The 114,817-nt window shown below is 51.2% G+C and carries 109 protein-coding genes, 5 pseudogenes, 1 riboswitch and 1 other annotated feature (2 of these 116 only partly in view); of the genes and pseudogenes, 82 read left to right on the top strand and 32 right to left on the bottom strand.

Annotation, left to right across the window (positions count from 1 at the left end; genetic code table 11):
- On the bottom strand, positions 1–980 hold the 5' portion of the coding sequence (locus BJP58_RS14925; RefSeq protein WP_194544527.1) for an aldehyde dehydrogenase. The gene continues 400 nt to the left of window position 1, outside the view; 980 of the gene's 1,380 nt are visible here — the first part of the coding sequence; the start codon lies at positions 978–980; its stop codon lies beyond the left edge, outside the window.
- Between the two features lie 96 nt (positions 981–1,076).
- On the opposite strand from BJP58_RS14925, the gene BJP58_RS14920 reads away from it, so the two are divergent.
- A complete protein-coding gene (locus BJP58_RS14920; protein ID WP_194544526.1) occupies positions 1,077–1,985 on the top strand; it encodes a metallophosphoesterase in 909 nt (302 codons plus the stop codon).
- A gap of 232 nt (positions 1,986–2,217) precedes the next feature.
- Here the strand turns inward: BJP58_RS14920 and BJP58_RS14915 are convergent, their stop codons facing one another.
- Complete coding sequence (locus BJP58_RS14915; protein ID WP_194544525.1) at positions 2,218–3,027, bottom strand: histidinol-phosphatase; 810 nt, start codon at positions 3,025–3,027, stop codon at positions 2,218–2,220.
- A 53-nt stretch (positions 3,028–3,080) separates the two neighbouring features.
- Positions 3,081–3,983 carry a LysR family transcriptional regulator gene (locus BJP58_RS14910; protein WP_194544524.1) on the bottom strand — a complete coding sequence of 301 codons (903 nt, stop codon included), beginning with the start codon at positions 3,981–3,983 and terminating at the stop codon, positions 3,081–3,083.
- Positions 3,984–4,401: 418 nt separating this feature from the next.
- On the opposite strand from BJP58_RS14910, the gene BJP58_RS14905 reads away from it, so the two are divergent.
- The gene (locus BJP58_RS14905; protein ID WP_071222422.1) at positions 4,402–4,860 is read left to right on the top strand and encodes a chemotaxis protein CheX; all 459 of its coding nucleotides are present in this window, start codon (positions 4,402–4,404) and stop codon (positions 4,858–4,860) included.
- Between the two features lie 94 nt (positions 4,861–4,954).
- Complete coding sequence (locus BJP58_RS14900) at positions 4,955–5,728, top strand: SDR family NAD(P)-dependent oxidoreductase (protein WP_194544523.1); 774 nt, start codon at positions 4,955–4,957, stop codon at positions 5,726–5,728.
- 11 nt (positions 5,729–5,739) lie between these two features.
- Here BJP58_RS14900 and BJP58_RS14895 read toward each other — a convergent pair.
- Both BJP58_RS14895 and BJP58_RS14890 read right to left on the bottom strand, forming a co-directional pair.
- Positions 5,740–6,572: pseudogene (locus BJP58_RS14895) on the bottom strand (nucleotidyltransferase domain-containing protein).
- 44 nt (positions 6,573–6,616) lie between these two features.
- Positions 6,617–7,558 carry a helix-turn-helix transcriptional regulator gene (locus BJP58_RS14890; RefSeq protein ID WP_194544522.1) on the bottom strand — a complete coding sequence of 314 codons (942 nt, stop codon included), beginning with the start codon at positions 7,556–7,558 and terminating at the stop codon, positions 6,617–6,619.
- Positions 7,559–7,705: 147 nt separating this feature from the next.
- On the opposite strand from BJP58_RS14890, the gene BJP58_RS14885 reads away from it, so the two are divergent.
- Positions 7,706–8,458: an alpha/beta fold hydrolase gene (locus BJP58_RS14885; protein WP_194544521.1), complete on the top strand. Its 753-nt coding sequence runs from the start codon at positions 7,706–7,708 to the stop codon at positions 8,456–8,458.
- On the opposite strand, the gene BJP58_RS14880 is transcribed toward BJP58_RS14885, so the two are convergent.
- Positions 8,445–9,725 (bottom strand): adenylosuccinate synthase, encoded by a 1,281-nt coding sequence (locus BJP58_RS14880; protein ID WP_194544520.1) that lies wholly within the window; start codon positions 9,723–9,725, stop codon positions 8,445–8,447. The genes BJP58_RS14885 and BJP58_RS14880 overlap by 14 nt on opposite strands.
- Before the next feature lie 209 nt (positions 9,726–9,934).
- Between BJP58_RS14880 and BJP58_RS14875 the strand changes: the two genes are divergently transcribed.
- The 4 genes from BJP58_RS14875 (at position 9,935) to BJP58_RS14860 (ending at position 14,509) form a co-directional block, all read left to right on the top strand.
- Positions 9,935–10,819, top strand: a complete 885-nt coding sequence (locus tag BJP58_RS14875) for a LysR family transcriptional regulator (RefSeq protein ID WP_194544519.1) — start codon at positions 9,935–9,937, stop codon at positions 10,817–10,819.
- 254 nt (positions 10,820–11,073) lie between these two features.
- Positions 11,074–12,420 carry a DEAD/DEAH box helicase gene (locus BJP58_RS14870; RefSeq protein ID WP_194544518.1) on the top strand — a complete coding sequence of 449 codons (1,347 nt, stop codon included), beginning with the start codon at positions 11,074–11,076 and terminating at the stop codon, positions 12,418–12,420.
- A 119-nt stretch (positions 12,421–12,539) separates the two neighbouring features.
- Entirely contained in the window at positions 12,540–13,292 is a 753-nt protein-coding gene (locus tag BJP58_RS14865) for an ABC transporter ATP-binding protein (protein ID WP_071222429.1), read from the top strand.
- On the top strand, positions 13,289–14,509 hold the full coding sequence (locus BJP58_RS14860; protein ID WP_194544517.1) for an ABC transporter permease: 1,221 nt from the start codon (positions 13,289–13,291) through the stop codon (positions 14,507–14,509). The genes BJP58_RS14865 and BJP58_RS14860 overlap by 4 nt, the downstream gene beginning before the upstream one ends.
- A gap of 130 nt (positions 14,510–14,639) precedes the next feature.
- Here the strand turns inward: BJP58_RS14860 and BJP58_RS14855 are convergent, their stop codons facing one another.
- The 3 genes from BJP58_RS14855 to BJP58_RS14845 form a co-directional block, all read right to left on the bottom strand.
- A complete protein-coding gene (locus BJP58_RS14855) occupies positions 14,640–14,756 on the bottom strand; it encodes a sporulation protein YjcZ (protein ID WP_083397722.1) in 117 nt (38 codons plus the stop codon).
- A 172-nt stretch (positions 14,757–14,928) separates the two neighbouring features.
- Positions 14,929–16,227, bottom strand: coding sequence for an aminotransferase class I/II-fold pyridoxal phosphate-dependent enzyme (locus BJP58_RS14850; RefSeq protein WP_194544516.1), 1,299 nt, complete (start codon positions 16,225–16,227; stop codon positions 14,929–14,931).
- A 127-nt stretch (positions 16,228–16,354) separates the two neighbouring features.
- On the bottom strand, positions 16,355–16,969 hold the full coding sequence (locus BJP58_RS14845) for a pyridoxamine 5'-phosphate oxidase family protein (protein ID WP_194544515.1): 615 nt from the start codon (positions 16,967–16,969) through the stop codon (positions 16,355–16,357).
- A gap of 125 nt (positions 16,970–17,094) precedes the next feature.
- Between BJP58_RS14845 and pdxR the strand changes: the two are divergent.
- The 3 genes and pseudogenes from pdxR to BJP58_RS14830 all read left to right on the top strand — a co-directional run bounded on the left by pdxR (position 17,095) and on the right by BJP58_RS14830 (position 20,949).
- Positions 17,095–18,560 (top strand): annotated as a pseudogene (gene pdxR / locus BJP58_RS14840) (MocR-like pyridoxine biosynthesis transcription factor PdxR).
- Positions 18,561–18,619: 59 nt separating this feature from the next.
- Positions 18,620–19,404: pseudogene (locus tag BJP58_RS14835) on the top strand (helix-turn-helix domain-containing protein).
- 690 nt (positions 19,405–20,094) lie between these two features.
- On the top strand, positions 20,095–20,949 hold the full coding sequence (locus BJP58_RS14830) for an SDR family oxidoreductase (RefSeq protein WP_194544514.1): 855 nt from the start codon (positions 20,095–20,097) through the stop codon (positions 20,947–20,949).
- Positions 20,950–20,969: 20 nt separating this feature from the next.
- Here the strand turns inward: BJP58_RS14830 and asd are convergent, their stop codons facing one another.
- Complete coding sequence (gene asd, locus BJP58_RS14825; RefSeq protein WP_233355082.1) at positions 20,970–21,833, bottom strand: archaetidylserine decarboxylase; 864 nt, start codon at positions 21,831–21,833, stop codon at positions 20,970–20,972.
- A gap of 164 nt (positions 21,834–21,997) precedes the next feature.
- A riboswitch (TPP riboswitch) is annotated at positions 21,998–22,110 on the top strand.
- A 90-nt stretch (positions 22,111–22,200) separates the two neighbouring features.
- On the opposite strand from asd, the gene BJP58_RS14820 reads away from it, so the two are divergent.
- The 7 genes from BJP58_RS14820 to BJP58_RS14790 all read left to right on the top strand — a co-directional run bounded on the left by BJP58_RS14820 (position 22,201) and on the right by BJP58_RS14790 (position 27,948).
- The gene (locus BJP58_RS14820) at positions 22,201–22,830 is read left to right on the top strand and encodes an ECF transporter S component (protein WP_071222437.1); all 630 of its coding nucleotides are present in this window, start codon (positions 22,201–22,203) and stop codon (positions 22,828–22,830) included.
- A complete protein-coding gene (locus BJP58_RS14815; RefSeq protein WP_194544513.1) occupies positions 22,823–24,499 on the top strand; it encodes an ABC transporter ATP-binding protein in 1,677 nt (558 codons plus the stop codon). The genes BJP58_RS14820 and BJP58_RS14815 overlap by 8 nt, the downstream gene beginning before the upstream one ends.
- Entirely contained in the window at positions 24,496–25,302 is an 807-nt protein-coding gene (locus tag BJP58_RS14810) for an energy-coupling factor transporter transmembrane component T family protein (protein ID WP_194544512.1), read from the top strand. The genes BJP58_RS14815 and BJP58_RS14810 overlap by 4 nt, the downstream gene beginning before the upstream one ends.
- 192 nt (positions 25,303–25,494) lie before the next feature.
- Positions 25,495–26,064 carry a TetR/AcrR family transcriptional regulator gene (locus BJP58_RS14805; protein WP_194544511.1) on the top strand — a complete coding sequence of 190 codons (570 nt, stop codon included), beginning with the start codon at positions 25,495–25,497 and terminating at the stop codon, positions 26,062–26,064.
- A 4-nt stretch (positions 26,065–26,068) separates the two neighbouring features.
- Complete coding sequence (locus tag BJP58_RS14800; RefSeq protein WP_194544510.1) at positions 26,069–26,428, top strand: DMT family transporter; 360 nt, start codon at positions 26,069–26,071, stop codon at positions 26,426–26,428.
- A gap of 137 nt (positions 26,429–26,565) precedes the next feature.
- Entirely contained in the window at positions 26,566–27,162 is a 597-nt protein-coding gene (locus BJP58_RS14795; RefSeq protein ID WP_194544509.1) for a LysE family translocator, read from the top strand.
- A 6-nt stretch (positions 27,163–27,168) separates the two neighbouring features.
- Positions 27,169–27,948, top strand: coding sequence for an AraC family transcriptional regulator (locus BJP58_RS14790; RefSeq protein ID WP_194544508.1), 780 nt, complete (start codon positions 27,169–27,171; stop codon positions 27,946–27,948).
- Between the two features lie 194 nt (positions 27,949–28,142).
- On the opposite strand, the gene BJP58_RS34260 is transcribed toward BJP58_RS14790, so the two are convergent.
- Positions 28,143–28,343, bottom strand: coding sequence for a putative holin-like toxin (locus BJP58_RS34260; protein WP_009594596.1), 201 nt, complete (start codon positions 28,341–28,343; stop codon positions 28,143–28,145).
- A 114-nt stretch (positions 28,344–28,457) separates the two neighbouring features.
- Here BJP58_RS34260 and BJP58_RS14785 point away from each other — a divergent pair, with 114 nt between their 5' ends.
- Positions 28,458–29,189, top strand: a complete 732-nt coding sequence (locus tag BJP58_RS14785) for a hypothetical protein (protein ID WP_194544507.1) — start codon at positions 28,458–28,460, stop codon at positions 29,187–29,189.
- Positions 29,190–29,374: 185 nt separating this feature from the next.
- Here the strand turns inward: BJP58_RS14785 and BJP58_RS14780 are convergent, their stop codons facing one another.
- Complete coding sequence (locus BJP58_RS14780; RefSeq protein ID WP_194544506.1) at positions 29,375–29,800, bottom strand: ImmA/IrrE family metallo-endopeptidase; 426 nt, start codon at positions 29,798–29,800, stop codon at positions 29,375–29,377.
- 71 nt (positions 29,801–29,871) lie between these two features.
- Positions 29,872–30,291: a transcriptional regulator gene (locus BJP58_RS14775; protein WP_071222446.1), complete on the bottom strand. Its 420-nt coding sequence runs from the start codon at positions 30,289–30,291 to the stop codon at positions 29,872–29,874.
- Positions 30,292–30,588: 297 nt separating this feature from the next.
- Here BJP58_RS14775 and BJP58_RS14770 point away from each other — a divergent pair, with 297 nt between their 5' ends.
- From BJP58_RS14770 to BJP58_RS14620, 32 genes and pseudogenes are all read left to right on the top strand, one after another.
- Positions 30,589–31,065, top strand: coding sequence for an ArpU family phage packaging/lysis transcriptional regulator (locus BJP58_RS14770; RefSeq protein ID WP_194544505.1), 477 nt, complete (start codon positions 30,589–30,591; stop codon positions 31,063–31,065).
- 464 nt (positions 31,066–31,529) lie between these two features.
- Positions 31,530–32,369: a hypothetical protein gene (locus BJP58_RS14765; protein ID WP_194544504.1), complete on the top strand. Its 840-nt coding sequence runs from the start codon at positions 31,530–31,532 to the stop codon at positions 32,367–32,369.
- A 10-nt stretch (positions 32,370–32,379) separates the two neighbouring features.
- Positions 32,380–32,589, top strand: a complete 210-nt coding sequence (locus BJP58_RS14760; protein WP_194544503.1) for a YqzN/YkzM domain-containing protein — start codon at positions 32,380–32,382, stop codon at positions 32,587–32,589.
- A gap of 2 nt (positions 32,590–32,591) precedes the next feature.
- Positions 32,592–34,058: a phage tail sheath family protein gene (locus BJP58_RS14755; RefSeq protein WP_194544502.1), complete on the top strand. Its 1,467-nt coding sequence runs from the start codon at positions 32,592–32,594 to the stop codon at positions 34,056–34,058.
- A gap of 95 nt (positions 34,059–34,153) precedes the next feature.
- A complete protein-coding gene (locus BJP58_RS14750) occupies positions 34,154–34,561 on the top strand; it encodes a phage tail tube protein (RefSeq protein ID WP_071222451.1) in 408 nt (135 codons plus the stop codon).
- Between the two features lie 139 nt (positions 34,562–34,700).
- Positions 34,701–35,135, top strand: coding sequence for a phage tail assembly chaperone (locus tag BJP58_RS14745; protein WP_071222452.1), 435 nt, complete (start codon positions 34,701–34,703; stop codon positions 35,133–35,135).
- Positions 35,136–35,158: 23 nt separating this feature from the next.
- Positions 35,159–35,293, top strand: a complete 135-nt coding sequence (locus tag BJP58_RS33915) for a hypothetical protein (protein ID WP_015737373.1) — start codon at positions 35,159–35,161, stop codon at positions 35,291–35,293.
- Positions 35,294–35,310: 17 nt separating this feature from the next.
- Complete coding sequence (locus BJP58_RS14740) at positions 35,311–37,092, top strand: hypothetical protein (protein ID WP_194544501.1); 1,782 nt, start codon at positions 35,311–35,313, stop codon at positions 37,090–37,092.
- A 65-nt stretch (positions 37,093–37,157) separates the two neighbouring features.
- Positions 37,158–37,801: pseudogene (locus BJP58_RS14735) on the top strand (LysM peptidoglycan-binding domain-containing protein).
- A complete protein-coding gene (locus tag BJP58_RS14730; RefSeq protein WP_194544500.1) occupies positions 37,798–38,775 on the top strand; it encodes an XkdQ/YqbQ family protein in 978 nt (325 codons plus the stop codon). Before BJP58_RS14735 ends, BJP58_RS14730 begins: the two are co-directional and overlap by 4 nt.
- On the top strand, positions 38,768–39,157 hold the full coding sequence (locus BJP58_RS14725) for a hypothetical protein (protein ID WP_194544499.1): 390 nt from the start codon (positions 38,768–38,770) through the stop codon (positions 39,155–39,157). The genes BJP58_RS14730 and BJP58_RS14725 overlap by 8 nt, the downstream gene beginning before the upstream one ends.
- Positions 39,150–39,608 (top strand): DUF2634 domain-containing protein, encoded by a 459-nt coding sequence (locus BJP58_RS14720; protein WP_194544498.1) that lies wholly within the window; start codon positions 39,150–39,152, stop codon positions 39,606–39,608. Before BJP58_RS14725 ends, BJP58_RS14720 begins: the two co-directional genes overlap by 8 nt.
- Positions 39,608–40,762 carry a baseplate J/gp47 family protein gene (locus BJP58_RS14715; RefSeq protein ID WP_194544497.1) on the top strand — a complete coding sequence of 385 codons (1,155 nt, stop codon included), beginning with the start codon at positions 39,608–39,610 and terminating at the stop codon, positions 40,760–40,762. Before BJP58_RS14720 ends, BJP58_RS14715 begins: the two co-directional genes overlap by 1 nt.
- A 7-nt stretch (positions 40,763–40,769) precedes the next feature.
- Positions 40,770–41,321: a YmfQ family protein gene (locus BJP58_RS14710; RefSeq protein WP_233355081.1), complete on the top strand. Its 552-nt coding sequence runs from the start codon at positions 40,770–40,772 to the stop codon at positions 41,319–41,321.
- A gap of 1 nt (position 41,322) precedes the next feature.
- Positions 41,323–42,708, top strand: coding sequence for a hypothetical protein (locus BJP58_RS14705; RefSeq protein ID WP_194544495.1), 1,386 nt, complete (start codon positions 41,323–41,325; stop codon positions 42,706–42,708).
- Positions 42,705–42,917, top strand: coding sequence for a hypothetical protein (locus tag BJP58_RS14700; protein ID WP_194544494.1), 213 nt, complete (start codon positions 42,705–42,707; stop codon positions 42,915–42,917). The genes BJP58_RS14705 and BJP58_RS14700 overlap by 4 nt, the downstream gene beginning before the upstream one ends.
- A 198-nt stretch (positions 42,918–43,115) precedes the next feature.
- Positions 43,116–43,295: a hypothetical protein gene (locus tag BJP58_RS14695; RefSeq protein ID WP_194544493.1), complete on the top strand. Its 180-nt coding sequence runs from the start codon at positions 43,116–43,118 to the stop codon at positions 43,293–43,295.
- A 99-nt stretch (positions 43,296–43,394) separates the two neighbouring features.
- Positions 43,395–43,832, top strand: a complete 438-nt coding sequence (locus BJP58_RS14690; RefSeq protein WP_194544492.1) for a phage tail terminator family protein — start codon at positions 43,395–43,397, stop codon at positions 43,830–43,832.
- The gene (locus tag BJP58_RS14685; protein WP_194544491.1) at positions 43,829–44,002 is read left to right on the top strand and encodes a hypothetical protein; all 174 of its coding nucleotides are present in this window, start codon (positions 43,829–43,831) and stop codon (positions 44,000–44,002) included. Before BJP58_RS14690 ends, BJP58_RS14685 begins: the two co-directional genes overlap by 4 nt.
- A complete protein-coding gene (locus BJP58_RS14680; RefSeq protein WP_194544490.1) occupies positions 44,003–45,322 on the top strand; it encodes a phage tail sheath family protein in 1,320 nt (439 codons plus the stop codon).
- 1 nt (position 45,323) lies between these two features.
- Positions 45,324–45,782, top strand: a complete 459-nt coding sequence (locus tag BJP58_RS14675) for a phage tail tube protein (RefSeq protein WP_194544489.1) — start codon at positions 45,324–45,326, stop codon at positions 45,780–45,782.
- A 29-nt stretch (positions 45,783–45,811) separates the two neighbouring features.
- The gene (locus BJP58_RS14670; protein ID WP_194544488.1) at positions 45,812–46,234 is read left to right on the top strand and encodes a phage tail assembly chaperone; all 423 of its coding nucleotides are present in this window, start codon (positions 45,812–45,814) and stop codon (positions 46,232–46,234) included.
- Positions 46,235–46,427: 193 nt separating this feature from the next.
- Positions 46,428–48,314, top strand: a complete 1,887-nt coding sequence (locus BJP58_RS14665) for a phage tail family protein (protein ID WP_194544487.1) — start codon at positions 46,428–46,430, stop codon at positions 48,312–48,314.
- Between the two features lies 1 nt (position 48,315).
- Complete coding sequence (locus BJP58_RS14660) at positions 48,316–49,035, top strand: LysM peptidoglycan-binding domain-containing protein (protein WP_194544486.1); 720 nt, start codon at positions 48,316–48,318, stop codon at positions 49,033–49,035.
- A 12-nt stretch (positions 49,036–49,047) separates the two neighbouring features.
- Positions 49,048–50,013, top strand: coding sequence for an XkdQ/YqbQ family protein (locus BJP58_RS14655; RefSeq protein WP_194544485.1), 966 nt, complete (start codon positions 49,048–49,050; stop codon positions 50,011–50,013).
- Positions 50,014–50,019: 6 nt separating this feature from the next.
- Positions 50,020–50,316: a DUF2577 domain-containing protein gene (locus BJP58_RS14650; RefSeq protein ID WP_194544484.1), complete on the top strand. Its 297-nt coding sequence runs from the start codon at positions 50,020–50,022 to the stop codon at positions 50,314–50,316.
- Positions 50,313–50,726 (top strand): DUF2634 domain-containing protein, encoded by a 414-nt coding sequence (locus BJP58_RS14645; protein WP_194544483.1) that lies wholly within the window; start codon positions 50,313–50,315, stop codon positions 50,724–50,726. The genes BJP58_RS14650 and BJP58_RS14645 overlap by 4 nt, the downstream gene beginning before the upstream one ends.
- A complete protein-coding gene (locus tag BJP58_RS14640; RefSeq protein ID WP_194544482.1) occupies positions 50,719–51,777 on the top strand; it encodes a baseplate J/gp47 family protein in 1,059 nt (352 codons plus the stop codon). The genes BJP58_RS14645 and BJP58_RS14640 overlap by 8 nt, the downstream gene beginning before the upstream one ends.
- Complete coding sequence (locus tag BJP58_RS14635) at positions 51,774–52,319, top strand: YmfQ family protein (protein ID WP_194544481.1); 546 nt, start codon at positions 51,774–51,776, stop codon at positions 52,317–52,319. Before BJP58_RS14640 ends, BJP58_RS14635 begins: the two co-directional genes overlap by 4 nt.
- Positions 52,320–55,247: a hypothetical protein gene (locus BJP58_RS14630; protein ID WP_194544480.1), complete on the top strand. Its 2,928-nt coding sequence runs from the start codon at positions 52,320–52,322 to the stop codon at positions 55,245–55,247.
- Between the two features lie 516 nt (positions 55,248–55,763).
- Positions 55,764–56,216, top strand: a complete 453-nt coding sequence (locus BJP58_RS14625; protein WP_098748788.1) for a phage holin family protein — start codon at positions 55,764–55,766, stop codon at positions 56,214–56,216.
- Positions 56,203–56,988 (top strand): glycoside hydrolase family 73 protein, encoded by a 786-nt coding sequence (locus BJP58_RS14620; protein ID WP_194544479.1) that lies wholly within the window; start codon positions 56,203–56,205, stop codon positions 56,986–56,988. Before BJP58_RS14625 ends, BJP58_RS14620 begins: the two co-directional genes overlap by 14 nt.
- Positions 56,989–57,322: 334 nt before the next feature.
- Here BJP58_RS14620 and BJP58_RS33635 read toward each other — a convergent pair whose 3' ends face one another.
- From BJP58_RS33635 to BJP58_RS14610, 3 genes are all read right to left on the bottom strand, one after another.
- The gene (locus BJP58_RS33635) at positions 57,323–57,937 is read right to left on the bottom strand and encodes a hypothetical protein (protein ID WP_233355080.1); all 615 of its coding nucleotides are present in this window, start codon (positions 57,935–57,937) and stop codon (positions 57,323–57,325) included.
- Positions 57,886–62,187 carry a CBM96 family carbohydrate-binding protein gene (locus tag BJP58_RS14615; protein ID WP_233355079.1) on the bottom strand — a complete coding sequence of 1,434 codons (4,302 nt, stop codon included), beginning with the start codon at positions 62,185–62,187 and terminating at the stop codon, positions 57,886–57,888. The genes BJP58_RS33635 and BJP58_RS14615 overlap by 52 nt, the downstream gene beginning before the upstream one ends.
- 97 nt (positions 62,188–62,284) lie before the next feature.
- A complete protein-coding gene (locus BJP58_RS14610; RefSeq protein ID WP_194544478.1) occupies positions 62,285–63,604 on the bottom strand; it encodes a polysaccharide lyase family 7 protein in 1,320 nt (439 codons plus the stop codon).
- Between the two features lie 427 nt (positions 63,605–64,031).
- Between BJP58_RS14610 and BJP58_RS14605 the strand changes: the two genes are divergently transcribed.
- The 3 genes from BJP58_RS14605 (at position 64,032) to BJP58_RS14595 (ending at position 67,685) form a co-directional block, all read left to right on the top strand.
- A complete protein-coding gene (locus tag BJP58_RS14605; RefSeq protein WP_071222477.1) occupies positions 64,032–65,447 on the top strand; it encodes a deoxyguanosinetriphosphate triphosphohydrolase family protein in 1,416 nt (471 codons plus the stop codon).
- A 110-nt stretch (positions 65,448–65,557) separates the two neighbouring features.
- A complete protein-coding gene (locus tag BJP58_RS14600; protein ID WP_194544477.1) occupies positions 65,558–66,685 on the top strand; it encodes an MsnO8 family LLM class oxidoreductase in 1,128 nt (375 codons plus the stop codon).
- A gap of 19 nt (positions 66,686–66,704) precedes the next feature.
- Positions 66,705–67,685 (top strand): TRM11 family methyltransferase, encoded by a 981-nt coding sequence (locus BJP58_RS14595; protein ID WP_194544476.1) that lies wholly within the window; start codon positions 66,705–66,707, stop codon positions 67,683–67,685.
- A gap of 13 nt (positions 67,686–67,698) precedes the next feature.
- On the opposite strand, the gene BJP58_RS14590 is transcribed toward BJP58_RS14595, so the two are convergent.
- Entirely contained in the window at positions 67,699–68,010 is a 312-nt protein-coding gene (locus tag BJP58_RS14590; protein WP_194544475.1) for an MGMT family protein, read from the bottom strand.
- A 176-nt stretch (positions 68,011–68,186) separates the two neighbouring features.
- On the bottom strand, positions 68,187–69,140 hold the full coding sequence (locus BJP58_RS14585; RefSeq protein WP_194544474.1) for a D-2-hydroxyacid dehydrogenase: 954 nt from the start codon (positions 69,138–69,140) through the stop codon (positions 68,187–68,189).
- A 302-nt stretch (positions 69,141–69,442) separates the two neighbouring features.
- Between BJP58_RS14585 and thpR the strand changes: the two genes are divergently transcribed.
- The 3 genes from thpR (at position 69,443) to BJP58_RS14570 (ending at position 71,744) form a co-directional block, all read left to right on the top strand.
- Positions 69,443–70,024 (top strand): RNA 2',3'-cyclic phosphodiesterase, encoded by a 582-nt coding sequence (thpR, locus tag BJP58_RS14580; RefSeq protein WP_194544473.1) that lies wholly within the window; start codon positions 69,443–69,445, stop codon positions 70,022–70,024.
- Between the two features lie 97 nt (positions 70,025–70,121).
- On the top strand, positions 70,122–71,018 hold the full coding sequence (locus BJP58_RS14575) for a cell wall hydrolase (protein ID WP_194544472.1): 897 nt from the start codon (positions 70,122–70,124) through the stop codon (positions 71,016–71,018).
- Positions 71,019–71,060: 42 nt separating this feature from the next.
- Positions 71,061–71,744 carry a metal-dependent hydrolase gene (locus BJP58_RS14570; protein WP_194544471.1) on the top strand — a complete coding sequence of 228 codons (684 nt, stop codon included), beginning with the start codon at positions 71,061–71,063 and terminating at the stop codon, positions 71,742–71,744.
- Positions 71,745–71,842: 98 nt separating this feature from the next.
- Here BJP58_RS14570 and BJP58_RS14565 read toward each other — a convergent pair whose 3' ends face one another.
- Positions 71,843–73,018 carry an MGDG synthase family glycosyltransferase gene (locus BJP58_RS14565; protein ID WP_194544470.1) on the bottom strand — a complete coding sequence of 392 codons (1,176 nt, stop codon included), beginning with the start codon at positions 73,016–73,018 and terminating at the stop codon, positions 71,843–71,845.
- Between the two features lie 331 nt (positions 73,019–73,349).
- Between BJP58_RS14565 and BJP58_RS14560 the strand changes: the two genes are divergently transcribed.
- The 4 genes from BJP58_RS14560 to BJP58_RS14545 all read left to right on the top strand — a co-directional run bounded on the left by BJP58_RS14560 (position 73,350) and on the right by BJP58_RS14545 (position 82,312).
- On the top strand, positions 73,350–73,931 hold the full coding sequence (locus BJP58_RS14560) for a TetR/AcrR family transcriptional regulator (protein ID WP_071222484.1): 582 nt from the start codon (positions 73,350–73,352) through the stop codon (positions 73,929–73,931).
- Positions 73,932–74,130: 199 nt separating this feature from the next.
- Positions 74,131–76,398, top strand: a complete 2,268-nt coding sequence (locus BJP58_RS14555; protein WP_194544469.1) for a YhgE/Pip domain-containing protein — start codon at positions 74,131–74,133, stop codon at positions 76,396–76,398.
- An 849-nt stretch (positions 76,399–77,247) separates the two neighbouring features.
- On the top strand, positions 77,248–81,843 hold the full coding sequence (gene gltB, locus BJP58_RS14550; RefSeq protein WP_194544468.1) for a glutamate synthase large subunit: 4,596 nt from the start codon (positions 77,248–77,250) through the stop codon (positions 81,841–81,843).
- A gap of 322 nt (positions 81,844–82,165) precedes the next feature.
- Positions 82,166–82,312, top strand: coding sequence for a hypothetical protein (locus BJP58_RS14545; protein WP_179090689.1), 147 nt, complete (start codon positions 82,166–82,168; stop codon positions 82,310–82,312).
- Between the two features lie 90 nt (positions 82,313–82,402).
- Here BJP58_RS14545 and BJP58_RS14540 read toward each other — a convergent pair whose 3' ends face one another.
- Entirely contained in the window at positions 82,403–82,771 is a 369-nt protein-coding gene (locus tag BJP58_RS14540) for a helix-turn-helix domain-containing protein (RefSeq protein WP_076324736.1), read from the bottom strand.
- A 259-nt stretch (positions 82,772–83,030) separates the two neighbouring features.
- Here BJP58_RS14540 and BJP58_RS14535 point away from each other — a divergent pair, with 259 nt between their 5' ends.
- Both BJP58_RS14535 and BJP58_RS14530 read left to right on the top strand, forming a co-directional pair.
- Complete coding sequence (locus tag BJP58_RS14535; protein ID WP_194544467.1) at positions 83,031–83,393, top strand: hypothetical protein; 363 nt, start codon at positions 83,031–83,033, stop codon at positions 83,391–83,393.
- A gap of 407 nt (positions 83,394–83,800) precedes the next feature.
- Positions 83,801–84,727, top strand: coding sequence for an LCP family glycopolymer transferase (locus BJP58_RS14530; RefSeq protein WP_194544466.1), 927 nt, complete (start codon positions 83,801–83,803; stop codon positions 84,725–84,727).
- A 111-nt stretch (positions 84,728–84,838) separates the two neighbouring features.
- Here the strand turns inward: BJP58_RS14530 and BJP58_RS14525 are convergent.
- Positions 84,839–85,030: pseudogene (locus tag BJP58_RS14525) on the bottom strand (helix-turn-helix domain-containing protein); the annotation flags it as partial.
- A 583-nt stretch (positions 85,031–85,613) separates the two neighbouring features.
- On the opposite strand from BJP58_RS14525, the gene BJP58_RS14520 reads away from it, so the two are divergent.
- Both BJP58_RS14520 and BJP58_RS14515 read left to right on the top strand, forming a co-directional pair.
- Positions 85,614–86,531: an ABC transporter ATP-binding protein gene (locus tag BJP58_RS14520; RefSeq protein ID WP_194544465.1), complete on the top strand. Its 918-nt coding sequence runs from the start codon at positions 85,614–85,616 to the stop codon at positions 86,529–86,531.
- Complete coding sequence (locus tag BJP58_RS14515; protein ID WP_233355078.1) at positions 86,524–87,297, top strand: ABC transporter permease; 774 nt, start codon at positions 86,524–86,526, stop codon at positions 87,295–87,297. Before BJP58_RS14520 ends, BJP58_RS14515 begins: the two co-directional genes overlap by 8 nt.
- A gap of 133 nt (positions 87,298–87,430) precedes the next feature.
- Here the strand turns inward: BJP58_RS14515 and BJP58_RS14510 are convergent, their stop codons facing one another.
- Positions 87,431–87,850 (bottom strand): bactofilin family protein, encoded by a 420-nt coding sequence (locus BJP58_RS14510; protein ID WP_071222492.1) that lies wholly within the window; start codon positions 87,848–87,850, stop codon positions 87,431–87,433.
- A 32-nt stretch (positions 87,851–87,882) separates the two neighbouring features.
- Positions 87,883–88,854, bottom strand: a complete 972-nt coding sequence (locus tag BJP58_RS14505; protein ID WP_194544463.1) for a M23 family metallopeptidase — start codon at positions 88,852–88,854, stop codon at positions 87,883–87,885.
- A gap of 237 nt (positions 88,855–89,091) precedes the next feature.
- Between BJP58_RS14505 and cls the strand changes: the two genes are divergently transcribed.
- Positions 89,092–90,522, top strand: coding sequence for a cardiolipin synthase (cls, locus tag BJP58_RS14500; RefSeq protein WP_194544462.1), 1,431 nt, complete (start codon positions 89,092–89,094; stop codon positions 90,520–90,522).
- Positions 90,523–90,689: 167 nt separating this feature from the next.
- Complete coding sequence (locus BJP58_RS14495; protein ID WP_113061072.1) at positions 90,690–91,607, top strand: YitT family protein; 918 nt, start codon at positions 90,690–90,692, stop codon at positions 91,605–91,607.
- A 36-nt stretch (positions 91,608–91,643) separates the two neighbouring features.
- On the opposite strand, the gene BJP58_RS14490 is transcribed toward BJP58_RS14495, so the two are convergent.
- Positions 91,644–92,738 carry a serine hydrolase domain-containing protein gene (locus BJP58_RS14490; protein WP_194544461.1) on the bottom strand — a complete coding sequence of 365 codons (1,095 nt, stop codon included), beginning with the start codon at positions 92,736–92,738 and terminating at the stop codon, positions 91,644–91,646.
- A gap of 49 nt (positions 92,739–92,787) precedes the next feature.
- Positions 92,788–93,363: a TetR/AcrR family transcriptional regulator gene (locus BJP58_RS14485; protein WP_194544460.1), complete on the bottom strand. Its 576-nt coding sequence runs from the start codon at positions 93,361–93,363 to the stop codon at positions 92,788–92,790.
- Between the two features lie 226 nt (positions 93,364–93,589).
- Between BJP58_RS14485 and BJP58_RS14480 the strand changes: the two genes are divergently transcribed.
- Positions 93,590–94,684, top strand: coding sequence for an SPL family radical SAM protein (locus BJP58_RS14480; RefSeq protein ID WP_194544459.1), 1,095 nt, complete (start codon positions 93,590–93,592; stop codon positions 94,682–94,684).
- Here BJP58_RS14480 and ligD read toward each other — a convergent pair.
- Genes ligD through ku form a run of 3 tightly spaced genes read right to left on the bottom strand, consistent with a single transcriptional unit; the run spans position 94,667 to position 97,430 of the window.
- Entirely contained in the window at positions 94,667–95,584 is a 918-nt protein-coding gene (gene ligD / locus BJP58_RS14475; protein ID WP_194544458.1) for a non-homologous end-joining DNA ligase, read from the bottom strand. The two genes, BJP58_RS14480 and ligD, sit on opposite strands and share 18 nt — an antisense overlap.
- 5 nt (positions 95,585–95,589) lie before the next feature.
- Positions 95,590–96,495, bottom strand: coding sequence for an ATP-dependent DNA ligase (locus BJP58_RS14470; RefSeq protein WP_194544457.1), 906 nt, complete (start codon positions 96,493–96,495; stop codon positions 95,590–95,592).
- Between the two features lie 5 nt (positions 96,496–96,500).
- Positions 96,501–97,430 carry a non-homologous end joining protein Ku gene (gene ku, locus BJP58_RS14465; protein WP_194544456.1) on the bottom strand — a complete coding sequence of 310 codons (930 nt, stop codon included), beginning with the start codon at positions 97,428–97,430 and terminating at the stop codon, positions 96,501–96,503.
- Between the two features lie 395 nt (positions 97,431–97,825).
- Here ku and BJP58_RS14460 point away from each other — a divergent pair, with 395 nt between their 5' ends.
- Positions 97,826–98,113, top strand: coding sequence for a hypothetical protein (locus BJP58_RS14460; protein WP_194544455.1), 288 nt, complete (start codon positions 97,826–97,828; stop codon positions 98,111–98,113).
- A gap of 4 nt (positions 98,114–98,117) precedes the next feature.
- The gene (locus tag BJP58_RS14455) at positions 98,118–98,300 is read left to right on the top strand and encodes an H-type small acid-soluble spore protein (RefSeq protein WP_071222503.1); all 183 of its coding nucleotides are present in this window, start codon (positions 98,118–98,120) and stop codon (positions 98,298–98,300) included.
- Positions 98,301–98,420: 120 nt separating this feature from the next.
- On the opposite strand, the gene BJP58_RS14450 is transcribed toward BJP58_RS14455, so the two are convergent.
- A complete protein-coding gene (locus BJP58_RS14450; RefSeq protein WP_194544454.1) occupies positions 98,421–99,602 on the bottom strand; it encodes an epoxide hydrolase family protein in 1,182 nt (393 codons plus the stop codon).
- A 252-nt stretch (positions 99,603–99,854) separates the two neighbouring features.
- On the opposite strand from BJP58_RS14450, the gene tsaE reads away from it, so the two are divergent.
- The 5 genes from tsaE to BJP58_RS14425 all read left to right on the top strand — a co-directional run bounded on the left by tsaE (position 99,855) and on the right by BJP58_RS14425 (position 105,237).
- Positions 99,855–100,325: a tRNA (adenosine(37)-N6)-threonylcarbamoyltransferase complex ATPase subunit type 1 TsaE gene (tsaE, locus tag BJP58_RS14445; RefSeq protein WP_194544948.1), complete on the top strand. Its 471-nt coding sequence runs from the start codon at positions 99,855–99,857 to the stop codon at positions 100,323–100,325.
- Entirely contained in the window at positions 100,312–101,103 is a 792-nt protein-coding gene (gene tsaB / locus BJP58_RS14440) for a tRNA (adenosine(37)-N6)-threonylcarbamoyltransferase complex dimerization subunit type 1 TsaB (protein ID WP_194544453.1), read from the top strand. Before tsaE ends, tsaB begins: the two co-directional genes overlap by 14 nt.
- 19 nt (positions 101,104–101,122) lie before the next feature.
- Positions 101,123–101,647, top strand: coding sequence for a ribosomal protein S18-alanine N-acetyltransferase (gene rimI / locus BJP58_RS14435; protein ID WP_194544452.1), 525 nt, complete (start codon positions 101,123–101,125; stop codon positions 101,645–101,647).
- A complete protein-coding gene (tsaD, locus tag BJP58_RS14430) occupies positions 101,644–102,693 on the top strand; it encodes a tRNA (adenosine(37)-N6)-threonylcarbamoyltransferase complex transferase subunit TsaD (RefSeq protein WP_194544451.1) in 1,050 nt (349 codons plus the stop codon). Before rimI ends, tsaD begins: the two co-directional genes overlap by 4 nt.
- Positions 102,694–103,215: 522 nt before the next feature.
- Positions 103,216–103,557: a binding site (T-box leader), on the top strand.
- Positions 103,558–103,713: 156 nt separating this feature from the next.
- Complete coding sequence (locus BJP58_RS14425) at positions 103,714–105,237, top strand: 2-isopropylmalate synthase (RefSeq protein WP_194544450.1); 1,524 nt, start codon at positions 103,714–103,716, stop codon at positions 105,235–105,237.
- Positions 105,238–105,717: 480 nt separating this feature from the next.
- On the opposite strand, the gene BJP58_RS14420 is transcribed toward BJP58_RS14425, so the two are convergent.
- The gene (locus BJP58_RS14420; protein WP_194544947.1) at positions 105,718–107,670 is read right to left on the bottom strand and encodes an ABC-F family ATP-binding cassette domain-containing protein; all 1,953 of its coding nucleotides are present in this window, start codon (positions 107,668–107,670) and stop codon (positions 105,718–105,720) included.
- A 793-nt stretch (positions 107,671–108,463) separates the two neighbouring features.
- Here BJP58_RS14420 and BJP58_RS14415 point away from each other — a divergent pair.
- The 5 genes from BJP58_RS14415 to tatC all read left to right on the top strand — a co-directional run bounded on the left by BJP58_RS14415 (position 108,464) and on the right by tatC (position 111,444).
- Positions 108,464–109,111, top strand: coding sequence for a 5-formyltetrahydrofolate cyclo-ligase (locus tag BJP58_RS14415; protein WP_233355077.1), 648 nt, complete (start codon positions 108,464–108,466; stop codon positions 109,109–109,111).
- Between the two features lie 3 nt (positions 109,112–109,114).
- A complete protein-coding gene (moaC, locus tag BJP58_RS14410) occupies positions 109,115–109,591 on the top strand; it encodes a cyclic pyranopterin monophosphate synthase MoaC (RefSeq protein WP_071222520.1) in 477 nt (158 codons plus the stop codon).
- 49 nt (positions 109,592–109,640) lie between these two features.
- Positions 109,641–110,132 (top strand): MogA/MoaB family molybdenum cofactor biosynthesis protein, encoded by a 492-nt coding sequence (locus tag BJP58_RS14405; protein ID WP_071222524.1) that lies wholly within the window; start codon positions 109,641–109,643, stop codon positions 110,130–110,132.
- Between the two features lie 217 nt (positions 110,133–110,349).
- Positions 110,350–110,586 (top strand): twin-arginine translocase TatA/TatE family subunit, encoded by a 237-nt coding sequence (locus tag BJP58_RS14400; RefSeq protein WP_071222526.1) that lies wholly within the window; start codon positions 110,350–110,352, stop codon positions 110,584–110,586.
- 78 nt (positions 110,587–110,664) lie between these two features.
- Complete coding sequence (tatC, locus tag BJP58_RS14395; RefSeq protein WP_194544449.1) at positions 110,665–111,444, top strand: twin-arginine translocase subunit TatC; 780 nt, start codon at positions 110,665–110,667, stop codon at positions 111,442–111,444.
- Positions 111,445–111,585: 141 nt separating this feature from the next.
- Here the strand turns inward: tatC and BJP58_RS14390 are convergent, their stop codons facing one another.
- Together BJP58_RS14390 and BJP58_RS14385 are read right to left on the bottom strand one after the other, a co-directional pair.
- The gene (locus BJP58_RS14390) at positions 111,586–112,425 is read right to left on the bottom strand and encodes a WYL domain-containing protein (protein ID WP_194544448.1); all 840 of its coding nucleotides are present in this window, start codon (positions 112,423–112,425) and stop codon (positions 111,586–111,588) included.
- Positions 112,394–113,725, bottom strand: coding sequence for a helix-turn-helix transcriptional regulator (locus tag BJP58_RS14385; RefSeq protein ID WP_194544447.1), 1,332 nt, complete (start codon positions 113,723–113,725; stop codon positions 112,394–112,396). The genes BJP58_RS14390 and BJP58_RS14385 overlap by 32 nt, the downstream gene beginning before the upstream one ends.
- A 203-nt stretch (positions 113,726–113,928) precedes the next feature.
- Between BJP58_RS14385 and BJP58_RS14380 the strand changes: the two genes are divergently transcribed.
- Together BJP58_RS14380 and BJP58_RS14375 are read left to right on the top strand one after the other, a co-directional pair.
- Positions 113,929–114,747, top strand: coding sequence for a nucleotidyltransferase domain-containing protein (locus BJP58_RS14380; protein ID WP_194544446.1), 819 nt, complete (start codon positions 113,929–113,931; stop codon positions 114,745–114,747).
- Positions 114,748–114,765: 18 nt separating this feature from the next.
- Positions 114,766–114,817 carry the start of a methyltransferase domain-containing protein gene (locus BJP58_RS14375; protein ID WP_194544445.1) on the top strand. The gene runs 1,214 nt beyond the window's last position, so 52 of the gene's 1,266 nt are visible here — the first part of the coding sequence; the start codon lies at positions 114,766–114,768; its stop codon lies beyond the right edge, outside the window.

Here is a 114,817-nt window from a genome sequence, read left to right as displayed (position 1 = left end):
ATATCGTCCAGCACGGTGGGCTCGATGCGCAAGTTCTCCTTAGAGCGGTTCCCGCCATGGCGAAGGGTTCCATTGTTCAGAAAGCCGGACAGCCGCTCAAAATGCTTCTCCGATACAATGCGCCCATAGTCGGGATTAGTTAGAGGGTTCTCGCCGTAAAACGAAGTGATGGCGTCTTTCAGGTGCGCGATGAACTTCTCCTTGACCTTGCTGTGTACGAGCACATAATCAGGCGCGACGCAGGTTTGGCCGGCATTGGTATATTTGCCAAATGCGATACGTGCTGCCGCCAGGGCCAGAGGGGCATCCTCGTGGACGATACAGGGGCTTTTGCCTCCAAGCTCCAGCGTCACCGGGATCAACTGCTTGGCGGCGGCTTGCATGACGATTTTGCCGACATGGGTACTGCCGGTAAAAAAGATATAATCCATTGGCTGCTCCAGCAAGCTTGTGCTTACCTCGGGTCCTCCCTCCACTGAAGCCACGTATTGCGGGTCAAACGTCTCCGTGATGATGGACGTAATGAGTCCGGATACGTTAGGCGTCAGCTCGGAGGGCTTTACAATCGCGGTGTTCCCGGCGGCCAAAGCTCCGATCAGCGGAGAGATGGCCAGTTGCCAAGGATAATTCCAGGGAGCAATAATCAGTACCGTACCGTAGGGCTCAGGGTAGACCATTCCCTTGCTGCCTACATGCGTCAATGCGGTTTTGACTCGCTGCGGCTTGGCCCAGCGCTTCAGATTCTTTAGGATGAAGGAAAGCTCCTTATACACAATGCCGATCTCCGTCGTGAAGGCCTCCTGTTCACTTTTGTTCAAGTCTTTGCGAAGGGCCTCCATAATATCGTTTTCCCTGGCAATCAGAACCTGGCGCAGCTTGGTCAGCTGCTGCAGACGGAAATCCACTTCCTTGGTGATGTCTTTATGAAAAAAACGCCGCTGAGCTGAAACTAATGCTGCGATCGAATCGTTAACAATCATATGTAAACCCCTCTCTGTTGTTATTCTATGTATATGAATAACCATAAGGACGATAAAACCTGTACTCTTTATTATTATATAGGAGGATGTCCATCTATGAGAAATCCATCCTCGGCAGCCTCCCATGGCACAGCCCATGAAGGGGGAAAGCGAGAAGTCATGCAGACAAAGATGTCGCGCCGCCAATTTCTGAAGATGGGTGTTTCCGCCGTGGTCGGCGTTGGCGCTGCAGGCGGGGCTTACGCATCGTTATGGGAGCCTCATCAACTGGACATTACAAGACTGACTTTGGCGCTTCCTTCACTGCCCAAGCCCTTTGACGGGATGAAGGTCGTTCAGTTTAGCGATTTGCATCTGGGCTTTCATACCGGGGCAAAAGATGTGGCACGCTTGGTACAAGCCATTCAACAAGAGAAACCGGACATGATCTGTTTCACGGGGGATATGGTGGACGGCAATACAGAGGATATGAGGGCTGCCATTCAACCGTTCACCGAGCTGAAAGCTCCTCTCGGCCTTTTTTCCATATTGGGTAACCATGATTACGAAGACGTGGAGACTCTGATCTTTTTGGAGGAAGAGGCCGGATTTCACGTGCTGCGGAACACGGCCGTGAAGCTGAGGCGGGAGGGTGCCGTCATCGCCGTGGCAGGTTTGGACGACGTATTCTGGGGGCAGCCGGATCCGGCTGCGGCCATTCAAGATTTACCCGACGGGATGTTCAAGCTGCTCTTAATGCACGAGCCGGATTATGCAGATACGACTGCGGCCTATTCATTCCATCTCCAGCTGTCGGGCCACAGCCATGGGGGCCAGATCCGTTTGCCCTGGATTGGCGAGGTGATCACGCCGCCCGGGGCAAAGCGCTATGTGCAAGGACTATATACCACCGGTTCGCAAGGAATGTTGCTCTATGTAAACAGGGGAATCGGCACGACGCAGCTTCCTTTTCGCTTCTTATGCAAACCTGAGCTTACGGTGCTTACCTTGCGCTCCATGACATAATGGGACTGAAATATGTGATCTGAACATTTCAAGATGAAAGGATCACTTGGAATTTGTTACACAAATGAAATATACCTGTTATCAAACTCTAACAGCCGCGGGTTAAACTTATCACATGACCCCCTTTTGAGAATATATATTATGTTTTGGACCCGGTAACGGGTCCACTTTTTTTGCCTATTTTGTTGTGCTTTCTATATAAATACAAAAAAACAGAAGGAGGTGTACCCCATTAAAGAGGTACGGTCACCTTCTGCTTTTGTTCGAAATATACCCATTCCGTGTATCCGATTTCTTTGAGCACTTTAGCGACTTCGTCAAATTCATCTCCAACCCTTGACGGCTTGTGAGCGTCGGAGCCGAAGGTGACGTCAACGCCGTGATGGTGCGCGACCTCCAAGATGGCGTTCGATGGATACCAGCCGCCGCACAGCTTGGTTTTGCCGGACGTGTTGATCTCGATGGCAAGGCCCGATTCCGCGATGACTTTCAACGTTTCCTCGATGGCTTCATCGGCCTTGATTTCGGAGAACAGCGGATAATAGCCTTTCATGGCGTCCATATGGGCGATGATCTGGAACATGCCGCTTCGTGCGGATTGCCGGATCAGATTGAAATATTCCTCTTTATCGGCAACCTGCTGCTCCGGCGTAAGTTTCTTCCAGCGGTTTTTATTGAAGATGCTAATATCCCTGACGTGATGGATGGAGCCGATGATGTAGTCAAAAGGGTAGGCCGCTAACTCCTGCTGATAAACCTGGGCGTGGCTCGGAAAATAATCGGATTCAATGCCCAGCAAGACCTTGATTTTACCTTCATATTCCCGCTTTAAGTCCAAAACTTCTTGTACGTACCCGGCAAAGTCGGCTTTTGCCATGGTGGTGGTCGGGAAGGGGTGTTCCTCCGGACTTCCGAAGTATGGTGTGTGATCCGAGATTCCAATCACCTGTAAATCTGCCGCAATCGCGGCCTCGATATAATCTCGAATGTTGCCGTCTGCGTGACCGCAGCGGAAATGGTGGGTGTGCAGATCAAATTTCATATTGACCTCCTTTATAACGCTTGATTGGTTATTATTCTAGGTTTGATGCGGCGTTATTCGCTGCTGATGAACTGTGTTTCGGGCATGCCTTTCAGGTCACTGAGGAATTGACGCATAGCGGAGCTGACGTATCGTCCGCTCTTATAGATTACGCCGACAGGGTGGCTGACTTCAAGCTCGCTCAGGGGAACAATCTGCAGGGTGCCGTTGCGCAGCTCCGTCGCGACGGACTGCTTCGATATAATCGCTGCGCCCAAATTGATCTCGACCATCCGTTTAATTTCTTCGCTGCTTGACAGTTCCATGACAACCTGCGGCTCAATGCCGTGCTTCTTCATTACGTCGTCTGCGAAGCGGCGGCCAACGGTATCGCGCGTTAGCAGAATAAGGGGGATTCCGCCGAGCACATCCATGCTTGCCGTGGAGAGTTTGGCTAGCGGATGCTGAGGGGATACGACAAGCTCAAAGGTATCGTAGTACAGAATGGATGTGCTTAAGTTGGGATTGCGCTCGATCAGATAACCGATCCCGATGTCGATGAGCCCGTTCTCCACGCTGTGGTAGATTTGCGAAGAAGCCATGGATTGAATGGTTGTTTTAATATGAGGGAATTGATCCTGAAAGTAGGAAAGTACCCGTGGCAGGATCTGAATCGCTATGGAAGTGGTTGTACCCAGCTGAATATGACCCTGGGGAGTTTGATCAAGGTCGGATAGCCGCTGCTTCAGCTCATCGACGATCCCGAGGATTTGTTCGGCATGGTCCACGAAGACCTGTCCCCGGTCGGTTAACGTTACGGGCTGGCTCCGGTCCACCAGCACCGTTTTAAATTCTTCTTCCAGGCTCTTGATCTGGGCGGATACCGCCGGTTGTGTCAGATTAAGAAGTTCTCCCGCTTTGCGAAAGCTCATCGTTTTGGAGATGGTAATAAGCGTTTCCAATTGGCTGATGTTCATAGCCTTCCTCCTTACTTGATATATTCTTCCGCTCATCTATCGCGTGCAATCTGTATTATTTAAATTATAGGTTATTCTTCCCGGTGGAGCAACGAAGGGAGCAAACCTGATTGTTTTCGGCCGAAAAAATGAAAAACATTTTAATTTCCATTTAATTATTATTAAAAGATGGGGAAACCTTCCGATAATAGTAAAGTAGACATAGAAAAAAGGTGAGACCAAAGGCCCGTTTAAGCGAAAGGAATATCTTCGTACTAAAGCGTTTCAAGCGATAGCTGACATGGAAATACAGTTGTTGGAATGAGGGCTGTCGCTATTTTGTGATGATTTATTACAAGGTATCCATTATAATGTTTAAATATATAGGTGGGACTTTGGGACCCTGACCAACAACCCAGTGAAAGGGGCGTAATGAGGAATGAAAGCGGAAGTCATCAATCCTTTTTTAGAGTCCGCACGACACGTGATCGAACAAGTCATACAGGTTTCACCTTCCACGGGGAATCTTGGGGTCAAAGAGATCGGATATTTGGAGAATCATATCTGGATCCAAATTGGCATGACAGGCCAAATGAACGGTGACATTGTATTTGGAATTCAGGAGCAGGTAGCTCTGCAGATGGTATCGGTGATGATGGGCGGCTATGTCATTACCGAGATGGATGAGATGGGGCAAAGCGCGATTTCAGAGCTCGGAAACATGATAAGCGGCAATGCCAGCACCATTTTATCGAACCAGGGCGTCAGCGTGGATATTACGCCTCCCAAGGTAATGAAATCGGATAGCACGTCAAGTCTTATTCAGAAGAAAGCCCTTTGTATTCCGCTGAGAATGGAAGGAATCGGGGAGCTGGATATTCAAGTCATGATTTCATAAAATAGGAGTAATGAACCCAATAGCCGTGCATGCAAGTCTCTGTAAATAAGGAGGAATCATGAGCTGTGCCGGCGAAGAAAGGGATAATGAAATCATGTTAAAAAATAAAGTTGTCGTCGTAACGGGAGCATCCAGCGGAATCGGCGCTTTGATCGCGGAGAAGCTTTCTGCAGAAGGAGCATATGTGGTGCTGTGCGCCCGTTCGGTAGAACGTCTGCAGGAGGTGGGTGCGCGAATGCCGGGCCCCCATGAGCTTGCAACCATGGATGTTCAAAGCCCAGAGCAGGTGCAATCTGTCATGGAGGGTCTTCTTCTTCGCCATGGCAGAATCGACGTGCTGATAAACAATGCCGGCTATGGCAAGTTCGAAGCCGTTATGGACATGCGCCAAGAAGAGTTTCAGGACATGATGGACGTCAATTATATGGGCATCGTGCGCTGTACGCAAGCCGTGCTGCCGGGGATGCTGGAGCGGGGTGACGGCCATATCGTAAACATTGCATCCATGGCCGGAAAAATCGGAACGGCCAAATCCACCGCCTATTCGGCCACGAAGCATGCCGTGCTTGGGTTCAGCAATTCACTCCGGCAGGAGCTGAGGAACACAGGCATAACCGTGTCTACTGTAAACCCCGGCCCCATCGATACCCCGTTTTTTTCCTTGGCCGATCCGACAGGCGGTTATGTCCAAAATGTGGGCTGGTTTATGATGAAGGCCGAATATGTTGCGGATCAGGTCGTGAAGCTGGTGAGAAAGCGCAAGGAAGAACTCAATCTTCCGAGGCTGGCCTCACTGGGCATAAGGCTGTATCAGCTGTTTCCGAGGTTTGCAGATCGCGTGTCTTACAAATGGATGAATAAGAAATAACGGCTGCGGCGCTACAACGCTTCCGTTTCGGCAACAAGCTCCTGAAGCAGCGCAGTGGCTTGTTTTGTTTTTTCTGCATCTGATGAGAGCAGTGTGATTACTTGGTCCACGCGCTGCTTGTAATTGGTTGGCTTGATGGGAAAGGTTTCGATCATGGCCACCGCACGCTTCTCATTGATGCAGTACGACTCGTTTTTGGCAAACAGCACTTGATTCAAGCTCGAAATGCAGCGGAAGCAGTGGCCGGTTACATAGCTGATATCATCGCTGGCAGCTGTTTTATCCGCAAACATCAAGGAGAAGGATGCTTCGAAGGTAAAGAAGCCAACGATTGCATCCTTTAATGCTTTTGGATAAGGAACCGTTTTGGCTTTCAGCGTCTGTATTCGGTTATCCGAATCCCACAGTATGCGGCAAATCGCGATTTCCCCCATATACATCACATTGAGATAAGCATGCGGATGTCCGGTTTGGTAATGCGCGGATACCGTGCCTGCGGAACAGTCGTCGATGATGCCGGACACGCGGCGTACATCACGGAATAAGAAATCCACATGATAGCCCTCGATCATTAACCATCCGCCCCCGTTAACCCAGGCGCCCCATTCACCCAATGAAGTGATAATCCCCTCCCGATGCTCGTCATCTAATTTCTTCGCCACCTTAGCGATGTTCTCTACCTTGAATCCTTGTGATTCATCGTAATAAATGCCGATATCGATATCGGAATCCGGTTTGGCGGTTCCTTTGGCTCTGGACCCCCGAGTACGATCCCTGTAACGCCGGGCACCTCCCGAAGTTCTTCCGTTATCCGCTGGATCAAAGAATCAACTTCTGCACTCATGCATGTTCCCCTCCTTAAATGTTTTATACGGAATTGATCTACCCTTATGTATACCTTAGCCTCATGGATTCAATTTTCTCGCGGGTCCATTGGACGGCTTCAGCTGGGGAGATGATGGTAGCATCCTCTCCGAGACGCCACACATAGTCCGAATAGAAGAAGATGTCGGCCGCTGGTATTTCAAGCTGAATAATTCCGCTGCCATCCTTGTTCTTATGGATATGGGGGCCGAGGCGAGTATCCGTTTCAAGCAGCCAAACCCCTTTGGAAGTTAATTGTACCTCAAACGGCTTCATTTCCCCATCCCCGGTTTCCGGTATGTCACGCAGCGTTTGGCTGGCGATATCTTCACGGATCGTTATGGACTCATTGAGGCTGGCAGCAATGATCCGGTCGACTCTGAACTGTCTGATATCCTCTTGAGTAAAACAGTAGGCCGGACAATACCAGTAGCCCGAGCTTGCATACAAGCCGATAGGCTGAATATGCCGCTGACTGCTTCCTGTGGATGAACGATAGGAGATGGTGACCACTTGCCGAACCATGATGGCCTCCATTAGCGTATGTAAAATCTCGCTGGACATCGCACGGAATGGACTGTGGATCATAACGCGATCCTTAAGACGGTCGATCTGCTCCTTGGTATCTGCCGGCAAATAATGATAGAACTTGTGGAGGGCCGTGGCGGCTCCGTCACCGAACGGCAGCGTGCTGAAATAGCTTAAGGATTGGCACGCAAAAAAGATGGCGGTCGCCTCGCTTTCCGTGAAACTGATCGGCGGCAGCATCCGCTCCTGCAGCAATCTGTATCCGCCCCCTCGGCCCTGCACAGAGTAGATGGGAACGCCGAGCCCGCTCAGCTCATCCAAATCTCTTGAAAGGGTCCTGACGGAGAGCCCGAATTCATCGGCCAGCTCTTTTACCGTAAACGATTTTTTTGCATTGATCATCATCATTAATTGAATCAGGCGCTGGGATTTCTGCATAGGAATACCTCCGTCTCATATCATTTATTTTATCTTATTCTTTAAATAAGACAATATTTGTCTTATTTAAAGAATAAGATGTTCTCAAGAAGCAAGGGTTCACGCAGAATCCTTGGAGCAGGGTCCATTAAGGGAGGAGAATATAGAATGAAACAAGACATGACTAAAGAAGAGCTGGGATTTGTTTTTATACACGGAGCAGGATTGAACGGAGGAGTATGGGATTACGTTGTGGAAGGGCTGGGTCATCCGTATTTGAAAGTGGAATACCCCTTGCGGGATCGGAATGTGATTTCCGGACATCATTTGGGGCTGGAGGATTACGTAAACCATATGGCGGAGCAGGTGAGAACGTGGGGGACGAACAAGTTTGTCATTGTGGCTCATTCCCTGGGCGGGGTATTGGCTATGGAGCTGGCCTCCAGGTTCACAGGCCGTGTTGCCGGTTTTGTAGCCATCGGTGCGGCTATTCCTAAGCGCGGAGGTTCATTTGTTTCGGTGCTTCCGTTTCCTCTGAGGGCCATCATGCCGATCATCCTGAAAACGGCTGGCACGAAGCCGCCTGAATCCGCAATCCGTCATGGTCTGTGCAGTGATCTGCCGGAGGAGCAGGCTTCCCGAATCGCAGCGGAGTTTGTTCCGGAATCCCGCAGAGTCTATACGGATCGCGTTCAAGCGTCTATTCCCGATGTGCCAAAGCTTTATGTGAAGCTCACCCAAGACAAAGAGTTCGGATTATCCACACAGGATAGCATGATAGCCAATCTGTCTGCAGATGGGGTGGAAAGTCTCAGCACCGGCCATTTGCCAATGCTGAGCGATCCCCGTGGAGTCCAGCGGATACTGGATGGCTTCGCAAATCAAGTGAACGAAGGCCGTCACCCGGTTATCTCATCATAATCTGATCCCGTCTCGGGCCGACGGATATCGTCTTGATAGGAACGCCAATGGACGATTCAATGAACTGCACATATCGCTGCGCGGCTTCCGGGAGCTCGTCAAAGGATCGGATATGCGACAGGTCGCATTTCCAGCCCTTCAGTGTTCTCAGAACAGGCTTTGCAGACTGGAGATCGGCCGTTACCGGAAAATGGTCAATGATGCTTCCGTCCTCTAATTCGTAGCCAACGCATACGGGGATGTCATCCAGGTACCCCAGGACGTCAAGGTTGGTGAGAACGGCTTCGGTAGCTCCCTGCACCATGCAGCCGTAACGGGTGGCCACCGTATCAAACCATCCCATTCGTCTTGGCCGGCCGGTCGTTGCGCCGTATTCGCCTGCATCGCCGCCACGGCGGCGGAGCTCATCCGCTTCATCCCCATGCAGTTCGGTCACGAACGGGCCGGCGCCGACACAGCTTGAATAAGCCTTAACTACAGCAATGACTTGGCTGATGGCGTACGGCGGCAGACCAGCTCCGACCGGTGCATAGCCTGCCAGCGTGGAGGAGGAGGTGGAGAACGGGTAAATCCCGTGATCCGGGTCCCGCAGTGCCCCTAATTGGCCCTCCACGAGAATAGGGTCGCCTTTCATATAAGCTTGCTGCAGCATCGTGGTGGTATCCTCGATATATGGAGACAGGAGCCGGAAGGACTCCAGCAGTTGCTTGGTCATCTCATCAACGTTTAGCGGCTCTCTCCCATACAGATGCTGCAGCTGCACGTTCTTGATGGCAAGCATCTGCTCGAGCCGTTCACGAAGTCGCTGGGGATGGAACAGATCAGCTACCTGAATGCCCAGCTTTGCATATTTATCAGCATAAAATGGCGCGATCCCGCGTTTCGTAGAACCGAATCCCCGGGCACCGAGCCGTTCTTCTTCCAGTTCATCCAGCAACCGATGAATAGGAAGCACGACTTGTGCGCGCTCCGATATAAACAGTTTGGGGGCGGGGACGTTCCTTGCTTCCAGCTCCTGCAGCTCCTTGATCAATACCTCCATATCCAAAGCGGTTCCCGGACCGATGATATTCGTTACGTTTGGATAGAATACACCTGACGGCAGCATATGCAGCGAAAACTTCCCATAATCGTTAATAATGGTATGTCCTGCATTGCTCCCTCCCTGAAATCGGACGACATACGACGATTGCGCCGCAAGAACATCCGTCATTTTTCCTTTGCCTTCATCTCCCCAATTGGCTCCTACTATGGCTGTAACTGTCAAAGCATGTTCGCCTCCTACGGTCTTTTTCTTTTACAGGGCTCATTATATGAGTTGCATCATCATAAATAAAATTGATATTAGTAATAGTAGACATTAGTTTCATTTATGTTATACGATTCTGTAGAGAAGAATACGGATAACGGGTGAATTCTAAGCTGATCTTTCGATAAGGGTTCCCGTTATCATAGGATAAAATCGAGGTAATCATAATGGAAATCAATATGGAGTGGTATCGTGTCTTTTATTGGACCGCCCGGCTTGGCAGTTTATCGCGGGCAGCGGAGCATCTGCATATCACCCAGCCGGCCGTCAGCCATACCATTAAGCATTTGGAGGGAACGATCGGAGGACCGCTGTTCTTTCGGACAACCAAGGGGGTTAAACTCACGTCGGAGGGTGATGTGCTGTTTCGCTATATCGAGCAGGCCTTCAGCTTTATCGAGATCGGCGAAAAGGCGATTGCGGACATGCATAACTTGCATAGCGGCGAAATTAATATTGGAGCAAGCGATACGTTGTGCAAATATTATTTGCTGCCGCATTTGGAGTATTTCCACGCCACCTATCCGGATATACGCATCCGCATCTCCAACCGCACAACCCCGGAAACGCTGTCCCTTCTCAAGGAAGGGAAGATTGATTTTGGCATCGTTCATTTACCGGCCTCCGATAAACAAATCGATTTTCGTGCCAGTTCGCCGATCCATGATTGTTTAGTTGCCGGGAAATCATTTGTGGAGCGGGCACAGTTACAGCACCCCTTGTCCCTTCGCGATATCGGGAACTACCCGCTGCTTATGCTGGAGAGGGGCGGGAGCACAAGAAACTATGTCGATCAATATGCAAAGAGGCAGGGAGTGACGCTGAAACCCGAGTTCGAGCTTGGCAGCATTGAGCTGCTGGTACAGTTTGCCCGGAGCGGCTTTGGACTGGCTTTTGTCATTCGCGACTATGCTAACGAGGAATTGCAGGGAGGACAGCTGATCGAGGTGCCGCTCCATCCGCCGATTCCCGAGCGCAGCATAGGAATTGCAACGCTTCAAGGTATACCGCTATCTGCTGCCGCCAAGTCATTTCTTTCTCTTTTGCCTTAGACAGGTCGGTGACGAGCTATTCGAATGCCATATTCGAAGTGCTGTTCACTGCCGTTTAGGATGTTTGATTTGGTGAGGACTCCTGTTTTGGCATATAATGAAAAAGAGTGATCAAAACTTGGTAGGAAACACGCCTGCTACCACCGTATGAAGTAAACAAACCACATGTATCGGAAGGTTTTTTCTAGCGATATCAGGCAGACGCGCTTTGGAATTATAGACTTCTGATATCTAAAAAAAGGATGGACTAACATATGACTGCAACTACATTTCATACATTAGGAATAGCCGAGGATTTGTCCTCCAGATTAACGGAGTTTGGCATTGTCACGCCTTCTCCCGTTCAGGCTGAGGCTATACCGCCCATACTCGAAGGCAAGGACGTGCTTGCGACTTCCCAGACAGGTACAGGCAAGACGCTGGCTTATTTGCTGCCTGTGCTTCAGGGCATCGATCCGGAGATCAAGGGAACACAGAAATTGATTCTTGCTCCGACACAAGAGCTAGCCGTACAGATTGTGAGAGAGAGCGAGCGTTACGGGGAAGCCCGCGGAATCGGTGTGCTCGGTCTCATCGGGGGCGCCGCGGCCAAGCGTCAGATTGAGAAGCTGAAGCTGCATCCGCAGCTGATCGTAGGAACGCCGGGACGCGTGCGGGAGCTGATCGAAATCCGGAAATTGAAGATGCACCAAGTAAGCACGATCGTAGTGGACGAGGTGGATCAGGTATTTAATCTGGGCGGCGCCGGGGATGTGGATCGCATTCTGCGCAGTGCATTACGCGATCGTCAATTGGTATTCTTATCCGCCACGGTGAGTCCGGAGACGGCAGAGCTCGTCAAGAAGGAGATGGATCAGCCGGTCGAAATCGGGATTGATCCTGAGCAGCGGACACCGTCCGCGTTGGAGCATTATTATTTTGTGACCGAAGAGCGTGACAAGTTGGACATGCTGCGCCGCGTAGTCCGGCATTACAATCCCGACCGTGCGATTGTCTTCGTCAATGCCACCGAGGATTTGGCAGAGGTTGAAGCGAAGCTGAACTACCTCGGCTTAAATGCGGCTGCCATCTATGGTGATGCCGACAAGATGACTAGAAGCCGGGTTTTGAATGCGTTTAGAGAAGGGCGTACCAAGCTCTTGGTGGCTAGCGATGTCGCTGCCCGCGGACTTGATATCGAAGGACTCGGCATGGTCATCAATTACGATCCGCCTATTGACGCCGAGCATTATACACATCGCGCAGGACGTACTGGACGCATGGGTCGGAGCGGCATGGCGATCACGCTCGTAACGGACCGTCAGACGTTCATCATGCGCAAGTTCAATCGCGAGCTGGGCATATCGATTGAAGAACGCGCTCTGTATGGCGGGAAGGTTAGATCTCCTCGTGCTACACCGGCCGATCGAGGACATGGTCCGCGTTGGTCAGCCGGAGGTCCTGCCCGAAAAGAGAAACCAGCTCGAAAGCCTGCTTCCACTAGCGCCAATGGTAAGGCGGGAAGCGGTAAGGCTTCGGGTGAGCGTCAGAGTGAAAGGGAGCGGGACCGCAAGAACAAGGGCGCTCCGAAATGGCTGAAGAATAAGCCTCCACGGAGCTAATGGCTGCAGGCTCCATCCATGCGGAGCTTGCAACCGGTATGTTGTTTTTCGGGTCCGATTCATCGGATGTGGTCGACATCCATAGGGACCGGACTTTTCAGAATAAGAGGTGATCGATAATGAGTGAACAGCCGGTATTGTCTGTTCAAGGGTTAAGCGGCGGGTATAGCATGAATCGACCGGTTCTGCATGATGTAACCTTTCAGGTTGAACCGGGTGAGATGGTAGGTTTGATCGGCCTGAACGGGGCGGGCAAGAGCACCACGATGAAGCATATTCTCGGACTGATGAACCCGCAAAAAGGGAGCATTCAGGTGCAAGGGAAGAGCCGGGCAGAGCATTCCGAAGCTTATCACGGCGCTTTGGCGTTTGTCCCCGAATCCCCGCTGCTGTATGAGGAGATGACGGTACGCGAGCATCTGGAGTTTACGGCGCGCTCCTATGGCGTATCCCGTGAAGATTATGAGTCGCGTTCGGAGCAGCTGTCCAAGATGTTCCGCATGGAAGAGAAGATGGACAGCCTGTCCACGCATTTATCCAAGGGTATGCGCCAAAAAGTGATGATCATGTGCGCGTTTGTCGCCAGACCGTCGCTGTACATTATTGACGAGCCCTTCCTTGGGCTTGATCCGCTCGGGATACGTTCGCTGCTTGACTTCATGCTGGAGCTGAAGGCGTCCGGCGCTTCGGTACTGCTCAGCTCCCATATTCTCTCCACGATTGAGAATTATTGCGACCGGTTCATCGTGCTGCACCGCGGCAGCATCATTGCTCAGGGAACGCTGAAGGAAATCCAGGACCAAGCCGGAAGGCCGGGGATGTCGCTGGAGGAGCTGTTTAATGTGCTGATTCAGGATGGTAAAGGCGAATGAACCTGCGTGAGCTGTATGTCAAACGACGCGGGCAGTTCTGGGGTGAAATTCTCCCCTATCTGGGTTATGTCATACAGAGCGGGGTAGCCGTCGTATTTCTGTTTCTGCTGATTGCATTCGCTGCCTGGTATACTGCACTACTGCAGCAGATTCCGCCAGATCTGCCGATTCGCTGGATCATGATGATTTTCCTTGTGCCCCTCATGATCAACAGCAGCATCCGCACCTATCTGCGTCCGGCGGATACGGTGTTCCTCATTCCGCAGGAATCCCGGATGAAGGAATACTTCAGTACAGCATGGTTCAGTGGCGTCATTTATAAAATCATCGGTTTGGGACTGGTGATGTTAATCCTATGGCCACTATACATACGCAGTGATGTTTCGCCAAAACCGCTGCTGGCAACGTTTGTTGTTCTGACGCTGTTTAAACTGCTGTCAAGCTTCGGCAGCTGGAAGGAGCAGCTTATGGTGTCAAGGAATGCGGCGGCAGCCTACAGGGTACTCCGCTGGATCGTTCCGGCGCTGAGTTTAGCCGCCTGGTTATGGCATCCAACGGGCCGAGCCCTCCTGTTCATGGCGCTGCTTGGCCTCACGTATGTTGCGGCCTTGTCAGTACCCGCCAGGCACCTGGTTGCTTGGGAACGATTCATCGCCGTTGAGGAGCGACAGGCGAGCCGGGTGATGATGGTGCTGAGCTGGTTCGTGAATGTGCCTCAGCGCGGGCAGCGTGTCCATGCGCGGAAATGGCTGTCCGGATGGGGCAAGGGCTTGGCGTGGAAGAAGGAAAGCGCCTATCGCTTTCTTCTCATTAAGAGCCTGACGCGCAGTGATATTCTGGGCATACTGATTCGGGTCGGTTTGCTGGGTGCCTTTCTTGTGTGGGCAACCCGGGAGAGTCTGGTATCGGCGATTGTGTATCTGGTCAGCCTGATGATTATCGGACTCCAACTGTCTGCGCTGCGAAAGCTTCACCCGGAATCGTTCTGGCTGCATGTCTACCCGCTTCCGGAAGGTACGCGCCGCGACAATGAAGGGAAACTGATCTTCCAGGTGCAGCTGTTCTGGGCTGTCCTCCTGTGGCTCCCACTCATTCCGGACATCCTGAGTGCCCCCGGACGTATATTGGGTACGCTGGCTGCGGGGATCGTGCTTGTATTTCTGTTCCGAAGCGCTGCTGCCCGGAAGAGCCGACGTGAAGATGATGACGACGAATAAATGGGAAGAGGCCGGGACGTTAACGTCCCGGCCTTCTATTGTAATTATAGTATGGGTTATTCCGGTTGCAGAAATCGCAGTGCGTGGTGTGGCGACCTGCGATTTCTGTTAGGCTGTTATCTAGTTGTCATTACACCCAGAAAGAACGAGTGATGATAACGAGCAGGATAAAGAGAACCAGGATTGCTCCAACTCCGTATCCACCGCCGTATCCGCCGCCGTATCTTACTTCTTCAACTGCACCCATGTTCATTCCCCTTTCAGTTCGTTGATTTGTAGTACACGGTATTGTATGTAGCTAATGGTCTATGTGTATGGGCGAGCGTTTATTTGTGGCAGAAGAAAAAATGAAGACCGGGGATGATTCTCCCCGGTCTTTGTTATGCTTGAACGGTTATGTTGTTGGATGCAGCGGATCATTAAACCTTCTGCAGGTCTTGAATCCCTTTGTAGACCAGGTCGAACAGATCCTCCAAATACTCCTCGTCAATACAAGAGAAGGCGATCCGGAGATCATGCTCGCCAAGGGCGATGGTTCCCACGCCATACTCATGGATGAGATGGGAACGAAGCTCCTCGGCATTTACCGTGTTCAGCTTCAGGCACATGAAGTAGCCGGAGTTGAACGGATAGTATTCCCATACATCGCCGTATTTGCCGCTGTCAAGAATGGACTTCACTTTGTTGGCGCGGCCTTTCATGATGGCAAACTTCTCTTCCTTCTGTTCATGGAATTCCGGCGCCTTCAGCGCCTCCAGCACAAAGGTTTGCGAAGGGTGGGAGGCGCTGGATATCGTAGCGCGAATAATGCCGAGCGTCTTCTGCTCCAATGCGTCCAGCACGTCTTTATCTTCTGCCGCATACGTGATAAAGCCAACACGGAATCCCCATACGAATTCTTCCTTGGTCGCTCCGTCAACCTTCACAGGAAGCACGCGAGGGTGAAGGCCTGCCAGACGTCCGAAGAGTGATTCCTTCAGCGAATCTTCAAAGAACAATCCGAAATACGCATCATCCGTAACAACCACAATATTCATACCGGCTTCGGCCGCTTCCTGGATTGCGGACACGATGGCGGCCCCTTCCTGAGCGCCAGGCGTATAACCCGTCGGGTTGTTCGGGAAGTTCAGCAGAACGACCGCTTTGCCTTTATCCTTCTGGCTCAGCAGAGCCTGACGAAGTCCTTCGGCGTTAAATTTCATATCGTCTGTGAAGAGAGGATAGGTTACATGAATGCCATGGCGGCGAATGCCGAATGTCAGCTCATAATTCTCCCAATTCTTATCGGGATAAATAACGGCGTCCCCTTCATCCACGAACAAATCGGCTACGATGCTAAGACCATGCGTCAGCGCATTCGTAACGATCGGATTGCTGAAGCTCTTGCCTTCAAGCGAAGGGTTCTCCTGAATCATCTTGTTTCGCCATACGGAGCGCAGCTCCGGCTTGCCTGCCGGAGGGGCATACGGGTACAGATCCTTCGGCTGGTAAGCCGAAAGTTTGTCCTGGATGACGCCCAGATGCATCGGGACTCCGCCTTCGGTTGCAATACCGATCGTAGCGTTATATTTTTTCGCATGGCTCGTCGCTTCCGCAGATTGGCTCAGTATGCCTTCTTTCGGGAAGTAGATTTCTTTGCCGAGTGTGGAGAGCATGTCGTACACATGCGGATTGCCGGCTTGCATTTTTCCATTCAATTGACCAACCAATGGGTTCATGAACTGATTCCTTCCTTCCGAATACTTTTGGTTAAGGTAAGTGTGCAGGTGACAAGTTGCCTTTACGTTTTCATTGCCTAACATTATACCACCTACCCCAGGAACCGTCACGGATAATTGTAATGCTTTAACGCAGTCCAGGGTGATACTTGCAGATCAGTCCGGCGGTTTCTTCATCCCGCTCCTTGCCGCGGCATTCAAGCCCTTCGACTACGGTCTGGAGCCGATCCGGCTTCAGGTTCTGGCCGAACTTGAATTTAGCGCTCATTCGCTGCGGAGCGAGCTTGATGACGGCTACCCCTTTCAGTCTGGGGATATAAGCCCGGTCATTCGCGTCGATGGCGCGGTATCCGCCTTCAGGCTGCAGTTTAGTCATTAGGGCCTCCATCGCAAGGGCTTTTTCCTCCAGATCATCCACGATTACCACTTCGCCGACAGCCGTTACACTTTTAAAGTAGGCCGTGGCCGGGCAGGCCATCTCCGGATCGGAGAAATAAGAAGGGATTAGTGCATACTCATCGGCGATGGTAAAGCACACGGCGGGCGTCCGGCGCAAATGGTCCATTTTTTCCCCCATCCGGCTGCCATGAAAATAGAACGCACCGTTAACATAGGCGTAGTTCAATGGCGTTACACGCGGAATTCCCTCTTCATCGGCTGTTCCAAGGAAACCAAAGCTCATGCCGCTAAGGAAGTCCTCAATTTCTTGTTGATCCTCCATCGTAAATTCGTCTCTTCTCATGGTTAAACGCTCCCCCTATCATTTTGATTAACAGCATACGATGAACATTGACAAGGAAAAAGCGCCAATTTAGAGTAATTTATATAGTCCAATTTTAAAGAAATAACAATAGAGGAGTCGTCATTATGGAGCTGGGATTGCCATTCGAGACCTATGTGGAACAATATCGATATAAATATTTGGCTTTGTACCACGCAATTCGCGCGGCCATTCATAGCGGCAAGCTGCCGGAAGGAACCCGACTTCCCGCGACACGGGAGCTTGCAAAGCTGTATGGCGTGTCCAGGGGATCGGCCGCGCAGTGTTATGACATGCTGATGGCCGAGGGTTACGTCGTATCCCGGCAGGGCAGCGGAACTTATGTTGCCGAAGGGATTGCTGCGATGGCAGACCAGCCGCCATCGGCCGAGCGGGCGCCAGTGCTCTCCGCTTGGGGACAACGCCTGATGAACCAGAGCGGGGAATATATCTCGGCACAGCAGCTGCTGGAGGAGCCTCCCCCGGGTACGATCTCTTTCGCGAATGCGAGGATGCCCATGGAGGATTTCCCCTATTCGGAGTGGCGGAGCGCGTTATCCTACGCAGGCGGAAGCGGGGGAATCGAACTGCAGAACGGCGCGCCGCCGGAAGGGGATACCGAACTGCGTCAGGCGATAGCCGGACACCTGCGCTTTACGCGGGGCATACAGGCCGATCCCGAGCATATCGTGATCTTCAGCGGTTCCATGCAGGGGCTTGTCCTGATGTTTCAGCTGCTGATTGATCCCGGCGATCACGTGGTGATGGAGGATCCGGGGTATCAGGGAATCCACCGGGGTATAAGCCTGAGCGGCGGAATTCCGCTGCCGTCCCCCGTCGACGATGCCGGATTGATACCGCGTGACTGGGACGCCGGCCTGCTTGTCGTAAGCCCCAGCCGTCAATACCCGACGGGCGCGGTCCTGCCGCTGGAGCGAAGAAGGGCGCTGCTGAATTGGGCACGAAGCCGCCAGGCCTTTATTATCGAGGATGATTACGACAGCGAGTTCCGCTGGGGCGGCAAGCCGATTGAGCCCTTGCGGATGCTGGATAACGAGGGACGTGTCATCTTCGTCGGTTCGTTCTCCAAAACGATGTTCACCGGGCTCCGCATCGGGTATGCCGTGCTGCCCCAAGCCTGGTTGAGGCGGTCGTGCAGGCCAAGGCTCTGTACGAGCCGATCTCACCTGCCGTATTAGAGCAGCGCGCGCTGGCGCGCTTTATTGTGCGAGGGGGGTACGGTCGGCATCTTAGAAGAATGACCCGGCTGTACGGCGCGAGGTATGGGGCGCTTCGCCAGGCGATGGATACCCATGCCTCCGAACTGTTTCGTCTTCATCCCGGCGATGCCGGCCTGCATGTTTACGCGAACTGGCTGCGCTCCGCGGAAGAGTATGTCCTGTTCCAGGAAGCTGCCCGCAAGCGCGGCGTCATGTTTCGGGATGCAGCGGCCTATCATCGTGCGCCCGGGCCGCCTGCCGCCTGCTTCGGCTTCTCGCATCTCGGCATATCCAGCATCGAGGACGGGGTTGCGCGGATGGCGCAGGCATGGCGGGACATGCAAAAAACATAAAAAACGGGTATGATGGAAAAGAGGTCAATTTTTGAATGAGATGAGGGGGTTATGACGTGATGCTGAATGCATCGCCGTCTTCTTTTATAATCATGCCTGCGCTTGCCAAAATCGTATGTGAGCCGGGCTGGAAATGGCAAAAACGCGAAAGACCCATGCAGAATTATGACTTGTTCTATGTATGGAGCGGTGAAGGCACGGTCGAGCTCAATGACGAGCCCTTTGCCGTGGGAAAAGGAAGCTGCTTCCTGTTCCGACCAGGAGATCATACGAGCGCGACGCATAATCCGCAGAAACCGCTCGTATTGACATATATCCATTTTGACGTGGCCGACCCGGTTCAACATATCCCTGCATCCTATCGCAAGCTGACGGAAACGATGGATTTCGAATATTTGCTCGCGCGCTACGTGCGTTTGTATCTGGACAAGCCCTATGGATCATTGGAGGAGGGGCAGCTTATTCTGAAACAGCTGATGATTCATCTGCTGCGTTCGGATCTCGCTGAGCCGGTGGTCAAAAAAGCAAGCAATCAGCTTTCCGAGGCGATCCATGAAATCGCGAATTACGTTCGCCAGCACCCGGGGGTTCCCCATCGGGTCGAGGATTTGGCGGCCAGAGCGGGGTTGTCCCCCGTTACTTCTCGATTAAGTTCAAGGAGCTGATCGGCACGCCGGTGCAGTCCTACATCATTCAGATGCGGATCGAGCGGGCGCAGCATCTGCTGCTTCATCAAGGGATGAACGTAACGGAGGTAGCCGACGCGCTGGGTTACCGGGATATATTCTTTTTCAGCCGGCAATTTAAGCAGTATACGGGCAAGAGCCCATCCGAGATTCGGTGATTTCCCGCTCTTCCATAACTTACCTGGCGGGTCGAAGGGCAAATGGGTTTCATAGCAAGCGATTTAGGGTAAAAACGACATACAGTTTCATTTTGAAGGGGGGAGAGAGGAATGAGCCCAAGAAGACGGGTGCGTGGACGTTTCTTTAGTCGCGGTGGCTGCGGTATTTTCAGAAATCGCTTGCGCCGCATGAAGACAACGACTCAGGATCATCAGAATGTGTGGTTTTAACGAGACCTAGGCCTACATACGGGGGACATTGAATCCCGTTATCATATACGCTTTTCTCTGGATGAACGCAAAAGGGAGCTAAATGGCTCCCTTTTTTTGATATGTTTTTTAGGGTCCCCGCAAAGTATTTGGAATAAGCAATCGGAGCATAGGCTCCACTTTGTGGGGCATTTTGTATTGGGGTCCCCGCAAAGTATTTGGAATAAGCATCGAAGCATAGGCTCCACTTTGTGGGGCTATTTAATGGATGTACATGGGAATAGGGAGTCTGTCTGATTACGTTGTAAAAGGGTGCATATACGAATAGGGACTCTGTTGGCATTGCGAAAATTTGTTATATTAGGGATATGTATAAAGCGCTAAACGCAGGGTTGTAATCGACCGGACAGGCAGTTCGGATAACGGAAGGGTGACGGGTGTGACGGAGAGAGCGGCATTGGCGGAGCAAGCGGTGATCCGGTGGTAACGGCGGGAGCAGGAAAGGTTGCGCTGATCACGGGCGCGTCGAGCGGGTTCGGACTGCTCATCAGCTTGGAGCTGGCAAAAGCGGGCTATGACGTGGCAGCGGGTCTGCGCAGGCCGGAGGCGGCTGCAGAGCTGATGACCCGAGCCGAACAAGCAGACGTTGTCAAACGCATTCACGTATTCCAGCTGGATATATGCTTGGAGGAACAAGTCAAGGCTGCTGCTTGGGAGTTAGAGCAGAAGTTCGGCCGCTTGGACGTGCTGGTGAACAACGCCGGCGAAGCGGTAGGCGGCATGGTGGAGGAAGTACCGCTCAGCGACTGGCGCAAGCAGTTGGAGACGAATTTTTTCGGGACCGTATCGGTAACGCAGCATATGCTCCCGCTGCTGCGCAAGACCGGACGATCCAAAATCATTCTCATGAGCAGCATTAGCGGCGTGGTCGGCTTTCCGGGTTATGGTCCCTATGCGGCATCCAAATTTGCGCTGGAGGGGTTTGGTGAGAGCCTGTCCATGGAGTTGATGCCCTTTGGCATCGATGTCGTACTGATCCAGCCCGGTGCCTATGGCACGCCGATCTGGAATAAAAGTTTTGGGGAGCTTACGGTAAAGGAAGGATCACCCTACAGCGGTCTGCTGAAGGGCGTGCTGGACTATTCCGAGCGGACAGCCAGGGGAAGCGGGGATCCGCAGGAGGTAGCCAGGCTTGTGGCAAACATTGCGTCCATGTCCAAACCGAGGTTCCGCTATACGCTGCCCCGAGGTACGCGGCTGACCGCATGGATCAAGGGCGTGCTGCCGGATCGGCTGTTTCAGCGGATCGTTTATCGGATGCTGGACAGGCGTTAATCATTCATGCAGCGAATGATTCATGGCCTTAACTTGTCATGCGATGCTTGGTGAAGCTTGGTAAGGTGAATGGCGTTACCCTTTTCTGGTTGGGGACGGGTGTGGTGTAGCAAACCAAGCAGCTCTCCCATCTTCACCTTGGAGCCGGGTTCCAGGTCACCGCGCGGAGTAAACGTGCCGTTCTCTGTCAGAAGCACGACGGTAGAGCCGAATTCAAAGTACGCGAGTTCATCGCCGATCTCGTATTTCTTCACGTTCTCGTCAGCATAACGGATGCTGCTCACGTTCATGGCTCCGACCTTCACGACGGCAACTTCGCCGAACTCATGCGCAATATAGGTAATGAGGCGCTCATTACGGCTGAGCACGTGCCGGATATGGGTCATCGCAAAATCGTTCACGGGGTAAACGCGTCCCTTTAGATGCTCGCTTTCCGCCTGAACACCGGTTACCGGGGAATGAATGCGATGATAATCGGTTGGGCTTAAATACAATACAAATGCGTAACCGTTGATGTAATTTTCCATTCTCGGTGATTTGGCGAGCAGCTCGCTCAGGGTATAATCCTGTCCCTTGACGCTCAGAATGGTGCCGGCATTAACGGCGCACATTGCCGAAATCGTGGCATCGACGGGGCTTACCATGGCATCGGCGGTGTCGTCTATGGCGCGCAGGCCTATTTTTAACCGGCGGGAAAAGAATTCGTTCAGTGAGCGGTATTCGTGGATTTCTTTCTCCGCTTCATGCGCCGGAATTTGATAAATTCGTATGAATGCAGGTATTAGATGACGGCTCAGCCGGCTGTGGGAACAATGCCCCATGATTCGGGACAGCCACTTGCGGGAGGACAGCTCAGTCATCAGACGCAGCAATTGTTTAGCCATGTCATTCTCCTTTGTGCATAGGTGTCAGCAATAAACGTTGGTGGAAAAGCCAATCACTCTGATATTGACATAGAATGAGCTGGAAATCAATAAATAGCCATTTTTGAAAAAAGGTTCTTGCTAATTGGAGAACGAATGTGTATTTTAAGATTAACATGAAACCGAATAGGGAATACGGGGGCTTGAGTGAATCAGGCTGAGATTGCAGCTGTTATCCGCTGTTGACCGTTAATCTGAACTGGGTAATGCCAGCGTAGAGAATATCCGACCCTGCCTACATAGGGCCTATTTTTCCGTCTGCGCGTTTTCCAGACGGTTTTTTGTTGTGTTTATACAAAAATAGAGGTGGAGAGGGGAATGTGTGGTTATGGGAACATCTATGCAAGAGAAGTTGGGGGTTCAGCCCCGAAAAGGGCTGCGGTTAAGCGATATTTTGGTGACGGTGTTGGTATCGCTGGTGCTTGGCGTCATTTATCACTTCTGGGGTTCGGTTTACAATCTGTTAAAACCGCTGTTCTTTGAAGCGGATGAGTTGTTATACGGAATGTGGTTCGCTGCAGCCACGCTTGCTTACTTGCTAATCCGTAAGCCGGGAGTGGCCATCATTGCGGAAGTGGCGGCTGCCCACGTGGAAGTGCTGTTTGGCAGCGGCTGGGGATTGACTCTGCTGCTGTATGGCCTCATTCAAGGACTTGGGGCAGAATTGGTATTCGCGGCGTTCCGTTATCGGAGCACCTCGGCGTGGACGCTGGCGATTGCCGGAGCAGGCGCAGCCATCGGATCGATGATCATGGACTTCTATTACAGCTATACCGATGACCTGCAGACGTGGATGTTCCTGGCCAAATACGGTATGCGGGTACTCAGCGGTGCCGTCATTGCAGGCCTGCTCATGCTCTTGCTGGCTAAAGCCTTGGACCGCACGGGCGTCACATCCCTGCTGCGTCCTGCGTCGAAGAAGGATTACGAAGCACTGGATGATCCGCGCCATGTCTAATGCCACGGTTAGCCTGGTTCCGGCTCAGTCCGCTGAGATGGTTTCGGAACCGGCCGTGTATGTGGAGGGATTGCGTCTGAAGTATCCGGGCGAGGAGCGACTGATGTTCAAAGACCTCTCTTTCTCGGCTGTCCGCGGGGAGAAGGTGCTGCTGCTCGGTCCGAGCGGCTGCGGCAAATCCACGCTGCTGCAGGTGCTTAGCGGGATGATTCCCCGCGCAACGGAGGTGCCGATGAAATGCGAGTCGCAGCTGGTTCCGCGCTCTTGGGGGTATGTATTTCAAGATCCGGATACCCAGTTCTGCATGCCGTACGTGGATGAAGAGCTGGCTTTCGTACTGGAAAATCTAAGTGTCCCGCGCGATGAGATGAAGGAGCGGATGCAAGCGGCCCTCCGCGAGGTGGGTCTTGATCTTGAGGAGCTTCATATGCCGATCGGGCATTTGTCCCAAGGCATGAAGCAAAGGTTAGCGCTGGCTTCGGCTCTGCTGCTGGAGCCGGAGGTGCTGTTCCTTGACGAGCCATCTGCCTTGCTCGACCCGGAAGGAAGGGAGCAAATCTGGTCGGCGGTGAAGGCCGTATCGGAAGGGCGGACACTGATCATCGTGGAGCACCGGATCGAAGAAATGGCCAGATACGTGGATCGTGTCGTGCTGTTCAGCCCGGATGGCGTGATTCTGGGCGAAGGTCCTCCGGCAGCGATATTCGCAGAATTCGAGCGGGAACTCCAAGCCTATGGAATCTGGTATCCCGGCGTATGGGAAGATTATGCGCAGACCCGGGCGGGCAGAGAGCTGTTTGCTCCGGTTGATGCGCTTGGCGATGAGCGCGGTAATCTCCTGCATGAGGCTGCTCCGCCGTATGCTCAACGTGGGGAGTCTGTCATTCAACTGGCGAATTTCAGGGGAATGAGATGGGATAAACCGGTCATCAACCTCCCTTCGGCCGAGGTGTTTCCGGGACAATTCATTGCGGTGGTAGGGCCGAACGGAGCAGGTAAAAGCTCGCTGCTGCTCAGTTTGATGGGGCTGCTTCGCGCCGAAGGGACCTATATGCTCTGCGGGGAAGAGGTCATTCAAGGCAAACGCAGGAAGGTGCGGAAGAAGAGAGAGCAGCAGCTGCGCCAAATCGGATTCGTGTTTCAGAATCCGGAGCTTCAATTCCTGACGGAGCGCATCGGCGATGAGGTGGTTTACTCGCTGCTGGTGGATCATGTGCCGCCGGAGGAAGCGAAGGCGCAGGCCGAGCGCTGTCTTGAACGTTTTGGATTGAATGGCTTGGAGGCCAGGCATCCGTACCAGCTGTCGACAGGCCAAAAGCGCCGCTTGAGCGTGGCTACGGCCATGGCAAGACAGCCGTCCGTCCTGCTTCTGGATGAGCCGACCTTCGGACAGGATGCGCGGAATACATTCGCGATTCTGGAGATGTGCGAGAAGCTGCGTCGTGCGGGAACCGCCATTCTCATGGTGACGCATGAAATGGAGATCGCGCAGCGGGTCGCCACGCATATATGGGAAATACGGGAGGGACAGCTGACCTCGAGCATGCCTTCCCCGCGCTGGTCTGGCGGGATTGAATCCCGGCAGGCGGCTAAGGGAGCAAACGGCGCTGCCGACCCCCGGGGTACCTTAGCCGCGGCCGATCATCGCCTCACGGGGGTGAACGCATGAACATATGGAATCCCGTGCGGATCACTTGGCTGCACCGGGCGAATCCGGTGGTGAAGCTGGGTCTGATCTGTGCGCTGTTTTTCATGACGGTGTTAACCCATGATCTTGATTTTGTTTTGTATCAGGCGTTCATCTTTATGGTCTGTCTCGTGGTGCTCAGCGGGGTGAAGCCGTGGAAAATGCTGTTGTTCTTCATTCCGTTTCTGCTTGCCTTCATATCGTCCGCCTCTTCCATGATGCTGTTCGGTAAGGGAGAGACGATCTGGTGGGAGTGGGGGTTGTTCCGGGTATCGGAAGAAAGCTTCTACCGGGGGCTGCATTTGGGCTTTAAGGGAATTGCCTTTGCCTCGGAGGGGCTGCTGCTCGTGACCACAACGTCCTCGGTGGATTTATTCTACAGCCTGATGCAGAAGCTGCGGCTGGCGCCCAAGTATGCTTACAGCTTCATGGCTTCAATCCGGCTGCTGCCAATGGTATGGGAGGAATATGTGATTCGCCGCCAAGCCTTGAAGGTACGAGGAGTCCGCCCGATTCGCGGGATTCGCGGCATGGTGAACCGCGCAGGATTGTATGTGGTGCCGCTGCTGGCACAGAGCATCCGCCGGGCCCATCGGGTGGCCGCCGCGATGGAGGCCAAGCAATTCGACGGCGATCAGGCGAAGTCCCGAACGTATTATTACCCGTCGCGTTATTCGCGCTATGATCTTCTGGTTATCGGATTGCTTGCAGTTGCCGCCGCTTTCGCTTATGCCGCATCCGGATATTTTCCATGGTTCGGCATTGGCGACGTGCGGTTTGATTAAAGGGTTGGTGAAAGCAAAAAGAGTCTGCTTACGTTACGTAAGCGGGCTTTTTTTGTTATGAGATTTAAAGTTAAGCTAACTTCTTCCCCGTTATATTTAAAAAATCATGTCTGGATTTCATGCTGATCGAGGCGTTATAATACTGATGGTACCAGAATAGTATTTATGGTACCAGAAGGGGAGTTAGTTCACTTGCGCGAGCGAATATTGAATGAAACGATCCGCTTAATTCAGCGGCAAGGATTTACGTTTACGGTCAGTGATCTGGCCCGCGTCCTTGCCATTAGTAAACGGACGATCTATGAGCACTTCTCATCCAAGGAAGAGATTGTTGAACATATCATTGACGGGATGATCCGGCACATCCAGCAGCGCGAACGTGAAATTGCGGCGGATGCGGGGCTTACCGTTCTGGAGAAGATACACCAGATTCTAATCTGTCTGCCCCAGGAGATGGAGCAGATGGATTTGGGGATGCTGCCGGATCTGAAGCGCACGCATTATGCGCAATGGGAGAAGCTGGACACCTTTTTCCGAGAGGAATGGGGCATTGTCACCGAGCTGATGGAGCGGGGCATGGCCGAGGGAAGCATCAAACGGATTCATATGCCGCTGTTCATCGATCTGTATCTCGGATCGCTCCATCAGATTTACGATTCGAGGGCGACGGTGAAGCATCAATTGCCGCTGGGGGAGCTGCTGCAGTCCGTTATGGACATCCTGCTATTCGGGATTGCTGCAGAGAAACGGGAGGAGTCTTGAGATTATGCATTGGTTCTATTTAAGTTTGGCTATTCTGTTTGAAGTGGCGGGGACGCTGAACATGAAGCTGTCGGAGGGGTTCAGCAAACCGCTGCCCAGCGTGCTGCTGGTGGTATTCTATATTTGCAGCTTGAGCTTCCTGACGCTGAGCTTGAAGCAGATTGAAATATCCGTGGCTTACGCGATCTGGTCGGGGCTTGGCATTATGATCATTACCGTAATCGGTTATATGTTCTTTGCGGAGCAGATTAATGGTCTGAAAATGTTCTCGATCCTGCTGATCATCGCAGGGGTCGTTCTGCTGAATCTATCCGGCAGCGCGCATGCGCAGGAACAACCGAAGACGCACCAGTCCGGTCACTAAGGGCGATAGAAGAAACCGGAATCTGCGGGAAGAGCCGTATTCGTGCGGCTCTAGTTCCGCTGCAATAATGTACTATGCCCCGCTTCGCCTCCAGCTCTATAATGACAAAGGAAATTCCTTTGTTAGGAGCTATCATCATGAACCTGTCTTCTTTTTTTATTTACTGTTTTATCGTGGCTTTCTCGCCGGGACCATCCAACATCGTCATTTTGTCTTCGGTTCAACATTCCGGCATGAAGAAGACCTTGCGCTACATTGCCGGAGCCTCTATCGCTTTTTTCTTATTAATCGCTGCTTCCGTGGTATTGGGCCAGCTGCTGTCTACAGGCATGCCAATCGTACTGCCAATCTTGCGGATCGTAGGCTGCCTGTTCATGCTGTATCTCACGTATCAGGTGTATACCATGGACGTATCCAAGTCCGGCACGAATCAAACGGCGTCCTTCACGTCCGGCTTTCTGATGCAGTTTCTCAATCCGAAGGTGGTACTGTTTACACTGACGGTCATTCCGAGCTACGTCATGCCGTATTATACGGCAGGTCCTGTCATCTCGGCGTTTGTTGTCGCGGTATCGTTAATCGGGCTGTCCGCGTATATGACCTGGGCCGTGTGCGGTAGCCTTTTTCAAGGAATTATGCAAAAATATCGGAGAACGACCAACACGATGCTGGCTTTGTTTCTTCTGTACTCGGCAATCGTCGTATCCGGCATACCGGAGCTCATAAAGGGGTGATGGAAGATGGAGCAGTTTATCTATAAAAAAGCGGTGGGCATTACGGCGCTGTCCGCGAGCCTGACGGATTTCAAATATAAAAAGCATTATCACGAGGAGTACGCCCTCGGCGTCACGCTGCGCGGCATTCAGAAGTACTCGCTGGACGGCAGTCAGCAGGCTTCTTACCAAAGCGGGGTAATGCTGTTCCATCCGGAGCAGAATCATGATGGCTGGTCCCAGGAACGAACGGGCATCGATTATGTGATGATCTATATTCATCCGGAGTTATTTCTGGAATTGATTCAGAAAAAGGATATCGTCCGGTTCCAATCCCCGATTGTATATCACGCCGGGCTGCGGAAGAGCATTCTGGATGTAACGAGGTCGATCTTCACGGGTCAGCCGGAGGCAAGAAGCAGCGAGCTGCTGCTGGGTCTGGCAGGGCATTTTAACGAGAGTATTCTGAACCCGGATAGCCGGAAGGACAGCGTGTTTACACGGAAGGCCAAAGAAATGATGCAGGATCATCTGGATCATGTTCTCCGTCTCGACGAATTAAGCGGGGAGTTCGGGATGTCGAAGTATCAATTCATTCGTTACTTCAAAGCAAATACGGGGCTGTCGCCTTATCAGTATTATCTGAACTGCAAAGTGGAGCGAGCCAAGCATCTGATCGAGGACAGCCGGGATGTATACCAGGCCGTTACCCAGTGCGGCTTCACGGATCTCGCCCACTTGAACCGGCATTTCAAGAATGTGTACGGCACGACAGCGTTTGATTATATGTCCCATCTGGATAAGTGAGGCGGCAGGTGCCGATCATTCGCGCGATTTTTCAAGCCAGGCTTGGCATTTGTGAATAAACTCCGTTATAATGTGTATAGAATGTAAAAGGGACCGTGCGCGAACACGATCCCGGCGTACAACGTACCGCTATAAGGGCGGTCGGCTATAGGAAATCCGATCAGAAATAGACCGTGATCCTGACCAAGGGCGGTCTATTTCTTTTTAAGATTATAGAATTTATAAGTTTTCAGCGAAGCTGAACTCATTCGATAATCGCAAGAAAAACGTCCTCTAAACGCGGTCTGTCTTCTGTGAATGTACGTCGATAGACGGTTTTTCTTATGGAACGAAAGTATTAACACCACCAGCGTCGCGAACGAAATCATTAGCGTCAATGTTTGGTATACTTCCATGGCATCACCTCCCAAGCCGGGACCGGATTTTGAGATAGGGCCAAGGGATGTTAATCTGTATGTGGAATCATTAGAAACTACTTAGGCTTTAGCCGGATGGAAGGAATCGTTCGAATGGAATATATCTATGAATCAGCCCAGCGCAGCTACGAGGATTTCGCCAGCGGCCGGGTTCTGTATAATGCGCAGGGAACGACTTCGTTCCCTGTCAGACTAGCCAGCGAGATTGCGCAGCGGTGCTTTCAACTATTGGAGAAAAAAGGGGTACAGGGGCCGTATACCTTGTTCGACCCCTGCTGCGGCGGGGCGTATCTGTTGACGGTGGTTGGGCTGCTGCACGGGCAGCGCATTCATCGCGTGATCGGCTCTGACATTAACGCAGAGGTGCTCGGAATAGCCGCGAAAAACCTGTCGCTGCTCCGCGAAGAGGGGCTGGAACTACGCACCGAACAGTTGAAAGAACTATTGGCGTTGTATCAGAAGCCGTCTCACCAGGATGCGCTGCAAAGCGCTGGCCGATTGAGGGAGCTGTTAAGGTCCTCGCGTGTGGAAGAGACGGCTTGTTTTCAAGCTGATATAACCCAACCGGAGGAAAGCTTGGCCTCCTGCAAGGGAACCCATATCGTCATGACCGATCTCCCTTATGGTGACCTGGTTAGCTGGGGCGGCGGAAGCGATGAGCCGGTGAAGGATTTCTTTAACGGCATTCATTCCATCCTGGATCCTGGCCGCTCCGTGGTTGCGGTCATATCCGACAAAGGGCAAAAATTAAAGCATGACCGGTTTCAAAGGATTCAGCATATAAAGGTGGGCAAACGACAGGTAGCCATCTTTGAACCGCTTTGAACGGAGTAAAACAACGGAATATAGAAGGAACCTGCTGCCGTCCTTAGCTGCTAACCTCTTATCCAAGGGAGGCGTCGGCTTCCATAGCAACCCGCTTTTGACGTCATGTCAAGAGCGGTTTTTTTTTGCTAAGGAGGGAGTTAGCCATCTGGAATCCTCCACTCAAATAAGGAACGTATGTTCGATTATAATCTAAAAAAATATAGCATTTCTTGTGGAATGCCAGCTCGTAGATAGAACTCGTGTAAGGACTCGCCCGGTCCGGGAGCCAAACCCGCCGTCAATAGGGCAATGGCAAAACGGTTCGCTTGCCGCTCCAGTTTGCCCGGACTGAAATAGGAATGCTCCTCCAGAAAAAAGCGGTTGATACCCTTATGGAGCCGGTCATGCCCGAGCTCATGCGCGCATACGAAGCGCTGCCATGGCGACGGCAGCTGATTGTGGATGACGATGAATCTCCGCCTCAGCTTACGGAAATACAGCCCTTTGGTCGTTTGGCCTAAATCGGCGAATCGAATATGTATGCCCAAGGAAGTCGCAATTTCAAAAGGGCAGTTGGTATGATGTTTTTTGATCAGCTGACGGATTAAGGGTTGTAAATGATCATCCATGCCGGTTCACCTGCAATATTGGGATTGGTTGAATCGTTGTAATCGGTATGTATCTCCTTATCCATGTAGATTTATTTCTTGCGTTTGTTCATTTGCTTGGCTTCCCAGAACAGTCCGGTCAGAACGTCCTTGATGCGCTGTTTGTCCTCCTCGTTCAGCGGGACGCCGTCAAACATGAGCTCACCGTCATCCTCAAGCATTTTCTTGAAATCCCGTTTATCCCTGGAGGTTGCCCAAGCGGGTGCCGAGATATTCTCGTGCTTGGCAGCATCCTGCTGCAGATAACCTGCTTTATTCATCAGCTCTTCATAGGGAACTTCCAGTGCCTCTGCCATTTTGCGAAGTGTTTGCGGCTTGGGGATGCCCCTCAGCCCATTCTCGATCCGGGAGATTTGCGAACCGCTGATATCGGCGGCTTGGGCCAGCTGATTGATGCTCCAGCCTTTGTTCTCCCTCATCTCTTTCAAGTATGATCCAAATATGTGATCCACGTTCCGGCCACTCCTCACCATAGTCCATCTGAAACATCTACTAATAGTATAAACACATCCCCCACCTTTGCCAACAGGTAAAATAAAAGAGAGTATTATTGCCAAAAGGCAAGAATATGAAAGGTAAGCTCCAAATTCTCGTGAATAGTTCACCCTTTTGAAGGTTTACGCGGGTCTCCAAATAGTGGTATATTAATGAAAAATACGAACAAAATGCGAACACTCGAGGTGAGACTAACTTCTGCCAAATGGCAAAGCAAACCTCGACAATGACAATCAAAAGGGAGTGTTTTTCGAATGAATCCATTTTTACCGGAATTGGATCGCAGAAAGACCCAAAGTGCTGTTGAAGCGATATTCGAGAAATATCGTATCTATAAAACCATTACATTCGAAGTCAGGGAGGCGAGCGTCACGGCATCCTACACGGAACGATTTCATGGACCGACCAACGTCACCTCGGACCAAACGGCATCGGTTGCCATATATAATGTAGATATGCCTGCGGCCAGGAAGCAGTATTGCGAGACCATCGAGTCAATCGTGGAACGGCTTGGCGAGAGGGAACAGACCTTGATTCGGGAACGTTATATGAAGCAGGACGACGTATTCGATTACAAGGTGTACAACCATATCCTCGAACCGCCGGTCAGCAAGGATACGTATACCAAGATCCGCACCCGGGCCTTCTATAAACTGGCGCTGGCTTTAGCAGACAGGGGGCTGCTGAAGCTGCAAGAGTTGGACAAGTCCGCAAAGAGCAAAATGAACTGATCATCGCCGAGATGGATAATTAAACCGAGCCTAAACCGGAGGACCTCAATGAGGCCCTCCGGTTTTTTCTATAACAAGATGAAGATACTGCACCATGAGGCAGAACCTAAAATGAAATGGGGAAAACAGCAATAAACACGAACATAAGTTCGTACTATTTTCCGCCGACATTCCACTTTAAGTTCCGCATTATCCGTCCCATAAGACGTCAGCGCATCCGATTTAGGGGTGTAAGATTGTATTATCGGAAATGAAGTTAAACAGAGCATACCGAACACACACAGTGTAGATGTGAGCCGGCCTTATGAAGGACCGGTTTTTTGCTGCGGCCTTAGGCTTCGATTGCTTCATTTTCGATTCTCTATATATGAAGGAAAGGAGGGGGCCGTGTTGCGCAAGCATGTGAGCGCCGCAAGAAGCTGGCTATCCCATAACCGACCGGAAGCCACCCGGCCATCTGCGGAATGAGAGGGGCGATCAAGCAGGCCACTCTAGATATCGTACCTGAGCTTGAAGGCCGAATATATGACGTACATCCGCCGGATGGGGTTAGCGAGCCTTTTTATGGCGTTATGACGCTGGGAGAGGACGTTTGGAAATCCTCCTGGGCAGGATACCGGCAGGTGGTGCGATTGAAGCTGTACGCGGATCGTTCCGAATTGCTTCAGTTAGATCGCTGGGTGGAACTTCTAATCCCGGGACTACATCGCAAGCGGGTGATCGGAGCCGATGGGAATGCATTCAAGCTTCATTATTTGGGTGTGCCGGAAGCCGACAAGTTCGATTCTGTTTCAGGCAAAATGATCCGGATCATGCGATTCGGCGTCTATGTACCCCAGGCATCCGGGACCGGTTCCACCGGACAACCCGATGAGTGGCTGCATACACTGACAGCTTGGACAGGAGAAGTACTGGGCGATCCATGGCGCATCTATCATACGGCATGGCCGGCGGGACGGGATGATCACGCCGTATTATGGCGGATGACGGGCTGTGAGACCAAGATGGCGGGAGCTTCGATGTTCGAGGTTCGCAAAACCTTTACCGGGCATATTGCCGCTCTTGATTCCGCGGACGAGCAGCTCACGGCTGCAAGGCTGGTGGAGGAGCTTGGTACCCAGGTCCAGCTGATGCTGGATTCACAGAATCGCCGCTATTTATCCGTTGCGGAGATTTCCTCCGATGTGCAGGCCGATCCCATTCTGGACGGGCAGCTGAAGCTGACTCTGGCGCAGCGGAAGATGCGTTCACCGGAGGAAGCTGCATTGATCAGGCGCATTAACGTTCATCCAATTTTAAAGTGAGGTGGTCACAATGGCTGTAAAAAAAACACTCAAGACAGAAGCTCGCAGTATCAGCGCTCCGCGATATGCGCTAGATGAACTCGTAACGCACGCCAAGGAACTGTTCGAGGTTCGGGCGGAAGTGCTCGCGGGTGCCATGTATGAGGCAGACGGAGAGCTGTTCACGGTAACCGAAGTCAAAGAAAGAATCCAACAATTTATGAAAGCGAAGGTGGACTAATCATGGCAGGTGGAACATGGGAAAGCACAAATAAACCGGTACTTCCGGGTTTGTATATGAATTTCAAGGCGGCTGCCGCGTCGGCTATCCAAGGCGGATCCCGCGGTACGGTTGTCGTACCCGTTAAAGCCAATTGGGGGCCGGTGCGCGAGTTCGTGGAAATCGGCAGCGAGTTCGCGATTTCCGAGCTGTATTCCGCGGATAGCCAGGATGGAGCTACGGCTTACGAAACGCTCTATTTGGCCTTGCTTGGCGGGCCGAAGAAACTGCTGGCTTATCGCCTGGCAGATAACACGGCGGCAGCGGCTAGCGTAACGCTGCAAAATGCGGAAGCTACGCCTTCCGACGTGCTGAAGCTGCAGGCCAAATATCCGGGCAGTCGTGGCAACGGCTTCTCCGTAACCGTGCAGCCGTCGCTGATCGACCCGGCCGCACGCGAGCTTCGCCTCTATGAAGGTGCCAAGCTACTTGGCACCTATACAAGCCTGGACGGGACAGCAGCGTCGATTGCGGCGCAGATCAATGAAGACGATGAGAATCTCTGGGTAACGGCTACCGCACTAGAGGCGACCGGCGTACCTGCCGATGTGAACGGAGCTGTGCTGTCCGGGGGCAAGAGCGGCAACGGCGGCCTGACGAATGCAGATTATATCGAAATGCAGGATGCGGTCGAAGGCCAGGAATTCAACGTACTGGCCCTGGATTATGCTGCGGATATGGCTCTGCTGCAGAGCTTTGCGGCCTGGGTGAAGCGTCTTCGTCAAGAAGGACGCGGCGTGATGGCCGTATTCGGCGGAAGCGCTGCGGACGACATCTCCAAGGATGCAGCCAAACTGGCGGCGGCCCGTTCGCTTGCATTGAACCATGAAGGGATTATCAATGTAGGTACGGGCGTGCGTCTGTCCGGCGTGAACTACAGTTCTGCCCAGACGGCTGCTTATGTGGCCGGGCTTATTGCGGGTCAACGCTTGAACCAATCCGCTACATATGCGGTAACGCCATTCGAGGATGTGACCCGCCGCTGGACGCGTTCCGAGCAGGAGCAGGCCGTACGCAATGGCGTATTCGTGCTTTTCTACGACGGACGTCAGGTGAAGGCGCTGCGCGGCATTAACACGTTGGTGAATCCGGCTGAAGGCCAAAACAATGCCTGGAAAAAAATCCGTTCCATCCGCGTGATGGACGCGATCCATGCGGATTTGCAGCTGGCTGCAGAGCAGACTTACATCGGCAAAGTGAACAATACGGAGGAAGGCCGTCTGGCGCTGATCGGTGCCGTAAAGGAATATCTCGCTTCGTTGTCGCTGAGCAATGTCATCGAGCCGGACGGCTATGACGTCATTCTCGATCCAGCGTACTATGGCGATTCTGCCGTGAACACGCCGGAGCCGGATCAGGTCTTCCTGCAGTGGAACGTGAAGCTGACCGATGTGATGGAGCAGTTGTTCGGTACATTTTACGTGCAATAACGAGTACGGCAATCAGCGTATTTAAGATGAGACGGACTGCCCGAAGAGGGCTTTTTTTAAGAAAAAACTGAAAAGAAATCGAGGAGGAATTTAACATGTTGGATGCTTCAAGAGTCATTATGGGGACATACGGCCAAGCGTACATTGACGGGGTTTGGCAGACACACATTAACAAGCTGGAAGCCAGCGTGGAATTGGAGAAACGCGAGCTGAAGCTGGTCGGCAACGACTGGACGGTACACAAAAACGGCAGCAAAAAAGGAACCGGCACGATGACTGGTTACAAGGTTACTTCCGATATGATCTCCCGCGGCTTCACCAAATTCGATATCATCTCCAAGCTGGATGATCCCGAATCCTACGGCCATGAGCGCGTTCGTCTGATCCGCTGCATGCCTGACAAAATCCAGCTGGCCAACTGGACAGCCGGTGAGGAAGTGCAGGAGGAAACTTCATTTACCTTCGAGGGGTACGAGCTGTTGGATCCGATTCAGGGGAATTAAGAGGTTTCTGCTTAAGCGCTGCTTGAGTGTGTCACAAAGCGGGGGTTCGCCCGGTAAGGAATGCCTGATTCGGGCGGGCGTCGCCCGCTGCAAATAGGAAGATGAAATCAATTATTTTATGAGTAAAGGAGATATACGCATGAGCTTGCACGAGAACATGAGCGAAGAGCAAATTTTGGACAGTCTGTTTGAGGCAGCCGAGAAGCTGCCAGAGGAAACGGTACGCATTAAGCGTTTGGATATGAAGATGGTGCTGCAGGGTTTGACTTCGAGCAAGGTCGACAGCATCCGCGAGCGCTGTACCGTTCGCCGTACGATAAAGGGTGCGGTGGATGAGAAGGTGGATACGGAGACATTTAATGCATTGCTAATTTCCGAGGCCACGAGCAGTCTGTCGGTAAAGGGTTTGACGCTTAGCGGCTGGGGCGATCCGCGGATTACAAGCCGCTTGAAGCTGTCGGGCGGAGAGCAGGCAGTTCGCCGCATGCTGCTGGCCGGAGAGCTGGATGCCGTAGGCGATAAAGTGCTGGAGCTGTCCGGCTTCGGAGTTGAGATTGCTGACCTAAAAAACTGATCGGCTCCGGGGGAATGACGACGATGCTGTATCATCTGTGGGTCCGGCATCACCTTCGTCCCGGAGATTTTTGGCGGCTCCCGCGAGGCGAGCGCCTGCTGCTGCTCGCTTTCTCCCAGGAGGAGATCGAGGGCATGGCCGGTCAGAGTTTGAAGTGAACAGGAGGTGAAATGAAATGGCTGAAGCCATGAACTATCGTATGCATCTGGTCATCGATCCGAAAAACGTGATCAAGGCCAACCGCGAGCTGCGGGCGATGGAGCGTTATTTTGAGCGGATCCAGGGACGCGTCATGCGAATCGGACGTACCCGCATGGCACCTGAAATCGTGCTGAAGGACAGCGCCTCGAAGGGGCTGGACAACCTGCTTGCCAAAATGCAGCGGGTGAAGTCGCAAGTCATCCAAGCTTCAGCGAATGTGAAGCTGAATGTGCAGAAGCAGATCGATACGAATCTAAACCTGAGTGTGCAGAAGCAAATCGAGGCGAGCGTTCAGGTGGATTTGCGGGCGGCAGGACTTGATTTTTCTCCGATAATCGCTGCGTTGACGGCGAATACGACTGCGGTGGATAAGCTTACGGTTGCGCTTGGATCGCTGCAGCTTGGGGGCGGCGGGAGCGGTAAAAAATCGGGTTGGGATACGGCTCTGAATGTTTTTGGTACTATAACCGCGATTGGTTCTACCATGAAAAATGGGGGCCAACTATATGGTAAGGGAACAAAGATGCGCGAAGCATGGGGTAAAGATAAACCGGCCCCTGAACCTGCCCCTAGGACGGCGCCTAGGCCCAATGGGGTCAGAAGGGGGGGCGGCCGTGGATCCAATTCCAGTCAAAACCAGTCTGCCACGTCCCCGAATAGCCAAGGAGAAAAGCCACTAACCAAATGGGGTAAGCGTTTTATGAAGGCAGAAACATTGGGAGACGTTATCGAAACCTCGGGCAATACGGGAACTAGTGCAATGAAATCAATCATGGGTGTTATGGATTTAACCAAGGGTATATTTGGCGGCGGCGGTAACAGCGGCATCGTTTCCGGAGGTTCGGCGGGCGCTGCCAAGACCGCTGCAGGTTCAGATGCAGTAAAGCAGGCAGCTGAAGGTAGCGCTGGAGCAAGTGCTGTAAAAAATGCCGGCAAAAGCGGTCTAGGCTCCGGCTTGATGAAGGGGCTTGGCAAACGTGCCCTCGGCCCTTTGGGATATATAGCCGATGCGACCGCAATTGCCTCAGCCAAGCCTGGGAAAGAGCGCAACCAAGCCATAGGCTCTGCCGTCGGCGGAGGTATTGGAAGCACGATCGGCGGCATCGTCGGCTCCGTGATCCCGGTTGCAGGTACGATGATCGGCTCAACGCTTGGCGGCACCGTAGGAAGCTTTATTGGCGAGAAGGTTGGTGGCGCCATTTCCGGGATTGGTGACAAGTTCAACGAAGGTAAGGAGAAGGTATCGAAGTGGTTCTCCAACACGTTTTCCTTCGGGAAAAAAGAAAAGGAAGCTGCTCAACCGAAGGATGTTCCAAAGGCACCACCCTCTAGTGCGGCTGCCATTCCCGCTCCCATCATTCCGAAACCAGCGCCGGCTGATTTCAGCAAGCCGCTGCTGCCGAATCCAGCTTTGAACCCGTACGGCCCGTATGTCCCGCCTAGCCATGCTGCAAGCATGAGTACTTTTGGGCCACCCGCAAGTGCAGCGCAAAACCAAGCTTTTGCAGGGAAGCCAACCTCTCCGCAATCTGTTCAGATCAGCCCTGAGCAGATGAGCACGATATCCGGCTTGCTGATGGATTTCAAAACGGAGACAACCGTGAATTACAATCTTCCTCCAGGCGCGGTGCAGGTAACGGTGCATGAGGAACACCCGATCGATGTAGAAGGATTGATCCTTCTGATCGGGCAGCGGTTGAGAGCCGAATTCAGCAAAGCGGCGCAGAACCGGAAGCCGACTCCGATGGCCTATTGAAGATGATGGTTAACAGCAGGAATGAAGTCGGTCCGAAGGCATCCATACAGAAAGGAGGGCCCAAGGTGGAGTTTATATTGAAGAACGGAAAAGGCATGACGTTCCTATTCCCAGTCAACCCCGAAGAGGTGACCATTTCACGCCAAAAGGGACTGGAAACGGCTACGATTCTCAACTTTGGGGAGTTTGATTTTCCGCAAGGCCATCGGATCAAGGAGATATCGTTCTCTTCATTTTTTCCACAAGATTATAATGCGGCTTATTGCAAAGGAGAAGAGAAAGATCATATTAAACCGCAAACTGCGATGAATAAACTTAACGAGTTTTTGACGTATAAAACGCCCCTGCAATTCGTCATTACCGAGACGGCGGTGAATGTGCCGGTGTATGTCGCTTCCCATCAGTCCACGTTCCGTGGGGGGAGGTCGGGGATGTGTATTTTGACATCACGCTCCGGACATGGAGTGAAATGAAGGTGGCCAAAACGGCAGGCAGCAGCGGGGCATCTGGAACGAATAAAAAGCCCCGGGCCGACATGAAGGAAAAGAACAAGACGTACACCGTGAAGTCAGGGGACTCACTCTCCAAAATCGCCAAGCTGGAGCTCGGGGACAGCTCGAAATGGAACCAGATCTACAAGCTGAATCAGAAAATGATCGGTAAAGATCCGAACGCCATCAAGCCTGGCCAGAAGCTGGTGCTGTCATGAGTTACAAGGTGATTTTGCAGGATCAATACGATTTATCTCCTTTGGTGGAAGCGATCAGTCTACGGGATTCGCTTGAACAAGTCGCTTATCAGGGCACCGTCAATCTGGTCGTCACGTCGGATATGCCGCCGATCTCGCCGGGAATGGCGATCCGGATCAGCGGGATTCCTTATGGTAAAAAGGATTATGTCCCTTTGCTGCAACCGGCTGTCGTATGGGAAGTGGAAACCTCGAATAACGGGGTGAAGCGGATGACCCTTACATTGTACGATCGGACGGTATATCTGGACAAATCGGAGGATGAATATCTGTTCCCTGCGAAGCAGACCGCTACCCAGCGATTCAAAAAGTACGCGGCGGACTGGAACCTGAAAATTGCGGTTTTGCCCGATACCGAGAAGCAGCTGGGGCGTTCCGTTTACCGGACGCAGTCGATTTACGCGAGCATGTTCGCTGATCTACGTGAGACGGCCAAAGCCGGCGGCAAGCTGTATCATCCGCGGATGATCGCTTCAGGGCTTGAGCTGTATGAGTTGGGAACGAACAAAGAGGTTTACATCCTGGAGGCCATCACGGATACTACGCAATCGCGGACGTTGGAGGGTGCGGCAACTAAGGTCAAGGTGCTGGCGACAGCCGCAAGCGAGACCGGAAAAGAGGTTCCTTCCAAGGTGATGGCCATCGAGGAGAAGGATATCGCTAAATACGGCCAACTCCAGGCTATTATTCAGGATGATGAGGTGAAGTCGCCTGCGGCAGCTCGCCAGCTGGCCCGGAGCAAACTGAGGGGGATTCGGGAGACCATCTCCCTGAATGCACCCGATGTTAATACGATCCGTGCCGGAGATGCGGTCATGCTGGGCTCGATGAAGCTGCTTGTGATTTCCGTCAGTCGGGAGCTGGGCAGTCCCGGAAGCATGATGCTGGAGCTGGGGAGTTATGACGATGTAAAAAGGAGGTTTTACCTTGAATAAAGACCCCTATGGACAATTGGCGTCCTCCTTATATGCCTCAATGAACAAGCAAACCCGTCAAGCCATGGGCGGCGTAGGGGCCGTACTCGGCACGATAACCTCGACGGGACTCAAGCTGGATGATTTCAAGCATGAGCTGCAGGACTATATGGTAGCGGAGCTGCCGGGAATGCTGTCCTTGCCCCGTTATACGGCAAAGGGCACCGTGACTTTGGGGGGCCAGCAGCAGGATATGACGTTTGATGCCGAAGAGAACGAAGTTGAAGATACCCTTTTTGAATTGGGAAAAGGCTTGAAACCGGGGGACCGCGTGCTCGCCGTTCGGGTTAACAGCGGTAACGACGTGGTTGTTGTATGCAAGGTGGTGAGCAGCGGTGGCTAATTTATTCCCGGAAGGCGATGACATGATCTGGACGGATGCGACCGATCCGGAGGTACTGGAAGGAGAGGGGGCTGTTTTTGGACGGAGCTGGCGGTATGATTTTGAAGCCGGCGAGTTCGTGATGTCCCCGACCCGGAAGATTCCGGTTGCGGACGAGAAGGAAGCCTGGGTCATCTGGTGTGAAAAAGCGATCCGGACGCCGCGTTACCGCCATTTGATCTATACGCGTGATTACGGCAGCGAGCTGGAGGAGCTGGTCGGCAAAGGCTATGACCGATCTCTGCAAGAGAGCGAGATTCAGCGCATGGTGACCGAGACGCTGCTGGCGGACGCTCGGACGGAGAGTGTGGATCAGTTCCTTTTTGCCTGGGAAGGAGAAGCTTGCCGTTTCAGCTGCCGCATTACGAGTGTCCGGGATGAGACGGAAATTATAGAAAGCGTGGTGATCTGATGGCAGATTTGCCGTTATATTTGTTGGATCAGACGGAAGAGAACATTATGAACCGCATGCTGAACAAAGTGCCTTCGGACATCGACAAGTCGGAAGGCTCTTTTATTTGGGATGCGCAGGCGCCGGTCGCGTTTATGCTGTCCGAAGCAGCCTTGTGGGCACAGGAGCTGCTGCGCCGAGGCTTTGCAAGCACCGTGGCAAGCGATCATCCGGATATCCGGTCTGCCGAACTCGATCTGAGGACGGCAGAGCATGGGATTACCCGGCGGGAAGCGGTCGCTTCATACGGCAGCGTTGTGTTTACCGGGAAGCCAGGGACGACCGTGCCTGCCGGAACCTATGTGGCTACGCCAGCCGATGAGGGCTCCGGGGAATCGTCGGTGGAGTACGTGACCACATCAGGCGTGACGCTGAGTGACTTGGGTACCGGCACGGCACCGATTCGAGCTGTTGAGCCGGGCAGTAACGGCAATGTTCCCGCAGGCGTCATTCAGCTTATGATGACGTCGGTCAGCGGCGTAACATCGGTTACGAACCCGGAACCGACCCGGAGCGGGACGGATACCGAAAGCGATCAGTCGCTCCTGGAGCGTTTTTACGCGAAAGTCCGAAGTCAGGGGACGAGCGGCAACAAAGCGCAGTACATGCAGTGGGCCAATGAGATTGCCGGCGTTGGCGGCGTGGAAGTGGCGCCGTTGTGGAAAGGACCCGGTACCGTTGGACTGTATCTCATAGATACGGACAAGCGTGCGGCAAGCCAGGATATCGTGAATGCCGTTCAGCAGTACATTGACCCGTCCCAGGATGGACAGGGCGAAGGGGTTGCCCCGGCCGGTCCGGTTATCACGGTGATGCCTGCCGCGGAAGTGGCGATTGATATCTCCGTCAAAGTGCAGCGTACGCAGGAGTTGCCTTCGACGATGGAAGAAATCCGGAAGCTGATCGAGGACGGTGTCCGGACGTATTTACAGCAGATCGCTTTTAACCGGAAAGACCCTTTGGTGAGGTATACGCGGATTGCCGCCGTATTGCTGGATATTCCAATTATCGTCGACTACTCGGATTTGACGATTAACGGCCACACCGAGCAGCAAAATATCGAAATTGGCTCCGGTCAGGTGGCGGTGCTCGGGACGGTGAGCGTAAGTGAATAGTGTCCGAATGAACAGCTTGCGAGGTCGCGAGCTGTTTTCTTATCTACCGGCCTATTACGAGACTTCCCGTGTCATGTTATCCGATATGGATGCCAAGGGCAGCGAGTTGGACGCGCTATACCAGGCACTGAACTTTGCCGCAGACCAGTTTTTCGTCCGTACAGCCACCTGGGGCCTGGAACGCTGGGAGATGGAGCTTGGCATTCCGACCGACCGGAACAAGCCGATCGAGCAGCGGCGGGCGGTGCTGGAGTCCAAGCTGCGCGGAGCCGGCACCTTCTCCGGTGCGCTCGTGAAAAATGTGGCAGAAGCTTATGACGGTGGCACGGTTGAGGTATCTTTTCAGCCTGAGGAATGGGGCTTCACGGTTAAATTCGTGGATACGCTCGGCATCCCGCCGAATCTGGAGGATTTGAAGGCGGCGATCGAGGAGATCAAGCCGGCGCATCTGGCGGTGGCGTATGCGTTCAACTACTTGCTCATACGCGATATTCATGACGTGATGACATTGGGCGAGCTGGGGCAGACGCCGTTAAACAAATTTGCAGGAGGTGTTTGATTTGTCCAGTAACACACCGAATTTAGGATTGTTGAAGAAAGACCCGATGGTGGATGGCAATGAGACCTTTAACATCGAGACGATGCTGAATGAGAACTGGGATAAGGTTGATGAGGCTGTGGGAAGAACAGGAGGGTACGGAGTAACGACTCAGCCTAAAGCGAACGAATATGAGGTTAATCTAAAACCTGCCCCGGCGAGCCTTTCGGCTGGGATTCGGGTTACCGTAAAAATCAACGTTGCAAGCACTGGAGCCCCAATGCTCAACGTTAATGGTTTGGGAGCCAAGCCAGTGCTTAAAACAAGCGGCAGTTCTGCCAGTTTTAAGCAGGATGGCGTCTACACATTGGTATATGATGGTCAGGCTTTTATTTTACAGGGTGAAGGGGGTGAGGTAGGAACAGCGACAGCGGCCGATGTGTTAGCACCTAAAACGATTGGAACCGATAACGGAATAGTAACCGGAACCATACCGACACAAGGAAATCAGTTTAAGTCTGGATTATGGTCGAACCCAGATGGGGATGCGTATGTTGATACGTACGTCAATATCGATAGCGGATTTTACCCACCAGGCTCGCAGGTTACAATCCAAGCACATGATCCTGATCTTTTATCAGGCAATATTCGATCTGGTGTAAATATTTTTGGGGTACCAGGCAAGCCCACTGTTGTTGATACGGCCGACGCTGTGCTCGATCCGAATATGCTTGTCGCGGGATACTCAGGGTACGACGATGGAGTTAAAAAAGCTGGTCAGATGCCGAACCGAAGCGCCGAGAACAACCACATGCCTGGTCTTGAATCGACGGTATGGGCTGGGGATCGGGTCTTTATCCGCCCTCCACACGGATTTTATAACGGGTCAACGTGGGTAACAACCCCGGCTCCAACCCTAAAGCCTGAAAACATACCCAAAGATGCAGCGATCCTTGGCATTCAAGGCACTTTGGAACGTATGACCACAGCCGAAAAGCAAGCTATAGCCAATGAGATCACGGCTAAAGGTGTATGGGCTTCGACGAATGATTCGAATGCCGTCCTTGCCCAAAAAATCGGAATGATTAAGACGTCAAAGTATGCGTGGGGGAGTCTTAATGCTTCGGAGGGGCGAGTATACGTCAGTGGGGTGGCCTTTCGACCCAAAATGGTCAAACTATACGGTCAATATGCTAACGTCGAGGGCAGATTTACGGCTTGTTTTCTCTTCGACGAACCCATCCATCGCGTCTATGGTTTTATTACCCCGGATACGACTAGTGACGGATCGGGGATGTCCGGGTTTGGGAGAGCCCTTGGAGATAATCCCATCAGTAATAGCGGGTTTAGTGTTTATAATTATAATTGGTGGAATAATCAGATTTACTGGGAGGCTTGGGGACATTGAATAACTCAATAGGTAGACGCCTGTATTATCTGAAAGCGACAGGTGAAGTGATTCAAGATACAGGGGAGCGTAGCGGGTGGGTGGTGAAAACCACGGTAGAGCAGGACCTTGAGACATACCGCTCCTTGCGTGAACGGGTACCGGAGACGGTGGGAATGATCCAGTTAGAGTATGGTGCGTATGCTGAAGATTATGCACAAGGGGGCTAATAACACGGATTGACCTGGGAACACTTAAGCCTCTGTTTAATTATCCTGACCCGACTGACCCAGAGACGCCTCAAGAACCGCAATCGGCCCTTTCGGAGCAAGTTACTTCTCTGAAAACCGAAAATGAATCATTGAAAAGTAGGGTTTCGGACGTCGAAATGACGATTACCGATATCCTATTTTCATGAGGGAAGGTGATTGCTGATGCTTAAAGATTTTCAGGTGCGAGTCGTAGCTAATGCCTGCATTACTCGGGTAAATGAGGGCAAGGGCACTATTGATCAAGTCGCATCGAATTACCCAATGCAACCGGATGATCGCGAAAAGGTTCTGGCTCATGTGTATGTTATCCGTCCGGATCTTGTACCGACAAAATAAAACATCAAACTCATGCTTCAGAGTTGTCTCGTTTTTTTTCTGTATCAAATTTAATTGAAGGGCATAGCAGACATCCAGTTAAAGAGAGGAACAATAGATATGATTGTTCATGAAATGCAAACTTCTCTGAAAAGCGTCCTGCAAACGAAATTTATAGACATCTCACTAATCTCTAAAGAAGACAATGCACCACTACCCCCAGCCCCATACTTTCTAACCGAACAAACCCTAGCCGAGTTCGAGCCGATATCGACCAATCGATATGCGGCTCGTTTTCGTTTCCGCATCTCTTACGTGCCAGTGGAAGGAAAGCCGGTGGCAACGATCATGGACGAGATGTTGGAGAGCTTAACCACCCTTGAAGTTGAAGGCCGACCTTGCCTGGCTTCATCAGTGGCGTGGGAGCGACCAACGGGGAATGATGGTGCAGCGGGAGAAGGATATTTTCGTGCAGAGTATGTCATTCAGATGACAACGGATCAGGAAGAGACCGACATGAAGATGCAAACATTGAAACAGGGAGGCGGATTGAAATGAGTAAAAAAGAAGCAGCACCGGCGTTCAACAAGCAACAGTTGGCACAATCCAATCAATTCAGTAATCGCGAGAAGGATGTGCTGAGCGCCATTCTCGAAGAGGGCAAGACGTACACTATTCAGCAAGCGAAAGACCAATTAACCACATTTTTGAAAAAGGAGGTCATCTAAATGGCCGGAGGAACATGGACAACACTCAACAAAGTAAGACCAGGCGTATACACCCAAATCTCATCGCAGGAGCAGCCGATCGGGCGCGTAGGTGAAAGGGGGATTGCGGCACTGGGCTTGTCCCTTCCGTGGGGAGAGCCTCATAAAATTCTGACGATCAAACCAGGCACCAATCTGGTTGAGGTGCTGGGTTATGATATCACCGCACCACAGTTGCTCTCTGTAAAAGAAGTACTTAAGCGCGCTGGCACGCTTCTGTTGTACCGCTTGAACAGCGGCACCCAGGCAGCAGCTTCGGTGACCGGACTGAAAGTAACTGCACTTTACGGCGGCGAACGCGGCAACGATCTCCAGATCGTTGTTGAGAACGCGGTGGATGATCCCGGCAAGTTTGTGGTCAGCACGCTGCTGAGCGGCAAAGCTGTGGACAAGCAGCTTGTAGCTAGTGCAGCCGAACTGCAGCCGAACCTGTACGTAGCCTTCGCACCAGATACCGGCGATATGGCGGCCACGGCAGGATTTGCTCTGACTGGCGGCGCGAACGGCACCGTGACGAACCAAGAGCATGTGGACTTCCTTGCCGCGCTTGAGGTCCAAGACTTCCAGACTGTAGGTCTGTTGTCTGCGGACCCAACCCTCAAGTCCCTGTATACCGCATTCGTCAAGCGGCTTCGCGAGCAGGAAGGCAAAAAGGTTCAAGCTGTATTGTCTGACTATCCGGCTGCGGATTATGAAGGCGTCATCTCCGTGAAAAATGGCGTTGTTCTCACTCACGGCTCCGTCGTGGACAAGGTCAAGGCAGTTGCCTGGGTCACTGGCGCCACGGCTGCGGCAGCTGTTAACGAATCCCTAACGTACGCAGCTTACGATGAAGCGGTGGATACCGATGTTCGTTTAAGCCATACAGAGATTGAAGAAGCGCTGACCAAGGGCGAGTTCCTGTTCAGCTACAGCGGCGGCAAAGCCGTGGTAGAGCAGGATATTAACAGCTTTACATCGATTGAGCCGGCCAAAGCGCGCCATTTTTCCAAAAACCGTGTGGTCCGTGTGCTGGATGGCATTGCGAATGATCTGAAGCTGATTTTTGAGAAGTCCTACATCGGGAAGGTAGACAACAATGTGGATGGCCGGACGCTGTTTTGGGCGGAATGCGCGGCGTATTTTGCATCTTTGCAGAATATCGGGGCTATTCAAAATTTCGATGCGAACGAAGATATTGTGGTGACGCCGGGTACAGAAGGCGATGTGCTGTTTGTGGATATCAAGGTACAGCCAGTGGATGCAATTGAAAAAGTATACATGAAAGTGAAGGTGGTCTAAGATGGCATTTTTACGGGCAAGCGATACGATTTCGGGGCAAGAGGGCAAGGCATTCGTCAAAATTGGCGAGCGTATGGAGGAAATGTTCTACATTAAAACACTGGAAGCTACGGTGGAGAAGGAAAAAGCCGAGCTGAAAACGATGGGCCAACGCGCAGTACAGCATAAAGCCATTGGCTGGAAGGGCAGCGGCACGATGACCATTTATTATGTGACTTCGCTGTTCCGTGAACTGATGATGGAATACATCCAAACCGGCAAAGACGCCTACTTCATGATTGAAGTGCGCAATGAGGATCCGGGTTCGTCGACGGGGCGTCAGACGGTGATTCTGGAAGGGGTCAACCTTGACAGCGTGATTATGGCTTCTCTCGACACCGAAGCGGAGGCCCTGGAGGAAGAAGTGGCCTTCACGTTTGAGAATGTGCGGATTGAGACGCCGTTTAACCCATTGGCCTAATATTCAACATTGAATGAGGAGGAAGGAATATGAGCGATTTTAGTATGTTTTTTGCTGGGCAGTCGTCTGCGGAGATCACGGAGGAATTCGTGGTCTCTGTTCGTTTTAAGGATCCTGAAGGGAGTCCTGTGCCTTGGAAGCTGCGCAGCATCACGGAGGAAGAGAACCAGGAGTGCCGAAAAGCAGCTACCCGAAAGGTCAGAGGCAAGAACGGCGTATTCACGCCGGAAATCGATCCGAATGACTATATGGCGAAGCTGATGGTATCGAGCGTCATTTACCCGGATTTGAAAAACAGCGAGCTGCAAAAATCCTACGGCGTTCTCGGTGCAGAATCCCTGCTCCGCAAAATGCTGCTGCCCGGCGAGTTCGCCGCGCTTGGCGAGCGGGTGCAAGCCCTGAACGGTTTTGACCGGGATATGAACGAACTGGTGGATGACGTAAAAAACTAATCAAAGAGGGCGACGGTGATGCGAACTATGCGTACTACGCCCTCCATGAACTGCACATCCTTCCTCATCAGCTCATGGCGATGACGGTCCGGGAACGGGCCGCCGTCTATGCCATGATCTCGATGCGGGTGGAGAAGGAGAAGCGCGAGCGAGTCCGGAAGCGGAGATAGGTTGTAGAAAAGGGGGTGAAGGAATGGCGAGTGTAAAGGATGCACTCATGCGCTTAAATAATTTGGCTAATGAAATGATCGTGAATCAGTTGTTACAGCTTGAAAACAGCTTTCAACAAACTGTTGATCAAATTGCTGAGGCAGCAGCAGAACAAGAGCAGCTTAATGAACGGATTGAGCAAGGGGAAAAGAAAGCCAGTAAGCTTGGGAATGCTTTTAAATTGTTAAAATCCGCATATAAAGCGGCCGATTTTGTTGCGAAAATGACGATTATTCCAGCAGCAAAAGAACAAGTAACGGAAGACTTCTTTAAAGTTAAGACTGGTGATGCCGAGGTAGGTTCAGCTATATTCGAGAACGTCAAACAGAATGCATTGAAAACCGGGTTAGATGTTAATGATTCGTTAAATAATGCTTTAACGTTCATGTCAATGACTAAAAACTCAGATCAAATTGCGCAATTAAATGGCTTCGCTGATCGAATGAGCACACTATCAACAGACGGCAAGAGTTCAAAAGATGCAACAGGGGCGATTATGAGTGCGATGCGTGGCGATACCAGCTCTCTAGCTAAAGATTTTAATATTCCTGATTCCCAGATTAAAAGCTTTAATGCAGAAATCATATCATCTAAAGGGAATTTTACTGCATTTCTTTCATCCATGGACAAACTGCTGCAAAAATCAGGGATGACACAGGAAGCTATGGATGCCATGCTGGATTCGCCTGTAAATAAGTGGCAGCAACTAATGGGATCCGTCAACAATTCTTTTGTTCAGATGGGGGGTGGCGCATTAGCTGCAATCATGCCAATTCTGGATATGTTGAATGCAGCTTTTGAAAACGGGACTTTCCAGCCTTTTATTGATGCTATATCCATAGGATTAACCGTAATTGCTGAGGGGTTTTTGTGGGTAGCGCAAATGATCCCTCCAGCCTGGGAATTCATTAAAGCAACGATCGCGGGAGTCGGTAACACCATTTGGAATCTGATCACTATATTTATGGGGTTGCTTCCTGTTATTGCTTTAGTGGGTGTTTTTTTCGCGATGTTAAATGCAAGTTTGATCATGGGGAGGATATCGGCTTACGCGTTTGCGGCAGCTCAATCCGTGATGGCCACGATTACGAACATCGCTGCAGGAGCGATGAGAATATTTAATATGGTTATCAAAGCAAATCCTCTTATGCTATTAATTTCTTTAATTATCGCTGCTATGGCCGCGTTCGGGGCTTGGAAAGTGGTGACACTGGGCCTTAAGCAAATATTCAGCAACGTATTCGGCTTCATTGTCGACCTGGCGCAAAACACGGTGAACACTGTCATTTCCGTCATTAACGGCATCATTAAAGGTGTTAACGCGGTAGCGGGCTTTTTTGGCAAGGTCCTTGGTGTGGATACCAAGCAAATCGCCGAGATTGAGTATAAGGCAGACTTTACGAATTTCAAAGACACCGGACAGAAAGGCATAGAAGATTTCTCCATGGATACATTTAAGGATAAATTCATGCCGGATAAGAACCTGGGTAAAAACAACGAGGATCTTTTAAAACAGTACAATACGGGAAAAACCGGATACGATGTTACCGTTCCGAAAACTACCCCGACCCCGTCCATGCCTGCTATGCCCGCTATGCCAACGGCTCCAATCCCGGTAGCCCCTGCAGGGGGCAGCATCGATTCCATTGGTAAAGTGGATAACTCGGTGGACGTGGCGAGTGAGGATCTGAAAGTCATGCGCGATTTGGCGGAAGTGAATGCAATCAGCAATATGATCACCCTGACACCGACCGTGCAGATGACAACAGGAGATATTAACTCCGGAGCCGATCTGGATACCATCATGTCGAGAATTAACCGAACGCTGGAAGAGCAGTTTGTGTCCAGTGCGGAGGGGGTGTATCTGTAGCATGAGCGATTATGGATTTTTTCTGAGCTTCAATAACCAGGAGGAGGTTTTCCGATTTCCGGTAAACCCCGAGCAGATTGACGTCAAGGATATCGGTGAAGGCAAATCCTATACGGTAGCTGGGCTTGGCGAAGTAAATGCGATTCTGTATCCGAAGCTGACGGAGATCTCGTTTGAGAGTTTTTTCCCGGGGAGAGTGTATCCCTTTGTACATCTAGGTTCTGACCAGAAGCTGAAGCTTCCGATTGAGTACGTAAATACCATTAAGGGCTGGATGGAGACCCGCAGACCTGTGCGCTTTGTCATGACGGGCCTCGTTCCAGATCCACTGAGCGGTACGGATGGCAAGAACGTGGTTCGGGCGATGAAGTCTTTTGGCATCAACATGGCGGCATCCATCGAAAGCTTCAACTGGAATACGATGGCCGGTTCACCGGAAGATATCGAGTTCTCGATTACGCTCAAGCGCTATGTGTTCTACGGGGCGCGTAAAGTTGTACCGGTAAAAGACAAGAAAGCGGCAGCCGTGAAGAAGAAAGACCGACCGGATGACCGCAAAAAACCAACCTCCTATACGGTTGCCAAAGGCGACACCTTGTGGAGCATTGCCCAAAAGCTGCTCGGCAGCGGTTCCCGTCATACCGACATCCAAAAACTGAACGGAATCAAGGACCATGAGGTCCGGAAGCTGGCCATCGGCCGGGTTCTCAAGATTCCCTAAAGAGGTGGCGCCATGATTGAACTGATGATTGACCGCAAGAACGGAAGCGTGTGGGACCTGGGACAGATCGTAACCGACATCACGTGGAAAACAAGCCGTCAGGCAAAACCGGCAAGTCTGGATATCAACTATGTGAACGATGGTCTTGCGCAGAGCAAGGAATTCGAAGTGGAAAACGGCGACATTGTGCGCTTCCGCAAGGATAATAAGGATCTGTTTTATGGCTATGTTTTTTCCAAGGAGTGGGGCATGGACGCCCAGGTCAAGGTGATGGCTTATGACCAGCTGCGCTACTTGTCCAGCAACGACACCTACCGGTTCACGAATGCCAAGGTGGAGGATATTATTCGCAAGATTGCCAAGGATTTTAATCTGAAAACAGGGACGCTGGCCGATACCGGCCATACCATCCCTGCCATGCTGGAAGCAGACAAGAAACTGATTGATATCATCAGCAAGGCCCTGGATTCCACGTTGATCGTGACCAAGCAGTACTACATGTTTTACGACCAGTATGGTGAACTGACGTTGACCAATATCAACGACATGCTTCTTAAACTCGCGGTGGGAGAAGACAGTCTCATGACGGATTTTTCATATAAAAAAAGCATCGACAACGAGACGTACAACCGCGTCAAAGTCGTGCGGGACAACAAGCAGACGGGGAAGCGGGACGTTTATCTTTATCAGCATGGGCAGAATATCGCCCAATGGGGGCTGCTCCAGTTGTATGAGGTTGCTGACGAGAACATGAACCCCGCTCAATTGAAGCAGTTAGCGCAGAACTTGCTGGAGCTGAAGAATAGGGAGCAGCAGACGTTGTCGATCGAGGCTATTGGAGATTTGCGGGTCCGTGCCGGAAACACGATCTATGTGAATCTGCCTGATGAAGGCTTGAAGCCGTATCTCATCGATGAGTGTACGCATAAATTCTCGGACGGTACGCACACGATGTCGCTGAATATGAAGGTGGTGTAAGCAGGGATGCTGGATATTATCAAAAAAGCCAGTCTCAGCGCCGTGGGAAGCACAAACCCGATGGCGGTGCTGTACGGTACAGTCACATCAACACATCCTCTGGAGGTGAACGTGGATCAGCGGTTCAGCCTGACGGAGGATTTTTTAGTTATCGGAGAGTCGATGACCGAGTACAAGCTGAACATTGGCGGCGCGGAATATGTGATTCGAAAAGGGCTGGCGATCGGTGATACGGTGCTGCTCATTCGTTACCAGGGCGGCCAAACGTATCTCGTGCTGGATCGGTTGGTGAAGCCGTCATGATTCCGCAGGGAGGAACGCTGGAGCCGGGTAGCGAGATTGTGGAAACACTGGAGCAGCCTAGTCTGACGTATGACTTGAACCTGAAGGAAGGAATGATATCCGGTCATATTGACGGTCTTGAGGCCGTTAAACAGGCTGTCGTCAAAATCCTTCAGACTCGCCGATTTGAGCATCTGATCTACAGCAGCAACTATGGGCAGGAGCTAGACTCCGTCATTGGCCGCGACCCACTGTGGGCCTACGCTGAAATCGAGCGGCATATCAAGGAAGCGCTGCTGCAGGATGACCGCGTGTTGTCGGTGGATGATATGAATATTTCCTTTACAGGCGAGTTGGCCGTGGCGGAATTTACGGTCCGAAGCGTGTATGGGGCTTTCAATATGACCAAGGAGGTGAGGGAGGATGGTTGAGGAACAGACGTACGAGGCGATTCTGGAGCGGATGCTGGATCGAATTCCGGACGGCATGGACAAAAGGGAAGGCAGCATCATCTACGATGCGTTGGCACCTTCTGCGGCTGAGCTTGCCCAGATGTATGTGGAATTGGGGTACTCCATGAACCTGAAATTTGCCGCTACGGCATCGGGTGAATTTTTGGATCGGAGCATTGCCTGGTCGGGTTTGACCCGAAAACAGGCGACAAAAGCACAGCTTCTGGGACACTTCTCAGGCAATGACGGTGCCCCGGTGGACGTTCCTTTGGGGAGCCGTTTTTCATTGGATCCGCTGAATTACAAAGTCATCACCCGACTGGATGCAGGGCACTTTGTATTGGAATGCGAGACAAGCGGGAAGGCAGGCAATCGTCGATTCGGCTCGCTGCTTCCGCTGGAATACGTAGAAGGCTTGGTGAAGGCGGAGCTGATGGAGCTCTGGGTACCTGGCGAAGATACTGAATCGGATGAAGCGTTGTATGACCGATACCGCGAAAAAATCTCCCGCCCTGTGACCAGTGCGAACCGAAATCAGTATGAGCTGTGGGCGAGGGAGAAAGCCGGGGTTGGCAAGGCCAAGGCTTTTCCGTTATGGGATGGTCCGGGCACCGTCAAGGTGGTTCTGCTGGATAACGAGATGCGAACGCCTACGCTTTCTGTAGTGGAATCGGTACAGCAGTATATCGATCCGACCATGGATGGCATGGGGGAAGGGGCAGCTCCGGTCGGTTCGGTTGTCACCGTTGTTGGGGCGGCCGAAGTGCCAGTAAATATTGAAGTACAGGTTACGCTGCTCGATGGAGCCGGAATGGATGGTGTGCAGGAAGCTATTGAGCAGGGTGTTCGCCAGTATCTTAAAGACCTGGCTATGTCCGACCCGTTGGTCCGGTATAACCGGATCGCCAACGTGATTTTGGATATTCCGGCGGTCATCGACTACGAGGTATTGACCGTGAACGGAGGAACGGACAGCATTCCGATCGAACCGGAGGCGGTAGCTGTCCTGGGGACGGTGACGGTCCGATGAGTAAAGCTGAAGCTTGGCTGGGTTACTTGCCGTCCTTTTATCATGATGTTCGAGAAATGAAAGCCATTGCCGGAGCCGAAGGGGCAGAGCTTGACAAGCTGGCGCAGGAACTGGAGGATCAGTTGGACCAGTATTATCCCGAAACCGCTACGTGGGCGCTATCCCGGTTCGAGCAGGACTTGAACATTCCGGTGAACCTCTCCAAGCCGATCGAGCAGCGGCGTTCGGTTATCATCTCGAAGATGCGGGGAAGCGGCAAAGTGTCTGCCAGCATGCTCAAAAATGTGGCGCAAGCCTATGAGCGGGGCAGCATCGAGGTATCCGTCCAGCCAGCGGAGTATAAAGTGACGATTCATTTTAGAGATACGCTGGGCATCCCGCCGAATTTAAGCGATTTGAAATCAGCCATTGAGGAGATCAAACCAGCGCATATTGCGGTCGATTATGCACTGCGTTATCTCACCATCGCTGAAGTGGAGGGCATGACGTTTGAGGAAATATCAGCAACAACACAAGACAGATTGTTGGGAGGAGGAGCCTAAATGACGAATCCGGTTACACCGAATATCGGGTTGAACAAAATTGATCGAACCTCGCCGTCCACGACGTATTTCGATCTGGAGAAGTATATTGATCAGAACGCAGATGCCGTAGATCGGTTCGCGGGTGAAAGCAGTGTGGCCATAGGTGCACTGGAAAAGCGTCTGGATACCGAAGAACGCCGCGAAGTCGTGCTGCAGCCGGGGCTTCAGATCGTGAATTCGGAGCGGAGTGCTCCTTTTAAGTTAAGTGGGATTAAAGGGCGGACGTTGGTGAATTTGTTGGGGCGGGATGGGTCTTGTGATTCTTTAAACGGCATTTCCCCTTACCAGGTAACACTTGCACTTAATAATAGCCAATATAGCCAAGGAACAGCACTGAAAGTAACAGTTGCGCAAGGATTTTCGAGCGGAGCTGCATTCATTCCTAATGTGAAATTCTACGCTAACAAAAAATATGTTCTTATTGTTGATGCACGGATAGAGAATGCCGAGTATGCTAGAATCCATCTTTCCGGAGTCGGGGCTATCGGTAATAATGTAACTTCGACAACCTTTAAACCTTCTGTTGCATTTTACAGCCCTACAGCTGATACCACGTCTAACGCTGACTTAGCATTAAAAGGATCGGGATCATCGGCGATCATTGCCTACTTTGATGCAGCTCGGATATACGAGGTATCGGCCGAGGAATATGCTGACCTCGCAAGCATGACACCGGAACAGGTCGCCGACAAATACCCATACGTTGATAGCGTTCAGCCTGTCCGAAATCCGTATGCTATCCGGTACGGGGAGAATTTAACTCCTTCACTATTTGAGGGTACTGTCGGTAGTTCTACAAACATAATGTCAGCCTATTCTGCTTTAATTAAAGCAACGGGATCAACGGTAGTGCAGTATAGTTCTAATCTCGTCTCTGCTATACCAAATACTATCTATACACTCAAGGCGAAAATATCTCGAAATGGTGTAGAAAGATATGATGGTGTGTATGTTGATGTAATGGGGTACGACGAAAATGGGCGGTCGGTACTGGACATAGCCGGAACCGCCATCAATGGATCAGGTATTGGAACAGACACATTTTCTACTCCAGCAAATATTAGAACAATGCAGGTTCGTATTGTAATACCAGAAAATGCCGAAATTGGTGATTATGTTGTTGAAGATATTATGCTTAATATCGGTTCCACTCCAAAACCGTTCAAACCACGCGAAGACGCCATGCTCGTACTACAAACGGACTTATACGCCGATCCGTTAACAGGTGTGAATGCTGACGAAGTGTTCGAAAAGGACGGGCAGTATTTCAAGCTGGCAAAGTGGAAGAAAGTTGTTTTTGATGGCAACATATCGTATGTACACTACACATCCTATGCTGGAGCAAAAAGTATAACTTCTTATATAGCGCCTCTAGACCGAAATATAGGGGTCCTTCCATACCTAATTAAATACGATGGGAAATCGTTAATAGCTGGAGGGCCGACTCTTCCCGGTAATTTTGACCAATTCAGTACAATTAATTGGACAACAACGGGTAGTGCTGCCCTTGGGCTAAGTATCCCTAACACAGACAGCGGATGGGGCGACAACTACACGCCGACGCCTGACGAGATTAAGGCGTATTTTATGGGCTGGAGGATGTTTCCATATGAGCAAGGGGACACCGTTCCAATCCCTCCGTACAATGGAACTGGAACAAAAGCATGGGTACAATTAGATCCAACCTCCTCGACGGGCGTTCAATCCGGGGCTTGGACAACAACATTGCCCACTACCCGTACGATAAATACCGCATGGCAACCATACCAACTCATATACCAACTCGTAACGCCAACGATTGAGCCTATCATTTCCGAGGGCATGTTTACGTTTAACGAAGGCGATAACCTGATCGAAGTTGGAACGGGGTTTGTAACTCGGGAGAGAGCGAATCCTTCTGTTTATGCGGACGGGTACGTGCGGATAAATGACAGTTCGGGGACTGGGCAGACATTATCATTCCTATCAAATAAGGTTGCTCGTATAGCGGCTATCTTCATGAATGGGAAGAGAGACGACAGATGGATCTTGCGAACTTCTCCGAATTCATCATTAGTCAATGGAATGGGATATGCGTATACAACAGTTTCTAATTACGATCCATCAGCAGCCTATTCCGTCAACTACCTAATGCTCGACAAATCGTCTATCGTTCCATTCACCGGAACCTACGCAGCTAACGAAAAGGCCATGCTCCAAGAGCTGACCGACGCCGTCCAGCAGAATGCGACCGCTATATCCGTCTCTTTAGAGGCAGCGAATAAAGCTTTTCAATCTGGCGTTAATGCTAAAAATGTTATGGTGGAAGCCATTAACGCCAGTTTGGGCGGTGCTTCCATCAACGATAGCTGGGCTACACTTGCGGAGAAAGTAAGATCTAACAAAGGGATGGAAGTAGAGGGTTTTACTACTGCTTTTGAGTACCCATACTCATATGTTCCTGCTGGATCGACAAAAGTAGAAAAGATCTATACATTCGATGCGGGTTTATCCAATATCTTTTTTATACCTAAAAAGACGCAAAAAGACCAAGCCGGGGCATCCTACATTACGATAGTGACTGGCGGCACATTGATGCTCGGCTGTAAATGGCATTTAAGAGATAAAAACGGTCTTTTGCATATAATAGCCTCATCCGGACCGGGCTATTGGTCTAGAGGTCCCACTCTATATTTATTGTCTCTACAATTCGATCTAGAATATAAAAGATGTTATTTCTCGTACGCTAGCACGGAGACATCAGGCGGAGTTATAACAACAACTATTCCTGATAATTTTGATACTTCCGGTCCAGTATCCCTAGTTATTGAATTAGAGCCGGGGACAACACCTCCGACAGACAGTAAATGGAAAATATTCATGGATGGGAAATTTATTTTAGGATAAATCGATGTAATACAATGTATATTTTATGCAATGTTGAGAGTGCAGATGTCGCGTTGTCCACAGAATATACTATAAGGGTAAGGCTGACTGGATGGATCCCAACGGAGTAGAGGTGTAGGGGGGCCCCCTATATCCCTGAATCAACCTTTTCAAGTGTCGTCCCTTTTTTATTCCCAGTCGGAGCAAGGGGTGATCACTTCCGAAGAATATGAAATCATCACTGGCGAGGCATACTAAACGCTGCTTAGAATGGCCTTACATGAAAAGAAGCTTCAACGGAGAAGGCGGAATCATGCTGGAGAAGCGAAGCGGTCGCCTTTGTCCACGGATTTTAACCCTATCCATAAGTTCTCAGGAAAATCCGGGGGCAACAGCGATCGTAAGCATGATCCGCAGGCGAAGTGATGTACATGCTAAAAAGGTTTATCTCTTGCTTAAAGCAACTAGTAATAACTTCAATCCAAGCCCTCGGCTCCCCGAGGGCTTTTTCAAAACCATTATAAAGGAGGAAGTATTATGTATGAGCACATCGGTCAGCTGTTTAAGATGCTGGTGGCGGGGACGGGGGCCGTGACAGGGTACGTCTGGGGCGGATGGTCGCTGCCGCTGCATCTGTTGTTGTGGTTCGTGGTGATCGATTGGTTGACCGGATGGGGCGCGGCCTGGATGAACGGCGAGCTGCGCAGCCGTATTGGTTATACTGGAATTGCACGCAAAATGACCATTTTTCTCATCATCGCCCTGATGCATCTGGTGGACCGGGTGCTGGGAGAGATGAATTATTTTCAGAATACGGTGATCTTCTTCTATCTCGCGAATGAGCTGCTGTCTATTATTGAGAACGTGGGAAGAATGGGGGTACCGATCCCCCAGTCCCTGCGTAATGTGGTACAGGTATTCCAGATCAAATCCGAAGAAGGGGATAAGCCAACCGCACGAAAGGAGGAGAAAAAGGATGAAACCCTCTGAATTTATAGCCAAGCTGGCACCTATAGCCACCCAGGATATGCGCCAGTACGGGGTGCCTGCTTCGCTTACGCTCGCTCAGGCAATTTTGGAATCCAATTGGGGAATGAGCGGTCTAACGCAAAAAGCGAACAATCTGTTTGGCATCAAAGGAAACGGTCCGGCGGGAAGCGTCACCATGCAGACAACCGAATACAGGGGGCAGACGCCCTATACGACCCAAGCCCAGTTTCGTAAGTACAACAACTGGCATGAATCGGTTGCCGATCATACCCAACTGATCCTAAACGGCACGCGAGATAAGCCACAGCGTTACCATGGTGTATTGTGGGCGGATTATAAAACGGCGGCGACGGAGATTTGGAGAGGGGGCTATGCCACAGACCCCAATTATCCGAAAAAACTCATCGCCTTAATGGAGCAGAATTTGCTCCATCAATATGATTTGCTTAATCCAGAGGAGGAGGAACGCATGAAAATTGAACAATTGACGGCCGAGCTGCAAAAAACACAAGAACAGATGCAGCAGCTTAGTAAGCAATATGCTTCTGCTATAAAATTGTTAGAGGAGCAGAGCAATGCCATGAAGCAGTTGAACACAAGGCTCAAGGCCGTAGAGACAGTGAAACCGGCTAAAGTTCCAGCTTGGGCAGAACCGGCAGTACAAGCTGCACAGCAGGCAGAAGTATTGCATGATCCTGAGGGCAGTTTTGATTTTTATCGAATCATGACCGTGCTGCACCGTTTGGGTTTTTTCGATAGACCAAGTAAGTGAATCGAGAATATAACGTGCAAGCTGCTCTCTCAGGTCACATCTATATAATGAAGCGTTATTTTGAACAATAAAGCTGCCCAACCGTTAGAGCGGTATGGGCAGCTTTTGTTGTATGGGGATATATATATCAGTTAGTGTTTTACTAGCAGATTCGGTTATTCATTTCCCGGAATCGTTTGATATTAGTGAATTCGAACATTCCTTACCCTTCCGACGAATTTCATGCTTGACTGTTCGATGAATTCCTGTCCGTGCATTCACCTTAATAATAATTCACTACGTAAACGTAGAATAACATGCTCCTCCTCGTGAGTTCCTTAACATACAACTCAGCTCACTTCACCTTCACCGTCCCTGCTGCCTGCGCTTGATTCCCCACATGGTCCGTCACGGTATAAGTCACGGTGTAGATTCGGCTTTGGCCACGCTCCGATTTCTCGGCCCGCAGCCGGAAATGGGTATAATAGGTACCGAACTCGGCATCTTGTATATCCGGTCCCCGGTCGCCACCATCGCCTCGATTGTTTTTGCTTTCACTTTTACCGGTTTCCTTATCTCTCCCGTTCAAATTCTCCTGGATATCTTTGCTATGCCCCTTGCCGCCCGCACTCTCCACGGTAATAGAGGTAAGCACGACTGATGCAACGCCAGAGCCTTCATCGCTAGATTCCAGGTCAGCGTGAATATCGACCATTTTGCGGTTTGGCGATTTCAGCAATGATGGAGATAGTGTAACCTTCAGTACCGGGGCGACTTTATCGATGTTCGATACGGTTGCCGTTATCGTACCTTGGTTGCCGTCTGCATCCTCATATTCGAAGGTAAATGAACCATTCTCGGTAAATTTGTAAGTTGGAGATCCACCGTTATTGATGACGGTAATTGGACTATTCGAGACTAAGGCTGCAATAACGTCTCCATTTGTGGGGGCGGTCGTACTGTACTCCAAACCCACGGTGAGATCGCTATACGTGACGCCAGGAGCTGCCGTAAAGTTCTCGCCGATTCCCCGTTGTCGTGCTCAAGCAGGATGCCCCAATAATGCTCGGAGGTGTTCTGGCGGATTGTGTTGCCCTTGATGATTGTGCCCGGCCCGTTCAAAATGTTGATACCGGAGGCGTCCGGAATGTCGACGGTATTCTCGATCCGGTTGTTCTCAATAATGGTATCCGGCGATCCCATTGATACGACGATGCCTTCCCGCGCATTGCGGATCGTGTTGTCGTGGATATAGTTTTGCGGGCCGGATTTGCTGTGATTGGTCGGTGCGGTTCCCCCGGTATTTCCGATGCCGATGCCGCCGCCATACGGCATGTCGGTGATCAGGTTATTATGAATCTCGTTAAAATACTCCAGTTCCCCATGCAGATCAATCGCATCTAACCGGACTTGGTTGAATTCATTGCGCCGGATCACGTTGTTATGGGCCACATACTGTATGAGCGCGCCGTGACGCAGATAAGGCCCCTCGAAGGAAGAGTCCTCGACCAGATTCCACCTGGTATCATTAGCAAACCCATTGCGGTCGACCTTCGGCACGCCCTGAATGGATACGCCGTACCCGGCACCGCCCGGTCCAAGGTCCGTAGCATTTCGGAACGTGGTGTTTCGGACAACGATATCATGGCTGTTCTCGATGCGGACGCCCATGCGGCTGAATTTTTCGATCGTTACGCCGTCGATCGTGATGTTGTACGATGGCGTCTCGCCATAATTAGCGGCAATGATCATCATGTCCGGACCGCCGGCATCCGGGTTGTTGATTCTGTGATCGGTCGTATATTGACCTTCCCAAGCGGAAGTCAGCGTCAGGTTGGAGATGGTCAGATCATGCTGCTTGACGGATCTCAGCATCGTGCTGTTCCGGACCTTGTTCAGCGAGGTCTTGAGGATCGCGCCGTTCTGGCTTTCCCCCCGTAAATTGACCTCCGATTTCAGTATCAGATTGGTCAGGCCATCGGGAGCGCTGTTTAAGTTATACACGCCGTTCGGGAAAAACACCTCATCTCCCGGGACTGCTTCATCTATTGCTCGTTGAATTGCCGGTCGATCGTCCGAACCGCCGTCTGCAGGATCAGCCCCGTAATCGACCACATTCAACGTCCTTCCGGTAGCAACAAAAGCCTGATGCACCGGATGGTCGCTGCCGTCCGCATTTTTCATCCCTGGAGCGGTAAAAGGAACGGTACCCTCCGGCGGCTGCGGCACAAAATCCGGAATGATCGCCACGGGCGTATCCCCGTTAGCGAAAGGCGGATAGATATGGACCTCCGTCAGGCTCGTATAGGCACTGCCGTCCGAATTTCCGCGCCCGGTCAGCTTCACGTAACGTGCACTCGTGTCCGGAACGTTAAAAGGCTGCATCGCGGTGGTGGTTCCGCTGCTCGAACCGTTGAAAAGGGGAGACCAGGTCACGCCGTCATCTGAGATTTCGATATCGATCTCCGTAGCGCGAACGTCCCCTTTATAGAAGGCAATGCCCAGGTAACCGATGTCCCGGGCCTCGCCGAGATCGTACATGATCCACGGACCGTCGCCGGCGGCAGACCAGCGGGTGTACAAATTCTGGTCCAGGGTATTATCCTCGATGTTGCCGTCGCTGCCGCTTGCCGTGACGGAGGCCACAGGCCAAGGCGCTAAGGGAGCACTAAGCGTCGTAACTGATGACGTTAGCGGAACCGGACTGACGTTTCCGGCGGCATCCACGGCCTCGACCTTATAGCTGTACTCCGTGTGCGGAGACAGTCCTTCCGTTTCATAGCGGGTGATGTCGGTGCCCAACTCCGTTACTTTGACATCGTTTTGATAAACGTTATACTTCGCAACCAACTTGTTGTCTTCCGCCGAAGGCCATGCCAGGTGCACATAATCTTCGCCGATACTGCTGACGGACAGACGGCTTCCGTCCGGCCAGGACGGCGGCGTCGTATCCTGACTGGAATCCACCAACTCGCTTACGACCAACACAGGCCTTGGATTGCTGGAGCCGTTGGCTTCCTTGGTATAGATATTGACGCTGACACCGGTATGGGCCGCATCCGCAAGGAGAAAAGATACGCTGCCATTCGCAAGACGACTGCGGACATAGTCCGTCACATCGACGCTGTACACCTCCGGACGCCCGCTATTCTCGGCCTTTACCGTAAACGATCCAACATAAGCGGTCGGATCGAGGCTGTTCACGGGCGCATTGTTCCAGGTAAGATCGTTTTCGCTCCAAGCCGTGTCCTCGATTCCATAAAGGGAGAGTTCTAGATCCGTGTTGCTGGTGCCTTTTTTTGCAGCGACCTGAAATTCGTAGCGGTATTCCGGATCGCTCAGGGTGGAAGCATCGAATTTGAAATAGACAACTTTTTTGTTGGTTGTACCGGATGAAACGCTGAGAAGTCCGAAACTTGTGCCTGTAGCCGAGTTGATATTTGTATCAGGTTTGGAGCTGTCGATCAGAGCATCGTCTGTAGGGCCCAAACGGCCAACCTCAACGGGAACGCCCGGAGAGGGATCGGGATCTGTAGGTTCGGTCGGGTCCGTCGGATTGGTTGGATTTGTAGGATTCGTTGGATCAGGCGGCGTGTAGCCGTCCTTGTAGAGGATCGGTGTCGTTACGTCCAAATTTTTTACGTGCTGATCCATGAAGGACCAAGCTTCGGCATCCGCGATTGCCTTGGCTTCTCCGGTAAAACCGTGGCCCTGGCTGGGCACGATCTCAAAATCCACAACCGGCACTCCGGCGGCCGTCAACTGATCTGCGAATGTGACACTGTCCGTGTAGGGAATGGTGGCATCCGCATCTCCATGGCGGATCCAGAACGGCGGATCATCAGGAGTGGCATACGTTCCCGGCATGGCAAGCCGTGCTTCAATCGGAACGGACAGGGCGTTATGCCCGCCGAGCAGCTTTGTGACCGAGCTGTAGCGGTCGGCAAAATCGGTCGTGAAATCGGCTGGTCCGTACCAGTCCACCACAGCCTGCACCTTGGTGGAGTATTCCGGCCAGCCTCCTGCGCCTTCGATATCGGGCAGATGAACCGTATCTCCGGTATCCAGCGTAACCGTATCCTCCTTGGTCAGGTCTCCGGTCGTTCCCAGGAGGGAAGCGAGATGCCCTCCCGCCGAAGTTCCCCAAACGCCGATGCGACTCGGATCGATGTGGTACTGCTCGGCATGGGCGCGCAAATACCGGATAGCCAGCTTCACGTCTTGAATTTGGGCCGGGTAAGGCGCTTCGGGGGTTAGGCGGTAGCTTAAGGATACGCCGATGTACCCGCGTTTAAGGACATAGTTGCAGATGCTGCCGAGGGCGTTTTTGCGGTCGCCTTTATTCCAACCTCCGCCGTGAATGTAGATCATGACCGGCATAGGCTTGGCTGGCGGCGTGCTCGGAACAGCGATGGACGTATAGAGGTCCCGGTCGCCGGCTTTGCCGATCAAAACGTCCTCATAAAGGGTTACGCCTTCCGGAGCAGGGTATGGGCCGGTTTCGGTCGGCGGGGGTTCAGGCACGGGATCGACCGCAGGCGGAATGCCGGGGATGGCCTGGCCCGACAGCGAGACGCTGTCGATGTACATATTCGCGTTCATCGGATCACCTACCCGGAACTGGATTCGTACATTTGGGTTACTGTTGGCTTCCGGAGGCAGCATCCAGGTTTTCAGCGTGTTGGATTCGCTGCGCGGCGCTTCGGGCGTTCCCGGGGCCAGTTTAAACTCCTCCAGCGTGCTCCAGGTCGCTCCGCCGTCACCGGACCACTCGGCCACAATGCTTCCGCTGACATAGGATGAAGCTCTTGTATAATAGCTTAACTTGATGTTGCCATACCCCGTCGTATTGACAGGCAGATAGACCGAGTCGGTTACATCGATCTTCATAAGGTTTGGCGTGGACGGCGCGCTGCTGGATACGGAAGTTTTGGCTTTGCTTCCGCCTTCTCCGGTCTGAACCCAGGGCAGGGGAACGACGACACCACCCGCGGTTCCGTAGCGCTCCGAATCAAAATTATCGGAGAAGAAGAGAATATCCGGCCCTTCTGGTTCCGGCAGGGGATCGGAATTCGATGCAAAAGATTCATCCGCAAGATCAACCTCTGCCGCAGGTTGTGCCGATACGGCCATAAGCTGCGCTGGTGAAACCATGACGCTCATTACGACCAAAAGGCAGAGGATCAGGCATGAGATCCGGTTAAGTTGCTTTTTCAACATATCATCCCTCGCTTTTCAATATGGGTGCATGAAGTTCGTTTAAGAAACCGGGAAGCCGTCGTTTGACTGCTCTGAGATGGAATTAGGCTAGTGGATGTTAGGGGTGCACGTGCGTTAGAGAGAAGAAAGTGGCTTTGACATGATCGGATTGATCAGGGGAGGTATCCGATTTGTTTTGGTTGTAGACGCCGGCTTTGAAGTACAGATACTTATCGTTATAACCGCTAGGGAGGGTATGCGTCACCGTGGTGGCCGATTCGCCCTCAGGGGTTATTTTCACTGTCATAAGAAGCCCGGTCACCTTGATTTCATAGCTCCATTTCTGGCCAAGGGCAATGCCGTTTGCAGGATTTAGCTGGTTCGGTCCGCCGAGAATGTTCACCCAGGTGTTGCTGTTGTCCAGGTCATCGGTTCCAAAATAAACGGCACCCTTGCTGTCCGAAGGACGCTTGTGGTAATAGAGCCGTATCGGTTCGGTGCTTGGGCCATGGATTTGCCCGACCACGACGCGGCCGATTTTATCGGCTTCATTCCCGCTGACGGAGACATGATCCACCCTTAAGGTAGCATTCATCGTTCCGTCCACGCCGCCTGCCTGAGATTTTATGGATGGGGAGGAAGTAGAGGTTACCCAGTTGTTGGCCCATGAGGAGGCGCTGTTCGTCGACGGATTCAACATTTCACGAAGCTCGGAGCGGGTGTAGGTGCTGTTCGTGGTGGTCTCACCGATATTAGGCGATGTAAATACCATGCCGCCGGTGACGGGATCGGTATAGAACCAATTCGGATGCACATACCCGCTGGCGAGTGATCCGGCCTGGATCTCGGACGCGTCGGGCAGGGTGATTTTCCACTTGGTTAGGTCAAAATTGCCCGAAGGGGGTTTAGCCGGGTCAAGGGTTCCGCCTCCTCCATCCGCAGTGCCTCCCCATATTTCGACCTCCGTATAACTGTTCCAGTCATTTGAGGTGTTGCCGTAGCCCACAATGCGTACATACCGGGCTTCCGCGACGGGGATGGAGAAGGATTGCAGCTGGTTGTTTTGAGCGCTAGTGACAGCGTTCCGTGCTTGAATCCAGTTGGAGCCATCGGTTGAGGTTTGAATATCGAAGGTGAAGGTTCGCGAATCTCCGTTGTAAAACGCGATTTTAACCATTGAAACCGGGTTGACAGATCCTAGATCCAGCCTCAGCCAAGTGCCGTCGCCTTCGCCGGACCAGCGTGTGCTAAGACTGCCGTCCACCGCTTTCGTAGCATTGCAAGCACAGCGAGAGTCGTAGCTGCTTGCCGTTGCGGAAGCCGAGTATTGGCTCTCTCCGGCGGCCAATCCGTGTCCTTCAAACAGAGGAGCAAACAGTATGGCTGCACTGAGCAGGCAGAACGTTAGTTTTTTCGAAAAAGCATGCCTTCGTTTCACAGCAATCCCTCCCGTATAATGGTGAAAACCCTTATGAAATATCATTTCCCTCCTTTCCGGTTTGCGCTTCAACAAGCGAATGACAGCGCTTACCTATCAACGTAGCAAGAATGTGCGCACAGGTCTTGTGTTAATCCTATAAGCGCTTGGCGTTTTTGCATAATGGAGGAATTATTGATGCTTCTGCCTCCTGAGGGTGCGAAATAGCGTAGTGGAGATTGCAAAGAATCTTTTTAATGATTTACTCCATCTACCACCTTGACGGGAATATCGTGCCTAGCGGATAGCCGATGTGACAATTCGGGTATACAAGGAGGAACGGGTTTACTTGGGAATCATATTTTTCTTTCAGCTGCCGGATGGCATATAATCTAAAGAACGAACGATTCCGAATCGACCCTATACAGATAAAACAGGAGTGGGATAAATGACACTGAAGGAGCTTAGAGAGCATCGCCAATATCCGGAGCAAACGAAGTCGGATGCTTCGCGTGCGGTTTACGAGCGGGATTATTCGCGCCTGATCCATTCGCCGACGTTCCGCCGGTTGCAAGGAAAATCACAGGTATTCGGTGCCGGCACCGGCGATTATTACCGGACGCGCTTAACGCATTCGCTTGAGGTTGCACAGATTGCGCGTGAAGCAGCGCGAAGCCTGACCCGCAATTACCCTGAAGTGATGCCGGAACAGGCGGAGAACGCCGGGCTGATGATAGACCCCGAGGTGGTGGAATGCGCGGCGATCGCGCATGATTTTGGGCATCCCCCATTCGGTCATAAGGGCGAAGAGGTGCTGCAGGGCATTTTGGAGAAGCATATCGACCGGAGGACCGAGAAGGAGCTGACACGTCAGCCGGGCACGCCGACGCCGGAGCAGGCAGCTGAGGTACAACAAGCGATGCGGCGTAAATATGAGCATTTTGAAGGGAATGCGCACAATTTTCGGCTGATCATGTTTTTGGAGAAAAGAGAGAACGTCAACGGACTCAATCTGTCCGATGCAGTGCTGCTTGGCATCAATAAATATCCGTTCTCCGGGTTGGATAATCACAAGGGGATGTACCGGCATGAATGGGAATACATCTCCCATATCCGGAAGGAGTGGCAAATTCCCGGCACGCATCGAACGCTCGAAGCGCAGCTGATGGATCTTTGCGATGACATCGCCTATTCCGCGCATGATCTGGAAGATGGCATCAAAGCCGGGAAGATCGAGGTGCATGAACACTTTTTGCGGGACAGTCACTTGAACAAACTGATCGTGCAGAAGATCATGACGCTGGAAGACGAGGTATGGAAGGGATGGACCAAGGAGCAGATCCAACCGAAAGTGGATTTGGTGCTGGACGAGTTTCTGAAAATTTGGAACGAGAAAATGCCGACCTGCGAGAATGACTATTCCCGTACCCGACGGGAGGTCAAGGCCTACTGGGTCAGCCTGTTTGTAGGCAGCTTGGGCGTGATTACGAACGGGGATTGGAAAAAGGTGACGTTTGTCAAAGACGGCGTGGAAGACGAGGATATGCTGCGTACGGTTAGCGTCCTGAAGAGTTTTGCCTGGGTGACCATGATTCGCGACCTGCGGGTGCAGCGCCTGCAGAAGCGCAGCGAATGGATCATCAAGCGCCTGTGGGATGCTTTTCTCGATCCTGTTGCCTCTACGGCGATCATTCCTTCCGACTGGCTTCAGCGCTATGAAGCGGACCAGAAGCGGGCGCAGCCGATCTGGACATGGGAGCATATGGTGATTGATTATATCGCGGGCATGACGGACGCTTTTGCCGAAAAAATCTACAACGAGCTGTATGGCCTCAAGGTAGGCTCGATCTACGATTTGGATTAACAGCGGCGAGCAGGTGTGTGGTTGCGTTGATAATGGATCAGCTACCACCTGCTAATGAGCATGCATTTTATTCTATAGGAAGTTGAAATGCTGACGGAAAGGGGGATTGCATGAATAACCAATTGAAGCTGAGCGTGCTTGATCTGGTTCCGCGTTTTGGAGAGAGTACGTTCGAAGAAGCCTTGCAGCAAGCGGTGATATTGGCTCAGAATGCGGAAGCATGGGGCTACGGGCGCTACTGGGCGGCAGAGCACCATGATCTGGAGCATCTGTCCTGTGCATCGCCCGAGATTTTGCTATCCCATATCGGCGCTAGGACAAAGCGCATTCGGCTCGGCTCCGGGGCCGTGCTGCTGCCCCACTACAGCCCGCTGAAGGTTGCGGAGAATTTCCGCATGCTTGCAGCGCTGTATCCCGGACGCATCGATCTCGGGATTGGGCGGGCGCCGGGAGGTTCGGCGCATACGAGCAAGGCGCTCAGCGGAAATTTCCTGGGTCATGTGGCGGATTTGCCGCAGCGGATTCGGGCATTAACCGAACTGCTGGAGGATCGGTATCGCTACGAAGACGTGCCAGTGGCTGCGAAGCCGGTGCCCGCAACCCCGCCCGTAATGTGGATGCTCGGCACGAATACGAAGAGTGCGGGTTATGCGGCTGAATTCGGTACGGGCTATGTATTCGGCCAGTTTATGAGCGATACGGACGGGGCGGAAGTTCTCCAATCTTACAGGGAAGCCTATCGACCAAACGCTTTTCTGCAAGAACCGCGCACCATGGTGGCGGTAAGCGTGGTATGCGCGGCGACGGAGGAACAGGCGCAGAAGCTTGCCGCGGAGATACCCCGACCAGGGCAGGGCAGCGTACCGACGGGCCGTAAGGAAACGGCCGATCATGAACAAAGCACAGTCTTGGCTGCGATCGGACAAGCAGAAGTTGGTGGGGGCGGCGGCGATACACATTCCAGTGGCAGAACAGCAGCCACGATCCATGACGGGGATCCTCAAGGCAATTCAGCGTCAGAATCCGGAGATCCGGCCCCGTCTGGTTCCGATTCGTCAGGCCCATCCCAGCGGCTAATCATCGGCACGCCTGCAAGTGTGCGAAACAGACTGCAGCATATGGCAGAGCAGTATCGGTGTGACGAGTTCCTGATCGTCACGCCGGTAAGTGATTACAATGCACGGCTGGAATCCTATCGGCTGTTAATGGAGCAACAGTCAACTGCTGCACATATATAATAGAAGAGAGACGAAATAAATGATGCATTCAAACGATTATGACATTACTTTTGGTCCATCCTTCATAAGCGATAAGTCCCCTTATCTGTATACGTATGCCTGTCATGAAACGGAGCGTGAGCTGTGCTTGATGGAGCTGACGGAGCTGTTCGGTCATGAGCCTGACGGTGAGGATTGGCTGGAAAGCGAGTTATGGGTTGATCCGGATCGGAGCCCGTTCTTATCAGCCTGTATCGACGTCAGGATGACCGGAGAATCCATCGAAGAAATGGCTGAGCAAGCAGACCGCATTCATCTTAACAACGCAAGCTTCAAAGTCGTCTGTCTCAAGGCGGGAGATCGGTTCAGTTATGAACAATCACGCGGGTATGAGCGGGTGGTAGGCCGCCAAATTACAGGAATTGCACAGATGAAAGCCCCGGATGTCACGCTCGGTATGATATCAACAGGCGGCATCTGGAGATTGGGACTTCTTCATGAACCTGAACGCGCATGGCTGAAGCATAAACAGAAGCCGCAGAATTATTCCACAGGCCTAAGCTCGCGCATCGCGAGGGCACTGGTCAACCTGGCAGTTCCTCGATTAAGCGAAGTAACGCTTCTGGATCCCTGCTGCGGTATGGGGAATGTATTAATTGAGGCGTTCTCGATGGGTATCGCGGCTGAGGGGCGTGACATCAATCCGCTTGCCATTCGGGGAGCGAGGGTGAATCTGAGGCACTACGGTTATGATGACAACAAAGTTGCCATTCAGGATATGAATACATTGCAAGGGTATTATGATGCCGCGATCCTGGACCTGCCGTATAATCTGTGTTCTGTTTTCCCGGAGGAAGAGAAGCTGCAGATGCTGCAAAGCTTACGCCGGTTGTCAGATCGAGCTGTCATCGTCAGCACAGAGCCATTATACGAGTTGCTGATGAGCACGGGCTGGAAGGTCCTGCGTCATTGCACGACCCGCAAGGGGAGTTTTGTGAGGGATATCTGGTTGTGCGAATAATGGGGCTTGCTACCTATTGCCCAGGGTCATAACGATATTTCACTAAATCGATGATGCCTTTGGAATTGACGGTAACGCCTTCGCCTTGGAGGTACAGCTCCTGCATGAGTCTGGATTCATCGTCCTTGATGGCGATTTCTCCTTTTGCGTTGACGACCCGATGCCACGGCAGCTTGTGAATGTGACTGAGGGTGTGAAGTATTCTGACGACTTGTCGTGCGCCCCTTGGGCTGCCGGCCAGTCTGGCCACCTGTCCATACGTCATGACATATCCTTCCGGAATGCTCCGGATCACTTCAATTACACGTTCCGTATACGGCTGCATCGATTCTCTCTCCCATTGCGTATAAATGTAGTTAAAAAATAAAAAGGGGCGTCCCGAAAGGTATGGAAACCTTGGGACGTTCCTTTTGTTGTATGGATCTTGAGGTGTTTGTTGCAAGATCCTCGGCTCCTTCGTGAGCGGGATTAAAGCTGTACTTAAGAACTTGTTACCTGGTCTTAGTACGACTTGCTATAGTCGATTACATTTCGCGACAGGGGCTTACCGCTTACATAGTTCTGCAAATTCTCCAGGAAAATATCCACGGCACGCTCGCCGTAGCGATCCGTATCGCCCGCCATATGCGGTGTCATGATGACATTGTCCATGGACCACAGCGGATGGTCTGACGGAAGCGGCTCTTCTTCGAACACATCCAGTCCCGCACCCGCCAATGACCCGGCTTGAAGTGCCTGAATCATGTCATTCGTTACCACGGTTTGACCCCGGCCCACATTAACGAAGAAGGCGGAGTCCTTCATCGCCGAGAATCTTGCCTCATTGAACAGTCCACGGGTATCATCGGTTAGCGGAAGGATGTTCACGATATAATCGCCTTTCGCCAGCGCTTCATCAAGCTGATCGACCTTATACATCGCTTCCACATAAGGATCGGATTTGCCGGAATGACGGACACCGACGGTCCGCATACCGAACGCCTGGGCCACGCGCGCTGTATGACTGCCGATCTGGCCGACGCCGACGATGACGATGGTTTTACCTGCCAATTCCGTGAACGTGCCGGACGTATCCCATTTGCTGTTCGATTGCTGTCGAATTGCTAGATGAAGGTTGCGCGTGAAGGCCAGAATCATCGCGAAAATATGCTCCGTGATCGGTACGCTATGTACGCCGCTGGCATTGGTAAGCTGAATACCCTTTTCTTCGAGCTCTTTGAGCGGCATTTTATCGACACCGGCTGACCATGCTTGAATCCATTTCAGTTTACTGTCCGCAGACAATACATCCTCCTGTACGAAGCGTGACCAGCCGATCATGATTTCGGCATCCTGAACGATGCTTGGCGTAAGCTCTTTCGCTTTCGTAACCAGCAGCTCGTAGTCGGGGGCGATATCCTTGATTTTCTGCTGTTGTTCCGAGGTTAAGTCGTGTATAGCAACGATTTTCGGCATGGTGCTACCTCCTAAGGAATGTGATATAAACCAGAATAAAAGCGTTAAACTCTTTGGGAACATATTATCAGAAATCATCACTTTGCGCATGGACGAACTGTCCCGATTGGAAAATTTGTACATGAATTTTTGTCCGGTTTATGGTAAATTGAAGCTTCATCATATTTTTAGGCGAATTTGATGTACCCCTCATACTATTTTCAGGTATTATTGCTCAAACTATAAACGAACCAAGAAAACATGGTGCTTATAGTGGCCTAGCGGCTGCTTAGGATAAAAGAGATTGGAAGGAAGTGTCTTAGTTGAGCCATTCGGCTGAGGGAGCTATGGATCGTTTATTTGTTGCCGTACATCTGCCTTCGGAGGTGTCGTCCCGGATTCAGGAATGGACGGAAACATTGGGGGAGCAAGTAACTTTTAAAAAATGGGTTCATCCGCAGGATTACCACATTACCTTACAGTTTCTAGGCGATACGCCGTCAAATCGCATAGAGGAGATTACAGCGGCGCTGCAGGAAGTCGCTAAGGAGCATAAGCCCTTCAAGCTTGGCCTTTATGATGCCGGCGTGTTCGGGGCAAGCGCCTCGCCAAGAATTTTATGGGCGGGAATCGGCGGGGATTTGAATGCTCTGTCTCAGCTTCAGCAAGCGGTGGTATCGAAGATGGAGGCTTTCGGATTTGTGCCGGAGGAGCGACCGTTTCGTCCGCATATTACGGTTGGCCGGAAGTTTCAAGGAAACCAACAGTTTTCATTGGATGTTATCGGAACAGGACCCAAGCCCATCCAGTGGGAAGTGCAGCAGCTCGTTCTTTTTCGAACAAATTTGCATGCAACTCCAATGTACGAAACAGTAGGTGTGGCGCGGCTTTCGACCATTTTCTGAAACTGAAAATAGAATGTTCATAAAATTACCATGTTTTCAACGCCTAAAAATGTGGTTACATAGTGTAGGAATGTGCCGACATCATAGGAGGAAAAATATGGTTATGAAAGTGCTACGGCAAAATCGCTGGGTTGCGCTGCTCATCGGAGCGCTCTTTGTGAGTTTGTCTCTTATAAGTTTACTTGGAATGCAGACAAAGGCGGAAGGGGAAGAACAGCAGCAGGATATGCCAAAGTTCGTGACGGCTGCCCCGGCTCCTGTAAATGACCCTGATCTATCCGTAAAAGACGCGAGTACCAAACAGGATAGGGAACCTGTCAATATTTTGTCTTCAATTGTTTTCCAAGAGTGGAATAAGCCGGGGAGCAAGAGTCATGCTTTTTCAAAGTCAAAAGGCATAGGTTTGGCTGAAAACGGATATTGGAACTCGCAACAAGCATTGAAGGCTGCAGATGAGAAAAAGAAACCATCGAAATCTCAGGCTGCGGACGGGAAACCGGCAAAACAAAAGGGGACGCATGTCGTCAAATCTCAGACTGAAAGCTTATCACCCCCCACAACTTTATTCTTCACAAGAACAAATACGTTAACCCAGGATCAGAAAGCCAAAGCGACCTGGACCTATGATTTGTCAGCTGAAGAACTGCTTCTGCTCCAGAAGATTGTCATGGCAGAGGCGGAAGGCGAACCGTACGAAGGCAAAGTAGCCGTTGCTAACGTTGTCTTAAACCGGCTGCGGTCCGCTAATTTTCCCGATACGATTACCGATGTCATCTATCAAAAGCACCAATTTAGTCCTGTAGCGAACGGGCGTCTTAAACGTGTCAAGCCGAACAAAGAGACGATTAAATCCGTGAATGCGGCACTTCACGGCCAAAAAGAGGTAAAGGACGATACGTACTTCTTCCTGTCTTTGAAGCTGGCTCAGGACCTGACGGTGCATCATTCAAGAACATTTGTTAAAAAAATAGGAAATCACTCTTTTTACAAGTAGTGCCCATATGGGTAAACTAGGATGTAGGAGGTGTGTTTAAGCATGAATATTACGTATTACGGCCATTCTAGCATTTTGGTGGAAGAAGGCGGAGTTCGTGTGATCATCGACCCGCTGCTATCAGGGAATCCAGGCTCCGGCATTGAGCCCAAGGACGTCAAGGTGGATGCGGTTGTGCTGACGCATGGGCACTCCGATCATTTTGGCGACTGCATCGAGATAGCGAAGCAGAATGATTGCCCGATTATCGCAGTCTATGAACTCGCCGTGTATTGCGGCAGCCTGGGTGCCAAATCCCATGGAATGAACATCGGCGGAAGCGCGCAATTCGATGGCTTTAAGGTGAAGTTTACCCCGGCCTTTCATTCTTCATCCATTTCGGTAGGGGACACCTGGATCTATGCAGGGCAGCCTGGTGGCGTCATTCTGACGATGGGCGGGAAAACATTCTATCATGCGGGCGATACGAGTTTGTTTGGCGATATGCGGCTGATCGGAGAGATGAACCGTATTGATGCAGCTGCGCTGCCGATTGGGGATTTATTGACGATGGGCCCACAGGACGCCCTGTTGGCCGCACAGTGGATTCGTGCGAAGCATGTAATCCCAGTCCATTATGACACGTTCCCGGGCATTAAACAGGATGCTGGGGCCTTCTGCGACGAACTAGCCAAAACAGGCATTCAGGGACATCCATTGAAGGCTGGAGAAACGCTGGAAATCTAGATGCATTTTTCATATAAAAAGCTTCCCTGTCACGAAGACAGGGAAGCTTTTTTGGGGTAATAGTTCAAAAGCGGGAATTATAGAGCATGCTATAGATATTAGGGCTGGTCCGCCAACAGTTTGACGGCTTCCTCACGATGATCGGGCATGCGCCCTTCGGTCAGCAATTCCATCACCTGGCTGGCGCAGTGGTCGGGCTCCAGATGCGGTATGCGCCGCCGGCCGGCTCCATTACGTTTCGTACTCACCTGATCATAATGATCGGACAGCAGGTTCAGCCATTTGTCGATCACGGAAGGAGAGTCCAAAATTTCCGCATAACCTTCGCTGACAAAGAAATGGGAATTCACTTCTTCTTGTCCCGGGATAGGCTCATAGAACAGCATGGGAATTCCCTTGGCGGCTCCCTCTGTACACGTCATCCCGCCTGGCTTGGTAATGAGCAAATCCGACACTTCCATGAGGTTATGTATATCTTCGCGGTACCCGAGAACATGAATGTTGGGATGCTGAAAGATCGGGTCCTCGCGCATGCTGGCAACCAGTTTCTCGTTCTGTCCCATACAGAAGACCAGCTGGATATCATCGGCCCTGCTGGCCAGCTTGCTGAGCAGCTCCTTGTTGAATACGAGACCCCAACCGCCCCCCATAATCAATACGGTTGGCATGTTTTTTAAGTGAAGCTCGGCTTGAAGCGCTTCTCGATTGCCCCTTTCCCAGAACTTGGGATGCACCGGAATGCCGGTCACATGAACGAATTCGGGCTGAATGTCCCGCCGCAGCAGCATTTGTTTCACATGAGGCGTTGATACGAGATATTCGTCCACTTCCGGATTGACCCAGGTGCCATGGGCATCATAGTCGGTAATCAGCGTATAGAGCGGAACCTCGAGTCCCTGACGCTTCAGGCGGGAGACCACGGCGTTAGGGAAGGGGTGGGTACATATGATAAGATCCGGTTTCAGCTGCTCGATGACCTGCTGAGCCTGCGCGTAGAATATACGGTGCAGCGCGAGCCGCGTCAAACGGTTTAGCGATTTCTTATATTGCGAACGGTACAGCATGCCGACAAGGCGCGGACGGGTGCTGACGGTTTTTCGATAAGCGGATAAGATTAACGGCCCCACGGTTGGATTCAAAAAATTGCCAAGCTCAATGACGCGGCAGTGGATGCCGGGATTCATCCGTTGTATACCTTCAGCCAGCGCATACGCTGCTTGCGTATGACCTGTGCCGAAACCCTCGGAAAAGAGGAGCACTCTTGTATATCGCATGGTTTCACCTACTTCTTTCTCCCTCTATCTTACAAAACAGGAATCATTTTTTGAAGAGCGGCGCGAAAAAAAAGAGTATGCATCATAAGTATACGCGCAAAAGGGAAAAGCATTTCAATTATTTTACGGCTGGGAGTCCGAGCGTACCCTTACATTAGACGTCATGAGAAAATTTGAACCCTGCATTCAGAATATTAAAAAATTTAACGAAAAGATATTGCAATGGCTCCGATTATCTGGTAAAGTGATTTTTGACCGAATGACCGAAAAGGTATTTTGGTCAGTTTTGAAATAAAGGCCAATCTAAAAAGATCAAGAAGGAGGGGTAAGCATGTCAGCTGTGGACCGTCGGAAGCAGGTGCTGGATGCTGCCTCCAAGTCGTTTGCTTTGTTCGGATATAAAGCGACGACGATGGAACAGGTGGCGAAGATTGCAAATGTAGGGAAAGGTACGATCTACACGTTTTTCACGAATAAGGATGAGCTGTTTGACGAGATTTTGCTGTCGGCCATTATGGAGATGAAGCGTATTGCCGAGCGGGAGATCCGGAAGGACAGAGATTTCTTCGACAATCTGTATCGGGTGCTGGATGCGCTGCTTGAATTCCGAGGCGAGCATGAGCTGTTCATTAAGCTATCGCAAGAGGTACGGGATATTGGCACGCCGAAGGCGCATGAAGGGTTGACGAAGGTGGAGAACGGGATCGTCGGATATCTCGAGGGAATTGTGGAGCAGGCCATATCGATCGGTGAGCTCAAGCCGCTGGATGCTCAAGTGGTATCCTTCGTGATGCTGAAACTGTACGTTGCCCTCACGACGGACTTCAATCAGCTTCACAAGCCGCTGAGCAAGGAACAGATCAAGGAATATATGATGGTGTTCTTGGCTGACGGATTGAAGGCTACTTCATAAGAAGGATACAGGAACCTCCTTCGTGATGAGGAAGGCGGACTCTCTAGGCTTGAGGGATCGTCTTCCTTGCCAGGGATCGTTTTTTTTTGGCCTAAACTGACTGATTGAGGATATTGGTCATTCTGTACTGGAATGTGATCTGCCATGCTGCAGATTCATGTCGGCTGGTTATCTAGAGAAAAAAAGGAGAGAGACTGGGATGAAGTCATTATCTGTATTTGCAAAAGATCTTGGCGCTGCCGTTCGGAATAAAAAAATATTGATTCCGATCATCGCGGTGCTGTTCATACCGGTCATGTACAGCGGTATGTTCCTCGGGGCCTTCTGGGACCCGTACGGCAAGATGGAGGATTTGCCCGTTGCGGTCGTCAATAACGACCAGGGCGCTGTTTTTGAAGGAAAGACGCTGCACGCCGGCGAGGATTTGGTTGCCGAGCTGAAGAAGGGAAAAGATTTTAATTGGCAATTCGTTAATCGGCAGGAAGCGGAGCAGGGCATGCAGGATAACAAGTACTACATGACCATCAGCATCCCCGAGAATTTCTCCCAGCAGGCGACAACTTTAATGGATGAACATCCGCAGCCTGCGCAGATCGTATTTGAGCCGAATGAAGGCTACAACTTCCTGGCGGCCCAGATCGGCGGATCTGCGGTGAAGCAGATTCAGTCCAAGGTGTCCGCGAAAGTGACGGAAGCCTATACGGAAACCCTGTTCGATCAAGCAGCCAAGGTATCCGATGGCTTGAGCGAAGCGGGAGACGGTGCAACCAAGATATCCGAAGGTGCCGTGAAGCTGGATGACGGTGCCGTGAAGCTGAAGGAAAATCTGGCTAAACTCGTCAGCGGCACACAGGAGCTTCAGGATGGAATCGCGCCTTTGACCAAAGGCGTGCAGGAGCTGAATAACGGTGCAGGCAAGTTGAACGCAGGAGCGGGTACGCTCGCTTCCGGCTTGGATCAGCTTAAAGCGGGTCACAGCAAGCTGCAAGCAGGAGCTGAGGAAGCAAGCAAGGGCGGTGCCAAGCTGCAAGCGGGAATTGAATCTGCCGCTGCCGGCAGCACCACTCTGAATGAAGGCCTGCAAGCCAACCAAGCAGGGGCTTCCCAGCTTGCGGCAGGCGCGAAAAGCGCTCATGAAGGCAGCAGCAGCCTGAAAGCCGGGCTGAATCAATCGCTGGAGGCTACGGCTTCATTGGAGCAAGGCGCTAAGGCCGTTGCAGACGGATTGAAGAAGCTGGCTGAAAGCAATCCGGAGCTGGCGCAGAGTCCGGAGGTTCAGCAGCTGCTGGCAGCGAGCCAATCCGTTGCCACCGGCACAAGCGGGCTGAATGCCGGCCAGAAACAGCTCGCACAAGGCGCAGCCGAGCTGAATCAAGGCACGCTGCAGCTGCAGGAAGGCGCCGGCAAGCTGAGCGCGGGAGCGAGTCAGCTGGCTGAAGGCGGCAAACAGCTCGCAGCTGGCGGTCAAGAGCTGCTGGCAGGTGCCAAACAGCTGAGCGCCGGCCAAAGCCAATTGGCTGACGGCATGAAGCTGTTCGGCACGAAGCTGAGCGAAGCGGCAGCTGGAGGTAAACAGCTCGCAAGCGGAGCTGCCACCCTTTCGCAAGGGACGCAGCAGCTTGCAGGAGGAGCGGGCAAGCTCGGAAATGGCGTTACAACGCTAGCCGACGGCTCGAAAAAGCTGGATTCCGGAGCCGGTGAGCTGGTAAACGGGATGAATGAATTGAAGGAAGGCAGCGGAGAGCTTGCAGGCAAGCTGAACGAGGCTGCCGACAAGACAGGCGATATCAAAACAACTGACGAAACGGTCACCATGTTTGCCGGACCGGTACAGGTTGAAGAGCACAAGGTGAACGAAGTGCCGAACTACGGTACGGGATTCGCGCCATACTTCCTGTCGCTCGGTTTGTTTGTCGGAGCCTTGCTCTGTACGATTATCCTGCCGATCCGCGAAGCATCGGTACCGAACGCATCGGGTTGGAACCGGTTTGTCAGCCGTACGCTTTCCTTTGCCGGAATGGGATTGATTCAAGCGCTGCTGGCATCGGTCGTTATGCTGTACGGATTGAAGCTTGAGGTGCAGAGCGTTCCACTCTTCTATCTCTTCTCCATCATCACGAGTTTGTCGTTCATGTTCCTGGTGCAAATGTTTGTAACCTGGCTGGATCAGCCTGGACGCTTCGTCGTCATCGTTATCCTGATCCTCCAATTGACTACAAGCGCAGGCACGTTCCCGGTAGAGCTGATTCCGAACTGGATGAAGGCATTGAATCCGCTGCTGCCGATGACTTACAGCGTAAAAGGCTACAAGGACGTCATATCCACAGGAAGTTTCGACGGCATGTGGGCGAATGTGGGTGTACTGGCCGGATTCGGTCTCGTATTCCTGGCTCTGACCGCCGTGTACTTCCTGGCTACCCGAAACAACAAGAAAGCAGCAGACACCGATACAGCGTTGACTGCATAAGCAAGATATCTATTATATGAAGGAAGAGGATTTCCCCGAAGGTCGAGCAGATCTCGGGGAAGTCTTTTTTTTTTGATGCTCGGGCGTAGCGGGAGCATGGAGAACCAACCTTAGAGTTGCATCATCTTATATTGGATCATGGTGATGATGATCACTTGCCTCTCCCGTTGGAGAGAAGTTGAAGGGAAAAGACCAGCGGATGGTTTTGAAAATGAGATAAGGTGAACAAAAACGCCTGTTCGGAATGTTTTATTTGCATGTTTTTTTGCACTATTCTACATAAGTTTTAACTGTGTGTTGTGATAACTCTCATAAAAACAATTCTTATCAAATTCATAAAAACTTTGAATTGCCTGCACTGTATGACGGTGATAAAATATATAGAACTAATAAATCTTACGTGTCAGGTAAATGTTACCCCTTGCCGCTTTTGCACAATACTGCATCACCTCATGACAGTGTGTCCGCTGCAGGAGAGGATTGATGTCCAACCTTTAATAGGTTGTTCAAAAAGTCCGCTTTTGATAAGAAACCAATCGAGGCAAATTCAAGGCTGGGCGACCGCGATTCAGAAGTAGGTTTTCTTGCGATATAGAATTTCATCAACTCCGTTGATAACTTATAAATCCTATATCTATCACGAAATGAATCAGGAAGCCACTCGGCATCGAATCTTGAATTCAGCCGGGCCTTCCGGTGCTCACGTACCAAAAACGTACGCTCCACTCCTCAGTCCCTAGCTTCATCCAATCTTCTCGGTGCTGAAAACCGACCTTTTTGAACACGCACTTTATGTTTTCTGTTATTGATCAGCAGCATTTTATTCTATACAAAGAAAGGTTGCATCTTATGAAACATACTGATTTTCCCCAGAAACAGGGCCTCTATGATCCGCAGTTTGAAAAAGATGCTTGCGGTATGGGTTTTGTTGCCCATATCAAAGGTAAGCCATCCCATGAAATCGTTAGCAGCGCGCTGACCATGCTTGCCAATATGGAGCATCGCGGCGGACAGGGCAGCGAGCCGAACTCCGGTGACGGCGCTGGGATTATGCTGCAAATTCCTCACTCCTTCTTCTCCGCCGAAGCAGCGAAGCTGGGCTTTGAGCTTCCGGAAGCCGGGCATTATGGTGCCGGCATGCTGTTCCTATCCCATGACCCTGCCGTCCGTTCGGCCCATGAGGATCAGTTGGCTTCGATTATTGCTGAAGAAGGCCAGACCCTCCTTGGATTCCGCGATGTCCCGACGCATGATGAAATGCTGGGTAAATCGGCAAAAGCGGCAAAGCCGTACGTCCGCCAAGTGTTCATCGGACGAAGCTCCGACATTCAGGATGATCTCTCGTTTGAGCGCAAGCTGTATGTCATCCGCCGCCGCGCCGAGCTGGCTATCCGTTACAGCGGCAAGCCCGAAGGCGACAGCTTCTATGTATCCAGCCTGTCCTGCCGGAAGATCGTATACAAAGGCATGTTAACGACGGAGCAGGTAGGGGAATTTTACCTGGATCTGCAGCAAGAGGGATTGGAATCCGCTATTGCGCTGATTCACTCCCGTTTCAGTACGAACACGTTCCCAAGCTGGGAACGCGCGCATCCGTACCGCTTCATGATTCACAACGGCGAGATCAACACACTGCGCGGGAATGTAAACTGGATGCACGCCCGTCAATCGCTGTTCGAGCATGAACTGTTCGGAAGCGATCTCGAGAAGGTTAAACCTGTCATCAACCCGGACGGATCCGATACCGGGATGTTCGATAATACATTTGAATTCCTGTATCTCAGCGGTCGTTCCCTGCCGCATGTGGCCATGATGATGGTCCCTGAGCCATGGAGCAACCATGAGAGCATGGACAAGACCAAAAAAGCATTCTATGAATACCACAGCACGCTGATGGAGCCATGGGACGGCCCGGCTGCGATGGCGTTCACGGACGGCGTTCAGATCGGGGCTACCCTGGACCGGAACGGACTGCGTCCATCCCGTTATTATGTAACAAAGGATGATCTGATCATTCTGTCCTCCGAAGCGGGCGTTCTGGATATTCCGCCGGAAAACGTGCTGTACAAGGACCGCTTGCGTCCTGGCCGGATGCTGCTCGTTGACACGAAGGAAGGCCGGATCATCTCTGACGAAGAGGTCAAAGCAAGCATCGCCGCGGAACTTCCGTACTCTGAATGGCTGGATGAGCATCTGGTAGAGCTTCATGATCTCCCTGACGCGCCGGAGCTGCCGGATCCGAAGCATGAAAATGTACGTCAGCTGCAGCAAGCCTTCGGTTACACGTATGAGGAGCTGCGCAAAGTCATTGAGCCGATGGCGATCACGGGTGCGGAAGCTGTCGCATCCATGGGATACGATGCACCGCTTGCGGTGTTGTCCGACCGTCCGCAGCGGCTGTTCAACTACTTCAAGCAGATGTTCGCCCAGGTGACGAACCCGCCGATTGATGCGATTCGTGAAGAACTGGTCACTTCAACGGCAACAACGATCGGTCCGGAGCGCAATCTGCTGAAGCCCGAGCCCGAGAGCTGCCGTCACATCCGTCTGGATTCGCCGGTGCTATCGAATGAAGATTTTGCGAAGCTGCGCCACGTTCGCCGTCCCGGCTTCAAGTCCATGACCATTCCGATATTCTTCCCGGCAGCGGAAGGAGCAGAAGGGCTTCGTCAAGCGATCAATACCCTCTGCGAGGCAGCGGACCGGGTTATTGCCAAGGGTCATAACATCTTGATTTTGTCGGACCGCGGGGTGGATAAAGATAATGCAGCGATTCCATCGCTGCTTGCCGTATCGTCACTCCACCATCATCTGATCCGTCAGGGAACCCGGACCAAGGTGGCGATCCTGCTTGAATCCGGTGAGCCTCGCGAAGTACATCATTACGCCCTGCTGCTCGGATACGGCGTGAGCGCGGTCAACCCGTATCTGGCGTTCGAAACATTGGATGACATGATTGCGGAAGGCATGCTTCGCGGGATCTCGCATGAGAAAGCCGTGAAGAATTACATTAAAGCGGCAAGCAAGAGCGTCGTTAAAGTTTTATCGAAAATGGGGATTTCCACGATCCAATCATATCGCGGAGCCCAAATCTTTGAGGCTGTCGGCCTCAAAGAAGATTTCGTAGAAAGCTATTTCACACGGACGCCGTCCCGGATCGGGGGGATCGGTCTTGAAGAAGTGGCTAAGGAAACCCTGGCTCATCACGAGCGTGCCTTTACTGATAAGGACGGGAACGATAAAGCGCTGGATTCAGCGGGCGAATATCAATGGAGAGCTGACGGGGAAGAGCATTTGTTCAACCCGAGGACCATCCATTTGCTGCAGCAGGCTGTCCGCACCAATGACTACGCAACCTACAAGAAATACGCAGAGCTTGTGAAAGGTGAGAATGAGCAGCATCTTACGCTGCGCTCACTGCTCGAAATTAAGCCGGTCGGCGAGCCGGTACCACTGGATGAGGTTGAATCCGTAGAATCCATCATGCGCCGATTCAAGACGGGCGCGATGTCATTCGGCTCGATCAGCAAGGAAGCGCATGAGAGCCTTGCGATCGGGATGAACCGCATCGGAGGCAAGAGCAATACGGGTGAAGGCGGAGAGGATCCGGCCCGTTTCATTCCGGATGCCAACGGCGATTCCCGCCGCAGCGCCATCAAGCAGGTGGCTTCGGGACGTTTCGGCGTAACCTCCAACTACCTGGTGAACGCAGACGAAATCCAGATTAAGATGGCGCAGGGCGCGAAGCCGGGCGAGGGCGGACAGCTCCCGGGCCGTAAAGTGTATCCTTGGGTAGCCGAGGTTCGCGGTTCGACGCCGGGTGTTGGCCTGATCTCGCCGCCGCCGCATCATGATATCTACTCCATTGAGGATTTGGCAGAGCTTATTTACGACCTGAAGAACTCCAATCCGCGTGCGGATATCAACGTGAAGCTCGTATCCGAGGTGGGTGTGGGCACGATCGCTGCAGGTGTTGCGAAGGGCCGCGCGGATATCATTCTGGTCAGCGGTTACGATGGCGGTACGGGGGCTTCGCCGCAAGGCTCGATCCGTCATGCCGGTATGCCTTGGGAGCTTGGCCTTGCCGAAACCCATCAGACGCTCATCATGAACAATCTGCGTGACCGGGTCGTGCTCGAGACAGATGGCAAAATGCTGAACGGACGCGACTTGGTGGTAGCGGCTCTGCTTGGAGCCGAAGAGTATGGGTTCTCTACGGCACCATTGGTTGCCATCGGGTGTATCATGATGCGTGTGTGTCAAATGGACACCTGCCCGGTTGGCGTAGCCACTCAGAATCCGGAGCTGCGTAAGAACTTTACAGGAGATCCGGAGCATGTTGCCAACTTTATGCGCTTTGTCGCTCAAGACATGCGCGAGCTGATGGCAGAGCTGGGTTTCCGCACCATTAATGAGATGATTGGACGTACCGACTGCCTGGATGCCGTCAAAGCGGATCATCACTGGAAGAAGAAAGGCGTGGATATCTCCGCATTGCTGTATACGCCGGAGCTTCCGGAAGGCAGCACTCGCTATCGCAGTCAAAGACAGAATCATGGCTTGGAAGAAACGCTGGATATGCGTTCGCTGCTTGGCAGCGCTGCGCCTGCATTGGAATCGGGAGCGGCGGTGGAAGGCACCTTCCCAATCACAAACGTGGATCGTGCAGTGGGTACGATTCTGGGCAGTGAAGTCACGCGCAAATACGGCGCTGCCGGACTGCCGGAAGACACGATTCGTTTTAACTTCGTGGGGTCCGCAGGCCAGAGCTTTGGTGCCTTTGTGCCAAAAGGGATGACACTGACGGTTGAAGGAGATGCGAATGACTATATCGGTAAAGGCCTTTCCGGCGGCAAACTGATCGTGAAGCCGTCACCGAAAGCAACCTTCAAAGCCGAGGAGAATATCATTGCCGGTAATACCGCGTTTTATGGTGCTACAGGCGGCGAAGCCTACGTAAGAGGCATTGCCGGCGAGCGCTTTGCCGTTCGTAACTCGGGTGCGAGCATTGTGGTTGAAGGCGTCGGCGATCATGGCTGTGAATACATGACCGGCGGCCGGGTAGTCGTTCTCGGTGAAACCGGACGAAACTTCGCGGCCGGTATGTCCGGTGGGGTTGCCTACGTCTATGATCCTGAAGGAACTTTTGTGGATCGCTGCAATCTGGAAATGGTACTTCTTGAGCGCGTAGAGGAAACAGCAGAAGCGGAAGCACTCCATCATCTTATCCGGCAGCATGAGCAGTACACGGGCAGTGTGCCTGCACAGCAAATTCTGGGGGATTGGGATCAGGCGCTGAGCCGCTTTGTCCGTATCATTCCGAAGGATTACAAACGCATGCTGCTGCATATCGAGAAGGCTCAAGACCAAGGGCTGGCAGGTGAAGCTGCGCTTCTCGCCGCATTTGAAGCAAATATGAAAGAGTTGGCTCGTACAGGGAACTAACATCTGATGAGAGATCAGCTGATACCACATTGTGTTCTTTAATGAATGCAATGTGGTTTTTTTTCATATATAAATAAGTTACGATGGTATTGTTTTTAGAAATTATGCTTTTCAGCAAAATATTCCAAAAGAAAATTCGACAAAATTAGAACCGGAAGCATAGGACAAAGGCTCCATAAGACGACAGCATCATGTGGATTCGTTCGTTATAATATTGGTAAGTAAGTTGTTTAGTAGGTTGTTGCTATATACATGGTAATTTCAACAAGTATTGGCAGCTGGGATGGAGAGGAAATTATAGATAAGCGAGGTAGTTGTGGAAATGAGTGTGGACAAGGAGAGAGGCTCCGGAAGCACCGAGCAGCGGCTTGACCAGCAGAAAACGAACATCGACATCAATAAGCTCATGACTCAATTGGGAATCCATCCTGATAAATGGCTGCAAATGGAGGAATTACGAAAAGATTAAATATGATCTTACGAAGGCAAAAAAATCCCCGGCATGTAGTGATGAGCGTATCCTACATGGCGGGGATTTTGTAGTTCTTAGGCATGAGCATTATTTCATGGCTCGTTCCATGCGAACAAATGCAATGAATCGCTTGGCTTCATCTTCGGTTAGCTTACGACCGTCCACCGTAAGGTTAAAGCGTTCCAATAAATCCTCATCGGATAGTTCAAGTCCGTCCACAAATGATCGAACCTCCGCATCTAGCACCGTTTTTTCCTGTGTCGTTCTCCCGATCAGATAATCTATGGATACGTCAAACAGATCTGCCAGGCGGGTCAATGTTTCGAAATCAGGCTTGCGCCGATTTTTTTCATAATGGGATAGTGCAGCACGTGTAATACCGACAGAGGTAGCGAGTTCTTCCTGAGTCCAACCATGCTGTTCACGTAATTCTGATATTCGTTCTCCGTAGTTCACGCATTGATCCCCCTTTCGAATGGCTTTGTATCTATAGAAGCTAGTTGGATAGATCTATAAGACGAAATTGCCGATTTATTATAAACATAAAAAGACTACTTTTTATTGACTAGATACAATGTGTATCGTATTATAAACATTAATGAGATACATATTGTATCTGCATTGTAAAGGTTTGGGTACAGTTAGTATCATTTTATCCAGTGCAGAAATGTCCCATACCAAAAAATTATAATAAGGAGCGGATGGGTGACCTCCAATGTTACGAGAACGGCAACACCAAATTACGGTAAGGATTAAAGTCATGAAGATCGGGCAATTAACCATTCATGGGAAAAGTCATTCCGTTACACCGCTAGAGCTGCTGCCCAGTGGTCTTGTATTCCTATGTCCTTGGGAAATACCGATTCATTCTAATATTATATTGGGTTACGAAATTGACGATAATGTGGATCATATTCTGCTTTCGGGCCACATTGAATCAAGGGGGCTCTTTTATGGACGCCAATTGTATCATACTGAATTCCATACAGACGGCGATAAAAAGACCCGTATCGTGGGTATGTTGAACCGAATGATGTTCAGTCACAGCGAGTCGAATAAAATGAGTCTCTATAACTGAAACGTAATTCATGGATTGCCTGCAGCGAACAGGGAATCCCGATGCATCATTATCATGGTTTATTGCTATTCTACTATATTTATGTTGCTTGGTCATTAGTTCTTTTACCTTAAATCCGTATGCATGATGTGGGATAGGTTTTAGAATATCGTTGTTTTTCTCCTATTAATAATGAGACTTCATCGTATAATTTCATATGTAGATTTGTAACTAATCTCGAATCGGAGTTGTATATTTAGTTCATTGTAATCATGAAACATCCTCGATACATCTTTCTGCTGGTTTCCCTTCTCCTAATCTATCTTTGTTCAAGATGATTTCACTGTATTTATGTATTCTTTAAGTCGTGATTCAACATCGACCTTTAACGGGACAGTATAAGGTCAACGCAATGGAGGCATCACTGGATGAAAATGACAAGGAAATGGGTCCTGTGGCTGCTGGCTATTCTTATACTGCTGCCTTCAGCTTATCTTCTGTATACGTATCAATCCATTAAGTCGACAGCAGTTCGGATTTACGAAGAGCGGGAGCCCTCGCCTGTAGTTCCAACATTCGTACATGACCGGACGACTATTCAGGTCGGAGAGAAAAACATGAAGGACGCTGATCCATTTACTGTTCTGGTTTTGGGTGTAGACCAAAGGCCCTATGATCGTGGACGATCCGACGTCATGATATTAATGGCAGTAAACCCTGCAAAGGGGTCAGTACTTATTTTTAATATTCCACGTGATACCAGGACTGATATCGTAGGACATGGAACGGTGGATAAAATTAACCATGCCTATGCCTTTGGGGGCGTTGAGATGTCGATCAGCAGCGTGGAGAATTTTTTGCAATTCCCTATCGATTACTACATTAAAGTGGACATGGAGGGCTTCTCCAGCATTGTAGATTCATTGGGTGGAGTTACCGTGGATAACCATATGCGGTTCGAATATGCGGGCTATGACTTTGATCAGGGGAAGTTGAACTTAAACGGTGAGGAAGCATTGGCATTCTCGCGTATGCGGTTTGAAGATCCTAAAGGGGATTTAGGCAGGAATGCAAGGCAGCGGGAGGTTCTGAAGGGGATCTTAAATAAGTTGATAAGGATTTCGACGGTCTTTAAACTGGAATCACTTCTGGATAACATTGGGAACAGCGTCAAAACGGATATTTCGTTTGAAGAGATGAAGATGTTTGTAACAGAGTACCGTCAAAAACTGAAAAAGGTTGAGCAGGTTGAAATCGCAGGCCATGGACAAAAAATGAATGGAATTTGGTATTATATCGTCGGTGATCAAGAACGAGAAAAGATAACGTCTACGTTACAAGCGTATATGGAATGACTCGTAACACAAAACCCCCTTTTTGAGTAGAGGGGGTTTTTGTGTGTGGAGTAGAATATCGAAGTTTTAGGTTGTTTTGATAATTTTTGAGTGGGGGGATTGAACAGACTATCTTCCAATGATTTGATCAATCGTGGTTTGAAATACGTCCGCTAATCTTGTTAGCGTTTCCAAGTTTGGTTCTCTGCGATCTTTCTCATAATGTGATAAAGAAGCCCGACTGATACCAATACGTTCGGATAGCTCTTCCTGGGTCCAACCTTTTTGCTCCCGCAATTTTGCAATGCGAGATCCATATGACATTCACAATCACCTCTCTACAGGTTCCATTAATTTAGAGGAAACCTATATCGTATAAAATATCTAATATGATACAAAATGTATCCTAAATTCCATCGATCGTCAATACATATTGTATCATTAATTAAAAATTTAGAAAAAAATGTATCTTTATCTTTCCGATTATCATGGTTATCCCAGGTCCTGTAGTCTCATCATAGTATGCTTGATTTAGGTTTGACAAAGAGTAACAATTTATATAGAATTTTTGTAGTGGATACATTTTGTATCATACTGTGCATAGATATAGATGCATCTATCCCGAAAGAGGAGATGACGGGATGAAAGAAGTGATGATGTATTGCGTCAGTTGCTGTCGGATGCTTCCTATTGCACAAAGCCACAGCTTGTATAAAACCGGATTCTATAAGCATAATGTTCCGGCGGGAGTCTGCAAGTCGTGTCAATCGGCTTTGTTGGTGCATCGCGAGTAGACGGCTCCATTAACAGCAATATAGGGGTCATGCATTCAACAATTTTGTCCTTTGCTCTAGTATTGTATAATTGTGGAGATTGCATGATACAAGGGCAAAGGAGAATAGATTACATGAAGCAGGAACCGCTGGTAAGACTGCTCGGGGTTACGAAGAAAATCTCGTCCAAGGTTTTGGTGGATAATGTGACTTTAGATATTCCATCTGGACAAATCTTCGGGTTTCTTGGACCGAACGGGGCTGGCAAGACAACGACCATTCGGATGATGGTCGGGCTGATGTCTATTACTCAAGGGGATATTACCATCGGGGGTTACAGCATACGGAACAATTATGAGCAGGCAGCCGCCCAGATTGGCGCGATTGTCGAGAACCCGGAGATGTATAAATTTTTGTCTGGTTATAACAACCTGAAGCATTATGCGCGCATGATGCAGGGCATTACCAAGGAGCGTATCGAAGAGGTAGTGGAACTCGTAGGGCTAGGGAATCGGATTCATGAGAAAGTGCAGACCTATTCGCTGGGGATGCGTCAACGACTCGGCGTGGCGCAGGCACTGCTGCACCGGCCGAAGCTTCTGATCCTGGACGAGCCTACGAATGGCTTGGACCCGCAGGGCATTCGGGAGCTGCGAGATTATTTGCGCAGATTGACGCAGGAGGAAGGGACGACCGTATTTGTCTCCAGTCATTTGCTGTCCGAGATGGAGCTGATGTGTGATACCGTTGGCATTATACGTCACGGCAAGCTGATTGATATCCGGCAGCTGCGGACGGCTGAGGGAGAGCGTGTGTTTGAAGAGACGGCATTTACCGTCAATGACGCGGAAGCAGCGGCGGCGCTGCTCCAAGAATTTCAAGCGTCGGCCCGCGATCACCGAATCATTGTCCGCGGTGACGAGAATATGATTGCGGATATCAACGCGACATTGGTCGGAGCCGGCATACGGGTCTATGCCATACAGCCGGTGACCCGGTCCCTTGAGGATCAATTCTTGGAAATGACGGGAGGGGGATTCGTTGTTGAATAACTTTACCCGTCTTGTAGCCAATGAGAATATGAAAATTTACTATCGCGTACGGACATGGGTCATGCTGGCGATTCTTCTCTTGTTTAATGTGGCCATGCCTGCCATGCTGTACTTTACGAATGCGCCAATGGATGTCTGGACCGTATTCACATGGACGGAGAGTTTCACCATCTACCTGAGTACGATCTTCACGGTGATCATCGCAGCGGATATCGTGGCAGGGGAGTTTGCCGGAGGGACCATCAAATTGCTGCTGATTCGGCCGTGGAGCCGAGGGAAGATTCTGTTGTCCAAATTCACCGCTCTGCTTCTATTCGGTCTGCTCTGTGCAGGAATCACGGCTGTGGTAGGGATCGCTATGTCGCTGCTGTTATTCTCCGGAAATACCGGATGGTCGGGCGGATTCGAGGGATCTTCGATGAACAATTCGCTGCTTCTCCTGCTGACCGATACGACCCAGGCGCTGGTCATCTCGCTGATTGCGTTTATGCTTTCTACGGTGTTTCGTTCTGGCGGTTTGGCGATTGGCTTATCGCTGCTGGTTCTGTTCACCAAGGATATTTTCGGCTTTATCTTTAATCCGGAGCGGTTTGCATGGGCGAAGTACTTACTCTTTCTCCACACCGACCTGAGCGGTTACATTCAGTCGCCGGTCGGACCGGGGGGAGTTGGGCTCGGTTTCTCCATCACGATTCTGGTTGTTTATAGCCTGTTGTTCATGCTCATCTCTTGGTTGGCCTTTACGAGGAGAGACGTTGCAGCTTAATTTATGAATAAGAAAAGAGCTCCTTCTGCCCGTGTGAACATGGATGGGAAGGGGCTCTTTGATTATGCCGGCTGAAAGAACTAGCCGCTCTATATAAAACTGCCGGGTTCGAGTGGTCGTCCATACGCTTAGGTTAACCTGCTTCCGAACGCTGAAGCGGCAGTGTGGTGTCCGTTGACTCCGCAGCATCTTGATTGGAGGTTGGATGGTCCATCCGGCTTGCTCCATTCAGGAGTCCGCCTTCCATAACGATCAGGGAAGCGGCGTAAACATCCCCGTACATTTGTCCCGTAGGCGTAATGGTCAGTTTGTTTTCTGCCGTTACATCGCCATACACCTTGCCGGCCACGATGACCTCCCGAGCGGAGATATTGGAGCGTGCAATGGCTTCTTCGCCGATCGTGACACAGCCTTGGCTTTCGATGGAGCCGTTAAAGCGGCCATCAATCCGCAGGTTTTCTTCGCATTGAAGCACACCTTCCACTTCGCTTCCCGGCCCAATCAGCGTATCCGTTCGCTCTGAAGCCCGCTTGTTCTTGTTTTTCTTTTTCATATTATATTCCTCCTCATCAAGAATGAATGTTGTTACTGCAGATAAGGCAACGGGTCAATCGTCTGGTTGTTTTTGACGACCTGAAAATGAAGATGAGGGCCTGTGCTTCGCCCGGAGGAACCCAGCTTGCCGATGGTATCACCTTGATCGACATGATCGCCTACCGACACGTCCAGACTGTCCAGATGCATGTACCAGGTCTCCAGCCCATTCGGGTGTTTGACGACGATATAAAGCCCTCGAGCTCCGCCGCGTTCCGCTGCCGTCACCTCACCGGCACCGGCGGCATAGATCGGATCGCCGGTTTTACCGGCAATATCGATGCCGGCATGATAGGCCGAACGCCCGGTAAAAGGATCGCTCCGATAACCGAAATTCGATGTCAGCCGCTTAGAGGTGGTCGGCCATAGAGAAGGTGTGCCTTCACGTTTCTCCTGGGTTTCCTGAGCCTGATCCAGCGTACGCGGAATATGCTGCTCCATGCGAGAAATCAACTGCTGAATCTCCTCAAAATCATCCTGAGTCTCCTTCGCGAGACTTAACATTCCATTCTCATGAACGGCAATGAATTCCCCTCCGACATGCTGCTTATCCTCATCTGTGATGGAGGAGGTCTGTCCTGACAAGCTGCCGTGCTTCTGAATAAACTGCTGAAGCTCCTGCTCCAGCTGCTGAACGCGCTCCATCTGGACCTTCGTTTGCTCTGCTTCGCCCGACAGCTGAATGATGGCTTTGTTTAGACGTTCTATGGCTTCTTCCTTGTCGGTAACCGTTACTTCCATCTTTAAGGCTTCCAGGTTTTTGAGCATCAGCTGCTGCTCCAGCCCCGAGATCGTCTGGGCCGACTGGATCTGCAGGGAAACGATCAGTCCGGCGATGGACAAAATAGCGGCCGCGGGCACCGCTATCATTAGAGGCTTGGACAGATGGATCTGTTTGACTGAATGCTGGGCATCCCGAAGCACCAGCAAGGTTAAGCGTTGTTTACGGTGTGTGGTTTTCATGGCATCTCCCTTCCATACATCGTTTATGGATCATGGTACCCGCTAGACTTGGCCAGCTCCTTATCTAGTATGTATTCTATTCTTTCGAAGAACATGTCAAAAATTATTAGATAAGAGAATTTATTCAGTATGGTGCGCCATTGGGTAATTGAATAAATACATATGGAATTGGTCAATGATGTAGTGTAGTTAATCGATTCAAATACGACTATTATTCATGGTGAGGAGGCTGCCGGTATGGTGTGGCTTCTGGTTGCACTTATTACTTTTATTTTGCAGATGGTTGCAGTGCTGTTGCTGGAGTTTCGGAATCCGTCCAAGGCCGTGGCCTGGCTGTTTATTTTATTTTGCCTCCCATTGATCGGGTTTGTACTCTATTTCTTTGTGGCTAGGGACTATCAGAAGCGGTTGAAGATTCGCAAGCGGGGCTCCAGACTGTTTCAGGAGCTTAGGGGACACCTGTGGGATCGGGCCGCCGTTGTTTGGAACAAGGAAGGCATGAACAATGCTGAATTTCATCATAATGACCGTTTGTTCAATCTGCTCAATCACTTGTCGGAGAGTCCGATTACAGGCTGTAATCAGAGCCGCGTGTTGACGGATGGAGAAGAGACTTACGATGCCATGCTGCGTGCTATGGAACAGGCCAAAGACCACATCCATGTGGAGTTCTATATCTTTCGTCATGACCGGATCGGCACGAAGTTTCAGGAGGTCATGATCCGAAAGGCGCAAGAAGGCGTCAAGGTACGCCTGGTTTGTGACGGGCTTGGCAGTTATAAACTCAAGAAAACGTTCATTCGGCGGTTCAAGGAATCGGGAGTGGAGTTCTATTTCTTCCTGCCCGCCATGGTTTCGATGTTCAGCCGCAGAATCAATTACCGGAATCACCGTAAAATCGTCGTGGTGGACGGCATAATCGGTTTTCTTGGCGGGATTAACGTCGGGGACGACTATTTGGGCGAATATCCGAAAATGGGCTACTGGCGCGACACGCATCTGGAAGTAAAGGGAGATGCGGTTTACTTCCTGCAAAATGTGTTTCTGCATGATTGGAAGCTCGCATCCGGAGAGCGCATTGCGGATTTCGGGCTGTTCCCGGAGCATCAATGCACCGGGGATGAGCAAGTGCAAATATTGAGCAGCGGACCGGATCTGAACTGGAATGCCATCCAGGAGATGTGCTTTGGGGCAATATCCGTAGCCAAAGAACGAATATGGATCACCACGCCTTATTTCATACCGGATGAAGGAATATATGAGGCGCTGAAGACGGCGGCGGTGAGCGGTGTGGATGTGCGAATCATTATTCCCGATCGTGCCGATTCCCGTTTTGTGAAAATGGCGAGCTTGTCCTATGTGGAAGAGCTGCTGGCAGCGGGAGTTACCTTCTACGAGTATGAAAAAGGATTCATCCATGCCAAGGTGCTCATTGTGGACGAGCTTCTCGGCTCGGTCGGTACGGCGAATATGGATATGCGGAGTTTTTTCTGTAATTTCGAGCTGACCGCCGTACTGTTTGATCAGCTGCCCATCGAACGGTTGGTTGCGGATTTTAAGGAGGATCTCAAACAGAGCAGGCTTATCGATGCGGAGGTGTTCCGTCAGCGCGGAAGATGGCAGAAAGCTGCCGAAATATTATGCAGGATGCTGTCTCCCTTACTTTAGGTTTCACATCTTACGTGATATGTAAGAATGCAGGGCAAGCAAGTGAAATTCAGGAAGATGCCTGAAAGTTCTATGTCCAGCATTTGTTTATATGATAGAATATTTATAAGGGTTTCACTTATAAATATAAATTAGCTTATTTTTCATAAGTTGAACGGGGGAGATTTATGTCAAGTGATGTGAAGATTCTTGCACAAGTGAAAGCGGAGCAGCAGAAGCCGGAGAATCCCAAAGCAGGCTCAACCACCTTGAAGCTTCTCCGTCGTCTGGTGTTCTTAACTTTCGGTGCGGTACTAATGGCAGTAGGGCTGGAGATCTTTCTGGTGCCCAACAAAATTATTGACGGGGGCATTACCGGGATATCCATTATGGTTTCCCATATCACGGATTTTCCGCTCGGTATATTTCTGACCTTATTCAACCTTCCATTTTTGTTTATGGGATATAAACAGATCGGGAAAACTTTTGCATTATCCACGCTGTTCGCTGTAGTGGTCATGTCCATTGGAACTTATTTTCTGCATCCCGTCGATCCGATTACCATCGATCCGCTGCTAGCGGCCGTGTTCGGCGGCGTTCTGCTGGGGATCGGGGTTGGTCTTGTAATCCGGTCCGGCGGCTCCTTGGACGGCACGGAAATCGTAGCCATTCTGATCAACAAGAAGACACCGTTCTCTGTCGGTGAAATCGTGATGTTCATTAACGTATTTATTCTGGGCAGCGCAGGATTTATTTTCGGTTGGGATCATGCCATGTACTCGCTCATTGCTTATTACCTGGCGTTTAAACTGATTGACATTACAATCGAAGGCATCGATCAATCCAAATCGGTATGGATAATCAGTGATAAGCATAAGGAGATCGGTGATGCGTTAACCCAACGTTTGGGACGCGGCGTAACCTATCTGGATGGAGAGGGTGCTTATTCCGGGGACAGCAAGAAGGTTATCTTTGTTGTCATCACCCGTTTGGAAGAAGCGAAACTCAAATCCATCGTGGAGGATTGGGATTCCCAGGCTTTTGTTGCCATCGGAAACATCCATGATGTGAAGGGCGGCCGCTTTAAGAAGAAGGCCATACATTAATAACTTTAAAGTGCTATGTTCCACCCACGTTGAGAGTTAACCGGGTGGAGCATTTTTTTGTTTATGGGGTGTCTGTGTCAAGTGAAGCGTCTTCTTCTCCCGCCCATAATAACGTATGATTCTTGTCATCACCTGCACAGCCGCGGATTGACCGACAGCCTGGTTCACGGTTCCGGTGAAATAGAGTCCTGATTCAGGATGATGGAAGGCAAATGCGCCGGATTGACCCCAGTGACCAATGAGTCCCCGTCCGAGGCTGAATGGAGATAGCGGCTGTCTTGAAATGCCGGTGCCATAGAAAAAGGAGCCCGGTGTCCAGAGAAAATTCCATTGTCTCTGGAGTTCATCCAGATCACCTATCGGAAACAGTTCCCCGTTAAAAAAGGAGCGCAGGAACATCATCGTTTCCCTTGCCGTTGAGACGATGCCGCCTTCCGCTCCGATTGACGCCATATACAGAGGAAGGTCCAAACGTTTTTTCTTATAATAGAAAGGAACGGGGCTTGTATCCTCGGGATCATGAAAAAAATACGTCTGTGTCAGATTCAGCCTGTCGAAAATATACTCCTTGAATACGTTCTGAATGGGTTCGCCCTTGATATTCTCGATCATTCGGCCAAGCAGCCGGTAATTAGTGTCGGAATATTGGGCTTTATTTCTCTGGCCTGGTTTGAATTTGGGCTGTTGCCGTCTAGCCTCATCCAATGTTTTGTCCAGACTCCAAGCCTGATCATGCCCGGCGATGAGGTCGGAGAAGACCTTTCCAGAAAAATAGTCCGGAATGCCAGACGTATTGGACATTAACTGTTTGACGGTGATTTCTCCAGAGTAATCCTTGTTCTCCATCCTATGCAGTCCCGCCATGATCTCTTCGGGGAGGTACTGGCCGATCGGATCATCGAGCCCAATCCGCTGCTCGGCTCGTAATTTTAAGATTACGGCTGTCACGTATAATTTGGTCACGCTGGCAATGAAATAGCGGTCTTCAGTCTTCATTGCCCCGCCGCTGCTGACAAGGGATAGGGATTGTTCCTGGTCCTCGACGCACAGAACCGTGCTAAACACATTCTTTTTATTGGCGATCCGTTCCAACCATTCATCCAGAAGCGACTGCTCTAGGGCTCTTCCCATTCTCCGTAAACCTCCTATAGATCGAAATGTATTGACACCTAATGCAGATTCATTTCTCTTGCTGTTTCCGCAAACGAGCGGCACGTATGAAATCTTGAGCAGCCTCATCCATCATATGGATCATCTTGTCGTCATCAACGCTCTCCGTGAACAGATCATTGGCTAGCATGACACAAAGACCCGTCTGAAAGGTTTGCATTTTCAATAAAATTGATTGCAGCTCCTGATCAGAAAATCCCGCAAGCTCCGGGTCCAACTTCATTAACCCGATAACCTCACGAATTTGTTCGGGGGTATTCTTCGTGTGGGGATTGTTCTTCATTATTAAATCCCGGTAGAGCACAGGGTACTCCTTGGCGAATCGGAGACTTGCCATGCCGATATCCCGGAAGGGCTGACCGGACTTCTGCTCTGTAATCAATCCTCTAGCTACCTGGAAGGTCTTGTCGACGACCTGTTGAATCAGTTCTTCGGCATCGTTGAAATTGACATAGATCGGCGCGATGGAGCTGCCCAGACGTTCAGCTACTTTACGAATCGTAATGGACTCGATCCCATCGGTCTTGGCAATGTCAAATGCGGCTAGCACGATATCTTGTTTGGTGAACCTCGTTTTAGGTGCCATGACTGTCTGCAACTCCTTAGATAATTTTTATGTATAACAGTTGATATATATCACATGATATTTAATGATTATAAATCGTAAATGGACGGAGTTCAATCGGTTCCCATGAAGCGTGGTGGGGGTTGGTTTGTAAATCCAGTAAAATCCACTTATAATAAGAACATATGTTTGTTAAAATATGAAATAATTCAAGATAGCATTACAGGATCAGAAGGGAGGAAGAGGAATGGCTCGTACGCAATATGAACGTATAACCACCAAACAGACTTTAAACAGAGTGAAGGAAGAGAGGATGCCCTTCGATTGGTCCATCAATCCGTACCGCGGGTGCGGGCATGGCTGCAGCTTTTGTTATGCTCGCGCTTTCCAGTCCTTCATTGGCATGGGGGCGGAGGATGAGTTTCAGCATCATATCTTTATGAAGTCGAATGCAGCGGAAGCGCTGGAGAAGCAGTTATCGAGTGCTGCGAGGAAGTTTGATCATGATATTGAAGCGATGCGGAGATCGATAGGACAGGTTACGATCGGAACGGCAACCGATCCGTATCAGCCGATCGAGAGCAAGGAGGGCATTACGCGGGAGTGCCTGAAGCTGCTAGCTAAATACCGCATCTCCACGAGCATTACAACGCGCTCTCCGCTCGTGCTCAGGGATATGGACATATTGACACGGATGGAGAATGTATCCGTCAATATGAGCCTCAACACGCTGAATGGGGACATCATCCGGAAGCTGGAGCCGGCATCGCCTCATCCGGAGGGCAGGCTCGATACGATCCACCGATTATCGGCTGCAGGCATAAGAACGGGTTTGTTTGTGGCGCCTGTGCTGCCCTTTTTGACGGATAAGGAATGGGAGCTGAGGGAGCTCTTGTCGCAGGCGAAGGTAAGGGGCGTTTCCTTTGCCATGATCTCGCTGCTGAGACTCTCGCGCGATGTGAAGAAATGGTATATCGAAACACTGAAACACCAGTTTCCTGAAGTGGTTCAGCCTTACCGTGAGTTATATGCGCAGGGCGCATATGCCGAAGAGCATTACGTACGTTCCTTCAAGTCGATGGCAGCCAGGCTGCTGAACGAATGTGAACTGAATGGACTGACCCCGGGGGCATCTGCTGCTGGCGTGAGCCGGCCCGGGACGATCGGAAGCGGGATTTCTCAAGAGGACGGGGCGCAGGTGGAAGGCGCTCGCGATCATCTTCGTTCAGCGGAAGATTTGGCAGCTGTTTCTGTACAGCCAAGGAAGCTGCCGCAACCGGCCGCACCGGTCTCCGGGGAGGAGCTTGTGCCGGATGTGGAGCAGCTATCCTTTCCTTTTTGATCCTGCCTTTCCTTGTGGCTTCAGATGTCGGATGACGTTCTCTATCGGTTGAGGAGGCAGGGTCTGCAGCAGGTCCCCCTTCTCTCTTAATCGTTCCTCGATGTTCAGCAGATGAAACTCCGTGGGAGAAACGTCCTGACGGACCTCGTCCCAAGTGAGCGGCGTAGAGACGGTCCCCAGCCGCCGGGCCCGCGGGGTATAAGGAGCGGCGAGTGTCCTTCCGCTGTAATGCTGAAGATAATCGAAGTAGATTTTATCGCCGCGATTCTTCTTCAGCCGTTCAATGGTGAACAGCTTTGGGAATTTCTCGGTTACATATTGCCCCACGAATTGGCCTACTGTTCGAAGTTCATCGAACGTAATGCCTTCCTGAATGGGAACGATGATCTGGACCCCGGTAGCACCTGAGGTTTTCGGGACGGAGGACAGGCCCAACGAGGTCAGTACGTCCCCTACAATGGCAGTCGCCTCCATGATGCGCGGCTCCTCCGGCAGCGTGGGATCCAGATCAATCATCCATTCGCAGGGCAGATTGCTGCCTGCGAGGTGCAGTGAAGGGTGAAACTCAAGCGCAGCCAGGTTCCCCAGCCAGAGCAGCTCCGGCAGTCCGTTGAGCAGCACGTAGTTAATATTTTCGTGCACATAGGTCTGAACAAAAGGAGGCAGCGGCTCCGGCGCATTTTTCTGATAGAAGGATTCGCCTTCGGCTCCGTGCGGATACCGAATGGTCGTGAGCAGCCTGCCCCGGCAGTACCGGAGCAGGAACGGGGAGATGGCCGCAAGCTTTTGCAGATACATCGCTTTGGTAATGCCGACTTCCGGCCAAAGCGGTTTGTCTGGATTCGTAATTTGAATCTCCTGCCCCTCGATCGTCAGGGTGCCTTTGACGGTACGAGCCATATGGTTTACACCCCCTCAATCGATACGAGTTTGGGATGGCGCATCATGCCATCCTGACTCCACTCGAGAAATGTGACCTGAACGGAAAGCGGCTGGCTAAGCCAGGCTAGCTGCTCCTTCTTCAGGTCGGTATGGAGCGTACTCCATACCGCGTCAGCACGATGCATTTCGGCATATTGCATGAGCCTCTTCTTCATCTGCTCATTAAGCCCCAGGGAAGCACGGCCGATGTAATTGCCATCGTCATCGGCAATGACAAGGCTGGCCACACGGCCTTCCCTGATGATCATGGCGACGGCGGTGGCTGTCATGTTCACGGCAATCTTTTTCTTGTACCAATCCCGGTGTTTCTTGCCTTCACGATAAGGAGAGGAGAGGCGCTTCATTACAATGCCCTCCCATCCCCGTGCTTCGGCCCAATTCCATAAATGCTCACCTTCAAGAAACAGATCCGCGGTCAGCAGGCCCGGCGTGTCGGAAACGATCTCCTTCAGGCGGTGGTGACGTTCAAGATAGGGCAGCTTACGCAAGTCTTGGTCGCCGTCCACCAGAACATCGAAGAGAACATAAGTAAACAGAGGAGCGTTCGTGCTGATCGCACGCGAACGCTCCCGCTGAAGAACCTTCTGAAACACGGGACGACCCAGCTCCGGATGAAAATAGACAACCTCACCATCCAAAAGAAGTCGCCGTTCATGCAAGCCGGATAATGCCTGAACGACTTCGGGATACAGCGACGTTTTATCGAGCAGCTTGCGGGAATATAGCGATACGCGGTTTTGGTCAATTCCGGCGAGTATGCGCACGCCGTCCCATTTCAGCTGATAACCCCAATCCTCGCCCGTCGTGATCTGGTCCGTCGAGATCGGTGCCATCGGCTCTTTGGGCAGCAGATTCTGCATTTGTCCCATACGAATCAGGAAGTGGAGTCGGATTTCTTGGATTTGGTTGTTCGGCGCTTCGGCTTCGGTGCGTCAAGATCGCCTTCTCCGCCGCTGACCTTGGCAGCAGGTTCTTTGGCTGCCGTCTTCCGGGTCGTTTTACGCGGCTTTGGTTTGGTGCCCGGATCCGTTCCGATCGGCTTTACAGCTTCGATGCTTGCCTGGAGGGCAGCCATCAGATCGACAACGTTGGTCTCCTGACGAGCAGGGGCAATTTTGATTTCTTCACCGGATACTTTGCTGTTGATCAGATCCAGGAGACGTTCGCGATAATCATCCGTGTATTTCTCAGGATCAAAGGGAGTCGACAACTGGTCAATCAGCAGTTTGGCCATATCGAGTTCCTTGGAGTTGACCTCGGTTCTTTCAGGCAAATTCGGGACCTGAGAGATCGGCCGGATCTCATCCGGGTAGAAAATCGTCTCGATCGACAAGCATTCATCGAGCACCCGGATCGCGGCCAGACTGCTCTTCGAGCGAATAGCGATTTTGGCGATGCCGATTTTGCCGGACTGCTTCATCGCTTCCAGCAGGAGCCGATATGCGTTTGCGCCTGCTTGATCCGGCGAGAGGTAGTACGTCTTTTGAAAATAAATCGGGTCAATCTCGGTTAGATCCACAAAGTCCAGGATCGTTATGTTTTTGCTGTTCTGCTCCGCCAGCTGCTCCAGTTCCTCTTTTTCGAACAGCACGAATTTCCCCTTCTCATACTCGTATCCCTTCGTAATTTCCTCCCAGGCCACTTCCTCTTCACATACCGGACATTTGCGGATGTAAGAGAGCGGACTGCCGCACTCCTTGTGGATGTACCGCATCGAAATATCCTTATCTTCCGTGGCCGAGAACATCTTGACAGGCACGTGCACCAGACCAAAGCTGATCGCGCCCTTCCATACCGTATGCATTCTATGAAACCTCCTATCAAATTCTAATATGTTTGGGTATGACCGTGTAGTAAACGTAATAACGAGTACTATGACTTTTTGTACTACCTCTATCAGTGCGTGTTCAAAAAGGTCGGTTTTCAGCACCGAGAAGGTTGGATGAAGATAGGGACTGAGAAGCGGAGCGTACATTTTGGGTACGTGAGCACCGGAAGGCCCGGCTGAATTCAAGATTCGATGCCGAGCTGCTTGCTTCCTGATTTGCTTCGTGATCAAAAGCGGACTTTTTGTACTACCTCTATCAGTGTGCCCAAAAAAAGACTCTAGTATGAGTTATAGCTCAGGATTGCATAATTAGAACCTGTTTGTGGCATATTGACGTTGAATGCTGCCTGTATAAGGAGGTGATTTTCGTCATGACGGAGCCTAGAGAAACCCAAACGTCGGAAGAGATACAGAAGGACAGAGCCTCGGACCATTCCGCTGCAGAATCGGTGAACGGGGACATGGTGGATTGGAACAACCTGACCTCGGAGGAGAGCGAGATCTCTCGCGAATCTACGATGTTCGATATTGACCGGATGATCAACGAAGGCCTTGGCGGAGGCAATGTCACCATAGATAATGGGCTGATCGGCCCTTCCACAACCGATACGATGGACATCGTGGACGAATCGCCAAGAAATAGGGAGAAGGAGGATTAAACGTATGGAGATACAGCGCGCCGTAGAGATTTTCAACTCCAAGGATATTTACAAGGTCAATCTTGAAGGGGAGTCCGTGTGGATCGAGCATGTGGATCAGCAGAACGGAATGGCCACCGTCCAGGTCGGCTCTCGTCCGACCAATACGCTGACTGTAGACGTAGACCGGCTAAAAGAAGGCGAATAGCTTATTATTGCAGGGCCTCTAGAATTCCGGGAAACTGTTTAATAAACACGAAAAAATACACCTTACTCGGGACTCCGTATGTTGGAACCCGGATAAGGTGTGTTTGTGTTGACCCTGTCGTTAACGAATCTCTCTGAAAAATAACCGGATATCTTCAGTCAGCAGATCGGGAGCTTCCAATGCGGCGAAATGGCCGCCGCGGTCGAACTCTGACCAATGGACGACATGGTACTGCTGCTCGACCATACTGCGAATGGAGAGGTCTTTGGGAAAGACCGCCACGCCGGTGGGCACGGAGGAATATGGTGCCGGCGCTCCCCAATTGTTCGAGCTTTCTTTATAAATTCTTGCGGAGGAGCCTGCCGTTGCTGTCAGCCAATAGATCGAGACATTCGTAAGAAGGAGCTCAAGGTCTACCGCATCCTCAGGAAGATCGGCCGTTGGATCGGTCCATTCCTTAAACTTCTCTACTATCCATGCAAGCTGCCCAACAGGGGAATCCGTTAAGCCGTAGGAAAGCGTCTGGGGTCTGGTCGCCTGAAGGATGGCATATCCGGACCCTTCAAATCCGCCACCGGCTAATTCATCATAGCGAAGTTTTTCTACAGCCGTAAGGTTGTCGCTTTCAGCCGGATCCCCGGTTGGAAACACCGACAGACCGTTACAATGTACGCCAACGATTCGCTCTGCAGCGATCCGGCCAAGTTCCGCTGAAACCATGCTCCCGGTATCTCCCCCCTGTGCTCCATATCGTTCATAGCCCAGGCGGCGCATTAATTCATCCCACGCTTTAGCGACACGCTCGATATTCCATCCGCGTTCGGTGGTGTGCCCGGAAAAGCCGAAGCCTGGGAGGGACGGGATTACGAGATGAAATGCATCGGACGGATTTCCACCGTACTTGCCGGGATTGGTGAGCGGTTCAATCATGCGGGTAAACTCCACAATCGATCCGGGCCAGCCATGGGTTATGATTAGAGGAATCGCATCAGGCTCAGGGGAGCGAACATGCAGGAAGTGAATGTTTTGCCCATCGATGGTGGTCGTATATTGAGGGAATTGATTCAACATGGTTTCATATTTACGCCAATCGTAAACATCCTTCCAATAGGTGGATAACTCTTTCAGGTAAGACAGCGGTGTGCCATATTCCCAGTGATGATCCTCCAGGTCATCAGGCCAGCGAGTGCGGGTCAAACGTTCCTTAAGGTCAAGCAGGTCCGACTCTGGAATTTGAATGCGAAATGGAAGTATGGTTTCTTCTGAATATGGGGCTGTATTCGATACATTCGTGGGGTTCATTATAATCCTCCTCAAATCTTTTTATCATCGTTATGGTTTAACTATAATGCTTAATCTTTGACTACGTAGTGTCAGTGTTTGCAACCTGGTTTGACGTTTCTTTTCTTAATTGAGTTATGAAGGTAAAAACTCATGTTCTTGCAGCAGGTTGGGAGGACCGATATAATGAAGATCAAGTATTTTGAGATATGGGCAAACTAAGTAAAGGGTGGGTTATCAGTGAACAATGGCCGTACGGAGGGCCAGTTTCGAATGATTTCAAGCAGTCTGGAGGAGACGGAGCAGCTTGCTGCTTGGCTGGCCGCTAGAGCGGAGCCAGGGACTGTCATCGGACTGGACGGGGATCTTGGGGCAGGAAAAACGGCATTCTCCAAACAATTTGCACAGCACCTTGGTGTGAACGGGGTTGTGAATAGCCCGACATTTACGATTATTAAAGAATATGAGGGGCGTCTGCCGCTCTACCATATGGATGTGTACCGTTTGTCGGTCGATGAAGCGGATGAGCTCGGGCTGGATGAGTATTTTTTTGGTGAAGGGGTTTGTCTCGTGGAATGGAGCAGTCTGATCACTGAGCTGTTGCCTGAGCGGTATCTGCATATCCAGCTTGAAACGACAGGCGAAACGCACCGGACCATCACACTTTCAAGCCAGGGCGAGCCCTATGGCGAGTGGTGCCGGGATTTGAATGAAAAATGGGGTAGCTGGAATGAACAACAATGACACGAAGCCGCAGCAGCGGTTTTTGGCGCTGGATACGTCTACGGCATCGCTGGCGGTATCCGTGATGGAGCAGGACAAGCTGCTGTCGGAAGTGAACACGAACGCAGACCGCAATCACTCGGTGCATCTGCATCCGGTGATGGCACAGGCGCTTGCTGAAGCAGGCCTCGGCATGGACCAGATGGACGGCATTGCCGTGGGAGTAGGGCCGGGATCTTATACAGGGATCCGGATTGCGGTAACGGCTGCCAAAACATTGGCATGGGCTAATCACATCCCGGTTGTCGGGGTATCCAGCCTGCATGCCCTTGCATGGGGAGGCCTGAAGTCCGGATGGAACGAAGCCGAGCCAAAGGCGGGAGTCCACTGGATCATTCCGCTGCTGGATGCAAGACGGGGACAGGTGTACACGGCATTATTCGCTGCCGATTCAGAGAGCAAGGAGAGTGCGCCGATACGTCTGGAGGCAGACGGTATTCGCCTGATGCAATCCTGGGTGGAAGCCATTAAGGAACGCATCAGCAAGCTGCCTGAAGAGGAACGCCCGGTCTGCCTTTGGTTTATTGGGGAAGTGGAACTCCATGCCGAAACCGCCCGCAGGCTTGAGCCGGGGTTCGGAGAACGGCTGCATATTCATCCGTACTCGCTCGAAGGCCGCTGGATGGGGTACTTGGGCGCAGCGAGGCTGCTCGCCGGAGAAACGGATGATCTGCATACACTGGTACCCAATTATACACAGCTTTCCGAAGCGGAAGCGAACCTGCTGCGTAAGCGGTGAAGGGAGCGTAGGATTCGTCATGAATCAGCAGAAGAAGCCGGTAGATGGTGAAGACGGTTTGTCCTTTCGGTTGATGACCCTGGAGGATATTCCGGAGGTTCTCGTGGTGGAGCGCGAAGCGTTCACCGTGCCCTGGACCGAGGAAGCTTTTCACAATGAACTGAAATTGAATCATTTTGCACGTTATATGATTATGGAGTACGAAGGCAAAACGGTAGGATATGCAGGCATGTGGACGATCGTGGATGAAGCGCACGTTACAAATATTGCGCTTCTGGAGCAGTACCGCGGACGCAAGTGGGGCGATCGTCTGCTTACGGAATTGATGAAGACTGCTGCCTATATGGGAATGGAGAAAATGACGCTGGAAGTCCGGGTATCCAATCACGTGGCCCAGCACTTATATATCAAAAAAGGGTTTAAACCAGCCGGTGTCCGGAAGGGGTATTATTCCGATAATCAGGAAGACGCACTCATCATGTGGGCAGATCTGCCCCCTTATCGGGAGGACGATGGCGAGGAAGGAAGTCAAAGGCTATCATGAATGAAGAAAGAGTAGACCGGCAGCACAGCTGCATATTGGCGATAGAAACGAGCTGCGATGAAACCTCGGTTGCCGTTGTAAAGGATGGCTGCGAGGTTTTGTCCAGTGTCATTGCGAGCCAGATTGAAACGCATAAAGCTTTTGGCGGGGTGGTGCCCGAGGTGGCTTCCCGCAAGCATGTGGAGAGTATCACGCTAATTATTGAACAAGCCGTAGCTGAGGCCGGCATTGAAATGAAGGATTTGTCGGCGATCGCCGTAACGCAGGGTCCTGGCCTGGTTGGGGCGCTTCTCGTTGGCGTTATGGCTGCTAAAAGCCTGGCGTTTGCGCTCGGCAAGCCGCTGATTGGCACGCATCATATTGCGGGTCATATCTATGCCAATCGTTTTGTGGGCGATATCGCTTACCCTTGCATGGCGCTGGTGGTTTCCGGCGGTCATACCGAGCTAGTCTACATGAAAGACGAAGGCAGCTTTGAGTTGATCGGCAGGACGCGGGATGATGCGGTTGGCGAAGCGTACGACAAGGTGGCCAGGGCGCTTGGCTTCCCATATCCCGGCGGTCCGCATGTCGACCGAATGGCATTGGAGGCCGAGGAGGTTGTGGAGCTTCCTCGCGTATGGCTGGAGCCGGATTCCTACGACTTCAGTTTCAGCGGTCTGAAATCGGCTGTATTAAATGTCGTCAATCAGAGCAAAATGCGTGGAGAGGAAGTCCGGACGGAAGCGATAGCCCGGGGTTTCCAGGAATCCGTGGTCGAAGTGCTCGTGGAAAAGGCGGTTCGTGCGGTCAGAGCATATGATGCCAAGCAGCTGCTGCTGTGCGGCGGCGTTGCCGCCAATCGCGGACTCCGTAAAGCCTTGGCTGAACGCTGCGAGCAGGAAGGGATATTGCTGACGATCCCGCCATTTCAGTATTGTACCGATAACGGAGCGATGATTGCTGCCGCGGCGCATCTGAAATGGAAGCAGGGGAGCTTTACGCCGCTCGATATGAAGGCCGACCCGCAAATGTCACTGGAGCTTTGGGCGGAGCCATTAAGCTAAAGCCACTTGACACGTATTTGTATAGGACGTATAATCTTTATCAAATTCCAGAATGTTGAAACGCGAAGAACAGGATCAGTAAGGTGAACCTTGGATGAAGAGAGCTGCGGGACGGTGCAACGCAGACGAGAGGGACCTGAACTCACCTGGGAGCGGAGCTGGGGAACCTTGCGCAGCGAAGTGCCGGTCAGGCACGGATTGAATTGCGGAGTTTGACCTTGCTACGGGATGGCCTCCGTGAGAATGGCTCCGCACAAATCATTTGTGATTTGGCGATGGAGGGGGCTTTAGGTTCGGGAGACAGCATGATGATCCCGGGAGCTTAGAGTCAACAAGAGTGGTACCGCGATAGGATAGCCTGTCGTCTCTTGAATAAGAGATGGCAGGCTTTTTTGCATGCTTGGACAGCTAAATACGAATCAATCTGATAAAGAGCTTCACTTTCAATCCGCAGATGATAAAAGCGGAATCTACGGATATAGTGATCCGAAGGATATGATAGTCAGCATAACAACATATCGAATAAACGCAATGAACGGGAGCAGTAAAAGGGAGCCGTCTACAGAGAGCTGCGGGTTTGGTGTAACGCAGCGGCAGCAACCTTCGAATCTCGCCCGGGAGCGGAAGAGGGGAACAGCAGCAAGCATCGGTTGATGGAGCTAGACAGCCCAACGACCCTGAATGCAGCTGTACTCTCTTACGGAGTTTCCTCCGTCATCAGGACGTCCATTCTCTTCATGACCGGCCGGTATGAGGAGATCATGGACAGTGAGTGGACGTGCATATGTCGCGAAGGAACAGCTGCGAAATTAGGCGCGTCAATTAGAGTGGTACCACGGAGGGTCTAAGCCCGTCGTCTCTTATATGAAGAGATGGCGGGCTTTTTTGCTGCCGGCAGCAGCAGGGTGGGATGCGGACGCAAGTCGACGTGCGGACGTAAAGCGAACATATGGAACAGACTAAACAACAACGTTCCCGTAGGAAATCGGGTCATACCATAACCAAGGAGGAGTATGCAAAATGAGTGAATCCATGAGAACCATCCAAATATTCGATACAACGTTGCGGGACGGGGAACAGGCCCCGGGAGCAAGCCTGCAGCCAGAACAGAAAATTGTGCTGGCCGGAAAGCTGGCTGAGCTGGGCGTAGATGTGATGGAGCCCGGATTTCCAGTGTCTAGTCCCGGGGAGTTTGCCGCTGTGCAGGCCATCTCGAGACAGCTGCAGCAGGTCGAGATATGCGGATTCGCACGGGCCGTGAAAGGGGATATTGATGCTGCCGTCAAGGCCACCCAGGATGCGGCCAAAAGGCGAATCCATCTGTTTATTTCATCTTCCGACATCCATCTTCGACACCAGCTGCGCATGAGTCGTCCGGATGTAGTGGCAAGGGCACGTGAGATGACAGCTTATGCGAAGCAGTTCAGCGACGTGGTGGAATTTACGGCGATGGATGCCTCGCGTACCGGCATTGACGACTTGATTGAGATGGTGGAAGCCGTCATTGAAGAGGGTGCAACGATAATCAATCTGCCCGATACGGTGGGATATGCGCTTCCGAATGAATATGGCGAGATGTTCCGACGTGTGCGGGAAGGCGCCCGTGGCGGAAAGACGGTCGCCTATAGCGCCCACTGCCATAATGATCTCGGTTTGGCTGTGGCCAACAGCCTGGCCGCGATTGAGAATGGCGCCAGCCAAATCGAGGTTACCGTGAATGGGGTAGGCGAGCGTACAGGCAACTGCGCATTGGAGGAGCTGGTCATGGCTCTATCCGCCCGGGGTGACATGCTGCGGGCAGAGACGGGCATTACGGCCGAGAAGCTGTATGAAGTATCTCGTCTCGTTAGCGGTGCGATGCATTTTCCGATCGCTTTTAATAAACCTGTAGTCGGCAGGAACGCCTTCCAGCATGAGTCCGGCATCCACCAGGACGGTCTGCTGAAGGACCGAAGCACCTACGAGATTATGGATCCGGAAAAGCTGGGGATTCCGCGGAGCATGATTGTGCTGGGCAAGCATTCCGGTCGTCATGCGCTGAAGGATCGTCTTGCCCGGTACGGTGTTCAGCTTGATGGAGACGAGATGGAGTCCTTGTACGATACCTTCAAGGAGACGGCTGATCGTCAGAAGGTGGTCAGCGATGATCAGCTGCTGCAAATGGTGAGCAGCACTTTGGGCAAACCAGCCCAAGTATATGAGCTGATCGAGGCCCAGGTCATCTCGGGAACGGGCAGCAGCCGGGTCGCGGCAATCACGCTGCGTCATCTGAGCGAGCAAACGGAAGCCACTTACTCCAGCGTGGCGGACGGTCCGGTGCAAGCCGTTATCTCGGCAATCAGCCAAGGAATTAGCAGCGATATCCGCTTTGGCGATCTGGAGCTCCACTCGTTAAGCAGCGGCGAAGACGCGCATGCCGAAGCGGCGGTCACGGTTGAGAAGGCGGGCAAGATCTTCCGCGGAACGGCTGTGCATCAGGATATCGTTATGGCTGCAGGCCTGGCATACGTTGCTGCATGCAACTCGGCGTTGATGTCGGTCTAGGTGAAAAGCTGAATAGGGAACCTTAGCGTCTAACGCTTCTATGATTGATGGCACAAGCGACCTTCCGAACCGGATGGAGGAGGGTCGCTTTTTTTCATAATCAAGCTCGATAAAAACTTGCAGATAACAAGAGATAAGTCTATATAGAAGTCCATTATATAAGACATATAACTCTGTCAAGTTGTGAACAACGTTATCCACATATTCGCCTGAAATTGTGCATAAGCGAGAAAAATGTCGATAAATCGGTCTTTTGCAAGACGCTGAAAAGAGGGGACAGGATTTTCAAATTTTCCGGTGGAAACTGTGGATAATGTGAATAACTTAGTGGATAAAGCTGGATATAGGACCAGGAGTGCGCGTATAACAACAAAAAAATGGCCGTTTCGGCCATTTTCATGGTAAACTTATGCACCATTCTTGGGGATAAGTTTGTGTATAAATGCAAAACTCCATTTGAAACACTTTTGTGAACTTTTTTTAATCTTCCAGCAATGACTCCCATTCGGCAAAAATTTGCTCAAGCTGACTCTTTTTCTCCTCTAACGACTGCTGGCGTTCTTGGAGTGCCATATAATCCTGATAGATCTCCGGCAGGGTCATCTCGGCCTCTAACTCGGTTATGTCCGATTCCAAAGCATGGATTTGCTCTTCCAGACTTGCGAGCTTGCGCTGACGGTTTCGCTCCTCCCGTTTGGCCTGCTTCTCGGCTTCAAAGGAAACGGCTCCCTGTTTCTCGATGGCAACTTCGGCTTTTCCTTCCTGTTTCAGGGTGTGACGAGCAAACGGCTCGGAAGGTTCGTCATTCATATCGATAATTTCCTGCTTTTTCTCCGTATAGTCGTCATAATTACCCAGGAAATGTTGAATGCCGTCCGGATGAAGCTCGATGATTCGCTCGGCCATTTTGTTAAGGAAGTAACGGTCATGGGATATGAACAATAAAGTGCCTTCGTAATCCATGAGTGCTGATTCAAGAACCTCTTTGGCAAATAAGTCCAGATGGTTCGTCGGCTCATCCAAGATGAGCATGTTGGCTTCAAGGAGCATTAGCTTGGCAAGCGATACGCGGGCCTTTTCCCCTCCGCTTAAGGAACTGATCTTCTTGAGCACATCTTCGCCGCTGAAGAGGAAGTTGCCCAGAACGGTGCGGATGCGGGCTTCCTCCATATGCGGATAGGTGCCCCATAGCTCTTCCAGAACGGTATTGCTCGGATTCAGCTCGGATTGCTCTTGATCGTAATAGCCGATCTTGACTTTTGTACCCCATTGCAGCGATCCCGCCGTTGGCTTCATGGTACCGATCAGGCATTTCAGGAGCGTCGATTTGCCCACTCCGTTGGGTCCGATCAAAGCTACGGTTTCCCCGCGGCTGAGATCAAAGGAAACCTGACGGAACAATGGCTTGTCCTGCTCGAACGAAAGCGCCAGATCCCGCACATGAAGCACATCCTTGCCTGACATATATTCGGCTTCAAAAGAAAAGTGTGCTTTCTTCAAATCTCCCAGCGGTTTGTCCAGCCGTTCCATTTTATCCAGCGCTTTGCGACGGCTCTGTGCGCGCTTGGTCGTGGAGGCCCGGACCAGATTCCGCTGAATGAAGGTTTCCATCCGGGAAATCTCATCCTGCTGCTTCTCGTACTGCTTCAGCTGGGATTCGTATTCCGCTGCCTTCAGCTCAATATACCGGCTGTAGTTGCCCGTATATTTTTTGGAATGACGGCGTTCGATCTCAACGATGGTCGTTACAAGCCGATCCAGGAAATAGCGGTCGTGGGAAACGACCAGCAATGAACCGGAATAGCCGCGCAGATAATCCTCCAGCCAGGTGAGGGTCGCGATATCCAGATGGTTCGTCGGTTCATCCAGCATGAGCAGGTCAGGTGCCTGCAGCAATATTTTTGCAAGCGCCAGCCTTGTCTTCTGCCCGCCGCTTAATGTGGCAATGGAGGTGTCCGGCGAAAAACTGCCAAATCCCATGCCGTGAAGGACGCTGCGGATACGTGTTTCGATCTCATAACCGCCCTGATCCTTGAACCAGTCCGAACGGATCGCATAACGATCCAGAAGCTCTTGGTATTTCTTCGGATCCTCGCTCGACTTCGGGTCGGCAATTTGTTCCTCCATCTGACGCAGCTCGCGCTCCATCTCCAGAAGGGGAGCGAAGACATCCAGCATCTCGTTCCATATCGACGAATCGGACTGAAGCCCGCTGTTCTGGGCAAGATAACCAACGGTGGTTTCCTTAGCCTTGAAGATTTGTCCGCCATCATAAGACATCTCGCCTGCCAAAATTTTGAGCAGGGTCGATTTCCCGGCTCCATTGACTCCGACAAGACCGATTCTTTCGCGTTCAAGCACCTGCAGATTGATCCCGTCAAGGACGGGCGTAACTCCGTATAATTTCGTGATGCCATTGGCTTGCAGCAGCATGTTATGTGAAACCTCCATCATTCTATATGTTTGTACCATTAATTCTTCATTATAAGAAAAACGTTTCCCGACGTACATTCTCAGAAGACAGACCGCGTATAGCGGAAGTTTTTCTTGCGAGATAAGGAGGGTAGCCCCTGATGTATAAACAATCTTATCTCTTAAGAAAAACGTTTACCGACGTACATTCTCAGAAGACAGACCGCATATAGCGGAAGTTTTTCTTGCGAGATAAGGAGGGTAGCCCCTGATGTATAAACAATCTTATCTCTTAAGAAAAACGTTTACCGACGTACATTCTCAGAAGACAGACCGCATATAGCGGGAGTTTTTCTTGCGAGATAAGGAGGGGAGCCCCTGATGTATAAACAATCTTATCTCTTAAGAAAAACGTTTACCGACGTACATTCTCAGAAGACAGACCGCATATAGCGGAAGTTTTTCTTGCGAGATAAGGAGGGTGCTTCTGATGTTAATACATTTTTATCTCTTAAGAAAAACGTTTACCGACGTACATTCTCAGAAGACAGACCGCATATAGCGGGAGTTTTTCTTGCGAGATAAGGAGGGGAGCCTCTGATGTATAAACAATCTTATCTCTTAAGAAAAACGTTTACCGACGTACATTCTCAGGATGGTCATGCTTTGAAGTTTATACGTTCTGATATCTTAAAGTAAGTGTACATGAAAATGGCCGAACAATCGACCATGATTGGCGACTTCCGGCATTCTTGGCTAAAGGAAGGAACAGTGGTAAACTAAAATTAATTATAAGCGTGAGAGGAAAGATCACGTGTTGAACCCTGAGGAAGAATTGAAGCGGGTATCCGCAAAAGAAGCCCTGCGCAAAGTGATGACATTACGCAGGGATGAGTTATCCGGGCGAGAGCGTTCGAAGCGTTCGAAGCAAGCCTGCAAGTTTGCTTCAGAGGTCATGAATCGGTTTCAATTTCAGAGCATGATGATTTATGTCCCCTTTCGCTCCGAACTGGATTCCCGGCCGCTGGTTGAATGGGCGTGGAAGCAGGGGATTCAGGTTATCGTTCCCCGAAGTCTGCCCCAAGACCGTTCGATGGAATTGTATAAACTTCAGGCATGGAATGAGCTGATTCCCGGAGCTTACGGCATTCCGGAGCCAGATCCGTTGCGGTCGCAGAAATGGAATCATTCCGGACCTGATATCATCTGGGTGCCCGGGCTTGCGTTTGACAGGAAGGGCGGAAGACTTGGATACGGAGGCGGTTATTATGACCGGCTGTCGGACAGGCTTAGTCAGGGAGCGCAAGACAACGCTCAGATCGGTGAACCTTTGTGGATGGGAATCGGTTACGAGGTTCAGGTCTTGGAGCATGTCCCTATGGAAGAACATGATAGGGTATTGGACGGTTTGGTTACGGAGCTGGGACATTCGGCAACGGCCAGACCTGCAGCGGAGGGATAAGAGATGGAATTGAGCCATTTTAACGGCCAAGGCAGAGCACGCATGGTGGATGTCAGTGATAAGGATGTAACAGCCCGGACAGCGGTAGCGAAGACTACGGTTCGTATGCACCCGGATACGCTGATTCGCATCCAGGAGGGGAAAATTGGCAAGGGAGATGTGCTTGCCGTAGCGCAGGTTGCGGCTATCATGGCTGCCAAAAACACGTCAAACTGGATTCCCATGTGTCATCCGCTGCCGTTGACCGGCGTGAATGTGGAGTTCAGCGATAATGCTAGAGATGAGTTATATATAGAAACGACTGTGAAGACCACAGGCAAAACCGGTGTTGAAATGGAAGCTTTGACAGCAGCTTCCGCCGCTGCGCTGACGGTCTATGACATGTGCAAAGCCTTGCAAAAAGACATGGTCATCGGCCCGACTTACCTGGTAAGCAAAACAGGAGGAAAGAGCGGGGATTACATACAAGAAACAACATAGGAATGCATAGAGATAGGAGATTCGGACGAGTGGGAAGGAGAGAGGGCAGATGGTGTGGAAAACGGCGATCCTGACGGCGAGCGACAAAGGTTCGCGGGGGGAACGCGAGGATACGAGCGCTCAAGTGATCCGGGAATTGGTGGAAGAAGAGCTGAGCGGAGAAATTATTGAATACCGGATCGTACCGGACGAGCCGGATGAAATTATTGCGGCATTGATCGAACTTACGGATTATTATCAAGTGGACCTTGTCCTCACGACTGGCGGAACGGAGCTGGCGGTCCGGGATGTTACGCCGGAGGCGACCAAGCGGGTCATCGAACGCGAAGTGCCGGGCATTGCGGAAGCGATGCGCGCTACTGTCATGCAGAAGAATCGGAGCGCGATGCTGTTTCGGGGCGTATGCGGCGTCCGCGGCCGTACCTTGATTGTTAATCTTCCGGGTTCGCCCAAAGGCGTGCACGAGAATCTGGCGGCGGTTATGGATCAGCTTCCGGAAGCACTGCTAATGGTAACGGGCCAATATCGGGAGCAGCTCTAGAGAGTATCTACTAGATAATTATGTAAATAAACTGTCACGTTTCTAGACTGTATATGTGATTTACATTATGGTATGATGGCGGTATATGAGCTTGTTTCAACTGTAGTAGTCGGATTATGGTCATTAGTTAACACCTGTTGTAGTGCAAGGCATGACGGATTTAGATCATCCTGAAGTCCTTTTAAAGGCATTGAGCAGGACGAGGAGGAGAATAGATATGAGTGGAATTGGAGTGCCGGGTATTATTTTGCTCGTTATTTTGGCGCTGCTCTTGTTCGGACCGAACAAGCTTCCTGAACTTGGACGTGCGGTCGGAAGAACATTCCGTGAGTTTAAGGACGGTGCGCGGGAGATTATTGCTGACGATGCACCGGCGAAGAAGAAAGAAGAGGCTCCCCAACAAGCCGTTGTCGCTGAGCCAACCAAGGTTGAAGACAAGCGTCTTCCGGAATAGAAATAAAGCAAGGCTTGAAGTCCCTTCCTTCGGGAGGGATTTTGTTTTGTCAGGGTCACATACAGGGTGGTGGTTAACTTGTCGGAGCAAGTGAAAGATATGGCGCTTGTTGAGCATTTGGGCGAGCTTCGCAAACGAATTATTATTGTGCTCGTGGTATTCGTAGCGGGTTTGATCGGCGGGCTTTTTGTTGCGGACCCGATCTATCATTATTTGACGGCGGCTGAAGAAGCCAAGAACTTTGAGCTGCACGCCTTCTCCTTCTGGGATGGTATCGGGATCTATATGAAAATCGCTGCCATTTTCTCGCTTGTCATTTCCGTTCCGCTGATCTTCTATCAGCTGTGGGCGTTCGTCAAGCCGGGACTTCGCAAAGAAGAGCAGAAAGCGGCCATTCGTTACGTGCCTTATGCGTTTCTTCTGTTCATTGTAGGGATCACGTTCGGATATTACGTCGTGTTTCCGATGACGCTGTCATTCACGACAACGATTACCCAGAGCATGGGGCTTCAGGAAACCTACGGAATTACCAATTACTTGAATTTTATGTTCAATCTCGTATTGCCGCTGGCCTTGTTGTTTGAGCTGCCGCTTGTGGTGATGTTCTTAACGAAAATTCGCATTCTGAATCCGCTGCGGCTTCGAAAAATGCGCAAACTCGCGTATTTCGCGCTCGTATTCATCGCGGTTGTCATTACGCCGCCGGACTTCATATCGGATTTCCTGGTCACGATTCCGCTGCTGCTGCTGTACGAATTCAGCGTGTTTCTGTCTTCCGTGATCTACCGCAAGCAGCTAGAGGCGGACATGGAACGGGACAGCCGGTACATACGGGTAGACGAAGAGGATGGAATGTGACGTTTTTTGGAAAAATAGGATTACTTAGAATAAGAACAACCCGCTTAACCAATCCCCACGGGAGTATGGTTTGCGGGTTGTTTTTTGTTGGAGGATCGAATGGTTAGAAATCAAATTTCATAAGTGCATTCGCTCCAGGTCTCATAGGGATCTATTCATATCGTCCTGACGTTCATCTTGCGCATATCTAGCCAGCGCCATCGCTGCGGTTTCCTGCATTCGGGCCTGCAGCGTGTTTCCTTCCACGACTTTTACCCGCAGTCCGAGAAAGCGAATACGGGAGAGCAGAAAGTCGCACTCATCCTTCAAATAGGAGACTTTAATGCGGTAGGTATTGGAATCTTCATCATAATGGACGGTCTTGTCAAAACAGGAGAAAGCGTACAGAATCCGTGACAATTCCCCGTTGTATCGGCGATGGATTTCAATGAGGGCTTGCTTCTCGCGATTTTCCATCAGATTCTGCAGCCGTTCCTTGATGCGATCGATTCGAAAAGACGGAAGTGAGGTCCCTTGGATATATAGAATATGATCCAGCTTCGTGTACATGAGTCCTCTTCGGCTTTTGCTGTACCAGATCAGCATCCATTCCCGTTTGATCATGGAATACTCCAATTTGAACGGGAAACCGGACTGATTGCTGCGCGTTTCTCCGAGCTTCGTTCGATAGCTTAAGCGAAAGCCCTGATCCTGCATGATCATTCTTCGCAAGGTGCGAAGATGCGGGTGATATACGCTTCGTTCCTGTCCCTTGGCCTTCTCCAGGATAATCTCCTTCATCTCGGCACCGCTATGCTCCATGTGAAGGATTTGTTCGAGACGCATTAAGGTTTCAGGCGTAAAGGCGTTAGCTGCCTCAGGGTGCACCAGCATCATTTTGAGCCATCCCCGTTCTTGAGCGGTTATGGCAATCGAGTCAGTTTCCTCAAGCCGCGTCATAATCTGATAATTAAAAATTTTCTCGAATGGATTCTGGCTCATAATAAGCGGCAATCTCCTTCCATTCCTTGATGAACTCCAGGCGAAGGGAGCGGGGCTTGAGCACCTCGCAGCTGGAGCCGAAGCTCCGGAGCCAGGGCTTGATTTCGCTGGTGCCGTTCACTTCGATTTCATATAGAAATGAATCGTCGGATTCTATCGTAACGGTCCCCCATTGCCCTTGCGCCTTAACCCGGTTCAGCACGAAATTCACTTTGCTGTCCTCCGGGTTAAAAAATCTGGCCACGACCTTGGTGGGATTACGGGTATCGGTAACCCAACTATTCTCGAATTCGGCCAGCACCTCCTCCAGGCGCTGCTGGAAGACCTCTTCCTTAACCACATCGCCTTCTTCGATCTGAGTCAATCCCTCCATACGAAACTTCATGAGACCTTGTCTGCCGTTATAACCGATCAGATACCAACGGCCGTATTGATGGTCATATATCACGCGCAGCGGCAGCACCGTTTCCCGAAGCCCTTTGGACTCCCTGTGGAACAGCGGATTCGTATTTTGGGAAGCATAGCGTGAAGTGCTTTTGGGTGATAAGTACAGGAATCGGATTCTAGCTCTTTTGGTAATGGCCTGAAAAATGGTATGCAGATGCGCTTCGTCCAATATGCGTGAAGGATAATGATATTTATAAATATAAGCAGCGGTTGAGTGCGCAGCGATGTCACGCTTCCGCAAAACCCGCTTTAAGTTATCCCTGAGCATATAACCCTGCACGGACGGGATCTGCGTATTCGACATGACGTCCACATAGTCGTAGAGATCAAGCAGCTCGTCATCCGACAACGAATCGATCAGATCACGGGCGCCCCTGTATCGGTAAGGCCGGTCTGTGCCTGTCTTCACGATGACTCCGACTTCCTCCAGGTATTTGAGATCTCTGCGTATCGTCTTCTCATCCGGCAGAGACTCCCCGTCAGGCAAGTGATCGCCGCATAGGTCGATTAGTTCTTTGGCGGTTAACTGCTGATGCTGCAGCTGGGTGAGGATCGTGGACAGCCTCAAGCTTTCCGATGCCTTAAGCGATTTGCCGCGGAACAACAGCAGCAGGAGCGGATCTGCGGTTTCATAGTATGAATAGCGCAGGCCTTCGGATAGGGTGAGACTTTGTTCTTCCGAGAGCTGCGGCTGAAGCGATTCAATCCTATTTTTTAAATTTCGAAGCGTTTTGTCATAGGTATGTACCGAAATACCGAGTCGATCGGCCAGTTGTTGCCGGTTGTATGCTCCTCCGGCCAGCGCCAGAATGCGAAGGAACTGGATTTCTTTATCGAAGCTTTCCCGAGCCATGGCGCCCTCCTTCAAGTCATATATTAGATCGTACGTGATGCTGTCTGTAACTATTGTAGCAAGGATAGGGAACTGCATAAAGGATGGAAATTATAACATCTTTTTGTTATCGCCATACTTTCGCCCTGTTGAAATTGGAACGTGTGGAGGACAATAAGGTTATCGGACATCAGACGGCAGCTACAGAAGGAGAGATACCAGATATGAATATATCGCAGGAAATGAATTCGACGATTCAGCAAGAACTTGAGCGAATTGAGCGGGAGGAAGGCGTCCTTATCCTGTATGCCTGCGAATCAGGCAGCAGGGCCTGGGGCTTTCCGTCGACAGACAGCGATTATGACGTAAGGTTTATCTATATCAGACCCGTGGAGTGGTATTTATCGATCTTCGACAAGCGAGATGTGATTGAGCGGCCGATCAGTGACAGGCTGGATATGAGCGGTTGGGATTTGAAAAAAGCGCTGGGGCTTTTTCGCAAGTCGAATCCGCCCCTGCTCGAATGGCTGGAGTCCCCCATCAAGTATAAGGAGACGCTTGGCATCGCCCAGCAAATCCGCAGCATATCTCCGCTTGCGTTCTCGCCAAAATCTTGCATGCACCACTACCTGAACATGGCTAAAGGCAATTACCGGATGTATTTGCAAGGGGGAGACGTTAAGATCAAAAAATATTTCTATGTCCTGCGTCCGATCCTGGCATGCGACTGGATTCAAACCTACAACGAGATGCCTCCCATGGAATTCGAGCTGCTTACGAATCGCCTATTAAATCAGGGAAGTGCGCTGAAACAGGAGATTGATCAATTGCTTCTCCGCAAACGTTCAGGTGAAGAGATGAATGTTGAACCGAGGCTTCCTAACATTAATGCATTCATTGAAGAGAAATTGAACGAATATGAGCTGCTAGCCAAGGATAAGAAGCATCAAGATACGGATCTGGATCAAAGGCTGGATGCTTTGTTTCGGGACGCGCTGGTTGAAGCATGGGGAACCGGTGGACCGCAGTCATTCACGGTTTGACGAAAGGAGAGAGTCATTTTGGCAATTATACAGCTCACATCAACGAATCCGCAGTTTTCGTTTCTCATGA

This window comes from Paenibacillus sp. JZ16 (assembly GCF_015326965.1).
In the GTDB taxonomy this organism is placed as follows: domain Bacteria; phylum Bacillota; class Bacilli; order Paenibacillales; family Paenibacillaceae; genus Paenibacillus_AQ.
Note: the sequence above shows the minus strand (reverse complement) of the source record. Positions and strands in the feature narration are given on the sequence as shown.

What these genes read in the sequence shown, in the direction of transcription:
- BJP58_RS14450 (WP_194544454.1), bottom strand. Translation starts at nt 99,602, where the DNA reads ATGAACCCCACGAATGTATCGAATACAGCCCCATATTCAGAAGAAACC.
- BJP58_RS14815 (WP_194544513.1), top strand. Translation starts at nt 22,823, where the DNA reads ATGTCTAATGCCACGGTTAGCCTGGTTCCGGCTCAGTCCGCTGAGATG.
- BJP58_RS14645 (WP_194544483.1), top strand. Translation starts at nt 50,313, where the DNA reads ATGATTCCGCAGGGAGGAACGCTGGAGCCGGGTAGCGAGATTGTGGAA.
- rimI (WP_194544452.1), top strand. Translation starts at nt 101,123, where the DNA reads ATGAATCAGCAGAAGAAGCCGGTAGATGGTGAAGACGGTTTGTCCTTT.
- BJP58_RS14865 (WP_071222429.1), top strand. Translation starts at nt 12,540, where the DNA reads ATGAGTGAACAGCCGGTATTGTCTGTTCAAGGGTTAAGCGGCGGGTAT.
- BJP58_RS14770 (WP_194544505.1), top strand. Translation starts at nt 30,589, where the DNA reads ATGAATCCATTTTTACCGGAATTGGATCGCAGAAAGACCCAAAGTGCT.
- BJP58_RS14810 (WP_194544512.1), top strand. Translation starts at nt 24,496, where the DNA reads ATGAACATATGGAATCCCGTGCGGATCACTTGGCTGCACCGGGCGAAT.
- BJP58_RS14875 (WP_194544519.1), top strand. Translation starts at nt 9,935, where the DNA reads ATGGAAATCAATATGGAGTGGTATCGTGTCTTTTATTGGACCGCCCGG.
- BJP58_RS14910 (WP_194544524.1), bottom strand. Translation starts at nt 3,983, where the DNA reads ATGAACATCAGCCAATTGGAAACGCTTATTACCATCTCCAAAACGATG.
- BJP58_RS14855 (WP_083397722.1), bottom strand. Translation starts at nt 14,756, where the DNA reads ATGGGTGCAGTTGAAGAAGTAAGATACGGCGGCGGATACGGCGGTGGA.
- BJP58_RS14740 (WP_194544501.1), top strand. Translation starts at nt 35,311, where the DNA reads ATGGCTGAAGCCATGAACTATCGTATGCATCTGGTCATCGATCCGAAA.
- BJP58_RS14790 (WP_194544508.1), top strand. Translation starts at nt 27,169, where the DNA reads ATGGAGCAGTTTATCTATAAAAAAGCGGTGGGCATTACGGCGCTGTCC.
- BJP58_RS14530 (WP_194544466.1), top strand. Translation starts at nt 83,801, where the DNA reads ATGAAAATGACAAGGAAATGGGTCCTGTGGCTGCTGGCTATTCTTATA.
- BJP58_RS14590 (WP_194544475.1), bottom strand. Translation starts at nt 68,010, where the DNA reads ATGCAGCCGTATACGGAACGTGTAATTGAAGTGATCCGGAGCATTCCG.
- cls (WP_194544462.1), top strand. Translation starts at nt 89,092, where the DNA reads ATGGTGTGGCTTCTGGTTGCACTTATTACTTTTATTTTGCAGATGGTT.
- BJP58_RS14425 (WP_194544450.1), top strand. Translation starts at nt 103,714, where the DNA reads ATGAGTGAATCCATGAGAACCATCCAAATATTCGATACAACGTTGCGG.
- BJP58_RS14785 (WP_194544507.1), top strand. Translation starts at nt 28,458, where the DNA reads ATGGAATATATCTATGAATCAGCCCAGCGCAGCTACGAGGATTTCGCC.
- BJP58_RS14670 (WP_194544488.1), top strand. Translation starts at nt 45,812, where the DNA reads ATGAGCGATTTTAGTATGTTTTTTGCTGGGCAGTCGTCTGCGGAGATC.
- BJP58_RS14510 (WP_071222492.1), bottom strand. Translation starts at nt 87,850, where the DNA reads ATGAAAAAGAAAAACAAGAACAAGCGGGCTTCAGAGCGAACGGATACG.
- BJP58_RS14860 (WP_194544517.1), top strand. Translation starts at nt 13,289, where the DNA reads ATGAACCTGCGTGAGCTGTATGTCAAACGACGCGGGCAGTTCTGGGGT.
- BJP58_RS34260 (WP_009594596.1), bottom strand. Translation starts at nt 28,343, where the DNA reads ATGGAAGTATACCAAACATTGACGCTAATGATTTCGTTCGCGACGCTG.
- BJP58_RS14625 (WP_098748788.1), top strand. Translation starts at nt 55,764, where the DNA reads ATGTATGAGCACATCGGTCAGCTGTTTAAGATGCTGGTGGCGGGGACG.
- BJP58_RS14605 (WP_071222477.1), top strand. Translation starts at nt 64,032, where the DNA reads ATGACACTGAAGGAGCTTAGAGAGCATCGCCAATATCCGGAGCAAACG.
- tsaE (WP_194544948.1), top strand. Translation starts at nt 99,855, where the DNA reads ATGATTTCAAGCAGTCTGGAGGAGACGGAGCAGCTTGCTGCTTGGCTG.
- BJP58_RS14575 (WP_194544472.1), top strand. Translation starts at nt 70,122, where the DNA reads ATGGTTATGAAAGTGCTACGGCAAAATCGCTGGGTTGCGCTGCTCATC.
- BJP58_RS14405 (WP_071222524.1), top strand. Translation starts at nt 109,641, where the DNA reads ATGGTGTGGAAAACGGCGATCCTGACGGCGAGCGACAAAGGTTCGCGG.
- BJP58_RS14480 (WP_194544459.1), top strand. Translation starts at nt 93,590, where the DNA reads ATGGCTCGTACGCAATATGAACGTATAACCACCAAACAGACTTTAAAC.
- BJP58_RS14380 (WP_194544446.1), top strand. Translation starts at nt 113,929, where the DNA reads ATGAATATATCGCAGGAAATGAATTCGACGATTCAGCAAGAACTTGAG.
- BJP58_RS14820 (WP_071222437.1), top strand. Translation starts at nt 22,201, where the DNA reads ATGGGAACATCTATGCAAGAGAAGTTGGGGGTTCAGCCCCGAAAAGGG.
- BJP58_RS33915 (WP_015737373.1), top strand. Translation starts at nt 35,159, where the DNA reads ATGCTGTATCATCTGTGGGTCCGGCATCACCTTCGTCCCGGAGATTTT.
- BJP58_RS14555 (WP_194544469.1), top strand. Translation starts at nt 74,131, where the DNA reads ATGAAGTCATTATCTGTATTTGCAAAAGATCTTGGCGCTGCCGTTCGG.
- BJP58_RS14795 (WP_194544509.1), top strand. Translation starts at nt 26,566, where the DNA reads ATGAACCTGTCTTCTTTTTTTATTTACTGTTTTATCGTGGCTTTCTCG.
- BJP58_RS14595 (WP_194544476.1), top strand. Translation starts at nt 66,705, where the DNA reads ATGATGCATTCAAACGATTATGACATTACTTTTGGTCCATCCTTCATA.
- BJP58_RS14620 (WP_194544479.1), top strand. Translation starts at nt 56,203, where the DNA reads ATGAAACCCTCTGAATTTATAGCCAAGCTGGCACCTATAGCCACCCAG.
- tsaB (WP_194544453.1), top strand. Translation starts at nt 100,312, where the DNA reads ATGAACAACAATGACACGAAGCCGCAGCAGCGGTTTTTGGCGCTGGAT.
- BJP58_RS14685 (WP_194544491.1), top strand. Translation starts at nt 43,829, where the DNA reads ATGAGTAAAAAAGAAGCAGCACCGGCGTTCAACAAGCAACAGTTGGCA.
- BJP58_RS14760 (WP_194544503.1), top strand. Translation starts at nt 32,380, where the DNA reads ATGGCTGTAAAAAAAACACTCAAGACAGAAGCTCGCAGTATCAGCGCT.
- BJP58_RS14745 (WP_071222452.1), top strand. Translation starts at nt 34,701, where the DNA reads ATGAGCTTGCACGAGAACATGAGCGAAGAGCAAATTTTGGACAGTCTG.
- BJP58_RS14730 (WP_194544500.1), top strand. Translation starts at nt 37,798, where the DNA reads ATGAGTTACAAGGTGATTTTGCAGGATCAATACGATTTATCTCCTTTG.
- ku (WP_194544456.1), bottom strand. Translation starts at nt 97,430, where the DNA reads ATGCATACGGTATGGAAGGGCGCGATCAGCTTTGGTCTGGTGCACGTG.
- BJP58_RS14490 (WP_194544461.1), bottom strand. Translation starts at nt 92,738, where the DNA reads ATGGGAAGAGCCCTAGAGCAGTCGCTTCTGGATGAATGGTTGGAACGG.
- BJP58_RS14755 (WP_194544502.1), top strand. Translation starts at nt 32,592, where the DNA reads ATGGCAGGTGGAACATGGGAAAGCACAAATAAACCGGTACTTCCGGGT.
- BJP58_RS14665 (WP_194544487.1), top strand. Translation starts at nt 46,428, where the DNA reads ATGGCGAGTGTAAAGGATGCACTCATGCGCTTAAATAATTTGGCTAAT.
- BJP58_RS14495 (WP_113061072.1), top strand. Translation starts at nt 90,690, where the DNA reads ATGTCAAGTGATGTGAAGATTCTTGCACAAGTGAAAGCGGAGCAGCAG.
- tsaD (WP_194544451.1), top strand. Translation starts at nt 101,644, where the DNA reads ATGAATGAAGAAAGAGTAGACCGGCAGCACAGCTGCATATTGGCGATA.
- BJP58_RS14660 (WP_194544486.1), top strand. Translation starts at nt 48,316, where the DNA reads ATGAGCGATTATGGATTTTTTCTGAGCTTCAATAACCAGGAGGAGGTT.
- BJP58_RS14750 (WP_071222451.1), top strand. Translation starts at nt 34,154, where the DNA reads ATGTTGGATGCTTCAAGAGTCATTATGGGGACATACGGCCAAGCGTAC.
- BJP58_RS14780 (WP_194544506.1), bottom strand. Translation starts at nt 29,800, where the DNA reads ATGGATGATCATTTACAACCCTTAATCCGTCAGCTGATCAAAAAACAT.
- BJP58_RS14640 (WP_194544482.1), top strand. Translation starts at nt 50,719, where the DNA reads ATGGTTGAGGAACAGACGTACGAGGCGATTCTGGAGCGGATGCTGGAT.
- BJP58_RS14915 (WP_194544525.1), bottom strand. Translation starts at nt 3,027, where the DNA reads ATGAAATTTGATCTGCACACCCACCATTTCCGCTGCGGTCACGCAGAC.
- BJP58_RS14845 (WP_194544515.1), bottom strand. Translation starts at nt 16,969, where the DNA reads ATGAGAAGAGACGAATTTACGATGGAGGATCAACAAGAAATTGAGGAC.
- BJP58_RS14890 (WP_194544522.1), bottom strand. Translation starts at nt 7,558, where the DNA reads ATGCAGAAATCCCAGCGCCTGATTCAATTAATGATGATGATCAATGCA.
- BJP58_RS14680 (WP_194544490.1), top strand. Translation starts at nt 44,003, where the DNA reads ATGGCCGGAGGAACATGGACAACACTCAACAAAGTAAGACCAGGCGTA.
- BJP58_RS14385 (WP_194544447.1), bottom strand. Translation starts at nt 113,725, where the DNA reads ATGGCTCGGGAAAGCTTCGATAAAGAAATCCAGTTCCTTCGCATTCTG.
- BJP58_RS14460 (WP_194544455.1), top strand. Translation starts at nt 97,826, where the DNA reads ATGACGGAGCCTAGAGAAACCCAAACGTCGGAAGAGATACAGAAGGAC.
- BJP58_RS14885 (WP_194544521.1), top strand. Translation starts at nt 7,706, where the DNA reads ATGAAACAAGACATGACTAAAGAAGAGCTGGGATTTGTTTTTATACAC.
- BJP58_RS14505 (WP_194544463.1), bottom strand. Translation starts at nt 88,854, where the DNA reads ATGAAAACCACACACCGTAAACAACGCTTAACCTTGCTGGTGCTTCGG.
- BJP58_RS14520 (WP_194544465.1), top strand. Translation starts at nt 85,614, where the DNA reads ATGAAGCAGGAACCGCTGGTAAGACTGCTCGGGGTTACGAAGAAAATC.
- BJP58_RS14400 (WP_071222526.1), top strand. Translation starts at nt 110,350, where the DNA reads ATGAGTGGAATTGGAGTGCCGGGTATTATTTTGCTCGTTATTTTGGCG.
- BJP58_RS14905 (WP_071222422.1), top strand. Translation starts at nt 4,402, where the DNA reads ATGAAAGCGGAAGTCATCAATCCTTTTTTAGAGTCCGCACGACACGTG.
- moaC (WP_071222520.1), top strand. Translation starts at nt 109,115, where the DNA reads ATGGAATTGAGCCATTTTAACGGCCAAGGCAGAGCACGCATGGTGGAT.
- BJP58_RS14535 (WP_194544467.1), top strand. Translation starts at nt 83,031, where the DNA reads ATGTTACGAGAACGGCAACACCAAATTACGGTAAGGATTAAAGTCATG.
- BJP58_RS14870 (WP_194544518.1), top strand. Translation starts at nt 11,074, where the DNA reads ATGACTGCAACTACATTTCATACATTAGGAATAGCCGAGGATTTGTCC.
- BJP58_RS14615 (WP_233355079.1), bottom strand. Translation starts at nt 62,187, where the DNA reads ATGTTGAAAAAGCAACTTAACCGGATCTCATGCCTGATCCTCTGCCTT.
- gltB (WP_194544468.1), top strand. Translation starts at nt 77,248, where the DNA reads ATGAAACATACTGATTTTCCCCAGAAACAGGGCCTCTATGATCCGCAG.
- asd (WP_233355082.1), bottom strand. Translation starts at nt 21,833, where the DNA reads ATGGCTAAACAATTGCTGCGTCTGATGACTGAGCTGTCCTCCCGCAAG.
- BJP58_RS14710 (WP_233355081.1), top strand. Translation starts at nt 40,770, where the DNA reads ATGAACAGCTTGCGAGGTCGCGAGCTGTTTTCTTATCTACCGGCCTAT.
- BJP58_RS14470 (WP_194544457.1), bottom strand. Translation starts at nt 96,495, where the DNA reads ATGGGACAAATGCAGAATCTGCTGCCCAAAGAGCCGATGGCACCGATC.
- ligD (WP_194544458.1), bottom strand. Translation starts at nt 95,584, where the DNA reads ATGGCTCGTACCGTCAAAGGCACCCTGACGATCGAGGGGCAGGAGATT.
- BJP58_RS14420 (WP_194544947.1), bottom strand. Translation starts at nt 107,670, where the DNA reads ATGCTGCTGCAAGCCAATGGCATCACGAAATTATACGGAGTTACGCCC.
- BJP58_RS14690 (WP_194544492.1), top strand. Translation starts at nt 43,395, where the DNA reads ATGATTGTTCATGAAATGCAAACTTCTCTGAAAAGCGTCCTGCAAACG.
- BJP58_RS14765 (WP_194544504.1), top strand. Translation starts at nt 31,530, where the DNA reads ATGAGAGGGGCGATCAAGCAGGCCACTCTAGATATCGTACCTGAGCTT.
- BJP58_RS14800 (WP_194544510.1), top strand. Translation starts at nt 26,069, where the DNA reads ATGCATTGGTTCTATTTAAGTTTGGCTATTCTGTTTGAAGTGGCGGGG.
- BJP58_RS14585 (WP_194544474.1), bottom strand. Translation starts at nt 69,140, where the DNA reads ATGCCGAAAATCGTTGCTATACACGACTTAACCTCGGAACAACAGCAG.
- BJP58_RS14565 (WP_194544470.1), bottom strand. Translation starts at nt 73,018, where the DNA reads ATGCGATATACAAGAGTGCTCCTCTTTTCCGAGGGTTTCGGCACAGGT.
- BJP58_RS14900 (WP_194544523.1), top strand. Translation starts at nt 4,955, where the DNA reads ATGTTAAAAAATAAAGTTGTCGTCGTAACGGGAGCATCCAGCGGAATC.
- BJP58_RS14715 (WP_194544497.1), top strand. Translation starts at nt 39,608, where the DNA reads ATGGCAGATTTGCCGTTATATTTGTTGGATCAGACGGAAGAGAACATT.
- BJP58_RS14650 (WP_194544484.1), top strand. Translation starts at nt 50,020, where the DNA reads ATGCTGGATATTATCAAAAAAGCCAGTCTCAGCGCCGTGGGAAGCACA.
- BJP58_RS14850 (WP_194544516.1), bottom strand. Translation starts at nt 16,227, where the DNA reads ATGAACCCATTGGTTGGTCAATTGAATGGAAAAATGCAAGCCGGCAAT.
- BJP58_RS14630 (WP_194544480.1), top strand. Translation starts at nt 52,320, where the DNA reads ATGACGAATCCGGTTACACCGAATATCGGGTTGAACAAAATTGATCGA.
- BJP58_RS14455 (WP_071222503.1), top strand. Translation starts at nt 98,118, where the DNA reads ATGGAGATACAGCGCGCCGTAGAGATTTTCAACTCCAAGGATATTTAC.
- BJP58_RS14655 (WP_194544485.1), top strand. Translation starts at nt 49,048, where the DNA reads ATGATTGAACTGATGATTGACCGCAAGAACGGAAGCGTGTGGGACCTG.
- BJP58_RS14600 (WP_194544477.1), top strand. Translation starts at nt 65,558, where the DNA reads ATGAATAACCAATTGAAGCTGAGCGTGCTTGATCTGGTTCCGCGTTTT.
- BJP58_RS14635 (WP_194544481.1), top strand. Translation starts at nt 51,774, where the DNA reads ATGAGTAAAGCTGAAGCTTGGCTGGGTTACTTGCCGTCCTTTTATCAT.
- BJP58_RS14390 (WP_194544448.1), bottom strand. Translation starts at nt 112,425, where the DNA reads ATGAGCCAGAATCCATTCGAGAAAATTTTTAATTATCAGATTATGACG.
- BJP58_RS14570 (WP_194544471.1), top strand. Translation starts at nt 71,061, where the DNA reads ATGAATATTACGTATTACGGCCATTCTAGCATTTTGGTGGAAGAAGGC.
- BJP58_RS14560 (WP_071222484.1), top strand. Translation starts at nt 73,350, where the DNA reads ATGTCAGCTGTGGACCGTCGGAAGCAGGTGCTGGATGCTGCCTCCAAG.
- BJP58_RS14545 (WP_179090689.1), top strand. Translation starts at nt 82,166, where the DNA reads ATGAGTGTGGACAAGGAGAGAGGCTCCGGAAGCACCGAGCAGCGGCTT.
- BJP58_RS14485 (WP_194544460.1), bottom strand. Translation starts at nt 93,363, where the DNA reads ATGGCACCTAAAACGAGGTTCACCAAACAAGATATCGTGCTAGCCGCA.
- BJP58_RS14920 (WP_194544526.1), top strand. Translation starts at nt 1,077, where the DNA reads ATGAGAAATCCATCCTCGGCAGCCTCCCATGGCACAGCCCATGAAGGG.
- BJP58_RS14675 (WP_194544489.1), top strand. Translation starts at nt 45,324, where the DNA reads ATGGCATTTTTACGGGCAAGCGATACGATTTCGGGGCAAGAGGGCAAG.